Below are 81,001 nucleotides of genomic sequence, written 5' to 3' on the forward strand. Positions count from 1 at the left end.
AGTTCATTGAAATCAATTTTGATTCCGAAGAATCTGTTTTATCTAACGATAAAACGTTTTGATATTCATCAACGAGTGCCCACACAGATTGATAGGTTTAAATTGTTAAAGAGCTTTTCCTTTTTGAGCTTCGCTCAAATCGGACGGCCATTTTAGCGATTTAAGTTTTAGTGTCAACCACTATTTTCAAAACTTTTTTCAAGCGCTTAGCTTGGCTAATTTGACCTGCTGATTCGTTTTGGTTTCTTTCGAAGCCTTCCCGTTTCAACGAGGTGGCATTATAGAGATTTCGATCACACTGGCAAGCCCTTTTTGAAGTTTTTCTCGTTTTTTTATTCGTTCGATTAAAAAGAACTCAAAACGCCTCAAAAGTAGGCTTTTATCTTACATATTCTTTAGTTTTTCAGTGAACAAAGAGACTTTTTCCCAGTTCGTGTACTCAACTTCCTTGGTTGTATCCGTTTCTCCACCTGTCATATTCATAATGAAGCGAATCATGGTTTTATCGAACCAATTATAACGAGGGTAATAGAGGGCACCCGCGAATACACCGATCAAAGTCGGCTGCCACGGTGACTTGAGAAGAAACTTCTTAATATAAGCGCTACCTTCTGGGGTATCTTTACCTTGGTCTTCTTTACGAGCCGTTAAGTTAACGCAGAAGAAAGCGACCTTGTTTGATTGCAGCTGAGCAAGATTGGCATCAATAAACTGGTATAGCTTCTTATTAAGGTGACCGTAACGAATAGATGCACCAATCAACACTCTGTCGTACTGAGCAAAGTCGACATTATTAACAGTGTGCAGATCTTGAAGCTCACATTCGAACTCATTCATTTCTTCTTTTATATAGTTCAAGATTTTCTTGGTCTGCCCTTCACGGCTTGAATACAAAAATAGAGCTTTTGCCACGGTATGTCCTTAGCTACGCCAAAACGTAGGGGTCAATAAAATTAATAAGGTGAATATTTCTAAACGGCCAAACAACATAGACACGATCAATACCCACTTTGCTTTGTCATTAACATCGCCAAAGTGCATTGCAACCTCGCCAAGACCAGGACCAAGGTTATTCAATGTTGCCGCTACAGCAGAGAAAGCACTAAGCTCATCCATCCCCGTAGCAATAAGAGCCAACATACAAACCACAAAAACCAATGCGTATGCAGAGAAGAAGCCCCAAACCGCATCAACGACACGTTGTGGTAGTGCCGAACCACCAACCTTGATGGTATAAACAGCTCGCGGGTGAACAAGACGCTTCATTTCACGAGCACCTTGCAAGGTAAGCAGCAATATTCGAATGACTTTCATACCGCCACCCGTTGAACCTGCACACCCACCTATAAAAGAAGAGAACAGAAGCAGCACAGGTAAGAACAACGGCCACTCAGAAAAACCGGTGGTAGTGAAGCCTGCGGTTGTTGAAATAGATACTGTCTGGAACAGCGCCTGATCGAAAGCATCATAATACGAATCGTAAGAGTGATGATTCAGCAGTAATAAGAAACAAACTAAGAACAGGACTACTTGAATAAAGATAAAGGCGCGGAACTCAGGATCTTTCCAATAATACTTAGGATGCACGCCACCTGAAGCAAATGCTGCAAAGTGAAGAGAATAGTTACACGCAGAGATAAGAAGGAACACGACCGTAATCATATTGATAGCAGGGCTATTGAAGTACCCCATACTCGCATCGTGAGTCGAGAAGCCACCAATAGCAATGGTTGAGAAACTGTGGCTGATTGCATCAAAGAAACTCATGCCAGCAAGCCAAAACGCTACCGCACAAGCAATAGTTAAGCTGAGATAGATGTACCAGAGCGCTTTTGCCGTTTCAGCAATGCGCGGGGTCATCTTACTGTCTTTTACAGGGCCCGGGATTTCAGCACGATACAGCTGCATACCACCGATGCCCAGAACCGGGAGGATGGCTACCGCCAATACGATGATACCCATACCACCAAACCATTGCAGGAATTGGCGATAAAATAGAATTGCCTTGGGTAAGTCATCGAGTCCAACAATAACCGTTGCACCTGTCGTTGTTAATGCAGAAAACGATTCAAAAAAGGCATCAGTAACGGAAACGCTCGGATTATCCGCAATCAAAAACGGCAATGCGCCTGCACTGCCGATTACCGTCCAGAACAACACCACAATGAGAAAGCCATCTCGCGCCTTCAATTCATGTTTATAGCGTCGGTTTGGAAACCAGCAAGTTGCTCCACAAAATAATAGAACGAAGAAAGTCGTCACAAATGGCACACCCGCACCATCTCTATAGATCAGTGCGACGAGCGCAGGTGCGAGCATTGATACACTAAAAAGTGCTAATAATAATCCGACGATTCGAATAATTGAGCGAAATTGCATGAGCTATTGAACGAAGCGAAATGCTTCACACTTCCTAGTTGTCTTTGACTTTCGTTACCAGTGCCTTGGCACCGCTTTTATTGATCATGGTTTGGGTAAACGAATCTACCTGAAGGAGCTCTATTTCAATAATAAGCTCAACTTGAACACCATAATCCGCTTGGACTTCAACAGCCTGATGCTGAGCCATAATGGATTGCGCGATTGGCACAAAGCCATAGTCTAACTCTAGCCGTAATTTTGTGGTTATTTTTTTCTCGATAGTTTGAAGCAGCTTGAGAGCTTGTTGTACTCCACCACCGTAAGCCTTTACTAGGCCACCCGTTCCAAGCTTGATTCCGCCAGAATAACGAGTGACAACAGCCGTCAGTTCACCGACACCAGAACCAGACAGTTGCGCCAAAATAGGCTTACCCGCAGTACCAGATGGCTCTCCATCATCACTAAAGCCCCATTTCATTGAGTCTTCAGGTCGCCCTGCAGCAAAACCCCAACAATTATGTCGCGCTGATGAATGCTCTTTTTTTACCTGTTCTACGAACTGTTTAGCAGCTTCTACACTTGGAGTATGAGCAAGATGAGTAATGAAGACGCTCTTCTTTATCTCTTCTTCAAACAGAGCCGACGTAGACGGTATTAAATAGGGCTGTTCATTCATATCGTTAACTTAATTAATAAGAGCGGCGAAGTGTATCACGCGTGAATAATAAGGGTTAGAGGATCTGTGCCATCGCACAATGTTAAACAATTGTTTAAAAAATGTATTGAAATTCACCAAGCAGAGGTACAGACTAAGATAACTGGTCTTACCAGGTATTCTACAATAATAGAAAGATAACAAGATTCTCTCAAACAATCGTGGATTGTATGTCATGGAGATAGACAATGATTTACCAAGCTAACACCTTACAGGTAAAGGAATTACAAGACGGTATTGCAGAGCTTAGCTTCTGTGCGCCAGCCTCTGTAAACAAACTCGACCTTGCTACTTTAGAATCACTAGATAAAGCGTTAGATGCTCTTAATGCTCACGCTGGATTACGTGGTTTAATCTTAACTTCAAACAAAGACGCGTTCATCGTAGGCGCAGACATCACTGAATTTCTTGGCCTATTTGCTAAGCCAGAAGCAGAACTTGATGAATGGTTAAGATTCGCGAATTCAATCTTCAGCAAGCTCGAAGACCTTCCTGTCCCAACTCTTTCAATGATGCGTGGCCATGCCCTAGGTGGCGGCTGTGAATGTGTCTTAGCGACCGATTTCCGTATCGGTGACAAGACCACCAGCATAGGTCTACCAGAAACCAAACTTGGCATCATGCCTGGCTTTGGTGGTTGTGTGCGCCTGCCACGTGTTATCGGTGCTGACAGCGCAATGGAAATTATCACGCAAGGTAAAGCATGCCGTGCCGATGAGGCACTTAAAGTTGGCTTGTTAGATGCGATTGTTGAAACCGATCAACTACTAGAATCAGCGATTAACACTGTTTCTCTAGCAGCCAATGAGAAACTTGATTGGCAGCTACGCCGTAAACAAAAAACATCAGCGCTTTCATTAAGCAAACTAGAAGCGATGATGAGCTTTACTATGGCTAAGGGCTTAGTGGCTCAAAAAGCAGGGCCTCATTACCCAGCACCAATCACTTCGGTTATCGCTATCGAAGAAGCAGCACGTAGCGATCGCGATGCAGCACTAGATATCGAACGTAAACACTTCGTTAAGCTAGCGAAATCTGAAGAAGCAAAAGCATTGGTCGGTCTATTCTTGAATGACCAATACATCAAAGGCCTAGCGAAACAAGCGGGTAAGTCTGCCAACAAAGCGACTGAACGTGCAGCAGTACTTGGCGCTGGCATCATGGGCGGCGGTATTGCTTACCAGTCAGCCTTGAAAGGCGTGCCAGTGATGATGAAAGACATCGCACAAGCATCGCTTGATCTTGGTATGAACGAAGCTTCTAAGCTGTTGAATAAACGCTTATCGCGCGGCCGCCTAGATGGGTTCAAGATGGCAGGCATTCTGTCTTCTATTACTCCAAGCCTACATTACGCAGGTGTTGAGCAGTCAGATGTGATTGTGGAAGCAGTTGTAGAGAACCCTAAAGTAAAGGCAGCCGTACTGAGCGAAGTGGAAGGTTTGGTTGGTGAAGACACGGTTCTAACATCAAATACCTCAACGATTCCGATTAACCTGTTAGCGAAATCTTTGAAGCGTCCAGAGAATTTCTGTGGCATGCACTTCTTTAACCCAGTGCACCGCATGCCTTTGGTTGAGATCATCCGTGGCGAGCATACTTCTGAAGAAACGATCAATCGCGTGGTTGCTTACGCAGCGAAGATGGGTAAATCCCCTATCGTTGTTAACGACTGTCCAGGCTTCTTCGTTAACCGTGTACTTTTCCCTTACTTTGGCGGTTTCAGCATGTTGCTACGCGACGGTGCTGATTTCACTAAGATCGATAAAGTCATGGAGCGCAAGTTCGGTTGGCCAATGGGCCCTGCTTACTTGCTAGACGTTGTAGGTTTAGACACAGCACACCATGCACAAGCAGTAATGGCGCAAGGTTTCCCTGAGCGCATGGGTAAAGAAGGTCGTGATGCGATTGACGCACTTTACGTCGCTGAAAAATACGGCCAGAAGAACGGCAGCGGTTTCTACACGTACAGCGTAGACAAACGCGGTCGTCCGAAGAAAACTTTCTCTGAAGACATTCTTCCTATCTTGGCTGACGTATGCCAACAGCCACAAGACTTTGATGACCAGACAATTATCCAACGTGTGATGATTCCTATGATCAACGAAGTGGTGCTTTGTTTAGAAGAAGGCATCATCGCGACACCACAAGAAGCGGATATGGCACTGGTTTACGGTTTAGGCTTCCCTCCATTCAGAGGCGGCGTATTCCGCTACTTAGACAGTGTGGGTATTGGTAACTTCGTTGAAATGGCGAAGAGCTATCAAGACTTAGGTGCAATGTACCAAGTTCCTCAACTATTACTTGATATGGCAGCGAAAGGCGAAAGCTTTTACGACGGCCAACAAGCCAGTTCTCTGTAACCCACATTTGGAAAAGGAATAGCAAAATGAATAATGTAGTTGTTGTTGATTGCCTTCGTACCCCAATGGGACGTTCCAAAGGTGGAGCTTTCCGTCACACTCGTGCTGAAGATCTATCGGCACATTTGATGAAAGGCATTTTAGAGCGCAACCCAGAAGTAAACCCTGTCGAAATTGAAGACATTTACTGGGGTTGTGTACAACAAACGCTAGAGCAAGGCTTTAACGTGGCTCGTAACGCTGCTTTGCTTGCTGGCCTACCGATTGAAATTGGTGCCGTAACGGTGAACCGTTTATGTGGTTCATCTATGCAAGCTTTGCATGATGCTGCTCGTTCAATCATGGTTGGAGATGCGGAAATCTGCTTGATCGGTGGTGTAGAACACATGGGGCATGTACCTATGAACCACGGTGTCGATTTCCACCCAGGCATGTCTAAGCACGTAGCAAAAGCAGCAGGAATGATGGGCCTAACGGCTGAGATGCTTGGCAAGATGCATGGCATCAGCCGTGAAGACCAAGATGCCTTCGCTGCTCGTTCACACGCTAGAGCACAAGCTGCAACAGTAGAAGGTCGTTTCAAGAACGAAATCCTACCAACAGAAGCTCACGCAGCAGACGGTTCACTGTTCACTCTGGATTACGATGAAGTTATTCGCCCAGAAACAACGGTTGAAGGTCTATCTCAACTTCGTCCTGTATTCGACCCAGCTAACGGCACGGTAACAGCAGGTACTTCATCAGCATTGTCTGATGGTGCATCGGCAATGCTGATCATGAGTGAAGATAAAGCCAACGCGCTTGGCCTTAAGATCCGCGCTCGCGTGAAGTCGATGGCTATCGCAGGTTGTGATCCTTCAATCATGGGTTACGGCCCAGTACCGGCGACTCAAAAAGCGTTAAAACGTGCAGGTCTGAACATTGAAGATATGGGCGTTATTGAACTCAACGAAGCGTTCGCTGCTCAATCTCTGCCATGTGCTAAAGACCTAGGTCTGTTGGATGTGGTTGATGAGAAAGTTAACCTTAACGGCGGTGCGATTGCACTCGGTCACCCACTGGGTTGTTCTGGCTCTCGTATATCGACCACCCTAATCAACCTAATGGAAGCGCAAGACGTGAAATACGGCTTAGCGACCATGTGTATTGGTTTAGGCCAAGGTATTGCAACGGTATTTGAACGCCCATAGCGATCACTGACAGTAATACTTGAAGGGTAATCTTTTGTGCAGCTATATTTATATAGCTGCACTTTTTATTACTCGGTATCCGATAATCTATCGATTCGTTAAGCGAACTTGGCAAAAGAAAAAGCACCACCTACATCTATGCACAAAATGCATAGATTCAATGTTGATGTTTCATTATTTTTTCTCCAACGATTCAACTAAAGTTACTTCAGTTTCCTAATATTCCTCCTACGGAGCAGATCATGTTTAAAGCACTTGTACTAAACCAAGAAGACAAAAAAACTATCGCATCAGTTTCTCAAATTGATGAGTCTCAACTACCAGAAGGTAACGTGAAGGTTGATGTGAGCTACTCTTCTTTAAACTACAAAGATGGTTTAGCGATAACAGGTAAAGGGCGCATTGTTCGCAACTTCCCTATGGTTCCTGGTATCGACCTTTCTGGTGTGGTTTCACAATCTGATGACCCGCGCTACAAAGCAGGCGACGAAGTTGTTCTAACGGGTTGGGGTGTTGGTGAAGGCCACTGGGGCGGTATGGCTGAGAAAGCGAGCCTAAATGGTGACTGGTTAGTGCCAATGCCTGCAGGTCTAGACGCTAAGAAAGTCATGGCGATTGGTACAGCTGGCTTCACCGCTATGCTTTGTGTGCAAGCTATCGTAGATGCTGGTATCAAACCTGAAGACGGTGAAATCCTAGTAACCGGTGCAAGTGGTGGTGTAGGCAGCGTGTCTATCACTCTACTTAACCAACTGGGCTACAAAGTGGCAGCAGTGACTGGCCGTGCTTCAGAAAATGGCGAGCTTCTAAAATCACTAGGCGCGACACGCATTGTTGAGCGTGCTGAACTAGAAGAACCAGCAAAACCACTTGAGAAACAACTGTGGGCTGGTGCTATCGATACAGTAGGCAGCAAAGTACTTGCGAAAGTATTGGCGCAAATTGATTACAACGGTGCGGTTGCAATGTGTGGCCTAGCAGGCGGCTTTGACTTACCAACTACGGTAATGCCATTCATTCTGCGTAACGTTCGCCTACAAGGTGTTGATTCAGTAATGTGCCCTCGTGAGGAACGTATTAAAGCGTGGGAACAACTTGCTGAGCTGCTACCTGAATCTTTCTACGGCCAAGCTACTAAAGAAGTATCTTTAGATGGCGCTATTGAAGCTGCAGAAGACATCACTAACGGTCAAATCACTGGTCGCGTAGTTATAAAGCTTTAATAATCAGCTAAAGCTCAAATATCCTAGAACAACAAAGGGCTGATAGTAATCAGCCCTTTTGCGTTTTCGTCATTGAGATCGAGTAAACCAAAGCTAGATCTAAGTTAAGTTACCCCAAGCCAACATCCGCAATACGCTTCTGAATCAACTCACCACACTCCTCTTTTACCACCCTTCTTAACCATTGTTGCGAGGCAGAAGAATCGCAGCGTGAGTGCCAGATCAGCGAGTAGTCAAACGGCACAAACTCAAATGGCAGCGGCTTAACGACTAAGTCATAACGCTCTGCCACTAAATAAGCTAAATCAGCAGGTACAGTAATCACCAATGGCATTCTATCGACAATCGCTAATGCAGCTTCGAGGTGATAAGCGCGCAGCACCATTTTGCGAGGCTGTTGATTAGCTAAAGCGTTATCGAGTAAAGCCTTAACACCATCACTGATCGCAATCATCGCGTGAGGTAAAGAAACATAATCTTCAAGACTTAACGATCGATCGGCTAACGGATGATTTTTAGATAACAAACATGATACACCCACCGGCCCCAATACTTCTTGATGAAGTGGTGCGATGCTGCCGCTCGGGCGACAAATCGCCATATCAACACGTTCGGTACTGAGCTGCTTAAACAAATGCTCATGCTGCAGTGGTGCAAACTCCAAAGAAATGTTCGGCGCTTGCTCATAAATCTTCGGCAGAGCATAAGGCAAGATGGTTTGCATCGCGTAGTCAGTGGTCGCGATCAGAAAACGCTCACTGCAATAATAAGGGTCGAAATCACTCGGACTCAATAGTTGGCGAAAAGACTCCAAAGGCTGATCAATACGCTGGCTTATCTCGAGTGCTTTCTTGGTGGGAATAAGGTGCTGACCTTGGCGTGTAAACAAGGGATCGTTGAGTAGTTCTCTTAAGCGACCTAATACTCGGCTGGTTGCCGATTGGCTTAGGTTAAGACGAAGCGCAGCCTGACTAACACTGCCCTCTTCAATCAATACCTTTAAGGCGACCAGTAAATTCAGGTCTCTACGATAGATGTCTTCTAATTCCACGCCACTTACCTAGCTGTATACAATTATCATTGGTCACTAAGTTGTTTATAGCATGCTTTAGATAAAAAAAATCCCGCAATTACGCGGGGAAGCCCAAGAAAATCTGGGGATAGTGTCGGAATGTTGTCGTATCGGAATTTGCTTGTTGTATCCGGGTTAGTGCTCTTGCTCCTCGGCTATGCCTTGCCAACGGCGCATCTCTACCCAGATACCAATAATCGTTGCTACTATGCCAAAGATTGGCATTAGAGAGGTCTCTGTCGATGAGCGTAGTACTAACGCACAAAAAGAAATAAAACAGAGAACTGAATAAATTGTTAATCTATCTAATCCTGTCAACATCGCCACTCCTTAGCTAGTTGCCCTTGTTACAAGTTGTTATCAACTTGTTAACTAAGTTATAGGAAATGATTCTGTTTGCCAAGCACTTATTGCATATTTTTTCTGCAGACGTATTATTCACTCGTTAGATAGATATAGAGATACAAACCATGACATTCAAACCTGAACTGGCAACCCACACTTTAGAAGCTGAAGGCCTACGTTGCCCAGAACCAGTAATGATGGTCAGGAAGACAATTAGAAACATGCAGGATGGCGATGTGTTACTGGTAAAAGCAGACGATCCTTCGACAACTCGTGATATTCCGAGTTTTTGTCGTTTTATGGATCATCAGTTAGTCGGCCAAGCGACTGAAGCTTTGCCTTACCAATATTTGATAAGAAAAGGTCTGGAGGCATAAAGCCTCACCTAAATATCAAGCATCAAAAAAGCCGCTCGTACCTTATGTTCTTCAACAGAACTCAGAGTACGAGCGGCTTTTTGTTTATTCGTTTCTAGATTTGCTTTGCAGATGCTCAAGCTGATGCTGAATTTCTCGGATATCTTTTCGCATAGGAATAATATGCGCGACCCGAATCCAAGCTTCTACCGCAAGCCCGGTCATGATCATCGAACCCGCCACCATTGGTAGCCACATGTCCGTCAACACCATGCCTAATAGTGTAAGTGCAAGACCAAAGGTAAAGAGATAACTTTGGCTTTGTGGAGTAATACCCATATAACGCGTCAACATAATCATGCCCTCGTGTTCTTAACTCACAAGATTAAAATATCATGACAAGTATGACAGTTATATGTCCATTCTCTCGATAAACCCCACAATACTGTAAGAGTATGACCTGCAACACATTACTCTACTGGTTGAGTATAATAAGACTCAATACTACCGCTTAATAGAACGCCGCTGCGATAGCCAAACCCACGAATAACAAGGCCGTGATCTTGCGAATCAGGTCAAGTGGCATCTTATCTGCCGATAGTTTACCAATGATCACCACGGGCACGTTCGCCAGCAACATACCAATGGTAGTACCGAGTATTACCCACGTTAAAGCATCCGAATATTGAGCTCCTAGAATAGAGGTCGCTATCTGGGTCTTATCACCAATCTCAGCGATGAAGAAAGCGATAAAACTGGCGACAAATGGCCCTCGGTTCGAGATCTGCTCATCATCGTCTAATTTATCAGGGATCAGAATCCAGCCCGCCATCGCAATGAAGCTGACCACCAGCACCCACTTTAAAACTTCTGGCGACAGGTAATCTGCAATCACCACACCGAGCCATGCAGCGAGGGCATGATTGGCGATAGTGGCAAAGAAAATAGCAGCAATGATCGGTATCGGTTTTCGATATCGACTGGCTAATAAAAGGGACAGCAACTGGGTTTTATCACCGATCTCGGCAAGGGCCACAGTTGTAATTGAAATAGCTAAAACGCTCACGACATGCTCATTTGGGATGGAGATTATTATATTTAACCAAAGACAAACCTCGCGCCCCATCCCGGTTCACGATGCTTGTCTAAGGTCTTGCTAAGCGCCACCAAGGTGGTGGTTGCCTCGAACGCCATGATGATTTTGCATCAATTATGTTGACGGACGAACTCATTCAATAGGATATGAATAAGTAAGCTACTCCCCAAAGACCGCGAGATTTTAATCACCCACGCTTTCAAACACAAGTGTCAAAGTTATCAAAATATCCACTTGTGCCGAAAAACAAACATTAAAGGCAAAAAAATCCACTAAACGACATTTTAGACCACTAATTAAACAAGATTACCCCTACTCGCTTTACCAATATCTCGGTATACTCAGAGGTTATTTTTATCATTCATTTAAAAGAATCGCGCGAACCTGACTATGCAAAAATACGATATCAAAACCTTCCAGGGAATGATCCTCGCGCTGCAGGATTACTGGGCACAAAACGGTTGTACCATTGTTCAACCACTAGATATGGAAGTAGGTGCTGGCACCTCTCACCCAATGACATGTCTACGTGCACTTGGCCCAGAGCCAATGTCTACGGCATACGTTCAACCTTCTCGTCGTCCGACCGATGGTCGTTACGGTGAAAACCCGAACCGCCTGCAGCACTACTATCAATTCCAAGTAGCTCTAAAACCTTCTCCAGATAACATCCAGGAGTTGTACTTAGGCTCTCTTGAAGTTCTTGGTGTCGATCCACTTGTTCACGATATTCGCTTCGTAGAAGACAACTGGGAAAACCCAACGCTAGGCGCATGGGGTCTTGGTTGGGAAGTATGGCTAAACGGTATGGAAGTGACTCAATTCACTTACTTCCAACAAGTTGGCGGTCTTGAGTGTAAGCCAGTAACGGGTGAGATCACTTACGGTATCGAGCGTCTAGCAATGTACATCCAAGAAGTAGACTCTGTTTACGACCTAGTATGGAACGTAGCACCAGACGGCTCTAACGTAACTTACGGTGACATCTTCCACCAAAACGAAGTTGAGCAATCAACGTACAACTTCGAGCACGCAGACGTAGATTTCCTATTCACTTTCTTCGACCAGTGCGAAAAAGAGTGTAAAGAGCTACTTGAGCTTGAGAAGCCACTGCCGCTTCCAGCTTACGAGCGCATTCTAAAAGCAGGTCACGCATTCAACATCCTTGATGCGCGTAAAGCTATCTCTGTAACAGAGCGTCAACGTTACATCCTTCGTATCCGCAACCTGACTAAAGCTGTTGCAGAAGCGTACTACGCGTCACGTGAAGCACTTGGCTTCCCAATGTGTAAGAAGGAAGGTAAATAATCATGGCGAAGAATTTTCTAATTGAACTAGGTACGGAAGAGCTTCCACCAACGGCACTTCGTTCTCTAGCAGAAGCCTTTGCTTCTAACTTTGAAGCGGGCCTTAAAACTGCTGAGCTTTCTCACGAAGGCATCAAGTGGTACGCAGCACCTCGTCGTCTAGCACTTAAAGTGACTGCACTGGCTGAAGGCCAAGCAGACAAAGTCGTTGAGAAGCGCGGTCCTGCAATTTCTGTGGCATTCGATGCTGAAGGCAATGCGACGAAAGCTGCACAAGGTTGGGCGCGTGGTAACGGTATTACTGTTGAGCAAGCTGACCGTCTGAAAACAGACAAAGGCGAGTGGCTTCTTTTCAAACAAGAAGTGGCTGGCAAACCAGTTCAAGAATTGGTAATGGACATCGCTGCGAAAGCACTGGCTGGCCTACCAATTCCTAAAGCAATGCGCTGGGGTAACTCAGACATTCAATTTATCCGTCCAGTGAAAACACTGACAGTACTACTAGGTGATGAGCTTGTTGAAGGCAAAATCCTAGGCGTAGCTTCTGCTCGTACTATCCGTGGCCACCGTTTCATGGGCGAACAAGAGTTCACAATCGATTCTGCTGACCAATACCCTGCGATCTTAGAAGAGCGCGGTAAAGTAATGGCAGATTACGATGCGCGTAAAGCGATCATCCTTGCTGATGCTAAAAAAGCAGCAGACGCAGTTGGCGGTATTGCTGATCTAGAAGATGACCTTGTTGAAGAAGTTACCTCTTTGGTTGAATGGCCAGTAGTGCTTACTGCTAAGTTTGAGCAAGAGTTCCTAAAAGTGCCTTCTGAAGCCTTGGTTTACACCATGAAAGGCGACCAGAAATACTTCCCAGTGTATGACGCTGATAAAAACCTTCTGCCAAACTTCATCTTCGTTTCGAACATCGAGTCTAAAGAGCCTCGTCACGTCATCGAAGGTAACGAGAAGGTTGTACGTCCACGTCTTGCTGATGCTGAGTTCTTCTTCAACACAGACCGTAAGCGTCCACTGATCGACCGTCTTGCTGAACTAGACCAAGCTATCTTCCAGAAGCAACTGGGGACGATCAAAGACAAAACCGACCGCATCACAGAGCTTGCTGGCTACATTGCTGAGCAAATCGATGCTGACGTTGAGAAATCTAAGCGTGCAGGCCTACTGGCTAAGTGTGACCTAATGACATCTATGGTATTCGAATTTACGGATACTCAAGGTGTGATGGGTATGCACTACGCGACTCACGATGGTGAAGACGAGCAAGTAGCACTGGCACTTTACGAGCAGTACATGCCTCGTTTCGCGGGTGACACATTGCCAAGCACTGGTATTTCATCAGCAGTAGCAATGGCAGACAAGCTAGACACTATCGTAGGTATCTTCGGTATTGGCCAAGCTCCAAAAGGTTCTGACCCATTCGCTCTACGTCGTGCATCACTAGGTGTGCTACGTATCATCGTTGAAAACGGCTACAACCTAGACCTAACCGATCTAATCGGTAAAGCGAAAGAGCTACTAGGCGACAAGCTAACTAACGACAACGTTGAAGCTGACGTTATCGACTTCATGCTAGGTCGTTTCCGCGCATGGTACCAAGATGCTGGTTTCAGCGTTGATATCATCCAAGCGGTACTAGCACGTCGTCCAACTAAGCCAGCAGACTTTGACCAACGTGTTAAAGCGGTTTCTCACTTCCGTGAACTGGAAGCAGCAGAAGCACTAGCAGCAGCGAACAAGCGTGTAGGTAACATCCTTGCGAAATTTGATGGCGAGCTACCAGCTGAAATCGACCTAACGCTCCTTCAAGAAGACGCAGAGAAAGCACTAGCTGAGAACGTTGAAGTAATGACGGAAGCACTAGAGCCAGCATTCGCAACAGGTAACTACCAAGAAGCCCTAAGCAAGCTTGCTGACCTACGTGAACCCGTTGATGCATTCTTCGATAACGTAATGGTTATGGCTGATGACGAAGCGCTTAAGAAAAACCGTCTAACGCTACTGAACAACCTACGTAACCTGTTCCTACAGATTGCTGATATCTCTCTACTGCAAAAATAAGCACGAGTGAGACAGTTGCTCTAAGCCATACTCTGAGTAACTAACGGGAAACACCCAAAGGGAAGCGAAAGCTTCCCTTTTTGTTTTTGTGAACCAAGCATTTGTTTGTAGAGGTGTTATTGATTAACTGAATGAATCAGCACTCAGACTGTAGAGGGCATTATTTGCTATAAATAACCTGTTTATTCAGGGGAAGGGAACAATGAAAAAAACAGTACTCGCGCTTTCAATACTCGCACTCAGCGCATGCAGCCAAACCAGTGACAACAATCTACTGCTGACGATTGATAACGACACGATCGTATTTGAATCGACAGGTAAAGGCACCGTGATCGCAGAACAAGAGCTCGCTAAAGGTAGCTATACCTTCTCTATCAGCGACGCTCAAAATACCTGTGGCACCAACTTTGCGCTGGCTGAAGAGAGTCGCATCAAATTCAATAAACCCCTTCGCCTAGACGATTGTGCCGATAAGTCTGAAATAGATATTAAGGTCTTTCGCGCTAACACCTACCAGTTTACGCTCAACCCTCAGACTAATGAGCTGACGGTTCAGATAAAGCCAAAGCAGCAACAAGTACAAAGTTTTGCCTGCCCAGTACCTAGTGACCAGCCAACCACCATCGATGTTACTCAAACCTTTGATGAAGGTACCTTAGTTAGAGATGCTCTTTCAGGCAAACAAGTCACAGTTACCAATGGCAGCGTCATCATGCAGCCAGCAGAAAATAGCCAAGGCGTTTTGCTACTTGAGAAAGTAGAACCTGAAACCAAAGCTGAATTTAGTTGGGATAACGCCACGGTTTACTTCGTGATGACCGACCGCTTCCATAACGGCAATCCTGATAACGACAACAGTTACGGGCGCAGCCAAGACGGACAAGATGAAATAGGCACCTTCCACGGTGGTGACCTGGCAGGCTTAACCGAAAAACTCGACTACATTGAATCACTCGGCGCCAATGCTATTTGGATTACCTCTCCACTAGAGCAAATCCACGGCTGGGTTGGCGGTGGTGATCGCGGTGACTTCAAACATTACGGCTACCATGGCTACTACCATCAAGACTGGACCAAACTTGACGACAACATGGGTACCGAAGACGAGCTAAAAACCTTCATCGATACCGCCCACAGCAAAGGCATTCGCGTCGTCTGGGACGTGGTAATGAACCACACAGGCTATGCGACACTTGCTGATATGCAAGAGTTCGACTTTGGAAAACTCAACCTTACTGATGAACAAGCTAAACAAACCCTTGGTGAAAACTGGACAGACTGGCAACCAGAAGCCGGCCAGAATTGGCACTACTTCAATAACTACATCTCTTACAGCGATAAAGAAGCGTGGGAAAAATGGTGGGGGAAAGCTTGGCTACGCAGCGATATCGGCGCTTATGACTCTCCAGGTTACAACAACCTGACCATGTCTTTGGCACACCTGCCCGACTTCAAAACAGAATCGACAGAGACAACCGGGCTACCTAATTTCTATCGCAACAAGTCCACCAGCGCGACCGATGAACTTAAAACGCCTCGTGAACATCTAATCACTTGGTTATCTGATTGGGTGCGCGAATACGGCGTTGATGGCTTTAGGGTTGATACCGCCAAGCACGTTGAACTGGACGCTTGGGCTGAATTGAAGGAAAGCACCAATCAAGCACTAGCTGAATGGAAACAGAATAACCCAGACAAAGCCTTAGATGACTTACCCTTCTGGATGACAGGCGAAGTGTGGGCACATAGCGTGGTGAAATCAGATTACTTCGCTAACGGTTTTGATTCGATCATCAACTTTGAATTCCAAAGCGATATCGCACCAAAGGCGCTTAAGTGTCTATCCGATCTCGATGCTGATTACCTCCGCTACGCAGAGAAGATCAACAGTGACAGCGAGTTCAACGTGTTGAGTTACCTATCGTCTCACGATACCTCGCTATTCTGGACACAGCACGGCAGTGACTTTGCTAAACAAACCAAAGCCGCGAATGCATTAATGCTTGCTCCGGGTGCAGTGCAGATCTATTACGGTGATGAAATCGCCCGTGACTTTGGTCCAACAGGTTCCGATCCAATGCAAGGCACGCGTTCAGACATGCCTTGGGATCAAATCACAGGCGAACGAGCGCAGCTGTTAGAACACTGGCAAACCCTTGGCCAATTCCGCCAACGCCACCCAGCTGTCGCTCAAGGTAAGCACATCATCCGCAACAGCAAGGGCTATTACGCCTTCGAACGCCAATATAAAGATGACAAGGTGTTGGTTGTCTATACCGGCGCTAAATAAACGCTGATAGAAATAAACCGTAGAAACTAAAAGGAGAAGCTCAGCTTCTCCTTTTTTGATCACAAAACACTCGTTCAATAAGAAAGCGAACACTCATTAGCTAAACTTTATAGAAGTTTTTTTCGTGTTAGAGCATTTGGCGCTATGCGTCGCAAAAACATTGCGGTATGTTCAAGGAATACACTGATGGCAGGCATAAGGCCTGCCTTAATGACACATAACAAGCAATCACAATGAATTAGGTAAAATAAGTAATGCAGTTCTCTAAGTTTGGTGAAAAGTTTAATCGTTACTCTGGAATCACTCGTTTAATGGATGATTTGAATGATGGCCTGCGCACTCCTGGCGCAATCATGCTCGGTGGTGGTAATCCAGCCGCTATCCCAGCCATGCTCGATTACTTTAACCAAGCCAGTGCCGACATGCTCGCCAGTGGAGAACTCATCGCCGCCCTCGCCAACTACGATGGTCCGCAGGGCAAAGACAGCTTCATTAAGTCATTAGCGGCGATGCTAAAAGAGACTTATGGCTGGGACATCAGCGAGAAGAACATCAGCCTGACTAATGGTAGTCAGAGCGGCTTCTTTTACCTATTCAACCTGTTAGCGGGTCAACAGCCAGACGGTTCACACAAGAAAATCCTACTGCCGATCGCACCGGAATACATCGGCTACGGCGATGCTGGCATTGATGACGATATCTTTATCTCTTACCACCCAGAGATCGAGCTGCTTGAAAACAGACAGTTCAAATACCACGTCGATTTTGAACAGCTAAAGGTTGATGACTCGGTTGCCGCTATCTGCGCCTCTCGTCCAACCAACCCAACGGGTAACGTACTGACCGACGAAGAAGTGCGTAAGCTCGATAAGCTGGCGCGTGAAAACAACATCCCGCTACTGATCGACAATGCCTACGGCCTGCCGTTTCCAAACATCATCTTTGAAGATGTAGAACCGTTCTGGAATGAAAATACCATTCTGTGCATGAGCTTATCTAAACTCGGCTTGCCGGGTGTGCGTTGCGGTATCGTGATTGCGAGCGAAGAGGTCACACAAGCGCTGACTAACATGAATGGCATTATCAGCCTAGCGCCAAGCAGCGTTGGTCCTGCAATTGCTAACCACATGATTGAGAACGGCGACCTACTGCGTTTAAGCAGCGAAGTGATTAAGCCTTTCTACAAAGAGAAATCTTTGCGCGCGGTTGAGTTGTTACAACAAGCTATCGATGACCCACGCTTCCGTATTCACAAACCGGAAGGCGCTATCTTCTTGTGGTTATGGTTTGATGAACTGCCGATCACCACTATGGAACTGTACGACCGCCTCAAAGCTCGCGGCGTATTGATTGTTCCGGGTGAATACTTCTTTATCGGTCAAGAAGACGAGTGGGATCATGCTCACCAGTGCTTGCGCATGAACTACGTACAAGACGATGAAGCGATGCAGAAAGGCATTAAGATTATCGCAGAAGAAGTGAAAAAAGCTTACTCAGAACAGCAATAAGACCTTTTAGCTTCCTGCAACCCAAATACAAAAAGAGCACCGACCTTCTTCAAGGTACTGGTGCTCTTTCACTTCTACTTCCCGATACGCTTTAACTCAATTGAGCTAAGCCAATAGCTTTAGCCTTCTAGTAGGCTATTACCATTAATAGCAATCTTACGTGGTTGCATCGCTTCTGGGATTTCACGTTCTAGGTCGATGTGAAGAAGACCATTTTCCATGCTTGCGCCCACCACTTTTACGTAGTCAGCCAGTTGGAATTTGCGTTCGAAATCGCGCTCTGCAATACCTTGGTATACGAAGGTTTTTTCGGCTTCTGCTTTACGCTCACCTTTAACAATTAGCATGTTCTCTTTTTGAGTAAGGTCTAATTGATCATCTGCAAAACCAGCGACTGCCATAGTAATACGGTAGTTGTTCTCGTCTTTTTGCTCGATGTTATACGGAGGGTAACCGCCAGAAGTATTTTTCGACGTGTTCGATTCCATCATGTTGAATAGACGATCGAAGCCGATTGCGTTGCGGTAAAGTGGAGTGAAATCTACAGTTCTCATAATGCTATCCTTTTAGTAAGCAATAGTCTTAGCTGTGATTTTTACTGAGATCGAACCTGTGAGTGATTCAGTAAACAGCTAAGGGATTCAGTTCGCATTCCACGGGTTTCACCTCTATTGGCGACAACGCTGGGACATGGCAATGAATCAATTTTTAAGTTGTGTGCTGCCAAAGTTATCCTCTATTGAGCGATACTTCGTTAGCGGTAATGAAGGTTCTGTTTCTTCTCTTGTAGAGCAAGACAGTCATCCTCTTCACAACTAGATATGTGGATTGAGCAAAATAGTTTCAAGGGATTATTTTCAATTATTTTTCCAATCCAATATTTTTCAATCACTTAATAACAAAAAAGACCGTCATTTCTGACAGTCTTTTCAATAAGATATTGAGTTTTTTGAGACGAAGCTATTTCGTTTTAGTTCAAGGAAGAGGCGCGGAGCATACGAATGTATGTGAGCACCTCTGACACAGAAATTAAGCGAAAGAGCGAAGTATCAAAGATACTAAACGTCTAGGTTAGCTACTTTAAGTGCGTTTTCTTCGATGAAGTTACGACGCGGTTCTACTTGGTCGCCCATCAACGTTGTAAACAACAGATCCGCACCAACAGCATCTTCAATCGTTACTTGCATCATACGACGAGTTTCAGGATCCATTGTCGTTTCCCAAAGCTGATCAGGGTTCATCTCACCTAGACCTTTGTATCGTTGTAGACTTAGGCCACGACGAGACTCTTTCACTAACCAGTTCAGAGCTTCAACAAAGCTAGAAACTGCTTGAGTACGCTCACCACGCTTGATGTAAGCACCTTCTTCGATCAAGCCATTAAGAGCTTCAGAAAGGTCTGCTAGCTTACCAAACTCTTTCGAGTTGATAAGGTCAATGCTGAGTACATGTTCGTGAGTAACACCGTGTGTACGCACTACAATCTTAGGAACGCTCAAACCTAGCTCTTCGTGTTTTTCAACTTCAAGAGAGTATTGGCTCGCACCCGCTTCTTTGCCGTTTAGCTGCTCTACAAGCTGCTTGCCCCAAGCTTCAACGGCTGCTTCATCATGACACTGCTCTGCCGTTAGGCGAGGTACATAAATCAGTTCGTGAACCAATGCGCGTGGGTAACGACGACTCATACGATCAACTAGCTTGATACCTGCATTGTATTGATGAACAAGCTTCTCTAAGCCTTCACCAGCAAACGCAGGCGCTTCAGGGTTTACGTGCAATTCTGCATTGTCTAAAGCTAAAGATACTTGATACTGGTTCATCGCATCTTCATCTTTGATGTACTGCTCTTGCTTACCCTTCTTCACTTTGTAAAGTGGTGGCTGAGCAATGTAGATGTAACCACGTTCAATCAACTCTGGCATTTGACGGTAGAAGAACGTCAGTAGCAGAGTACGGATGTGAGAACCATCGACATCGGCATCGGTCATGATGATGATGTTGTGGTAACGCAGTTTATCTGGGTTGTATTCGTCACGACCAATACCACAACCAAGTGCTGTAATTAGCGTTGCAACTTCTTGAGAAGATAGCATTTTATCGAAACGTGCTTTCTCTACGTTAAGGATTTTACCTTTAAGCGGTAGGATTGCTTGGTTCTTACGGTTACGCCCCTGCTTAGCTGATCCGCCAGCAGAGTCTCCTTCCACAATATATAGTTCAGACAGTGCAGGATCTTTTTCCTGACAGTCAGCTAGTTTACCTGGAAGACCCGCTAAATCTAATGCGCCTTTACGACGAGTCATCTCACGAGCTTTACGCGCTGCATCACGAGCACGCGCTGCATCGATAATTTTAGAACAAACGATTTTCGCTTCACCTGGGTTCTCAATTAGGAACTCAGATAGCTTCTCACCCATCGTAGACTCAACGGCAGACTTCACTTCTGAAGAAACCAACTTGTCTTTAGTTTGGCTTGAGAATTTAGGATCTGGCACTTTCACCGAAACAATCGCCGTCAAACCTTCACGAGCATCATCACCTGATGTTGAAGTCTTCGCTTTCTTCGAGAAGCCTTCTTTGTCCATGAAGCTGTTCAATGTACGTGTTAGTGCAGCACGGAAGCCCGCTAAGTGGGCACCGCCATCGCGTTGAGGGATGTTGTTGGTGAAACAGTAGATGTTTTCTTGGTAACCATCGTTCCACTGCATCGCAACTTCAACGGTAATGCCATCATCACGCTCTGAATCAAAGTGGAAAATCTTCTGGATGATTGGTGTTTTGTTGGTGTTAAGGTGCTCAACAAACGCTTGGATACCGCCTTCGTATTCGAAGTGATCCATTTTGTCTTCTTCGCGTTCATCAATTAACTTAATTGATACACCTGAGTTCAAGAATGATAGCTCGCGTAGACGCTTAGCTAAAATATCGTAATGGAACTCGATGTTAGTGAAGGTTTCTTCACTCGGCCAGAAACGAATCTCTGTACCTGTTTTGTCCGTGTCACCCACAACCGCTAGTGGCGCTTGAGGCTCACCGTGGCTGTATGTTTGAGTGTGGATTTTGCCACCGCGGTGGATAGTAAGAGTAACTTGCTTAGAAAGTGCGTTAACTACTGAAACACCAACACCGTGCAAACCACCAGAAACTTTGTACGAGTTATCATCGAACTTACCACCAGCGTGAAGAACCGTCATGATTACTTCTGCTGCTGATACTTTTTCTTCTGGGTGCAATTCAGTTGGAATACCACGGCCGTCATCGCTTACTGACACAGAACTATCTTCATGGATAGTTACGATGATGTCATTACAGTGACCAGCGAGTGCTTCATCAATAGAGTTATCTACCACCTCAAAAACCATGTGGTGCAGACCGGTACCATCATCCGTGTCGCCAATGTACATTCCAGGACGCTTACGTACCGCATCCAGACCCTTCAGTACTTTAATACTCGATGAATCGTAATTATCTGACATAGTTACTCTCTGACTAATTATCCTTGCTCTATTTTGCCATGTTCCACATGAAACATCCTGCTATTTTCGTCATGCATATCTGCAATCTGATCAGCGGTAATAGAGCTTACAAAAACTTGAGCCTCGGTCGCCTTTAAACACTCAGCAAGACGTGCTCGGCGTTGGCTATCTAATTCGGAAGCGAAGTCATCTATCAAATAGATGCACTGCTTACCTGTCATTTGAGTGAGGTGTTGCCCTTGTGCTACTCGTAGCGCGCACACCATCAACTTCAACTGACCTCGTGACAAGACATCTTCCACTGGAGTGCCGTTCACTTTTATCTTTAGATCCGCTTTGTTTGGCCCACTAAAGGTGTAACCAAGCTGCTGATCCCTTTCAAAATTCTTTTCTAAAATCTCGGCGTACGGTGTGTCTTTATCCCAGCCACGATAATAGTTAATCTTTATCTCAAACTCAGGTAAGAAGGTCGCGCAGATTTCTTCAGCGACTTCTTTAAGCTGCTCAACGTAAGTGGCACGCCACTGGCTGATACTTTCCGCTAAACGGGCCAATTCTTGATCCCAATAGCTCAGCTCTCGGTAGTTCGTCGCCGTTTTCAATAAGGCATTACGCTGTTTATTGAGGCGCTTTACCCTGCCCCAAGCATCATAAAAGCCCGACTCACTGTGGAAGACTCCCCAATCAATGAATGCACGACGATGCTTAGGTCCATCGGTTAGTAAATCAAACCCTTCAGGGTGAATCAACTGCAAAGGTAAGACTTGAGCTAACTGAGCCAATTTTTGCCCAGTTTGGCCGCTTATTTTAACCTCTGTGGTGCCATCACGCTGCTTATTAATGCCAATTGGCAGCTCAAATTGATCCGAGGTCATAAAACGGCCATGCACAAACAGTTCACTGCACTCATTTTGAATGATACGACCGGTTAAGGAGCTTTTGAACGAGCGACCATGTCCGAGCAGATACACCGCTTCAAGGACACTGGTTTTGCCGCTTCCGTTAGCCCCTATAAGAAAGTTAAAGCCTGATGACGGTTGAATGTCACAGGCTTCAATATTTCTAAACTGCTTTACGATTAAGCGCGATAAAGGCATAACGTCTTCATATTAATCTTCAATCACGGCTCGATAGACAAACGTTGTTGATAAGCAAACATAATGTATAAACAAACACGGCTTACAAACGAATCGGCATAACAACGTACATCGCGCTGTCATCTTGTGCATTTTCAATCAACGCACTCGCATTCGCGTCTGACATTGAGATTCGAACCTGTTCACAACGTAGCGTATTCAATACATCCAATACGTAGCTTACGTTGAAGCCAATCTCTAGTGCGTCACCATCAAAGGTTACGTCTAGCACTTCTTCGGCTTCTTCTTGCTCTGGGTTGTTCGCGGTAATGCGCATCTCGCTATCTACAAGATTAACGCGAACACCACGGAATTTTTCATTCGACAGAATCGCAGCACGAGAAAACGCTGAACGTAACTCATCACAGCCGGCTTCTAATGTCTTGGTGGTATTTTGCGGCATTACGCGGCGATAATCCGGGAAACGACCATCAACGAGCTTAGAAGTGAAGACATAGTTGTTCACTTCAGCACGCACGTTAGAGTTACCAATCTGCAGTGTTACTGGCTGTTCTGGAGCATCCAGTAGCTTCACTAGCTCTTGAACACCTTTACGAGGAACAATGATCTGCTTTTGAGCAAAATCCGCACCCAGTTGAGCTTGTGATACCGCCATACGGTGACCATCGGTCGCCACGCTACGTAGGATTGAGCCTTCAATCTCAAACAACATACCGTTGAGGTAGTAACGAACGTCTTGGTTCGCCATTGAGAATTGTGTTTTCTCGATCAGACCGCGCAATTCAGCTTGTGTCACTGACACTTCAACTTCGCTGCTCCAGTCTTCAATATTTGGAAAATCTGCCGCAGGTAGTGTTGCCAATGAGAAGCGGCTACGACCCGAACGAACCTGAACACGGTCACCATCCAATACCACAGTGATCACTGAACTGTCTGGCAAGCCACGACAGATATCTAGGAACTTACGTGAAGGTACGGTGATGCTGCCCGCTTCGAAATCACCTTCAAGCGTTACACGGCTGATCAGTTCAACTTCTAGATCCGTCGCTGTCATCGACAACACGTTATCTTCTACTTTAATCAGTAGGTTTCCTAGAATTGGAAGCGTTGGCCTGCCACCGAGCGCGCCAGATACTTGTTGCAATGGCTTTATCAGGTGACTACGTTCAATGGTAAATTTCATATCTTGCTCTTACGGTCTAAATGGCACTGCGTAATAGTACGTGGCCAAGATTCTGCTTATTAAGGTTAAGAATACTGTGTATTAAGAAGAAAGGGTACGAATCAAGTTCGAATAATCTTCTTTAATGTCGTGGCTCTCTTCACGCAGCTGAGCAATCTTACGACAAGCGTGCAGCACGGTCGTGTGGTCACGGCCACCGAATGCATCACCAATCTCAGGCAAGCTGTGGTTAGTCAGCTCTTTAGCCAGTGCCATCGCCAATTGGCGTGGACGAGCAACAGAACGAGAACGACGTTTAGATAATAGATCAGCAACTTTGATTTTGTAGTATTCAGCGACTGTCTTTTGAATGTTATCAATGGTGACCAGTTTTTCTTGCAGGGCAAGTAAGTCACGCAGTGCTTCACGCACGAAATCGATCGTGATCGGACGGCCAGTGAAGTTTGCATTCGCAATAACACGGTTCAATGCGCCTTCTAGCTCGCGAACGTTAGAGCGTAAACGCTTAGCAATAAAGAATGCCACTTCATCCGCTAGGTGAATTTGGTGGTCTTCTGCTTTCTTCATTAAGATCGCAACACGAGTCTCAAGCTCTGGTGGCTCAATCGCAACCGTCAAACCCCAACCGAAGCGGGATTTTAGACGATCCTCTACGCCGTTGATCTCTTTTGGATAACGGTCAGACGTTAGGATGATCTGTTGGTTGCCTTCAAGCAGCGCGTTAAAGGTATGGAAGAACTCTTCTTGAGAACGCTCTTTATTCGCGAAGAATTGAATATCATCGATAAGCAGCGCGTCAACACTACGGTAGTAGCGCTTAAATTCTTCAATCGCGTTATTTTGTAGCGCTTTCACCATGTCTTGAACAAAACGCTCAGAATGCATGTAAACCACTTTAGCATTCGGTTTGTTGTCAACAATGGCATTACCCACCGCATGCAACAAGTGCGTTTTACCTAAACCGGTACCACCGTATAAAAACAACGGATTATAGGCTGTTCCTGGATTATCAGAAACCTGACGTGCCGCCGCCAAACCCAATTGGTTTGATTTACCCTCTACAAAGTTATTGAACTTATGTTTTGGGTTTACGTTTGAACGGTGGTTAAGGTCAACCGCTACAGGCTCTTCATCACGCCATATATTGTGAACAGGCTTACGAGCTTGTAACTGAGCAGGTGCTGACGATTCAGCGGCCACATCGGCTGCTGTACGTGTACGAGCTGGGGCGACAGTCTCAGATTTTGGAGCAGTCACTCGTTTGCTTCCGATCTCAAAATGAAGATGCGGAATATCATTACCACAATATTCTTGTAGCAAACGGTTGATGCTATTTAAGTACTTATCGCGCACCCAATCGAGTACAAATCGGTTTGGTGCAAATAGAGTTAGAGTATTACCATTGAGCTCCGCTTGTAACGGACGTACCCACATACTGAATTCTGTAGCTGGTAACTCTTCTTGAAGCTGTTGCAAGCATTGCAACCAAAGCGAAGATGACACGGTGCCCCACTCTATTTAAGTTATATGAAATGACCGCTAATTTTACCTGTTGATAAGTCAGATCACCAGCAATTGATCACAGATCAAGTGAATAAGATCCAAGTTATTCACAATAAATAGGGCAAATTTGGCTGGATCCACACATCTTGCCCCTACTTTACTCACACAACGATCCACTTATGCCCGGATCCTTGCTAGTTATCCCCAAATCGAGAATGCGATCTGGTTATGGTTAATAACATCTGGTTATTTATTCTATTGAGCATTTTCCCAGTAACATCCAACCCTATAAATATAAGGAGTTACCAAATGAATAACTGGATTAAGGCTGCAATTGCGGCTATCGCACTCTCTGCTGCTACTGTTCAAGCTGCGACTGAAGTTAAAGTCGGCATGTCTGGTCGCTACTTCCCATTTACGTTCGTTAAACAAGACCAACTACAAGGTTTTGAAGTGGATTTATGGGATGAGATCGGTAAACGTAATGACTATAGCGTTGAATACGTGACAGCAAACTTCTCTGGTCTGTTCGGTCTTCTTGAAACAGGTCGAATCGATACGATTTCAAACCAAATTACAATCACGGATGCACGTAAAGCGAAATACCTATTCGCAGACCCATACGTAGTAGACGGCGCACAGATTACCGTTCGTAAAGGTAATGACAGCATTCAAGGCATCGAAGACCTTGATGGTAAGACGGTTGCAGTAAACCTTGGATCAAACTTTGAGCAACTATTACGCAGCTACGATAAAGATGGCAAAATCAATGTGAAAACCTACGATACAGGTATTGAGCATGATGTTGCACTGGGTCGTGCCGATGCATTCGTTATGGATCGCCTATCAGCACTAGAGCTTATTAAGAAGACTGGTCTACCATTACAGCTAGCAGGACAGCCATTCGAGACTATCGAGAATGCATGGCCTTTCGTAAACAACGATAACGGCAAAAAATTGCAAGCTGAAGTAAACCAAGCACTCGCAGCAATGCGTGAAGATGGTACGCTAGAGAGCATCTCTCAAAAATGGTTCGGTGCAGACATTACTAAGAAGTAATTACCCACTCAACGCATTCAGAGCCCACTGCTTATACAGCGGTGGGCTTTTTGCTTTTGTGTACTGATTAAAAAGCCTGATATAACAGTATTTCCAAACAATACTTCCAATAAAAATATGAGATAGATTATGGGATTTGACTTTAACTACATGCTAGGTCTGTTGCCAATACTGCTGAAGTATTTAGGCACCACTATGGAGATGGCAATCTGGGGCTTATTTTTCGCTCTGATTCTATCTTTGATACTGGCGAACATTCGTGTATTCAAAATCCCAGTACTCGACCAACTGAGCCAGCTGTATATTAGCTTCTTCCGAGGCACGCCACTGTTGGTGCAACTGTTCCTTCTCTACTACGGCCTACCTCAGGTATTTCCGTGGATGGTTGGACTCGATGCGTTTGGCGCCGCCGTTATCGGCTTAACCTTACACTTTGCTGCCTACATGGCTGAAAGTATTCGTGCTGCCATTATCGGTATCGAACGTAGCCAAATGGAAGCCAGCCTCTCAGTCGGTATGACAACCAGCCAAGCTATGCGTCGAGTGATCTTGCCGCAGGCTACCCGTGTGGCACTGCCGTCTTTGATGAACTATTTCATCGACATGATTAAGTCGACTTCCCTTGCCTTCACCTTAGGTGTGGCTGAAATCATGGCCAAAGCTCAAATGGAAGCATCATCAAGTTTCCGCTTCTTTGAGGCTTTCCTAGCGGTTGCGCTGATTTATTGGGGCGTGGTGGTTATCCTTACTCGCATTCAAATCTGGGCCGAAGTGAAACTGAATAAGGCGTATGTACGATGATCAAATTAGAAAATATCCACAAGCAGTTTGGTGACACCGAAGTTCTTAAAGGGATCGACCTAGAAATCAATCAAGGTGAGATAATTGTCATCATAGGTTCAAGTGGTACGGGTAAGTCTACACTGCTGCGCTGCGTTAACTTTCTCGAGCAAGCCGATCAAGGCAAGATTTCCATCGATGATATTAACGTTGATGTAAAAAAACACACCAAAGCCGAGGTACTGGCACTGCGTCGTAAGACTGGTTTTGTGTTCCAAAACTACGCCTTGTTTGCTCACCAAACGGCAAAGCAGAATATTGCCGAAGGTTTGATTACCGTTCGTGGTTGGAAAAAGCAGCAAGCTCATGAAAAAGCACAACAAATATTAGATGATATCGGGTTAGGTGACAGAGCAGATAGCTACCCAGCAGCGCTCTCTGGTGGACAACAGCAACGCGTTGGTATTGGCCGAGCTATGGCCCTTCAACCGGAGCTTTTATTGTTCGATGAGCCGACTTCAGCACTCGATCCTGAGTGGGTTGGTGAAGTGCTTAACCTAATGAAAAAATTGGCAAATCAGCATCAAACCATGCTGGTGGTCACCCATGAAATGCAATTTGCTAAAGAGGTTGCAGACCGAGTGATCTTCATGGCTGATGGCCATATTGTCGAACAGGGATCTCCACAGGATATTTTTGGTAATCCACAGGATCCTAAATTACAAAAATTCTTAAATAAGGTTGGGATCGACTAAGGATCCTTGTGATTTTAGTTATTCTACGTATAATCCCCCGACCGGAATTTTAGTTAACCCAATCATTGACACTTTTTGTGACAGTGATTACAATTCCGCCTCTTTGTTGAGAGGCGTCGGTTTTCCTTTCTTATATAAAGAAGAGAAAAAATGCCCACGCCGGGTTTAACAAAAACCTAAAACTACTGATCAGTAAGGTAATTACAATGAAACGCACTTTTCAACCTACAGTTCTAAAGCGTAAGCGTACACACGGTTTCCGTGCTCGCATGGCTACTAAGAACGGTCGCGCAACAATCAATGCACGTCGTGCAAAAGGCCGTAAGCGTCTTTCTAAGTAATCTTTGATTATTTTGAATAAGCTAGCCTTCGGTCGGGAGTTACGCTTGTTAACTCCCGAACATTATCAGAATGTCTTCAAGCAAGCTCATCGAGCAGGCTCCCCTCATTTCACCATCATTGCCCGAAATAACTCTCTTTCAAATCCTCGCCTTGGATTAGCTGTTCCGAAAAAGCAGATTAAAACCGCCGTGGGTCGTAACCGATTCAAGCGTCTTACTCGTGAAAGCTTTCGTAACACTCAACACAAACTTCCTAACAAAGATTTTGTTGTAATCGCTAAGAAGAGCGCGCAAGATTTAAGCAATGAAGAAATGTTCAAGCTACTCGACAAATTATGGCTTCGCCTGTCTCGCCCTTCGCGTGGATAGCGCTAATACCCATCTATTTTTATAGATGGTTTATTAGTCCACTCATCGGCCCACGCTGCCGATTTACTCCAACCTGCTCTTTATATGCGATAGAAGCGTTGAAAGCTCACGGTTTTGTAAAAGGGTGTTGGTTATCAGGCAAACGTCTATTAAAATGCCATCCTTTGAACGAAGGGGGCTTTGACCCCGTTCCACCGGTCCAAAAACAAGACAGAGATAAATAACGATGGATTCTCAACGTAATATCCTGTTAATCGCACTGGCATTGGTTTCTTTTCTACTGTTCCAACAATGGAACGTAGCTCAGAACCCAGCACCACAAGCGGTTGAGCAGGCACAATCTGGCAGCACCCTACCAGCGCCATCTTATGCAGATGATCTAGACCCAACTCCGGGTCAAGTTGCTTCTGCAAAAACTATCACAGTAACAACTGATGTACTGACTCTGTCAATTGATACGGTTGGTGGTGATGTCGTTAAAGCAAATCTAAATGATTACTCTGCTGAGTTTGATTCTGAAGATACGTTTGTTCTTCTTAAGAACGAACCAGGTCACCAATTTATCGCACAAAGCGGTCTAGTGGGTCCTCAAGGTATCGACCTAAGCAGCACAAACCGCCCAAGCTACACAGTTTCAGCAGACAGCTTCACGCTTGCTGATGGTCAGGATGAACTACGCATCCCGATGACTTACCAAGCGAACGGCCTTGATTACACGAAAACATTCGTCCTTAAGCGTGGTAGCTACGCAATGGATGTTGAATACGATGTAGTCAACAACTCTGGTAACAACGCGACATTCGGCATGTACGCTCACCTACGTCAGAACGTAATGGATGACGGCGGTAGCCTAACAATGCCAACTTACCGTGGTGGTGCTTACTCTACGGAAGATACGCGTTACAAAAAATACAGCTTCGACGACATGCAAGATCGCAATCTGTCTCTTAACCTAGCAAATGGTCAAGGTTGGGCAGCGATGATTCAGCACTACTTTGCAAGTGCATGGATCCCACGCGACGAAGCAGGCAGCAACCTTTACACTCGTGTAATAGGTAACCTTGGCGACATCGGTGTTCGTATGCCGAACAAAACCATCGCTACTGGCGACGAAGCAAGCTTTAAAGCAACGCTTTGGGTTGGTCCTAAACTTCAAGACCAAATGGCTGCTGTTGCACCAAACCTAGACCTAGTAGTTGACTACGGTTGGTTATGGTTCATTGCGAAACCACTTCATACTCTGCTTTCATTCATTCAAGGCATCGTTGTGAACTGGGGTCTGGCAATTATCTGTCTAACGTTTATCGTTCGTGGTGCTATGTACCCACTAACGAAAGCTCAGTACACGTCTATGGCGAAAATGCGTATGCTTCAGCCTAAGCTGACAGCAATGCGTGAGCGTATTGGCGACGACCGTCAACGCATGAGCCAAGAAATGATGGAGCTGTACAAGAAAGAGAAAGTAAACCCACTTGGTGGCTGTTTACCTATCATCTTGCAAATGCCGATCTTCATTTCGCTATACTGGGCACTAATGGAGTCTGTTGAACTGCGTCACTCACCGTTCTTCGGTTGGATTACTGACCTTTCAGCACAAGACCCTTACTACATCTTGCCACTTCTGATGGGTGCTTCAATGTTCCTAATCCAGAAGATGAGCCCGACAACTGTAACGGATCCAATGCAGCAGAAAATCATGACCTTTATGCCGGTTATGTTTACTTTCTTCTTCTTGTTCTTCCCTTCAGGTCTGGTTCTTTACTGGCTAGTATCGAACATCGTAACTCTGATTCAGCAAACGCTTATCTACCGCGCGCTGGAAAAGAAAGGCTTACACTCTAAGTAAGTTCGATAACAGAAAGAGATAAAAGAAAGGCGACCAAAAGGTCGCCTTTTTGTTTTGAGCTGATTACAATTCAGCTAATTGATTAATCGTGAACGCCCCCTTTGGCCTTCACATGCTAGCAGGCACAACTATGACTACAGATACGATTGTTGCTCAAGCGACTGCGCCAGGGCGTGGTGGCGTCGGTATTATCCGCGTTTCAGGCCCACAAGCCGCTCAAGTCGCTCTAGAAGTAACAGGCAAAGTACTAAAACCGCGCTATGCCGAGTACCTGCCTTTTAAATCTCACAATGGCACCGAACTCGACCAAGGTATTGCACTTTACTTCCCTAACCCACACTCGTTCACTGGCGAAGATGTGTTAGAGCTGCAAGGCCACGGTGGTCCTGTGGTTATGGACATGCTGATCAAACGTATCCTATCCATCTCAGGTGTACGTGCCGCACGTCCTGGTGAGTTCTCTGAACGTGCGTTCTTGAACGACAAGATGGACTTAACACAAGCAGAAGCGATTGCCGACCTGATTGACGCAAGCTCAGAAGAAGCAGCGAAATCAGCACTACAATCCCTGCAAGGTGAATTCTCTAAACGCATTAATACGCTAGTAGATTCTCTGATTTACTTAAGAATCTACGTTGAAGCGGCGATTGATTTCCCAGAAGAAGAAATTGATTTTCTGGCTGACGGTAAAGTAAGTACTGACTTACAAGCTATCATTGATAACCTAGAAGCTGTACGCCAAGAAGCCAATCAAGGCTCAATCATGCGTGAAGGCATGAAAGTCGTGATTGCAGGTCGCCCAAATGCGGGTAAATCAAGCCTATTGAATGCACTGTCGGGTAAAGAGTCTGCCATTGTGACCGATATTGCGGGAACGACACGTGATGTACTGCGTGAACATATCCATATTGACGGTATGCCATTGCACATTATTGATACCGCAGGCCTACGTGACGCCTCCGATGAAGTAGAAAAAATCGGTATTGAACGCGCTTGGGAAGAAATTGCACAAGCAGACCGCGTATTATTTATGGTGGATGGCACAACAACAACGGCAACGGACCCTAAAGAAATTTGGCCAGATTTCGTTGATCGTCTGCCCAATAACATCGGTATGACTGTGATCCGCAACAAAGCAGATCAAACCAGTGAAGAGCTCGGGATCTGCCATGTAAATGATCCGACTCTCATCCGCCTATCTGCAAAAACAGGTGAAGGTGTCGATGCCCTACGTAGCCATCTTAAAGAGTGCATGGGCTTTGCTGGTGGCAACGAAGGTGGCTTTATGGCACGTCGCCGCCACTTAGATGCCCTAGAACGCGCATCGGAACACCTTGATATTGGGCAACAACAGCTTGAAGGCTACATGGCCGGAGAGATATTAGCGGAAGAGCTCAGAATCACCCAACAGCACCTCAATGAGATCACTGGCGAATTCAGTTCAGATGATTTATTAGGTCGTATATTTTCTTCATTCTGTATCGGTAAATAACCATAAAGGCTGGCTTGCGCTGGCCTTTTCTTTTGTAAGGACGGCTTAATGATCCACATTATTACTGGCAGCACCTTAGGTGGCGCTGAATACGTTGGCGATCACCTTAACGATCTTCTAGAGGCTCAAGGGCACGAGATCGAGCTTCATAATCAGCCTGAATACGACAATATTCCGCAACAAGGTACTTGGTTATTGGTGACATCGACGCATGGTGCGGGTGAGTTTCCTGATAACATCCAACCTTTGATCAAGTCATTGAATCAAGAATCTCCAGATTTAAGCGCGATTCGCTTTGCTGTGGTTGCTCTTGGTGACTCAAGCTACGACACCTTCTGTTCTGCAGGCCAGTCAGCTTATTCGCTTCTAGAAAAGCTTGGTGCTCAGCCCATTTCAGCGTGTTTTACTATCGATGTTCTTGAAACACCGGTTCCTGAGGATGCTGCAGAGGATTGGTTTAACGATCATAGTGACCAGTTTTAACTCCTCAATCTTCTAAAAAGCGGCTTATGCCGCTTTTTTTGTCTCTGAATATCGTGATTGTGAATAACTTTTTTGAAAATAAATCGAAATACATGTCATTTTTTTCAATTTTCTCTGTGGATAAGATCATACATATACGGTGATTAACCTATAGTTATCCAAATAACAACTTTCTAGGTAATTTCCCCTTGTGTATAAGTAGCCATTTTGATCCCAGCTAATCCTCATCATGATCAAAGTTAGATCACACCCTTTGATCCAAAAAAGATCCATGATCTTGTTGATCATTTTTGACTTATCCACAGACACCCTCGATCCTAATAATAGATCTAATAAAAGATCTCTTTAAAGATCTTATCTATATTAATTAAAAACAGCTTTCTCGAAAAATTCCAAAAACGTTTTCTCAAGCTATGAAAACAGGTAGAATATCGCTCCTTTTTATCAATCTAGAAACGTTTGAGTACCTGAGGTCGGTTCATGCTTTATCACGAAAAATTTGACGTCATCGTTGTTGGTGGTGGCCATGCAGGAACGGAAGCCGCACTCGCATCTGCACGTACTGGTCAAAGTACGTTATTACTAACTCATAATATCGATACGTTGGGACAGATGTCTTGCAACCCAGCCATTGGCGGGATCGGTAAGGGCCACTTGGTAAAAGAGGTCGATGCTATGGGTGGATTAATGGCGCAAGCTATTGATCATGCAGGTATTCAGTTCAGAACATTAAACGCATCAAAAGGCCCAGCGGTACGTGCTACTCGTGCACAAGCTGACCGCGCACTTTACAAAGCCTTTGTCCGTAATGTTCTTGAAAACACACCAAACCTAACTCTGTTCCAACAGTCGGTTGATGACTTGATCGTTGAACAAGATCAAGTGGTGGGTGTGGCTACGCAAATGGGCCTCAAATTCCGCGCTAACGCTGTGGTCTTAACGGTAGGCACATTCCTAGGCGGTAAGATCCATATTGGTATGGAAAGTTCATCGGGTGGACGTGCGGGTGATCCACCATCGATCGCGCTTGCTGACCGTCTTCGTGATCTTCCATTTCGTGTTAATCGCCTGAAAACGGGTACACCTCCTCGCATCGATGCACGCAGCGTTGATTTTTCTGAGCTTGAGGTTCAACACGGCGATAATCCGACTCCGGTTTTCTCATTCATGGGTAACCGAGCTCAGCAACCGCGTCAGATTCCATGTTACATCACGCACACTAACGAAAATACGCATGACGTTATTCGTGCCAATCTCGATCGCAGCCCAATGTACGCTGGTGTGATTGAAGGTATTGGCCCTCGTTACTGTCCGTCGATTGAAGACAAAGTGATGCGCTTTGCTGATAAAAACAGTCACCAAATTTTCATTGAGCCTGAGGGCCTAACGACGCACGAGTTATACCCGAATGGTATTTCAACCAGTTTGCCGTTTGATGTTCAGGTAAAAATTGTTCACTCAATGAAAGGTTTTGAGAACGCACACATCGTTCGTCCTGGCTACGCGATTGAGTACGATTTCTTTGACCCTCGCGATCTTAAACTGACTTACGAAACCAAGTTTATTAAGGGTCTGTTCTTTGCGGGACAAATCAATGGCACCACTGGCTACGAAGAAGCCGCAGCACAAGGCTTAATGGCCGGTTTGAATGCGAGTTTGTTTACGCAAGGCAAAGAGGGCTGGAGCCCACGCCGCGATCAAGCTTACATGGGTGTACTTATTGATGACTTGTCGACAATGGGTACTAAAGAACCGTACCGCATGTTTACATCTCGTGCCGAATACCGCTTGTTGCTACGTGAAGACAACGCCGATATCCGTTTGACTGAAAAGTCACGTGAACTTGGCTTGGTCGACGATGCTCGTTGGACACGATTCAACGAGAAGATGGAAAACATGGAGAAGGAGCGTCAACGTCTTAAAGAAACATGGATTAATCCAAAATCTGAAGATATTGATCAATTGAACCAGATCCTTAAAACACCAATGTCTCGTGAAGCGAGTGGTGAAGATCTTCTTCGTCGTCCTGAAATGACTTATTCACAGCTAACGTCGTTAGATCGTTTCGGTCCAGCTCTGGAAGATCAACAAGCCTCTGAGCAAGTTGAGATCCAAGTTAAGTACGATGGCTATATCCAGCGTCAACAAGATGAAATTGAAAAATCACTGCGTCATGAAAACACCAAACTGCCGCCTGACATCGATTACAGCAAGGTAAAAGGGCTCTCTAACGAAGTGGTTCTAAAACTAACTACTGCTAAACCTGACTCGATCGGTATTGCTTCGCGTATCTCTGGTATCACGCCTGCTGCAATCTCGATTTTGTTGGTTTATCTGAAAAAGCACGGCCTATTGAAAAAAGGTGAGGAAGCTTAATGAGCGCATTACGCGAAAAACTGGATCACCTGATTGGCCAGACTGAACTTGAAGTATCGGAAAAACAACGTAGCCAATTAGTGGGCTACGTTGAGTTACTCAACAAATGGAACAAGGCTTATAATTTAACGTCTGTTCGTGACCCGCAAGAAATGATGGTGAAACATATCTTAGATAGCATCATTGTTAGCACTCACTTACAAGGCAAGCGCTTTATTGATGTAGGTACGGGCCCTGGTCTTCCTGGGATTCCGCTCTCAATCATGAACCCTGACTGCGAGTTTTACTTGCTCGATAGCCTAGGCAAGCGTATTCGTTTTATTAAACAAGTGATCCATGAATTGGGCATCGACAACGTTGTTCCAGTACAAAGTCGTGTTGAAGAATTTCAACCAGAAGAAAAGTTTGATGCAGTGCTCAGTCGTGCGTTTGCTTCAATGACAGACATGGTAGAGTGGTGTCACCATTTACCTAAAGAGCAATCCGGTGTATTTTTGGCTCTTAAGGGACAACATCCTAGAGACGAAATCGACCTGTTACCTGAATGGTGTTCAGTGACAGACATCAAAGCTTTGCAAGTGCCAGAGCTTGATGGAGAGCGTCATTTAGTTACTTTATCGCGTCAGGGATAATCAGCGAGGCCATAGTGGGTAGAATTGTAGCAATTGCCAACCAGAAAGGTGGCGTAGGAAAAACAACAACTTGTGTTAACTTAGCAGCATCAATGGCGGCAACTAAACGCAAGATCTTGGTTGTTGACCTCGACCCTCAAGGTAATGCCACTATGGCGAGTGGTGTCGACAAATATCAGGTTGAAGCAACTGCTTACGATTTGCTAGTTGAAGACAGCCCATTCGATGAGGTAGTTTGCCGAAGTACATCTGGTAATTACGACCTCATCGCCGCAAACGGTGATGTTACTGCGGCAGAAATCAAGCTGATGGAAGTGTTTGCTCGCGAAGTTCGCCTAAAGAACGCACTGGCATCCATTCGTGGCAACTATGATTTCATCTTTATTGATTGCCCACCGTCATTAAATCTTCTTACAATCAACGCGATGGCTGCGGCCGATTCCGTTTTGGTTCCTATGCAATGTGAATACTTTGCTTTAGAAGGTTTAACTGCATTGATGGATACCATCAGTAAACTTGCTGCTGTAGTAAACGAGGATCTGAAGATCGAAGGTCTTCTGCGTACAATGTATGATCCTCGTAACCGCTTATCGAATGAAGTCTCTGATCAACTCAAAAAACACTTCGGTAATAAAGTCTACCGAACTGTGATCCCTCGTAATGTGCGTCTGGCAGAAGCGCCAAGTCATGGCAAGCCAGCAATGTACTACGACAAATATTCCGCAGGAGCTAAAGCATATCTTGCTCTGGCTGGCGAAATGTTGCGTCGTGAAGAAGTCCCAGTATAAGTCTAACCAAAGGAATTCGCTCAATGTCTAAGCGTGGTTTAGGAAAAGGGCTAGATGCATTGCTTGCAACTAGCTCGTTGGCTCGTGAAAAACAACAAGTTGCTTCTCATAGCCAGGCTTTGTCTGCTGATGGAGAGCTGATCGAGATTGCTGTTGGTTGCTTAAAGCCAGGTGTATATCAACCGCGTAAAGATATTGCGCCAGAAGCGCTAGAAGAGTTGGCAGCTTCAATCCAATCTCAAGGCATTATTCAGCCGATTGTTGTGCGTCATTTAACGCAGGACCAGTTTGAGATTATCGCTGGTGAACGTCGTTGGAGAGCAGCTCGTCAAGCTGGTCTTAAGCAGGTTCCGTGTCTGGTTAAGAAAGTCGCTGACAAGGCCGCTATTGCTATGGCATTGATCGAGAATATTCAGCGTGAAGACCTGAATGTGATTGAGGAAGCACAGGCTCTAGAACGTTTACAGAACGAATTTGAACTGACGCACCAAAAGGTGGCTGATGTGATAGGTAAATCTCGCGCAACTGTGAGTAACCTGCTGCGTCTTAACCAATTGGCTGAGCCGGTAAAGGCGTTAGTCGTGTCAAAGCAGCTTGAGATGGGCCATGCTCGTGCATTACTCGCACTTGAAGGCGATGTTCAAGTCGAAGCGGCTAACACCGCAGCAAGCAAACAAATGACCGTGCGTCAAACTGAGCAACTCGTTAAAAAGTGCTTAAAACCAGAGGTTGAGTCTGAATCGAAGCCCGAGGACAAAGAAGCCATCGAACTTTCACGAAGACTTACGGAAAAATTGCAAGCAAACGTTTCAGTTACTCGTTCTGTTAGCGGTAAGTCAAAAGTGACAATTACTCTTGATGAGCCTCACAAATTAGAGCAACTTATTGCTAAACTAGAGTACTAAATGAGATAATTGATTTAGGTCAATTATGTAATAAACAAGTAATTTCGTACAAAAGTTGTCGGTTTGTATGCAAAAATGTAAATGATTGCTGCATTGTGATTGCAATCAATTTGGCTGAACGTATAATTTTCGCCAATTTCTCAGCACGCTTTTAAGCGAGTGGTAAAGTGGGCTTAAAGAGGAACGAATACATGGTAGCGGCGTTAGCAAGACCAGGACGAGTGCTTGCAAAGCAAATGTTATTGATCGAGCTTAGCGCGGTTATATTAGTGGCGATAGGGTTAGGTTTAGCTGTTAATCCTGATTGGGGTTTTGCTGCATTAATCGGTGGCGGTATTTTTGTCATCGCGAATGTAGTTTTTTGTGTGTGTGCTTTCCTATTTTGTGGAGCTCGCGCAACTAAGTTAGTTGCGGCGTCGTTCTATGCTGGCGAAGTGCTCAAAATCTTAATCACAGTTTTACTATTCTCTATTGTCTACATGTATATGCAGGTGGAATTAATTCCCCTCAAACTGACCTATTTACTGGTTCTAGGTATTAATATCTTTGCGCCAGTGCTTTTCATTAACAATAAAAAATAGGATGAGTTATGGCTGCGCCAACAGCATCCGGATACATTGAACACCATTTACAAAACCTTTCTTTAGCTAAGTTTGGTCTTGTAGAGGAAACAAGTTTCTGGAACGTACATATAGACAGTCTGTTTTTTTCTGTGCTGACAGGGGTGTTATTCCTTTGGGTTTTTCGCTCAGTCGCTAAGAAAGCAACAGTAGGTGTACCTGGTAAGCTTCAGTGTTTTGTTGAAATGGTAGTGGAATTCGTTGGCGACAACGTTAAAGAAACTTTCCATGGCCGCAATCCTCTGGTAGCTCCATTAGCACTGACTATATTCTGCTGGATTATCATAATGAACTTGATGGACTTAGTGCCTATCGATTTCTTACCGTATCCTGCAGAGCATTGGCTAGGTATCCCTTACTTGAAAGTGGTTCCTACAGCTGATGTAAATATAACAATGGCAATGGCTTTAGGTGTTTTTGCTCTGATGATCTACTACAGCATCAAAGTGAAAGGCTTGGGCGGATTTGCTAAAGAATTGGCACTGCATCCATTTAATCACCCAATCATGATTCCATTTAACTTGGTACTTGAGGTAATTTCGTTATTAGCGAAGCCACTATCTCTAGGTATGCGTTTATTTGGTAATATGTTTGCGGGTGAGGTGGTGTTTATTCTTATCGCGGCAATGCTACCGTGGTACTTACAATGGGTAGGTGCACTACCTTGGGCTATCTTCCATATCTTGGTTATTTTGATTCAAGCGTTTGTTTTCATGATGTTGACAATCGTTTATCTATCAATGGCCCATGAAGATAGTGATCACTAAAAAAATTTTTAAGCTTTATTCTAACTATTAATGTTAATCGGAGAACGTAAATGGAAACTGTACTAAGTTTTTCAGCAATCGCTGTTGCTATCATTGTTGGTCTTTGTGCCGTAGGTACTGCAATTGGTTTTGCTATTCTTGGTGGTAAATTCCTAGAAGGCGCTGCGCGTCAACCTGAAATGGCTCCAATGCTACAAGTTAAGATGTTCATCATCGCTGGTCTACTGGATGCTGTTCCAATGATCGGTATCGTAATCGCACTACTATTCACGTTTGCTAACCCATTTGTAAGTCAGCTAGCAGGCTAATTAACTCTCAATAGTTAATTAAATTTTTGTAGTTGATTCTTAACGAGGAGTAGCTGTTGTGAATATGAACGCAACTCTGTTAGGTCAAGCAATTGCTTTTTCGCTGTTTGTTTGGTTCTGCATGAAATATGTATGGCCACCAATTATGCAAGCAATTGAAGAACGTCAGAAAAAAATTGCTGACGGTCTTGTAGCCGCTGAACGCGCTGCTAAAGACTTGAACCTGGCACAAGCCAACGCTTCTGAGCAAATGAAGGAAGCGAAGCGCACTGCAACTGAGGTTATTGATCAGGCAAACAAACGTAAAGCTCAAATTATTGATGAAGCACGCGAAGAGGCTCAGGCAGAACGCCAGAAGATCTTAACGCAAGCTGAAGCAGAAATTGAAGCTGAACGCACACGTGCCCGTGATGACCTGCGCAAACAAGTCGCAACTCTGGCTATAGCTGGTGCTGAGAAAATCCTTGAGCGTACTATCGATAAAGATGTACACAATGATCTTCTTAACAACATTACTGCAAAACTTTAAAGCAAGGGGCTGTATATGTCTGATTTGACTACAATCGCACGCCCCTATGCTAAAGCAGCGTTTGACTTTGCGGTAGATAAAGGTGAGCTAGACCAATGGGGTCAAATGCTTACTTTTGCTGCCGAAGTGGCACAAAATGATGATGTTCATAATTTATTAAGCAGTTCTATGACTGCTGAAAAGTTAGCTGAAGTATTCATTGTAATTTGTGGCGAACAATTTGATGAATTCGGCCAGAACTTAATTAAAGTGATGGCAGAGAATGGTCGTTTAATGGCCTTTCCTGATGTTTGCAAACAGTTCTTATTGCTTAAACAAGAGCATGAGAAAGAAATCGACGTTGAAGTAACTTCAGCGGTTGAGCTTTCTGAAGAACAACGTTCAAGCATCATCAGCAAATTGGAACTGCGCCTAGCGCGCAAAGTTCAGCTGAATTGCAGTATAGATGAGACTCTACTTAGTGGAGTTATTATTCGAGCCGGAGACCTAGTCATCGATAACTCAGCGCGCAGTCGTTTAGACCGCCTGAGCGATGCATTGCAGTCTTAATGGGGATTGGAGCATGCAACTTAATTCCACTGAAATTAGCGATCTAATTAAACAACGTATTGAATCTTTCGACGTTGTTAGTGAAGCTCGCAATGAAGGTACTATCGTTTCTGTAAGCGATGGCATCCTTAGCATCCACGGCCTAGCGGACGTGATGCAAGGTGAAATGATCGAACTACCGGGTGGCCGTTACGCGCTAGCACTAAACTTGAACCGTGATTCGGTTGGTGCTGTTGTAATGGGCCCGTATGCTGACCTACAGGAAGGCATGAAAGTTACAGGTACTGGTCGTATTCTTGAAGTACCAGTAGGTCCTGAAATGCTTGGTCGTGTTGTAAACACGCTAGGTGAGCCAATTGATGGTAAAGGTCCTATCGAAGCGAAACTAACTTCGCCTGTAGAAATTATCGCACCAGGTGTAATCGACCGTAAATCGGTAGATCAACCTGTTCAAACTGGTTACAAGTCAGTTGACTCAATGATCCCTATCGGTCGTGGTCAACGTGAACTAGTAATCGGTGACCGTCAGACTGGTAAAACAGCAATGGCGATCGATGCGATTATCAACCAGAAAGACTCTGGTATTTTCTCTATCTACGTAGCTATCGGCCAAAAAGCGTCGACTATTGCTAACGTAGTTCGCAAACTAGAAGAGCACGGCGCACTGGCTAACACTGTTGTTGTTGTTGCATCTGCTTCTGAATCTGCAGCGCTGCAATACCTTGCACCGTATGCTGGTTGTGCGATGGGTGAATACTTCCGTGATCGCGGCGAAGATGCACTGATTGTTTATGATGATCTATCTAAGCAAGCGGTAGCTTACCGTCAAATTTCACTACTACTTAAGCGTCCACCTGGCCGTGAAGCGTTCCCTGGTGATGTTTTCTACCTTCACTCTCGTCTACTAGAGCGTGCTGCTCGTGTAAGCGAAGCATACGTAGAAAAGTTCACTAACGGTGAAGTGACAGGCAAGACTGGTTCTTTAACTGCTCTTCCTATCATCGAAACGCAAGCTGGTGACGTATCTGCATTCGTACCAACGAACGTAATCTCGATTACTGATGGTCAGATCTTCCTACAAACTGAACTATTCAACGCGGGCGTACGTCCAGCTGTTGACCCTGGTATCTCAGTTTCTCGTGTAGGTGGTTCGGCGCAGACTAAAATCATCAAGAAGCTATCTGGCGGTATCCGTACTGCTCTAGCTCAATACCGTGAACTAGCAGCATTTGCACAGTTCTCATCGGATCTTGATGAAGCGACCAAAAAGCAACTAGACCACGGTCAAAAAGTTACAGAACTGATGAAGCAGAAACAATATGCTCCTATGTCTGTATTTGACCAAGCTCTAGTAATCTTCGCTGCAGAGCGTGGATACCTTCAAGACGTAGAGCTTTCTAAAGTTCTAGATTTTGAAGCTGCTTTACTGTCGTTTGCTCGTGGTCAATACGCTGATCTAGCAACACAGATCGACGCAACGGGTGCTTTCAACAAAGAAATCGAAGCTGAGCTGAAGAAGCTTGTTGACGATTTCAAGGCAACCCAGACCTGGTAATTGGTAGGTGGTCTTAGGGCCACCTCATACCATTAACGGAGAGTAACGATGGCCGGCGCAAAAGAGATACGTAATAAAATCGGTAGTGTTAAAAGCACACAGAAGATTACGAAAGCAATGGAAATGGTAGCAGCTTCAAAAATGCGTCGTTCTCAAGACGCAATGGAAGCTACTCGTCCATATGCAGAAACAATGCGTAAAGTGATCGGTCATTTGGCTAATGGTAGCCTCGAGTATAAGCATCCTTATCTTGAGGAACGTGAAGCCAAACGTGTTGGTTACATCATCGTTTCTACAGACCGTGGTCTTTGTGGTGGTTTGAACATTAACTTGTTCAAGAAAGCTATGAATGACATGAAAGATTGGTCTGAGAAAGGTGCTGATGTAGAGCTTGCAATTGTAGGTTCTAAAGCAACAGCATTTTTCAATAACAGCGGCGCGAAAGTAGCAGCTCAAGTTTCTGGTCTGGGCGATCGTCCAAGCCTTGAAGACTTGATTGGCTCTGTAAGCGTTATGCTGAAGAAATATGATGAAGGTGAATTGGATCGCCTGTTCGTAGTGTTTAACAGATTTGAAAACACTATGGTTCAAGAACCAACGATCGATCAATTACTTCCTTTGCCTAAATCAGACAGCGAAGACATGAAACGCGATCATGCTTGGGACTACATTTATGAGCCTGAGCCAAAACCATTACTAGATGCACTATTAGTTCGATACGTCGAATCTCAAGTGTATCAAGGTGTGGTAGAGAATCTTGCTTGTGAGCAAGCGGCTCGAATGATTGCAATGAAATCAGCAACAGATAACGCTGGTGACATTATTGATGACTTAGAACTTGTGTATAACAAAGCCCGTCAATCGGCGATTACACAAGAACTTTCTGAGATCGTTTCAGGCGCAGCTGCGGTTTAAGCTTAGGTAAAACTAAATAGTTAGAGGATTAACGATGGCTACAGGTAAGATCGTACAGATCATTGGTGCGGTAGTCGACGTAGAGTTCCCACAGGGCGAAGTACCTCGTGTATACGATGCTCTGAATGTTAATGAAGTGAAAGAGCGTCTAGTTCTTGAAGTTCAGCAACAACTTGGCGGTGGCGTAGTACGCGCAATCGTAATGGGTAGCTCTGATGGTTTACGTCGTGGTTTGACAGTTGAAAATACTGGCGCTCCAATCTCGGTACCAGTAGGTACTAAGACACTTGGTCGTATCATGAACGTCCTAGGTGACGCAATTGATGAGTGTGGTGAAATCGGTGCTGAAGAGCATTACGCAATTCACCGCGAAGCTCCAAGCTACGAAGAGCAGTCTAACGAGACTTCTCTTCTAGAAACTGGTGTTAAAGTAATCGACTTGATTTGTCCATTCGCTAAGGGTGGTAAAATCGGTCTATTCGGTGGTGCTGGTGTAGGTAAGACCGTTAACATGATGGAACTTATCAACAACATCGCACTTCAACACTCAGGCCTATCTGTATTTGCAGGTGTAGGTGAGCGTACTCGTGAAGGTAACGATTTCTACTTTGAAATGCAGGAAGCTGGTGTTGTAAACATCGAAAAACCTGAAGAATCAAAAGTAGCGATGGTTTACGGTCAGATGAACGAGCCACCAGGTAACCGTCTACGTGTTGCACTGACTGGTCTAACAATGGCAGAACGCTTCCGTGACGAAGGTCGTGACGTTCTACTGTTCGTTGATAACATCTACCGTTACACACTAGCAGGTACTGAAGTATCAGCACTTCTAGGTCGTATGCCTTCTGCGGTAGGTTACCAACCTACACTAGCTGAAGAAATGGGTGTTCTACAAGAGCGTATCACGTCAACTAAAGCTGGTTCTATCACGTCTGTACAGGCGGTATACGTACCTGCGGATGACTTGACTGACCCGTCTCCAGCAACAACGTTCGCTCACTTAGATGCAACGGTAGTACTTAACCGTAATATCGCATCTATGGGTCTATACCCAGCGATCGACCCGCTAGATTCTACTTCACGTCAACTGGATCCATTGGTAGTTGGACAAGAGCACTACGACATCGCTCGTGGCGTTCAGTCTACACTTCAGCGCTATAAAGAGCTGAAAGATATCATTGCTATCCTAGGTATGGATGAGCTATCTGAAGAAGATAAGCAAGTCGTATCTCGTGCTCGTAAGATTGAGAAGTTCCTAACTCAGCCTTACCACGTAGCGGAAGTATTTACAGGTGACCCAGGCGTTTACGTACCTCTTAAAGAGACTCTACGTGGCTTCCAAGGTCTTCTATCTGGTGAATACGATGACATTCCAGAGCAAGCGTTCATGTACTGTGGTGCAATTGACGAAGCTATTGAGAATGCTAAGAAGCTATAAGGCTAACTAGGAGGCGATATGGCAGCAATAACCTTTCACCTAGACGTTGTAAGCGCAGAGAAACAACTTTTCTCTGGTCTTGTTGAAACGTTTCAGGTGACCGGTAGTGAGGGTGAGCTTGGTATTTTCCATGGTCATACTCCACTGCTGACCGCTATCAAGCCTGGTATGGTGCGTATTGTTAAGCAGCACGGCCACGAAGAAATTATTTATGTTTCTGGTGGTATGGTAGAAGTTCAACCTGGTACAGCGACTGTACTAGCTGATACGGCTATCCGTGGTGAAGAACTAGACGCAGCAAAGGCGGAAGAAGCTAAACGCAAGGCTGTGGAGAATATCCAAAATCAGCATGGCGACATAGACTTCGCACAAGCGGCCGGTGAACTGGCTAAAGCCATTGCTCAGTTACGAGTTATCGAACTGACAAAACAGCGTCGTTAATCTTTTATAAGATTACTGATTCTGAGATAAAGGCGACCTAAGGGTCGCCTTTTTGCATTTTTGGATTCTCAAAAATGTTCCTTTTACATATCAATACCGGTTAAATGGTTATTGCGATTTAATTTTTTGGCCAAAAACGGTTACAATATCGGCTTAATAAAAAATAATGTTGGATAGGTTTACAATGAAGTTTAGCGCGGTAATTCTCGCAGCGGGCAAAGGCACTCGCATGTATTCAAACACACCAAAGGTTCTGCACACTCTTGCGGGTAAGCCGATGGTTAAACACGTTATCGATACTTGTAACGGCTTAGGCGCTCAAAACATCCACTTGGTCTACGGCCACGGTGGTGAGCAGATGAAATCTACGCTAGCGAGCGAGACGGTTAACTGGGCACTGCAAGCTGAACAGCTGGGCACTGGCCATGCGGTCGATCAGGCTTCTGCGCATTTCGCTGATGATGAAAAAGTACTTGTACTATACGGTGATGTTCCGCTTATCTCGCCAGAAACCATTGAAAACCTATTAGACGCTCAACCAAACGGTGGTATTGCACTGCTTACTGTCGTTCTAGATAACCCTATGGGTTACGGTCGTATCATTCGTCGCAATGGCCCTGTCGTGGCAATCGTTGAGCAGAAAGATGCAACCGATGAGCAGAAGCTTATCAAAGAGATCAACACCGGCGTTATGGTCGCAACAGGTGGCGATCTTAAGCGTTGGTTATCAGGCCTAAGCAATGACAACGCACAAGGTGAATACTACCTGACTGACGTTATTGCAGCCGCTCACGATGAAGGCCGTGCGGTTGAAGCGGTTCATCCTGTGAACCCAATTGAAGTTGAAGGCGTTAATGATCGCTCTCAACTGGCTCGTCTAGAGCGTGCTTACCAATCTGAGCAAGCAGACAAGCTATTAAAGCAAGGCGTAATGCTGCGCGACCCAAGCCGCTTTGACCTACGTGGTGAGCTTCAATGTGGTATGGATGTTGAGATTGATACCAACGTAATCATTGAAGGCAGCGTAAGCATTGGTGATAACGTGGTTATCGGCACTGGTTGTGTACTGAAAGACTGTGAGATTGATGACAACACTATCGTTCGCCCATACAGCGTAATCGAAGGTGCGACAATTGGTGAAGACTGTACGGTTGGTCCTTTCACTCGTCTGCGTCCTGGTGCTGACATGCGTAACAACTCGCACGTGGGTAACTTTGTAGAAGTGAAGAACACCCGTCTTGGTGAGGGCTCTAAAGCCAACCACCTAACGTATCTAGGCGATGCTGAAATTGGTCAGCGCGTAAATGTAGGTGCCGGTGCTATCACTTGTAACTACGACGGCGCGAACAAGTTTAAGACCATCATTGGCGATGACGTATTTGTTGGTTCAGATAGCCAACTCATTGCTCCAGTTACTATTGGTAACGGTGCTACCGTTGGTGCTGGCTCTACAGTAACGCGTGATGTTGCTGAAAATGAGTTAGTTATCAGCCGTGCAAAAGAACGCAAGATTGCTGATTGGAAACGTCCAACTAAGAAGTAATTTCTGACGTTTGAAATCTTATTCTGATAAAAGCCAGTAACGATTGTTGCTGGCTTTTTTGTCATCCTTTACTGACAAAAAAATAATCTATTTCCCAATTGTATTTTGTTGTAGTCTTGTTACTATTCGGGCGGTAGTTCTGTAAAATGGAAGTGAACACACTGTGAGACTTGTCGATAAGAAATGGCAGACCCTGCCAATCGTGATTTTATCTTTTTCAATGCTGGTGGGCCTATATGGCTTTTACATCACCTTGGAAAAGTTAGTGGTAGAAAACGAACGCAACCACTTAGTGTCGTTGATGTCTGATGTCGTTTATGAAATCCGTGAAGACAGTAGTTTGTTTACGGATGGTGTCGATGCTGATGACTATATTGGTAACCTTACGCAAGCCAACACACGGTTAAGAATTCAGATTATTAACCCTGATGGCGTGGTGATTGGTGATACTGACCTGTCTGATCATGCACTGGCAAGCGTTGAAAATCATAGTGATCGCCCTGAATTTCAACAAGCTCTGAAAACCGGACTTGGCAGTGATGTGCGTTTTAGTACCGTCACCTCTGTCGACCGAATCTATTACTCCTACAAAGAATCTATCAACGATAACAGTTTCGTTATCGTGATCTCTTCGCCTATGCACCAGCTTAAGCAGATGAACTTCCAGTTAATGGGAATTCTGATCGGTATGGTATTACTGAGCTTGAGTTTCCTGATTGGTACGTCTTATGTAAGTAACCGTCAGATCGTTCATAAAGTCGAAGAAGAACAGAAGAAGCAAGATGAGCGTATTCGCCAAAGAACTCATGAAATAGAACTGATGCACCGCCTCGCGAACATGCTGGCAGCGTGTAATAACATGGTTGAAGCACAGCAGATTGTTTCTGATATCTTGCCGCGAATTCTTGGTAACGTCAACGGCAGTGTTTCTCTGATGCGTGCATCGCGTAACCAGCTGATCACTCAGCTCGACTGGGGAGAAGCGTGGCCGGGTAGCGCAAGCTTTGCACCGGAAGAGTGTTGGTCATTGCGTAAAGGTCGTGCGCATCAATCGAATGATGATTTCCATTCGTTGACTTGTGGGCACATGCACGAGATGGATAACAACCAAACGCTTTGTATTCCGTTGACTGCACACGGCAATACCATCGGTATTATGCACCTTTACTTCGGGGTGGGTGATATCAAGATTGATCCTATTACCGAGCAACTGGCTTTCAGTGTTTCAGAGCATTTAGGATTAGCATTGGCTAACTTGAGCTTACAAGAGAAGCTTCGCTCACAAGCATTGAGCGATCCATTAACCGGTCTGTTTAACCGTCGTTTCTTCGAGCAAAAACTTGAAGAACATTCGATGAACTCCGCCACCAGCGAGCAGCCGTTATCATTGCTGATGCTCGATTTGGATCACTTTAAACGTTTCAATGACAACTTTGGCCATGATGCAGGTGATTTCGTATTGAAAGAGATCAGCGCACTGCTCAAACAGAGTGTGAGTGAAGATGAGATCGCATGCCGATTGGGTGGTGAGGAGTTAGCGATACTGCTTCCGCATTACTCGATGGAACAAGCTACGGAGTTTGGTCAGACATTGTGTGATGCGGTGCGCTCTATGCACCTTGAGCACAAAGGGCTTTCATTAGGGCAGTTGGGCGTCTCTATTGGTGTTGCCACCTATCCTAAACCAGCGTCTGATACTGAATCTTTGGTTAAGATGGCAGACAACGCGCTCTATATGGCCAAAGATATGGGGCGTAGCCGAGTGGTTAACTATGACGAATACAGTCGCCACAAAGCACCAGTATTGGAAGCCGTTGAAGTGTAATCAAAGCGGTATTTAAGTAACCGTAGATATAAAAAAGAGCGAGTAATTTCGCTCTTTTTTGTTTTCTTAAGCTAGAAGCTAGAAGCTAGAAGCTAGAAGCTAGAAGCTAGTCTTGCTTCTCTTCTGCCACTACGCGAGAGTTATCTGGCGCAACAAAGTGATCAGACAGTTCTTTGTTCGAAACGATGTAACCAATCCACAAAGTACCTAAACAAATCACCACAGCAATACCCGTAGCGCTCAGTGCTTGGCTCGCCATTGCAGCAACGAGTGCGCTTGATAGGCTACTAATACTGATCTGAAGGCTGTTCTGTAGGCCTGCAGCCGTTGCTGGGCTCTGTTTTGCGCTTGATAGGGCACGGTTTACTACGATTGGGTAAAGTGCGCCGTTTGCTACTGCAATCAGACAGAACGGTGCCAGTAGAGGCCAAATTGAAGTCAGTTCCCATTGTGATGCGATGAAAATCAGTAACGCAGCAACACTAAACAAACCAATCAGGTTTCGTAACACGATGCCATCACCGTACTTTTTCACTGCTTGCTTACCGAAGTAACCACCCGCCATAAAGGCAATAGTCTGTGGAATGAAGCTCAGGCCAATGTCTTTTGCTTCATAACCTAGTTGAGCCATGATCTCTGGCATACCCGTTAGGTAAGCGAAGAACGCTGCTGACGCCGATGCAAACATCAACACATTGCCCATGTATGGCTTAGACTTAAGTAGCGTCTTAATATCCGTTTTGATCGATGTTTGTTTTACTTCCGGCGCTTCTTTTGGTTGAGCCATTGTCGTTGCGATCAACAATGCGCCCATTAGCGTCAATGTGATAAAGATACTGTGCCAACCAAAGCTGTCTGCTAACAACACACCCAGTTGAGGTGCTAATGCTGGAGATAGTGCTACTAGAGGCATGATAGTCGCAAAAATTTGCTGGCTACTGCTCTGAGAGTAACGCTTGATAACCATTGCTTGCCAAATTACCGCAGGCGCACATACACCGATCGCTTGAATGAAGCGCAGTGTCAGTAGGTGCCATACTTCGGTACTGAATGCTAAGCCGAATGAAGCAGCAGTAAATATCACTAGACCGACAGCTAGCGTATTGCGGTGACCATATTTGTCACTGGCTAGACCCCAAAGAAGCTGACCTAGAGCCATACCGCCAAGGAATACGGTTAGAGACAAGGCGATCTGCTCTGGTCCGGTTGCAAAGTCGACTTCCATTGCTTTAAACGCTGGAAGATACATATCAGTCGCGATGAAACCAAGCATTGAAAGTACTGCAAGGTAGACCAATTGAAATTTAGAAATATTCATAAGATGCCATTAAGCTAAAAGTAGTGATGTTTTTATCATCAAAAAAATTGTTAGATAATCAGGAGTGAAAGTCCCTGTTTATTTATGCTGACATTCTATTTTTCAGAGCTGATAAAATAAAACGCTAAAATATGTAGTTATCAATCAAAAAATTTGAAGGCTTATGTTCTCTAAATCCTCGTTAGAAATGCTTGATACCGTTGCTCGCTTGGGCAGCTTCACTGCGGCTGCTGAGCAATTGCACAAAGTACCATCGGCGATCAGCTATGGGGTTAGGCAGGTAGAGCAAGAGCTTGATGTTTTACTTTTCAGACGCTTACCAAGAAAAGTAGAGCTGACGCCCGCTGGGGAGTTGTTTATTGAAGAGGCTCGCCAGCTGCTGAGGCAAATGGAAGAACTCAGTGCACAAACTCGCCGAGCTGCGCGTGGTTGGAAGAAAACCTTACGTCTAACCCTTGATAATGTGGTTAAGCTCGACAAGATGAAGCCAATGATTGAAGAGTTTTATCAAACCTTTGAGTTCGCTGAACTGCAGATCAACATGGAAGTGTTTAATGGTTCTTGGGAAGCCATTGCACAGGGCAGGGCGGATATTGTGATTGGTGCTACTTCGGCGATTCCGGTTGGCGGTGACTTTGAAGTAAAGGACATGGGGCGGTTAGATTGGGCATTTGTTATGTCACCCAGTCATCCTTGTGTGCGAGAGCAAAACCTCAATGAAGCCTTTGTCAGTCAATATCCGGCGATCTGTTTGGATGATACCTCTAGCGTGCTGCCTAAGCGTCACACTGGTCACTATGCGAGTCAGAGACGTCTTCTATTACCTAACTGGTACAGCGCAATAGAGTGCCTTAAAAATGGTGTTGGGGTGGGTTACATGCCAAGGCATATCGCCGCACCTATTATTGAGCAAGGTTTGCTGGTGGAAAAAATATTGCCCGAGCCAAGCCCGCAGAGTCATTGCTGCTTAGTGTGGCGTAAAGACGACAACCATAAGTTGATCGAGTGGATGGTTAAGTATTTAGGATCGAGTGAACAGCTTCACCAAGATTGGTTGGATCATCGTAAAGCGATCTAAATGATGCGATCTGTTAAGGATCTTCCGAGTGAGGTTTGAATCCGACCAATAAAAAGAGCGAGTTATGATAACTCGCTCTTTTTGATGCTTAGGCCGAACCCTTAAGACAAGAAGAACTTGTAGGAAGGGTTATCGGTTTCATCTTTGCATTGGTAGCCGAGTTCTTCTAAGTGCGTAGAGAACTGAGCCAAATCGTCATCACCAAGCTCAAAACCACACAGCACACGACCGTAATCAGCACCATGGTTACGATAGTTGAACAAGCTGATATTCCAGTGAGTGCCTAAGGTATCAAGGAATTTAATCAATGCACCTGGGTATTCAGGAAACTCAAAACTGTATAGACGTTCTTTCAATGGCTTCGATGGTTTACCGCCAATCATGTAACGAATGTGCAGCTTTGCCATCTCGTCATCAGACAAGTCGACAACCGCGTAGTCACCTTCACGCAGGTCATTGATGATGTGTTGCAGTTCTTCTTGACCACCTTGTAGGCGTACACCAACGAAGATATTCGCTAGGCTTTCGTCGTTGTGGCGGTAGTTAAACTCCGTCACTGCGCGACCACCAATCAGATTGCAGAACTCTAAGAATGCACCTTGTCGTTCTGGAATCGTAACCGCAAGCAGACCCTCTCGCTTCTCACCTAACTCACAACGCTCAGATACATAACGTAGACCGTGGAAGTTGGTGTTAGCACCAGACAATACCGTCGCCAATTGCTTATCTTGCAGTTTGTTTTGTTCAGCAAACTTTTTAAGACCTGCCAGAGCAAGCGCTCCTGAAGGCTCGGCAATCGCACGAGTGTCTTCAAAGATATCTTTTACCGCCGAGCAGATCTCATCGCTAGAAACTGCAATATGGCCATCGATGTACTGCTGGCAAAGGCGGAAGGTTTCTTCGCCAATACGTTTAACCGCAACGCCATCAGCAAACATGCTGACTTGATCCAGTACTACAGGCTCACCCGCATCGAGTGCTGCTTTCAAGCAAGAAGAGTCTTCAGGCTCTACCGCAATCACCTTAATCTCTGGCATTAGCTGTTTAACGAGTACAGCAACACCAGCGGCTAGACCACCACCACCAACCGGTACAAAGATATAATCCATGTGACCGTTTTGCTGCAGCATCTCCATGCCCATAGTACCTTGCCCTGCAATCACGAGTGGGTGATCGAAAGGAGGAACAAAGGTGAAGCCATGTTCAGCTGATAGGCGTTCCGCTTCCGCTTTCGCTTCATCGAAATTACTGCCGTGCAAAACCACTTTGCCGCCAAATCCACGTACCGCATCGACCTTGATATCCGGCGTCGTTTTTGGCATCACGATCGTGGTTTGAATACCCAGCTTAGAGCCAGATAGCGCCATTCCTTGTGCGTGGTTCCCTGCTGATGCTGCGATCACACCTGCGGCTTTCTGTTGTTCAGAAAGGCTTGAAACCATGTTGTAGGCACCGCGCAGCTTAAACGAGTGTACCGGCTGGCGGTCTTCTCGTTTTAGCTGAACCTGATTACCGATACGAGCGCTTAGACGTGGCATATCTTGCAGAGGCGTCACGATTGCTGCTTCGTAAACCGGTGCTCTCAGGATCTGGCGCAGATAATCTGCGCCACTTTGTTTTTTGGGACTGGAGGTGTCGTCACTCATAGATTAGTCCTCAAGTTTTGACTTATCACGCACTGCGCCTTTGTCGGCACTGGTTGCCATGCTCGCGTAAGCTTTCAGTGCGAATGACACTTCACGCTGACGGTTTTCTGGTTTCCAGCCTAATGCATCTTGTTTTTCACGACGTGCTGTTAGTTCCGCTTCTGGTACATCAAGCGTGATTGAACGGCTAGGGATGTCGATAGTGATGATATCGCCCGTGTTAACTAGACCAATTACACCGCCACTTGCTGCTTCTGGAGAAGCGTGGCCGATAGACAGACCCGATGTACCACCAGAGAAGCGACCATCAGTCAGTAGAGCACATGACTTGCCTAGGCCCATTGATTTCAAGTAAGTGGTTGGGTACAGCATTTCTTGCATACCTGGACCACCTTTAGGGCCTTCGTAGCGAATAACCACGACTTCGCCTGCTTTTACTTTACCCGCTAAGATACCTTCTACTGCTGTATCTTGGCTTTCAAATACGATTGCTGGGCCTTGGAATTTAAGGTTTTCTTCATCAACACCCGCAGTCTTAACGATACAACCATCAACGGCGATGTTACCTGAAAGAACCGCTAGGCCGCCTTCTTGGCTGAATGCGTTTTCTTTAGTACGAATACAACCTTCTTTGCGATCGTCATCAAGGCGATCCCAACGGCAATCTTGTGAGAAAGCTTTAGTTGTACGGATGCCCGCAGGGCCAGCACGGAAGAACTTAAGCACGGCTTCGTCTTCTGTCTGCATGATATCGTACTGTGCAAGTTGCTCTTGCATGCTTAGACCAAGCACAGTGCGAGTTTGGTTGTTCAGTAGACCTGCACGGTCAAGTTCACCAAGGATAGCCATCACACCACCAGCGCGGTGAACGTCTTCCATGTGGTACTTAGGTGTTGAAGGTGCCACTTTACATAGGTGTGGAACACGGCGAGACATCGCATCGATATCATCCATATCGAAATCAATGTCGCCTTCTTGAGCGGCCGCTAAAAGGTGAAGAACGGTGTTACTAGAACCACCCATTGCGATATCAAGCGCCATCGCATTATCAAAAGCAGCGCGGTTTGCGATATTGCGTGGCAGTGCTGATTCGTCGTCTTGCTCGTAGTAACGCTTGGTTAGATCAACGATGCGCTTACCGGCATTGATGAACAGTTCTTCGCGGTCTGCGTGGGTTGCCAGCATAGAACCGTTACCAGGCTGAGATAGGCCAAGTGCTTCTGTTAGGCAGTTCATTGAGTTGGCTGTGAACATACCTGAACATGAACCACAGGTTGGACATGCAGAGCGTTCTACTTGCTCACTTTGCTCATCTGAAATCGTTGGATCGGCACCTTGGATCATTGCATCAACAAGGTCGAGCTTGATGATCTGATCTGAAAGCTTGGTTTTACCTGCTTCCATTGGGCCGCCTGATACAAAGATCACTGGGATGTTTAGGCGCATTGCAGCCATCATCATTCCCGGAGTGATTTTGTCACAGTTAGAGATACACACCATTGCATCCGCACAGTGTGCATTGACCATGTATTCTACTGAGTCTGCAATAAGCTCACGTGATGGCAGTGAGTACAGCATGCCGCCGTGGCCCATTGCGATACCATCATCGACTGCGATGGTGTTGAATTCCTTTGCGATACCACCCGCTTTCTCGATTTCACCCGCAACCAGCTGACCCATATCTTTAAGGTGAACGTGGCCTGGAACAAATTGAGTGAAAGAGTTTACAACCGCGATGATCGGCTTACCGAAGTCATCATCTTTAACGCCAGTTGCACGCCATAAAGCGCGCGCACCAGCCATGTTGCGTCCGTGGGTAGTAGTTGCTGAACGATAGATTGGCATTGCTTAAATCCTTATAAAATATTTGGCTGTTGCTTACTTAGTGGTTTGTGTTTGGCTTTCTGACGCGTGGTCTGCTGGGTAAACGTAATCTAACCAGCCCCACTTATCTTCAGTCGTCCCATTGAATAAACCAAAGTAAGCAGCTTGAACTTTTTCAGTGATAGGACCGCGTTTGCCTTCACCTACTGTAATTTTGTCTACGCTGCGAACCGGAACGATCTCTGCAGCTGTGCCTGTCATGAAGACTTCGTCAGCAAGGTACAGTGCTTCACGAGCAATGTTCTCTTCACGGATTTCATAACCCATGTCTTTTGCTAACGTCATGATCGAGTCACGAGTGATGCCCGGCAGAATCGCGCTGGTTGCTGGTGGTGTAGAAAGAATGCCGTTACGAATAACAAAAATGTTCTCGCCCGCGCCCTCTGAAAGATAACCATCAACACTCAGAGCAATACCTTCATCGTAACCATGACGACGAGCTTCACCACCAACGAGTAGTGATGATAGGTAGTTACCACCAGCCTTTGCTGAGGTTGGGATAGTATTTGGCGCTGCACGGTTCCAGCTTGAGATCATCGCATCTACGCCATTTTCTAGCGCTTCTTCACCTAGGTAAGAACATGGGAAAGCGGCGATGATCAGATCCATTTCTGTGTTTTCAGGAGGACAAACACCTAAACCAACGTTACCCACAAAGCCGAGAGGGCGGATGTACGCTGACTCTAGCTTATTTTGGCGTAGCGTTTCGCGAGTCGCTTCCATAATTTCTTCTTCAGTGAAAGGAATTGGGAAGCGGTAGATTTTCGCTGAATCTTTTAGGCGTCTAGCATGCTCTGGGTGACGGAAGATAACCGGACCCTTTGGCGTGTTGTAGCAACGAACGCCTTCAAATACAGAAGTACCGTAGTGCATTGCGTGAGTCAGGACGTGAACGTTCGCCTCTGCCCAAGGAACCATTTCACCGTTAAACCAAATATAGTCTGCCGTTTTAGCTGTCATGTTTGCGGTTCCTTATGCACTTATTTTTTGTTGTAAGTTATTGTTTGGCAATTCATTACGACTGATAGAGATAACGTCAACGGTACGTACATCCCACAGCTTCTCGATCTGATTAACTAAGAAAGAAATCGGGCGGTCACTGTCGACAATGATCTCAACGCTCGCGACTTTGCTTTCGTGGTTTTGGGTGCCTGCCACTTGCTTAACGATGAAGCCACGGTGACGAATAACACGAAGAACACGTTCTAACAGTACTGGTTTATCATCGGCTTTGATGTCTAATAAGTATCTTTTCATGTTATGTGTTCTCCAACATTTCGCTGTTTGAAGCACCTGGCGGTACTAGTGGCCATACGTTTTCTTCTTCATCGATAAGGACATGAAGTAGGTAAGCGGTTTTGCTCTCAAGCATCTCTTTCAATGCTGGCTCTACTTCTTCTTTACGCGTGATGGTTTTGCCCGGGATATCGAACGCTTTCGCTAGCATGACGAAATCTGGGTTGTCATCCAAGATAGTTTCACTGTGTCGGCCATCAAAGAACAGAGATTGCCATTGACGAACCATGCCTAAACGAGAGTTGTTAAGCAGCACCATCTTTACTGGGATTTGGCGACGCTTCAGCGTACCAAGCTCTTGTACGTTCATCATGAATGAGCCGTCACCAGAAATAAGAATGGATTGGTCATCAGGACGACCAACTGATGCACCCATCGCTGCAGGTAGGCCAAAGCCCATAGTGCCTAAGCCCGCTGAAGTGATGAAGTTTTGTGGATCGCGTGGCTGAATATGTTGAGCTGCCCACATCTGGTGTTGGCCAACATCAGTCGAAACCATAGAACTCGCAGGCATCATGTCTGACAGTTGTTTCAACAGTAGAGGTGCGAAGATAAGGTCGCCTGGGTGGTCGTAGCGCCACTTAAATGAGCTACGCAGCCCTTCAGAATGGTGAACCCAAGATGAGATGTCTTGGCTGAGTTCCAGTTGAGGCATGATCTTGTTGATGTCACCACGAATAGGCGCATTGGCTAGACGCAGTTTACTGAACTCTGCCGCATCGATATCGATATGGATAACCTTAGCGTGCGGTGCAAAGGTATCGAGCTTACCGGTAACTCGGTCATCAAATCGAGCGCCAACAACAATCAACAGGTCACTTTCTTGAACCACTAGGTTAGCCGCTTTGGTGCCGTGCATACCCAGCATGCCCAAGTAGTGTGGGTCGTCACGTTCAATGGTGCCTAAGCCTTTTAGTGTGCTTACTGCAGGCATTGGGTTTAGACGTAAAAACTCACGAACTGCATCGGTTGCTTTCGCCAGTTGAACGCCACCACCTACGTATAAAACAGGACGAGTCGCTTGAGACAAGAAGTACTGAGCTTGTTCAATCGCATCCGTTGTCACAACAGGAATTGCTGGTGGTGTAAATTCAGGAAGAATTTTTACAGGGGATTCTGCTAGCTGAACATCTTTAGCGATATCGACAATAACCGGACCGGGACGCCCTGCTTTTGCAACGATAAATGCTTCAGCCAGTGTTGGAGCAAGATCTTCAATATCGGTAACGAGGTAGCTGTGTTTAGTACACGACAGAGACATACCAATCACATCCATTTCTTGGAATGCATCGGTACCAATGTGGGAGCTAGCAACCTGGCCTGTGATGGCGACGAGTGGGATGGAGTCCATAAACGCATCAGCAAGACCTGTCACTAGGTTAGTTGCGCCAGGGCCTGAGGTTGCCATACAAACAGCCACGTCTTGTGTTGCACGTGCCATACCGATAGCGGCCATTGCAGCACCTTGCTCATGGCGACACAGGATATGTTCAACCCCGCCGTCATAAAGTGCATCGTAGATTGGCATGATGGCACCACCTGGGTAACCAAATACGGTTTCAATACCCTGCTGTTTTAATGCGGATACAACTAGTTCTGCGCCTTTCATCGGAATTTCCCCGTATTACCTATATTTTGGTAACTGTTTCCATTGTCTATGCACATCTTGTGCTCCCATTCTTCCTGTAAATCGGCAAAGCCGAAAATGTTTCAAATATAAAAATCGAATCGTCAAATTAGAAAAAACCCCCGGACTTTTCAGTGCGGGGGTTTTTTCTAATTCGTGGTTACTTTTTTCCCACTCGCCCCCGCGTAGTCTTAATAATGACTACGATAATCAGGTTAATCAGTGCGTAAATGCGAGCGTTAAATATCATAAAATTCGAGTTTTCTCGTTTATTGTCTTAAGTAATTGTCTACATCTCTAGTGTTATCACACAAATCTGCCGCATGACAAGGAAAATGTCATTCTTTTTTCACATTAAAACACCATTCCACCACGCTATATAACAACCTTATCGCTTTGGTGAGCAATGAATATCCAGAGTGAATACTTTTAAATCAAAGACAAAGGAAAGTTATGGGACTCGCGATAATTCATAGCCGAGCTAGTGTGGGTGTAGAGGCGCCAGAAGTGACCGTTGAGGTGCATATAAGCAACGGAATGCCCGGTTTTACGCTGGTGGGTTTACCTGAGACGACGGTTAAAGAATCGAAAGACCGAGTGAGGAGTGCCATCATCAATTCTCGCTTTGAATTCCCATCGAAAAGAATCACTGTCAATCTTGCTCCTGCGGATTTACCCAAAGAAGGAGGGCGTTTTGACTTACCAATTGCTCTGGGTATTTTGGTGGCGTCCGATCAACTACCCACATCAAAAATAGCCCAACATGAGTTTATTGGTGAGTTAGCACTGTCGGGAGAGCTGCGTTCAGTCAAGGGAGTGCTACCAGCTACATTAGCGGCGGATAGTGTTGAGCGATGCTTGGTGGTACCACATCACAATGGCGATCAGGCAGCCTTAGTTGGTAAGGGCGCGCATAAATCCGCGCAAACGTTGTTGGAGGTTTGTGCCGATATGTGTGGTCAGGCTCAGCTTGGGTTGTATCGTACAGAGCAACATCAGGTCGATGCAGTCGAACATCGAGATTTGCAAGATATCATTGGTCAACAGCAAGGTAAGCGTGCATTAGAAATCGCAGCGGCAGGCAATCACAACTTACTGTTCCTTGGTCCACCGGGAACAGGCAAGACTATGCTCGCTTCTCGATTGCGTGACTTACTGCCTGAAATGAGTGATGACGAGGCAATGGAAACCGCTTCGGTGGCCTCGTTAACGCAGCAAGAGATCAATCAATACAACTGGAAGCAAAGGCCTTTTCGGTCGCCTCATCATTCCAGTTCGATGGCGGCATTGGTGGGTGGTGGCTCCGTACCTCGCCCCGGAGAGATCTCTTTGGCGCATAACGGATTATTGTTTCTTGATGAGATGCCGGAGTTTGAACGCAAGGTGCTCGATTCATTACGAGAGCCACTGGAATCAGGTGAGATCATTATTTCACGCGTGGCAGGCAAGACTCGTTTCCCTGCGCGTTTTCAACTGGTGGGTGCGTTGAACCCTAGCCCAACAGGTTATTATGAAGGTAATCGAGCGCGAGCGAATCCACAGATCATATTGCGCTATCTCAATCGATTATCGGGGCCGTTACTGGATAGGTTCGATATGTCATTAGAGATCCCATTACTGCCCAAAGGGATGTTGGCTGAAGGTGGCGACCGTGGAGAAACAACTCAAGTGGTCAAACAAAGGGTCAAGCAAGCGCGCCAGTTGATGCTGTCTAGGAACCATAAATCGAATGCGTTGTTAGGCAGCCGAGAAATCGAAAAGTATTGTCCGTTGCGACGCGAGGATGCGGAGTTTTTAGAAACGGCGCTGCATCGATTGGGTTTATCTATTCGTGCGTACCATCGAATCATCAAGGTAGCGCGTACTATTGCAGACCTAGAAGGAAACGAGCAGATTGAAAAGAAGCATCTATCGGAGGCGCTTGGCTATCGAGCTATGGATCGACTATTGAAACAACTCTCTGCTCAAGCTGTATAGCTGTATAGCTGCATAGCTGGAAGCAAGAAAGCCTGCTTTTTACACAGGCTTTCGTTGTTATGAACTCATGGTGATTAGTGAGCAGTGATGCCTAACTAAAACTTGTAGTTCAAGCCAACGGAAACGATGTATTGTGATTCATCGTAGAAGGTAATGTTTGACTCGCTGGTACCGTAACCCGCAAGGGAAACGAACGACCAGTTTTCCCAATCCATGAATTGATCATATTCATACGCGGCAAACAAGTTGATGTTGTCGTCGCTGCGCTTCTTTTGAAAAGTCATGCTGCTTGCATCGTAAGAGCGTTGGTTATAACCCGCTGTTAGTGCGTACTGGTGACGACCCATACCACCGAATAAGCTGACTTCACCACCGAACTGTTCGAATGATGCTGCATCACCTTCTGCATCCGTTGATTGATAAATCAAAGACGGAACCAGCATCATGGTGCGGCTAATAGGCTGACGGTACTGACCTTTCAGGTAGAAGGTATCCGCATCGCGCTTTAGTGCGTCTTCAACCAGATCATCTTCTACATCTCTGGTCGCGAAAGCCATATCGACAGAGAACGCCGAGCCAGCAATGCTATCTAGCTTTAGACGGAACGCATTACCTGTTTCGTCAGTTTTGCTTCGAGCAATACCTTCTGCGTAAGGGTTTGCCCAAGTTTCACCAGACATAATCGTTGGTAGAAGTGAAGCATCGATCACCATGCCTGACTCAAGTTGGTATTTGTAACCTACTTCAAGTACCACGGTACCCGTTGCCACATCATCACGGGCAGTACCTGTGTAAACTTGATGGTTTAGCTTTTCACCAAAGGTGTAAGCAACGCTACCTAAAGGAGCAACCAGAAACGAGCTTTCCGAAGAAGCCTTCTGTTGGTTAGATGAAATAGTGCTGTCAGCATCGGTATTAAAATTTGAGGTTGAGGAAGTAAAACCGGTGTTGATAGAGATTTCACCACTGAAGCCTGCTTCATCAGCAAGCTTGGCAAAAGCAGGTGCTGCGGCAACGCTCAGTGCTAATAACGTATATTTAATTTTCATTCAGAGGCTCCTTGCCCCAGTGAGTGGTAGCAACAAATGCTTGTTAATAAAAGGTTATAGAAAACAACATAATCTAAAGGTTCACTTTATCGCGCACCTTATAAAGGTTTATTAGATAAATGGGAAGTAGAACCGTATCGCGGGCTAAAAATTATGTGTTTGCTAAAGATTATTAAAAAGCGTCAGGCACAAAAAAGGAAGCCGAAGCTCCCTTAATATGGTTTTTTGATTGTTTTTTACTTCTTCAGTAGGAAGTTAACCAATGCAAAATATTCGTCTAGGCTGTTGATGCCTTGTGCTTCTACCAAGTAACGGTTATTCACCACGACTGCTGGTACGCCAGAAAGGCCGCTGTCTTTGAATGCTTTGTCAAAACGACGAACCATCGAATCTACTGCAAAGCCATTGTAAGCCGCATCAAACTTCTTCGCGTCGATGCCTTCGTCCAAGAAGATTTGGCGTAGTTCTGCTTCATCACGTGGTGGCTTGTTCATGTTGTGAATGCGGTTAAACATCACTGGCACCATTTTGTCTTCCACTTTCAGCGCAATCATTGTCGCGTAAGCTTTGCTCATTGGCAGACCCATGTTACCACCCATGAATGAAACATGGTTCTTCTGTAGCTTAGCGTCAGCTGGTAGCTGTTGTTTTAGCTGCTGGATGATAGGCTCAAAGCTATTACAGTGTGGGCAGTAGAAAGAGAAAAACTCTGTCACCATTGGTTTCTTTGATGCTTCTAGATCGAGAACTTTGTAGTGTTCACCTTCGTTAAATTTCGCAGCGTGAGCTGAAAGGCTCAACATGATCAATGAGAAAAATGCGAATAGCTTTTTCATTTATCCAATCTCCATTATGTTTGAATTTTTATCTAGTTGTATGTTGCGATTGCGTTTACCACTGAGGCATTAACGAAAGTGGTGGCTCTTGCAGGGTAGCAATTTGCTCTTTACAAGCAAGTACTTGTTGCTCCCAATATTTTGGGTCATTAAACCATGGGAAGGCCAAAGGAAACGCCGGATCATGCCATCGCTTCGCCAACCATGCCATGTAATGCACCATACGTAGACCGCGTAGTGGTTCGATTAGTTTCAGTTGCGAGGGATTAAAATCACAAAACTCTTGATAACTCTCTAGCAGAATATCGAGTTGCATCAGCTTATCTTGGCGCTCACCGTTAAGCAGCATCCACAGATCTTGAACCGCAGGGCCATTACGCGCGTCATCGAGATCGACAAACATTGGCCCGTCGCGCCATAGAATATTACCCGGGTGGCAATCGCCATGCAGGCGGATATTTTCAGTATTGCTCGGCCATTGGCTCTCTAACTCTTTAATCAGTAGGTCGACGTCATTGAAGAACGCGTTTTCTAGATGCGTGGGGATAAATTGCGAGTTTTCTAATATCTTACGTGGCTGATACAAATACTCATCTAGGCTGATGGTTGGGCGATGTTGGAATGTTTTGCCTGCACTCGCCTTATGAATTCGACCAAGGAAACGACCTACACCTTCCAATTGGTTTAAATTATCCACTTCATACTGTCGACCACCGACACTTTCAAACAGTGCAAACAGATAGCCTTGGTATTCGTGTAAGGTCGCACCATTGATACGCATTGGCGGTGCGATTGGCATCTCTTGTTCGATCAGCTCTAATGCGAAGTCGTGTTCTTCTTGGATTTGTGCTTTGTTCCAACGCTGTGGGCGATAAAACTTAACAACGTAGCGTTTGCGGTCTTCATCGGTGAATTGGTAGACCCGATTTTCGTAACTGTTGAGAGCGAGAAGCCCGGATTCAGCGTGAACCCCAATACTCTCCAGTGCGTACCACATGAAGTCAGGAGTCAGGTTATCAAAGTTAAAGGCTTGCATCGTCATATAATAAAAAAGGCTCATTACTGAGCCTTTTTCCATTTATTGGGGTGTTATACCAACCGTTAAGGTGATTGGTATCAGAGCTTCTTGATAAAGCGGCTTTCGACTTCCATCGTAAACTCTTCATTATCCGAGAGTATAAACTGAATTGTCGAAACTGGTGAGCTCAGTTTTTCTGGATCGACTCCCAAACTGATAGGTAGGTTCAGAACCTCGCCTGGTTCTACAGTAATGGTTTGCTTACCGTACCAGATCGACTCTGGAAGCCCACTCACATCGAGCTTATATTCTTGCTCCTGCTGAGTTTTGTTAATGACTTTCAAGTTGTAAGTATTTTCGACAAGCCCTTGGCTATTGATTTTAAATAGCTGGTTTCTATCACGCAGAACACTTAAACCTGCAGGATCAACACTCGCGATTTGTGCGAAAAACAGACCCAACATAACGATCAATATTACGCCATAGCCCAAGAGCTTAGGACGCATCACTTTGGTTGAGTGCCCTTCAAGCCTGTGTTCGGTGGTGTAGTTGATCAGGCCTTTCTCATAACCCATACGCTCCATTGTGTTGTCACAGGCATCGATACACGCGCCACAGTTAATACACTCGTATTGTAGGCCGTCACGGATATCAATCCCGGTAGGACATACTTGCACACACAAATTGCAGTCAATACAGTCGCCTAAGCCGAGTTGCTTGTGGTCGACTTTACGTGACCGAGGGCCTCGGCTTTCACCACGTTCGGTGTCATAGCCAACAATGAAGGTATCTTTGTCGAACATAGCCGATTGGAAACGCGCATACGGACACATGTGAAGACAAACTATCGAGCGCATCCAACCCGCGTTGGCATACGTACAACCTGCGAAGAATAGTACCCAAAACACAGGCCAAAAAGTGGAGTTAAAGGTAAAGAAGCCAACCACCAACTCTTTGATTGGAATGAAGTAGCCAACGAAGGTGAGACCGGTTGCGATAGCAATAGCCCACCATGCGATGTGTTTGAGTGTTTTCCTGATCGCCAAATTGGCGGTGAGTTTGTTTGAATCTTGCTTCTTACGCTTGTTAGCCGCGCCTTCCAGTTTCTCTTCGAACCAGATGTACATGAAGGTCCAGACGGTTTGCGGGCACAAATAGCCACACCAGACTCGTCCTAAGAAGGTGGTTATGAAGAACAAGCCAAACGCCGCAATCATGAATAGGATGGCGAGTAGCGTCAGATCTTGTGGGTACAAAGTTGTACCAAAGAAGTTGAACTGTTGGCTGCCGATATCGAGCAAGATCGCTTGTCGCTCACCAAATGGGATCCATGGGATAAGCGCAAAAAGTAAAAGTAAGAACCAACCGCCATAGCGGCGTAACTGTTGGAATTTACCTTTGCTTTCTCGCACATAGATGCGGTTACTTGGGTTAAATCGATCTCCATTACCTTTATGTGTCTTGGGATTAAAGGTTTTAGGAGTCACATCTTTGATATCGATTTTATCCTGACTCATGGAATATCCTTTTGGTGGCTATACCCTTCTGCGAGAGTATTGACGACATTGCTTTAAAATATGGTGTTAGAGAACCTAAGCTTCGAGTTTGGTGCATGGCTGACTTAGCACTGACTCTTATTATTTTAGAAGGTTCTTATGGGTGGCGATTATAACGGCAATCTTGTTGTCATTTCTTTAACGCAATCAACCTTTAACAACAAAAGTGGTAACAGTTGTGACGAAAAAATAGCGAACAGAAACAAAATAAGCGACCGAGTGGTCGCTTATTGAAAGTCTGGGTGATCGTTTGAAGCCAGTTAGATGATGCCGCGCGCTTTAAGAATCGCTGTTTTGAAGTCATCTTCTTGGTCTTTTTTTAGACCTGGGATCATTTCATCTTTTTCGCTGTTACGCATTTTTAGATGATAGATAAGAACATCATCAGTCAGATCTTCAAGCTTACCTTGGTAGCCTGCTTCTTTTGATAGCTTAATGATGAACTCTAATAAGTTAAGCTCTTGATCTTTTTGCCACTCAGGCTCCATAAGCTCAAGAAGTTCCTCAATGCGGTGACACTTCATACTTTAATTCTCCACAAATTTTATAATGATTTGTGGTTAAGGTATCAAATCGGATAGGGAATACCAATGTGTAAACACATTTCAGGACGGGACAGTGCAAGAAAAGAAAAAAGCGCAGTAAAAACTGCGCTTTTTGTTAAGCGGCTTTAATTACTTTGGTTGGAGTCGGTGCTAATAAAGCAGTCTTCTCTACTAAAGTCATTGTTGGAGCCAATTTCTTTGCCATTGGAGCAGCAACAAAGCCACTACGACGACGCATCGCACTACGGTTGGTGTGCGAGAACCTGACAGCTGTTGGGCGCATTCAGTAACCTAACGGTCAGGCATATCCATTGCCAATCTAATGGCCTGACTTATCATGAGCTGGGCTTCAATTGCTTGAGGCTTCACTCGTCTGGCTCTCGCCAATCCGAATAATAAATCAGGATAATGATATGCATGCATATCAAGGCTAGATTATCACTATCTCAGTTATCGATCGACGCCTGAGTGATAAATAGACGATATTAGAGCTAAAATAGTGTGAGCAGTATATTTGAGTTTGAACCTCTTTCAGGCTTAAGATGATGCTTTAAAGGAGGTGCATATGTCGTTCTTGAAGAAAACGTTAGCAAGTTTTGGAATTGGGTCTGCCAAGGTGGACTCTGTATTGCAACAGGAAGTGCTTTACCCAGGTAAGAAGGCGAGCATTATTGTGCATGTCTACGGTGGCGCTCAACCGCAGGAGATTGACAATATCGATCTCAATCTGTGTTGCCGCTATGTCAAAGAAGTCACCATGAATTCCCAAAGGCAAGAGGGTGGTCATAAACGCCGAATGCACCAAACATACTCGTTGGCCAAATGGAGCCTACCGTATGCTTTTGTTATTCAGCCGGGTGAAACTCGCGATTTTGAATGTGAGTTCGATGTGCCATTGAATACCCCAGTGACGATTGGTGATTCCAAGGTTTGGTTAGAGACAGGACTCGATATTGCGATGGCAATCGATCCGTCTGATAAAGATATTTTAACGGTTCGTCCCGATCCACTACTCGATGGCATTTTTAACGAACTTGAAGCTCAAGGGCTACGCATTCGCCAAGTCGAGTGTGAAGCGGTGGAAGGTTTTGAATTACCGTTTGTGCAAGAGTTCGAATTTGTTCCAACCACGGGGCCTTACCATGGCCGTTGGCGTGAATTGGAAGTGGTTGCACACCATGATGAAACAGAGCTCAAGCTGTGGTTTGAGATCGATAGAAATCGCGATGGTGCCAAAGGTATGTTAGCGAGCTTGCTTGGTATTGGTCAGCTACAACGCCAATTGAGCGTCCCGCTTGATATCCCACCAGAGGATGCCGGTAAGATGGTGGTTGAGTATTTAGAAAGCGCCTCTTAGCTGAATCGTATGTATTTACTTAATCACATCGGTTAGCTTTATTGCGCATCTCACAAGTCATTTTGTCATAAAAATTTAAGCTTACACGTGTAAGCTTAATGTGCAATACTAGTCTAATCGAACATTTACTCTAGTAGGATAATCATGTCTGCATCATCGGCGAGCGAATACAGTGACATCGAAGAACGCGCTAATGCGATAACTCATGGCTTAGGCGTGGTGCTTGGTGTGGTTGGGTTAATCCTGCTACTGATTTGTGCGTTTGACTATCAAGCTGACATGCTGACTATTACCAGTATGACGGTCTATGGCAGCAGCATTATCCTTCTGTTTCTTGCTTCTACGCTTTACCACTCGATCACCACAGAAAAAACCAAGCGCTTGCTGAAAACCCTCGATCATTGTGCGATTTACTTACTGATCGCAGGCAGCTACACGCCTTTTTTATTGGTCGGATTAAGAACCCCACTCGCAATGGGCTTGATGGCGGTTATCTGGGGAATTGCGTTGGTCGGTATTATTATGAAGATTGCCTTTGTATACCGATTTAAGCGCCTATCGCTGTTCATTTACTTAGCGATGGGTTGGCTATCTTTGATTGTGGTTTATCAATTGGCGATGAACATCGATATCGGTGGTTTGGTGTTACTGGCAGTGGGTGGGGTTATTTACTCGCTGGGTGTGATTTTCTATGTGGCAAAACGCATCCCTTATAACCATGCCATATGGCACTTGTTTGTATTGGCGGGCTGCGCTTGCCATTTCTTCGCTATTTATCTGTACGTGACGCCAGTTTAGCCGTCACAACGCTAGGTCAAATTAGCGTGTTGAAACGTCAGTAATCTCTACATCGATTTTATATTCTGGGTATTTAGCCACATCAATTGCGAGGTACTTACCTTCGGCAGAGGTTTGTGGGCGAAGGTAAGTATCCGCCATACGTTTGATAGATTGCCATGTATTAATGCTTTCTTGATGAAGTAGCTCACCTGTTGGTGAGTAGACCGTAACTTCTAAGGTAACTAACACTACCGCTTGTGTACTTTGGTTAGTAATTGAAATCGGCAGAATCAGTTGTTCATTTTCGTAGAGTCCAGCCCCAATCAAAACATCCACACCGGATTTAGAAATCTGTAAACTTGGTTTTGTATCACCAATTATGATTGTGGTACCGCGCGTATTTTTGGCTACTGGGATACTTTTTAGTACAGGCTCTCCGTCCGACGAAGCCTTGTTATGATATTGCCATGTAAAGTCATCTTTTAGCAGTATCTGTTTACCATCTTGCAGAGTCACCATTTGGTCGGCGAATGCAGAGCTGCTAAGCAGTGCGCTTGCGATAAGTAGGTATGATTTCATCTGTGTTTCCTTAAATATTCGCGTAATTAGCGTCGCCAAAAGGCTGGGAAAAATAGAACAATTAGCGTCAGTATCTCAAGCCTGCCCATCAACATACCTAAACTTAATAACCATTTAGCGGCGTCTGGTAGTGGGGCAAAGTTCCCGGTTGGACCTATCACGCTGCCCATACCTGGGCCTACGTTGGCTACGGCTGTGATAGCGCCCGAGATGCTCGTTATTGGGTCTAATCCCATCGCACTCAAACCACCAGCGATTAAGATAATAGTAATAAAGAACATCAAACCAAATGCGACTAATGAGCGAACAATGTCGTCACTGACTGGTCGTTGGTTGTAGCGTTGAACAAACACACCAGATGGATGAATTAGCTTCATCATTTGTTTGTGGAGCATTGTCATCGCGATCTGAAAGCGGAAGATTTTAATACCACCAGAGGTAGAACCCGAGCAGGCCCCTGCCATCATTAGAAACGCAAACAGTGTAGTTGGTAGTGCGCCCCATGCGGTGAAGTCTTCTAAGCCAAAACCAGTTGTGGTGACAACAGACACGATGTTGAACATAGAGACACGCAGAGCATCCATCACGCTATACCCATCTCTCATCACCAACCATGTGGAGATCACAGCACTGGTGACTAAGAATAGGTAAGTGAAGCCTCTGACTTGCGCGTCTTTGTAGAGCAGTGAGAGCTTTCGGCCGCGAAGTGCACTGACAAACAGTAAGAACGGTAGGCCGCCAAGGAACATGAACGCAGTTCCGACCCAGTGGGCGCTGTTCGAGAAGTGATTCATTGAGCTATCTGAGGTCGAGTAACCGCCAGTCGAGAGCGTTGTGAATGCATGATTGATGGCATCAAATACGCTCATTCCGGCAAACAGGTAACTCACCAAGCACAAGCCTGTCAGTACCAGATAAACCGCCACAATGTTTTTTGCGACGGTTTTCGCTCGTGGGCTGCTTTTATCTGACCAATCGGAAGACTCAGTTTGGAACAGGCGCATACCACCGACGTTAAGCATTGGCAGAACAGCTACCGCCATCACGATAAAGCCGATGCCGCCTAACCATTGCAGTATAGAACGCCACAATAGAATACTTGGCGCCATGCTGTCTAAGCCACTTAGTACGGTTGAACCAGTCGTGGTGATACCCGACATGGTTTCAAAGTAGGCGTCAGTAAAGCTGATGTGATTGATAAAAACAAACGGCAGTGCAGCGAAGGCGCTGGCAATAGTCCAGACCAGAGAGGTGATCAGGAACATGTCCCGCACCCCTAGTCGAAACTTAGCGGAGCGGCCTAAACTCAAGCAGATGAACGCCACAATGTGCGTGATCACTACCGATTGACCAAACTCGAGGAAACCACCGGTGCCAGTAAAAAAGGCAACCAATGTAGGGATGTACATGAAAAGGGCGAGTTTTGATAACACTAACCCTATCACTAATAATATCGGACGAAAGTTGACCATAGCTTAATAGACCATCGCTTTGTGCCGGAGCGTCGTTCTCACAAGAAAAAAGTTGTGAGAAGAAGCTTACGAAACAAGGCTATAAGAAGAACGGGCTCGGTTGGAATAGAGACTCAACATCAGGTACGTATTTCTTGTCCACTAGGAACATTACTACATGGTCATCTTGTTCGATTACGGTTCTATCGTGCGCGATAAGCACCTCTTCTCCGCGAACAATCGCACCAATGGTAGTGCCCGGTGGCAGTTTGATGTCGCCAATCGCTCGACCTACAACCTTAGATGTGGTTTCGTCACCGTGCGCAATGGCTTCGATAGCCTCTGCAGCGCCACGGCGTAGAGAGGATACGTTAACAATATCAGCACGACGAACGTGAGTAAGCAGCGCAGAAATGGTCGCTTGCTGTGGAGAGATAGCAATATCAATCACACCGCCCTGAACCAGATCGACGTAGGCACCACGCTGAATCAGTACCATTACTTTCTTGGCACCCATTCGTTTAGCCAACATCGCAGACATGATGTTGGTTTCATCTTCATTGGTTAGGGCAATGAACACATCCACTTGATCGATGTTCTCTTCGGTTAGCAGTTCTTGGTCGGCTGCATCACCACAGAATACGATGGTGTTTTCTAATTCTTCAGATAGCTTCTCGGCACGAGTGTAGCTGCGCTCGATAAGCTTGATGCTGTAGCTCTGCTCAAGGCGTTTTGCCAAGCTTGCACCAATGTTACCACCGCCAACAATCATGATGCGGCGGTATGGTTTCTCTAGGCGTTGCAGTTCACTCATTACTGAGCGGATATGGTTACTCGCTGCCACAAAGAAAACCTCATCATCAGCTTCAATGATGGTCGTGCCTTGTGGGCGAATAGGGCGACCTTGACGGAAGATAGCCGCAACACGAGTATCAATGTGAGGCATGTGCTCACGCAAAGCAGACAGTGCGTTACCAACCAATGGTCCACCATAGTAGGCTTTTACTGCTACTAGGCTCACTTTTTGCTCAGCGAAACTCACAACTTGCAGTGCACCAGGGTATTGAATTAGACGCTCGATGTAGCTAGTGACCAGTTCTTCCGGGGCAATTAAATGATCGACCGGAATCGCCCCTGATTTGAAGAGGGCTTCTTTCTCTTCTAAATACTGTGGAGAGCGGATTCGGGCAATACGGTTCGGTGTGTTAAACAGAGAGAAGGCAACCTGACATGCGGCCATGTTGGTTTCATCCATGTTGGTTACGGCAACCAACATATCGGCATCTTGCGCGCCCGCTTCACGTAGTGTGTTGGGGTGGCTGGCATAGCCGTTTACAACCCTAAGGTCGTACTTGTCTTGAAGTTCACGCAGTCGGTCGGCATTACGGTCGACGATCGTGATGTCATTGTTTTCACCCACTAGGTTTTCAGCAAGGGTACCGCCAACTTGTCCAGCACCTAGAATAATGATCTTCATAGCCTTTCTCTTATTTTTTGCCGTTGTAATTCTAGTGAATTCATTTCGCTTTGATAATGCACTAGAAAGAAACAGCGGCTAAGAAATAAATTCTTAGCCGCTGTTAGTTGTTATGCCTGTTTTACTAGAACTGCGTAGTAGAAGCCATCCATATCTTCTTCACCAGGCAGTATTTGACGACCCGGTTTTTCGATATCAGACCCAACCAGCGTTGCGTTCTCGGTGCGTTCTAAGAATGCTTTCACTTGCAGCACGTTTTCTTGCGGCGTGATAGAGCATGTCGCATAAACCATGGTGCCGCCTTCTTTTAGCTGGCGCCACATTGCATCCAAGATTTCGCTTTGTAGTTCTGCTAGTGCATCGATATCAGAGGCACGGCGTAGCCACTTAATGTCAGGGTGACGGCGAATTACACCGGTCGCTGAACACGGAGCATCAAGTAGGATGCGGTCGAACTGACTGCCTGTCCACCACTCTTCAGGGTAGCGAGCATCACCACAGATTACGTCGGCACGTAGTTGTAGGCGCTCAAGGTTATCGTAAACGCGGTCTAGGCGTTTAATATCACTGTCAATCGCAACCACTTCAGTGTCTTGAGTATGTTCAAGAATGTGTGCAGTTTTACCGCCAGGAGCAGCACAGCAATCAAGGATTAGCTCACCATCTTTTGGTGTTAGGTAATCAACAGAAAGTTGAGCAGCAGCGTCTTGTACTGATACCCAGCCTCGGTCGAAACCAGGAAGCAAGGTAACATCACAAGGTGACGCTAATTTTATGGCATCAGCCGCTTCTGGGTGCAGTGTGTATTCAATGTTTTCGTTTTTAAGCAGTTCTACATACTCGTCACGAGTGTGGTGTTGACGGTTTACGCGCAACCACATTGGTGCTTTGCTGTTGTTTGCTTCAACCAATTGCTCCCACTGATCTGGGTAGCTTTCTTGAAGCATTTTTAGAATCCAGCTTGGATGGCTGTATTTGCCTGCATTGTGGCTAACGGCTTTCTCATCTAGCTCATCTTGATCGCGCAGATAGCTGCGAAGCACTGCATTGATCAAACCACTGAGGCTTGGGCCGCGCAGTGTTTTGGTTGCTTCAACGGTTTCAGCAACGGCAGCATGCGAAGGAATGCGCATAAAGCTCAACTGATAAATGCCTACTAAGATCAGATGGTGGAATACGCGCTTTTTACCTTTAAGCGAGTTTTCCATCAGTTCGTTAGCGATTGACTCTAAGCGAGGCAGGTAACGAAGTGCGCCGTAGCAAATCTCTTGCAGTAGAGCATGGTCTCGCGGGCGGATCGTTTTTTGAGCCGCAGGGAGAGCGTGTGAAAGAGAGTGGCCTTTATCGACAACTTGGAATAGGACATTTGCAGCAGCAGCGCGAACATTCATGAGGGGTACCGAATATTTATTTGAATACATGAGGGCATCTCTGCCCTCGTAAAGGTTTTCTAAACTGTGTTTTTATAAGCTACACGTTTTAAAGTACATATTGAGTAGCTTTAAAGCGGTTAAGAAAGTTGAGTACCAACTTCAAACCAGCTTGCACGTGAGTTCAAGATGTCTTGAACTGACATGGCTTTTTTACCTGGAACTTGTAGCTGTTCCAAAACCAGTACTTTGTCGCCAGTCGCAACATAAATACCAGTCTTATCTGCTTTGATGATTGAGCCAGCTGGCGCAGATGTCGATTCTTCATCAACACGTGTCTGCCAAACTTTAATGCTTTTTTCATCATTCGAGCTGCTATCAACAATCGCAAAGTGACTCATTGGCCATGGGTTGAAAGCGCGCACACAACGTTCGATGTGTTCTGCACTGTCATTCCAATCAATTTTCGCTTCTTCTTTGCTTAGCTTCTTCGCATAGTTAGCAAGCTCGTCGTTTTGCTTCTCAGCTACAGCTTTGCTAGAAGCGATGTCTGCTAAACATTCAACAAGAGCATCAGGACCAAGGCCAGCCAACTTCTCGTACATTGACGCACTGGTGTCTGTTGCTTCGATTGGTAGCGCTGCGATGCTGAGCATATCACCAGTATCTAGGCCGATATCCATCTGCATGATCGTTACGCCAGTCTCTTTATCGCCCGCCCAGATAGAGCGTTGGATCGGAGCAGCACCACGCCAGCGCGGTAGGATAGAACCATGCACGTTGATACAACCCAAGCGAGGCGTATCTAATACAGCTTGTGGAAGAAGCAAGCCGTAAGCGACAACAACCATGATGTCAGCATTCAATTCAGCTAGCTCTTGCTTAGCCTCATCTGACTTGAAATTTTCTGGTTGGTAAACCGGAATATTGTTTTCAAGTGCGATGTTTTTTACTGGGCTCGCAGTCAGTTTTTTACCGCGGCCTGCTGGACGATCTGGCTGTGTGTAAACAGCAATAACTTCATGCTCCGAAGACAACAACGCCGCCAAATGACGGGCGGCGAAATCCGGAGTACCTGCGAAGACAATTCTTAAAGATTGACCCAAGGTAGACTTCCTTCTTAATTTAGTAATAGCAGCGGTTATTAACCTTGTTTCTCGTTGAAACGTTTAATCTTCGCTAGCTTATCTTGAATACGTTTGCGCTTTAGTGGCGATAGGTAATCAACAAACAACTTGCCTTCTAGGTGGTCAAGTTCGTGCTGAACACAGATAGCCAGAAGGTCGTCAGCGTCGAATGTGAATTCGTTGCCTTCACGGTCTAAAGCTTTAACCGTTACTTCTGCAGCGCGAGGTACTAGAGCTCGAGCGCCTGGTACAGATAGACAGCCTTCTTCGATACCATCTTCGCCACGTTTGTCGGTAATTTCAGGGTTGATCAGAACCATAGGCTCGTCACGTGTTTCTGAAATATCGATAACAACGATGCGCTGGTGGAAATCTACTTGCGTTGCAGCAAGGCCGATACCTTCTTCGTCGTACATGGTTTCAATCATGTCATCAACGAACTTTTGAATCTCTGGGGTAACTTCTTTTACCGGTTTCGCCACGGTACGTAGACGATCATCTGGTAATGTTAATACTTGTAATACAGACATATACACTCGAAATATTGAACTGTGCCGAAACAGCTTAAACCTTGTTGGCTCAATTCTAGACATTTTAGAGGCCAAATGACAGCATCCTGAAGGTAATTCTCTAATCAGATGTCATATATTCAGACCAAGGAACCTAGGTCATGCGTCATTTTTTCCCCGCTTTATCTCTTATTTGTGCCTCGCTTTCGTTCGCCATTATGGCTGAAAATAGTGAGCAACCTTTAACCATTAAACAAGGCGCACCCGAGACGTATGTGGTGGTTAAGGGCGATACTTTGTGGGATATCTCCGCGATGTATCTTGATAGCCCATGGCTGTGGCCAAGGTTATGGCAGGTAAACCCTGAAATAGAAAACCCTCACCTTATTTACCCTGGAGATAAATTGTCTCTAGTTTGGATTAATGGCGAGCCTGTATTGAGCCTCAAACCCGTCATCAAGCTAAGCCCTAAGATTCGTGTATCAGAGAAGAAGGCAGTACCTACCGTGAATGAGGGGCTTGTTCTGCCGTATCTACAATCTGATCGCTTGGTTGAGCAGCAAGATATCCAATTGGCTCAACGAGTGTTGGGGACAAGTGATGGTAAACGTTTCTTATCGGGTGAAGACCGACTATTTATCTCGGGTAACCAACAACATCAAAAATGGGGTATCTACCGCGCTGTTGAAACCTATCAAAGGCAGCAACCTCAAGCGAGTATGACTTCTTTGCGTTTGGTCGCCACTGCGCGCTTGAAAGAGGTGGATACTGAGTTCAGTAGTTTGCAAATAGATACTCAGCTGCAAGAGGTGTTACTTAATGACCTCGTGTTACCAGAGCTTGGCGTTGATCAGGTGAAGCTCTCAACCACGTTTTATCCTGCGCCTAGTGCTGCGGGTCAGTTTGCTAATATCTTGGGTTCGTTAGATGGCAGCCAATACAGCGCAAAGAATCAGGTCGTGGTTATTAACAAAGGCTCGCAAGACAATCTTCGCCAAGGCTCTATGTTTACCCTCAGCGAAAGCGGCGCGGTGGTGTTTGGTAAGCAAGGCGAATACAGCTATAAAGAGTCAGCGGCGAGCGATAAGGTGCAATTGCCAAGTACTTCACTCGGTAGTTTGATGGTTATTCGTCCTTACGAGTATTTTAGCCTCGCGTTGATCACTCAGAGCTCTAAGCCGGTTAGCAATGACATTCTGGCAGTATCGCCTTTGGACCTTACTTTGACGGAAGAGGTTAAGGGCACCGAGTGAACGAGCAACAATTGAGTGCTTGGTTAACTCTAAGTTTTGTTCCGCAACTGGGTGGCAAGCGCCTTGCTCGTTTGCTGAGTATTGATTCTCCTTTTAATATTGTTGGCTACTCAAGTCAGCAGCTTCAAGCGATTGGCTTGTCAGCTAAGCAAATTGCCTATCTAAGAGAGCAAGCCCCAAGAGAAGTTGAGGCTTGTCTCGCGTGGCAAGCAAGACAACCCAACCATCACATCATTACTCCTAATTGCTCACATTATCCCAAACTGCTGAGCGAGATCGCCTCTGCGCCAAGTGTTCTTTTCGTTAAAGGTCATGTTGAAAAACTGATCGAGCCTCAAATCGCGATGGTCGGCAGTCGTAATGCCAGTATTGAAGGGCTGCAGACAGCTAAGTCCTTCGCCAAAGAGTTCGTCCAAAACGGTTTGATTGTCACGAGTGGATTAGCGTTGGGCATTGACGGCTATGCTCATGATGGTGCTTTGGATAAAGGAGGAGAGACTTTCGCGGTGCTGGGCTCTGGATTGGATTCCATTTATCCTGCGCGGCACAGAAATCTAGCGGAGAGGATCTGTGAAAATGGGGCACTGATTTCAGAGTTTCGTCCAAGCGCAAAACCACGGCCTGAACATTTCCCTCGCCGTAACCGTATTATAAGTGGGTTGTCGCTCGGAACTTTGGTGGTTGAGGCAGCTGAAAAGAGTGGTTCTTTGATTACGGCTCGCTATGCCATGGAGCAAGGTCGAGAGGTGTTTGCGCTGCCCGGTTCAATTCATAGCCCAACCAGTCGCGGAGGTAACAGCTTAATTAAAGCTGGAGCATGTTTAGTACAAAATGCTCAAGATGTTCTGATTGAAATAAAGAGTCTGTTAGACTGGTCTATAGATCAGCAGCCCAGTTTGTTCGAGCCTACGCCGAATGAGGGTGAAAATGAGCAATTGCCATTTCCACAGCTGTTAGCTAACGTAGGATTAGAGGCGACACCCGTTGATATTTTGGCACAGAGAACCCATATACCTGTGCATGAGGTCATGATGCAGCTTTTAGAGCTTGAGCTCTCAGGGCATGTTGTTGCAGTTTCCGGTGGCTATATTCGAAAGGGGAGAGGCTAAGCTATGATGATGGACATACTGATGTACTTGTTTGAAACCTACATCCATAGCGATTCTGAATTGCAGGTGGATCAAGATGAGTTGGAAGATGAGCTTCTTCGAGCAGGGTTTCACCAAGATGATATTTATAAGGCCCTCCATTGGTTAGAAGATCTTGCGGCATTGCAAGATACTGAGAACCAAGCGGCGATTAGTGTGTGTTCTAATACTTCGATGCGTATTTATACCAGTCGAGAGGTTTCACGTATTAATATGGAGTGTCGAGGTTTCTTGCTGTTCCTCGAACAGATCAACGTACTCACGACAGAGATTCGTGAAATGGTGATTGATCGTGTGATGGGGCTTGAGACAAACGAATTTGAATTGGATGATCTGAAATGGATTATCTTAATGGTGCTATTTAATGTGCCGGGTAATGAAAGTGCTTACACGCAAATGGAAGAGCTGTTGTACACCAAAGAGCAAGGTATCTTGCATTAATACAGGCTTGTCATGAGTAGTAAGATTGATAATCAGCTTTTTTCAGCACATGAACATGCATTAGAGCATGAACCATGTCCACAGTGTGGTGGAGAGCTTCAGCTTCGCCATGGTAAGCACGGTCCATTTTTAGGCTGTAAGCAGTATCCGAGCTGTGATTACATTAAGCCGTTGCATCAAAACGATGGTCACGTGGTGAAAGAGTTGGGTGTACCGTGTCCTAAATGCCAAAATGAATTGGTACTAAGACAAGGTCGCTTTGGGATGTTTATTGGCTGTAGCAGCTATCCAGAGTGTAATCACATCGAATCTTTGGACCAACCAAAAGAACAACCTGAAGAGCAGCCACTTGTTGCTTGCCCTGAGTGTGGCAGAGGCCATTTGGTTGAGCGTAAATCTCGCTATGGCAAAACCTTCTATGCGTGTGATAACTACCCTAAATGTAAGTTCGCAGTTAACCAACCACCTGTTATCGGTCGTTGTGAAGAGTGCCAGTTCCCGTTGTTACTTGAGAAGAAAACAGCCAGTGGTACCAAGAAGCAATGCGCAGATCGCAAGTGTCACCGCATTCAATCTCAATAACTCGATATTATAGACACAAAAAAAACGGCGCTCACAGAGCGCCGTTTTTGTATCCAATAAACTTTTTACATCAATAAGCCAATGTAGGCTTACTTCATCTGCTCAGCAAATTCATGGACAGCAGGGTAGGCTTGCTTATCAAGAATCTCAGCCAATGAGCACAACGCTCTTTGCAGTTCTGCGTTGTAGTCAGCGCTCACGTTGATGTGGCCCATCTTACGACCTGCACGCTTTTCTTTGCCATACCAATGAACATGACAGCCACCTTGAGCAAGAATTGCTTCAGGTAGAGTATCTTCGCCAAGAATGTTGATCATTGCGGTTGGACGAATCAGTTTAGTGCTACCTAGTGGCATGCCACACACTGCACGTAGGTGGTTTTCAAACTGACAAGTCTCTGCGCCTTGTTGCGTCCAGTGGCCCGAGTTATGAACACGTGGTGCAATCTCATTAACAAGCAGTGAACCTTGAACGTCAAAGAACTCAAGTGCTAGCACGCCAACGTAATCTAAACGCTCAGCAATGGCAGTGAACATGGCTTTCGCTTGCTCTTGCAGTTCAATGTCATCAATCGCTGTCGATAAGCTCAACACGCCGTCGGTGTGAACATTTTCAGCCAGTGGGTACACCTGAACCTCACCATTGGCGCCACGAGCACCAACCAGTGATACTTCACGGTCGAACGGAACGAACTCTTCAGCCACAATCGCTTGGTTGTCGGTTGCGGTAATGCACTCAGCCATTTCTGCCCAAGTCGCGTCAACATTGTCTAATGTCTTTAAGCGCCACTGGCCTTTGCCATCGTAGCCGCCAAGTGTGCTCTTCAACACCATTGGCAAGCCTACGTGAGCAATTGCAGCGACAAAGTCTTCGCGAGAGTTAATCACGTAGTACTTAGCATTTTTCACGTTTGCTTCATCTAACAGAGCTTTTTCAAGACGACGGTCACCGCCAGCTTTGATTGCTTCTGTTGTCGGCAAGAACTTACCGCTGCGCTCACACACTTCAAGTACATCGTGAGGGATGTGTTCGAATTCAGCAGTAATGACGTCCGCACGCTCAATCGCATTGTCTAAGCCGTTGCCTAGAATTGCTTGCGTTAATGGGTGAACAATATTTTTGCTGCCAACATCAAAAGCAGAAATTTCAATATTCAGCGGTGCCCCAGCTAGGGACATCATGCGAGCAAGTTGGCCCGCGCCTAACACAAGAACATGCATGGGAATTAGTCCTCTGCAGGGTTTGGATTAGCAAGAACCGTTTCTGTTTGCTCAGAGCGGAACGCTTCTACTTTCGCCATCACTTCTTCATTGTGTGTACCAATGATTTGAGCGGCTAGGATGCCAGCGTTAGCAGCACCAGCTTCACCGATAGCCAGAGTACCTACCGCGATACCTTTTGGCATCTGTACGATAGAAAGTAGCGAGTCCATGCCTTTAAGTGCTTTAGACTGAACAGGAACACCAAGAACTGGGACGCTTGTGAAAGCAGCCGCCATGCCCGGAAGGTGAGCTGCGCCGCCAGCACCAGCAATAATCACTTTAATACCGCGCTCTTTCGCACTGGTTGCGTAGTCTGCTAGCAACTGAGGTGTGCGGTGAGCTGAAACCACTTTTGTTTCGTACGCCACGCCAAACTGATCCAACATTTCTGCAGCTAGCTTCATTGTTGGCCAATCAGATTTAGAACCCATGATAATACCGACAGTCATCTCAAACTCCTTCAGGTACGATTTAATTAGTGATTAGATATTTTGCGCGCATTATACGGGTAAAATCGCCTAAGGAAAACGTTTGCGTCAGTCTAAGTTGTTAATTGATACATTTTATAAACAAATAGCTTTAGTCACAGTGAGTGATAATTTGTACACTTAGTGAGTTAGATAACTGAATTAATGAGGCACCCGTGGATAACTTTCAACATACATTGCAGGCATTACAACAAGGTGAAGTCATTGCTTACCCGACCGAAGGCGTTTTTGGGGTCGGTTGTGATCCAGATAATCCACAAGCTATCCAGAAATTACTCGAGTTAAAACAGCGCCCGGTTGAAAAGGGCTTGATCTTAATTGCGGCAAGTTACGAGCAGTTGCTTCCTTATATAGATGAGAGCCACCTAACCGATGAGCAATTGGCGACGGTTAAAGCTACATGGCCGGGGCCAGTCACTTGGATTATGCCAACCAGCAGTAAAGTTACTTACTGGGTAAGCGGTCAATTTGATTCGATCGCGGTACGCGTGACTGATCACCCTTTGGTTCAAAGAATGTGTAATGAATTCGGTAAGCCGTTAACCTCTACCAGTGCTAACCTAACGGGTGAGCCGCCTTGTATGACGACTGAAGAAGTCCAACAGCAACTGGGTCAACACTTGGTCGCGATTCTTGAAGGTCAAACGGGTGGTCGCGAGAAGCCTAGCGAAATTAGAGATGCAAAAACGTCGAAAATATTAAGACAGGGTTAAACTCTGCAAAGGAAAGTAAAATGTCAGCGATTGATAAAGAAGCAGTAAAGCAGTTTTTACTGAGCCTACAAGATTCGATTTGCCAACAGCTTGAGCAAGCTGATGGTAGCGCGTTGTTTGAAGAAGACGCATGGGAGCGTGAGCCTGGCGATCGCCTCGGTGGTGGTGGTCGCACACGTGTGATGACCAACGGTGCGGTCTTTGAGCAGGGTGGTGTTAACTTTTCTCACGTTGCAGGTAAGGCAATGCCGGCTTCAGCAACCGCTCACCGCCCTGAATTAGCCGGACGTAAGTTTGAAGCGATGGGTGTATCGTTAGTTATTCACCCAAAAAACCCTTATATCCCAACCTCACACGCCAACGTACGATTCTTTATTGCCGAAAAGGAAGGGGAAGACCCTATTTGGTGGTTTGGTGGTGGTTTTGATTTAACACCATTCTATCCAGTAGATGAAGATTGCCAGTCTTGGCATCAAACCGCTAAAGATCTGTGCGCATCATTTGGTGATAACGTGTATCAAGAGCACAAAGAGTGGTGTGATAAATACTTCTACTTGCCTCACCGTGATGAAACGCGCGGTGTTGGTGGTCTGTTCTTTGATGACTTAAATGAGTGGGGTTTCGATAAGAGCTTTGCTTACATGCAGGCGGTCGGTGAAGGTTTTGCTGCGGCGTACTTGCCTATTGTTGAGCGTCGCAAAGAGACACCTTATGGCGAACGTGAGCGTGACTTCCAACTATACCGTCGTGGCCGCTATGTTGAATTTAACCTAGTGTATGACCGTGGCACCCTATTTGGTCTACAAAGCGGTGGGCGCACAGAGTCTATATTGATGTCGATGCCGCCGTTGGCTCGCTGGGAATATCGCTATGAACCGCAAGCGGGCTCACCAGAAGCTCTGCTTTATAGTGACTACCTCAAACCTCGAGTTTGGTAGTTCTTCCTTCCTTATAGGGATAGTGATAGGGTCATCTACATAGATGACCCTTTTTATTATTTCTGTTAGGTAAGGATATGACACAGCAAGTAGATCGTTATGCCGTTTTCGGTAATCCTATTGGGCAAAGCAAATCGCCATTCATTCATACATTATTTGCTCGCCAAACCAGCCAACAACTTACCTATACAGCACTTCAGCCAGAACAAGGTGAATTCATCACTGCTGCCCAAGCGTTTTTTAGTGAAGGTGGTCGAGGGTGTAATGTCACAGCGCCATTTAAAGAAGATGCTTATCAGTTCGCTAATCGCCTGACTGAAAGAGCTGAACTAGCAGGTGCCGTAAACACACTTAAGAAGCTAGATGATGGGGAGATCATTGGTGATAACACCGATGGTGAAGGTTTAGTTCAAGATCTTCTTCAACATCAAGTAGTCCTAGAAGGGGCTCGCGTTCTTCTACTTGGTGCTGGTGGTGCTGCTCGAGGAGTGATTCAACCTCTACTCGACCAAAAGCCACAACAGTTGGTAGTCGCTAATCGAACCAGTTCAAAGGCTCAACTTCTGGCTGAGATGTTTTCTTCACATGGAAACATCAAAGGAATGGGGTTAAGCGATGTTAATGAAGGGTTTGATGTCATTATTAACTCGACCTCGTCTGGTCTAAGTGGTCAGCTTCCTGAAATTTCTGAGATTATCTTCAATTCGAATAGTGCCGTTTATGACATGGTTTACGGTTCTGGAACGACGGTATTCAATCAATGGGCATTAGATAATGGTGTTCACGCTGCTTATGATGGTTTGGGTATGCTGGTAGGGCAGGCTGCTGAGAGCTTTATGCTGTGGCGTGGTCTTCGCCCTGGAACAAAACAGATTTTAAGAGAATTACGCAAAAACCTAGAGATGTAACAAGGTATTTATAAAAAAATGAATCAATCAATTCTATTTCCTGATATCCAAGATTGGGATGAAGAGAATCAATCAATCACCTTCCCAGCACAGCAGTCGGGCGCACTGATTGAGTGTGTTATGTCTGTTGAAGAGTTGTCTCGATTGGCAGGCAAAGATATAGAAGAAGGCGATCAAGCTTTAGTTATCTTTTCAGAGTTACGTTTTGATATTGAAGAGCTAGCTGAAGAGTTAATAGAAGAAGAGGAGTATGACTCCTCTAATCGGATCCAAATCAAAGCGCTTTAGACTGGAAGCACAAAGTCTAGATAGTCGTTTTTATTCTGAACATAGTTGTCCGCTGACTTCTGTAAAAAGGCACGCTCTTTATCATTTAATGGGCGTGCTTGTTTTACTGGGCTTCCTACATAGAGATAACCGCTTTCAAGTACTTTGTTCGGTGGCACTAAGCTACCAGCACCAATCATCACTTCTTCTTTAATAATCACGCCATCAAGCACGATAGCTCCCATACCAACAAGTACACGATCTTCAATCGTGCAGCCATGCAGCATTACTTTATGACCGATAGTGACATCATTACCTATTAGTAGAGGATAACCTTCAGGGTTTTCAGCATTCTTATGGGTGACGTGCAAAACGCTGCCGTCTTGGATATTCGTTCTATCTCCAATATGAATGTGGTTCACATCTCCTCGAGCTGCAACCAAAGGCCACACACTAGAGTCGTCACCGATTTTGATATCACCAACCAGTACTGAACTTGTATCTATATAGACACCTTGCCCAATCTGAGGGGATATTCCTTTATAACTGCGTATTGAACTCATAAATCCTCCTTTATATAGGCACCTTAAGCCCTTAATTAAGGGGAATACTAGTGAAAATGGGGTGTTTTGAACAAAAAACGCTCGAACAATCAAAAAAGTAAGAAAAACTTCAAAAAGGGCTTGCCAGTGTGATCGAAATCTCTATAATGCGACCTCGTTGAAACGGGAAGGCTTCGTAAGAAACCAAAACGAATCAGCAGGTCAAATTAGCCAAGCTAAACGCTTGAAAAAAGTTTTGAAAATAGTGGTTGACACTAAAACTTAAATCGCTAAAATGGCCGTCCGATTTGAGCAAAGCTCAAAAAGGAAAAGCTCTTTAACAATTTAAACCTATCAATCTGTGTGGGCACTCGTTGATGAATATCAAAACGTTTTATCGTTAGATAAAACAGATTCTTCGGAATCAAAATTGATTTCAATGAACTGAGTGACCAATACGTTTAACTACTTGTAGTTATTCGGCACAGTCAATTCATTACCATTCTGTTGG

At 45.5% G+C, this 81,001-nt stretch carries 78 protein-coding genes and 1 riboswitch; of the genes, 45 read left to right on the forward strand and 33 right to left on the reverse strand.

Annotated elements, in window-relative coordinates; genetic code table 11:
• Positions 1–384 precede the first annotated feature (384 nt).
• The 3 genes from hemG to BCT49_RS19440 are packed head-to-tail and all read right to left on the reverse strand — an operon-like array spanning position 385 to position 3,037.
• On the reverse strand, positions 385–912 hold the full coding sequence (gene hemG, locus BCT49_RS19430; RefSeq protein WP_102437568.1) for a menaquinone-dependent protoporphyrinogen IX dehydrogenase: 528 nt from the start codon (positions 910–912) through the stop codon (positions 385–387).
• Between the two features lie 9 nt (positions 913–921).
• Positions 922–2,379, reverse strand: coding sequence for a TrkH family potassium uptake protein (locus BCT49_RS19435; RefSeq protein WP_012602960.1), 1,458 nt, complete (start codon positions 2,377–2,379; stop codon positions 922–924).
• 34 nt (positions 2,380–2,413) lie between these two features.
• Complete coding sequence (locus tag BCT49_RS19440; RefSeq protein WP_102437570.1) at positions 2,414–3,037, reverse strand: YigZ family protein; 624 nt, start codon at positions 3,035–3,037, stop codon at positions 2,414–2,416.
• 227 nt (positions 3,038–3,264) lie between these two features.
• On the opposite strand from BCT49_RS19440, the gene fadB reads away from it, so the two are divergent.
• The 3 genes from fadB to BCT49_RS19455 all read left to right on the forward strand — a co-directional run bounded on the left by fadB (position 3,265) and on the right by BCT49_RS19455 (position 7,849).
• The gene (gene fadB, locus BCT49_RS19445; protein WP_009848167.1) at positions 3,265–5,436 is read left to right on the forward strand and encodes a fatty acid oxidation complex subunit alpha FadB; all 2,172 of its coding nucleotides are present in this window, start codon (positions 3,265–3,267) and stop codon (positions 5,434–5,436) included.
• 26 nt (positions 5,437–5,462) lie between these two features.
• Positions 5,463–6,626 (forward strand): acetyl-CoA C-acyltransferase FadA, encoded by a 1,164-nt coding sequence (gene fadA / locus BCT49_RS19450; RefSeq protein WP_065111981.1) that lies wholly within the window; start codon positions 5,463–5,465, stop codon positions 6,624–6,626.
• A 242-nt stretch (positions 6,627–6,868) separates the two neighbouring features.
• Positions 6,869–7,849 carry an MDR family oxidoreductase gene (locus BCT49_RS19455; RefSeq protein WP_102437572.1) on the forward strand — a complete coding sequence of 327 codons (981 nt, stop codon included), beginning with the start codon at positions 6,869–6,871 and terminating at the stop codon, positions 7,847–7,849.
• Between the two features lie 109 nt (positions 7,850–7,958).
• Here BCT49_RS19455 and BCT49_RS19460 read toward each other — a convergent pair whose 3' ends face one another.
• Together BCT49_RS19460 and BCT49_RS19465 are read right to left on the reverse strand one after the other, a co-directional pair.
• Positions 7,959–8,900, reverse strand: a complete 942-nt coding sequence (locus BCT49_RS19460) for a LysR family transcriptional regulator (RefSeq protein WP_102437574.1) — start codon at positions 8,898–8,900, stop codon at positions 7,959–7,961.
• 156 nt (positions 8,901–9,056) lie between these two features.
• Positions 9,057–9,242, reverse strand: a complete 186-nt coding sequence (locus BCT49_RS19465; RefSeq protein WP_004736674.1) for a hypothetical protein — start codon at positions 9,240–9,242, stop codon at positions 9,057–9,059.
• Positions 9,243–9,391: 149 nt separating this feature from the next.
• Between BCT49_RS19465 and tusA the strand changes: the two genes are divergently transcribed.
• On the forward strand, positions 9,392–9,643 hold the full coding sequence (gene tusA / locus BCT49_RS19470) for a sulfurtransferase TusA (RefSeq protein ID WP_017055492.1): 252 nt from the start codon (positions 9,392–9,394) through the stop codon (positions 9,641–9,643).
• Positions 9,644–9,727: 84 nt separating this feature from the next.
• On the opposite strand, the gene BCT49_RS19475 is transcribed toward tusA, so the two are convergent.
• The gene (locus BCT49_RS19475) at positions 9,728–9,982 is read right to left on the reverse strand and encodes a hypothetical protein (protein ID WP_198595882.1); all 255 of its coding nucleotides are present in this window, start codon (positions 9,980–9,982) and stop codon (positions 9,728–9,730) included.
• Between the two features lie 151 nt (positions 9,983–10,133).
• Positions 10,134–10,688 carry a TMEM165/GDT1 family protein gene (locus tag BCT49_RS19480; RefSeq protein WP_102437576.1) on the reverse strand — a complete coding sequence of 185 codons (555 nt, stop codon included), beginning with the start codon at positions 10,686–10,688 and terminating at the stop codon, positions 10,134–10,136.
• Positions 10,689–10,722: 34 nt separating this feature from the next.
• Positions 10,723–10,898: riboswitch (yybP-ykoY riboswitch) on the reverse strand.
• A gap of 210 nt (positions 10,899–11,108) precedes the next feature.
• On the opposite strand from BCT49_RS19480, the gene glyQ reads away from it, so the two are divergent.
• From glyQ to BCT49_RS19500, 4 genes are all read left to right on the forward strand, one after another.
• The gene (glyQ, locus tag BCT49_RS19485; protein WP_065111980.1) at positions 11,109–12,026 is read left to right on the forward strand and encodes a glycine--tRNA ligase subunit alpha; all 918 of its coding nucleotides are present in this window, start codon (positions 11,109–11,111) and stop codon (positions 12,024–12,026) included.
• A 2-nt stretch (positions 12,027–12,028) separates the two neighbouring features.
• The gene (gene glyS / locus BCT49_RS19490; protein ID WP_017111755.1) at positions 12,029–14,095 is read left to right on the forward strand and encodes a glycine--tRNA ligase subunit beta; all 2,067 of its coding nucleotides are present in this window, start codon (positions 12,029–12,031) and stop codon (positions 14,093–14,095) included.
• Between the two features lie 202 nt (positions 14,096–14,297).
• Complete coding sequence (locus BCT49_RS19495; RefSeq protein ID WP_102437578.1) at positions 14,298–16,385, forward strand: alpha-amylase; 2,088 nt, start codon at positions 14,298–14,300, stop codon at positions 16,383–16,385.
• 254 nt (positions 16,386–16,639) lie between these two features.
• Complete coding sequence (locus BCT49_RS19500; protein ID WP_102437592.1) at positions 16,640–17,893, forward strand: valine--pyruvate transaminase; 1,254 nt, start codon at positions 16,640–16,642, stop codon at positions 17,891–17,893.
• 119 nt (positions 17,894–18,012) lie between these two features.
• Here BCT49_RS19500 and BCT49_RS19505 read toward each other — a convergent pair whose 3' ends face one another.
• A complete protein-coding gene (locus BCT49_RS19505) occupies positions 18,013–18,447 on the reverse strand; it encodes an Hsp20 family protein (RefSeq protein WP_017107513.1) in 435 nt (144 codons plus the stop codon).
• Between the two features lie 142 nt (positions 18,448–18,589).
• Between BCT49_RS19505 and BCT49_RS26310 the strand changes: the two genes are divergently transcribed.
• Positions 18,590–18,712 carry a hypothetical protein gene (locus tag BCT49_RS26310; RefSeq protein WP_255312749.1) on the forward strand — a complete coding sequence of 41 codons (123 nt, stop codon included), beginning with the start codon at positions 18,590–18,592 and terminating at the stop codon, positions 18,710–18,712.
• A gap of 239 nt (positions 18,713–18,951) precedes the next feature.
• Here the strand turns inward: BCT49_RS26310 and gyrB are convergent, their stop codons facing one another.
• The 4 genes from gyrB to dnaA all read right to left on the reverse strand — a co-directional run bounded on the left by gyrB (position 18,952) and on the right by dnaA (position 25,152).
• Positions 18,952–21,369 carry a DNA topoisomerase (ATP-hydrolyzing) subunit B gene (gene gyrB, locus BCT49_RS19510; protein ID WP_102437594.1) on the reverse strand — a complete coding sequence of 806 codons (2,418 nt, stop codon included), beginning with the start codon at positions 21,367–21,369 and terminating at the stop codon, positions 18,952–18,954.
• A 17-nt stretch (positions 21,370–21,386) separates the two neighbouring features.
• Complete coding sequence (gene recF / locus BCT49_RS19515; RefSeq protein ID WP_017111752.1) at positions 21,387–22,466, reverse strand: DNA replication/repair protein RecF; 1,080 nt, start codon at positions 22,464–22,466, stop codon at positions 21,387–21,389.
• An 82-nt stretch (positions 22,467–22,548) separates the two neighbouring features.
• Positions 22,549–23,649 (reverse strand): DNA polymerase III subunit beta, encoded by a 1,101-nt coding sequence (gene dnaN, locus BCT49_RS19520; RefSeq protein ID WP_017107516.1) that lies wholly within the window; start codon positions 23,647–23,649, stop codon positions 22,549–22,551.
• An 81-nt stretch (positions 23,650–23,730) separates the two neighbouring features.
• Positions 23,731–25,152: a chromosomal replication initiator protein DnaA gene (gene dnaA, locus BCT49_RS19525; protein WP_017107517.1), complete on the reverse strand. Its 1,422-nt coding sequence runs from the start codon at positions 25,150–25,152 to the stop codon at positions 23,731–23,733.
• Positions 25,153–25,461: 309 nt separating this feature from the next.
• Between dnaA and BCT49_RS19530 the strand changes: the two genes are divergently transcribed.
• From BCT49_RS19530 to BCT49_RS19655, 24 genes are all read left to right on the forward strand, one after another.
• Positions 25,462–26,211 carry an amino acid ABC transporter substrate-binding protein gene (locus BCT49_RS19530; protein ID WP_065104230.1) on the forward strand — a complete coding sequence of 250 codons (750 nt, stop codon included), beginning with the start codon at positions 25,462–25,464 and terminating at the stop codon, positions 26,209–26,211.
• 129 nt (positions 26,212–26,340) lie between these two features.
• The gene (locus BCT49_RS19535) at positions 26,341–27,012 is read left to right on the forward strand and encodes an amino acid ABC transporter permease (RefSeq protein ID WP_102437596.1); all 672 of its coding nucleotides are present in this window, start codon (positions 26,341–26,343) and stop codon (positions 27,010–27,012) included.
• The gene (locus tag BCT49_RS19540; RefSeq protein ID WP_017111750.1) at positions 27,009–27,746 is read left to right on the forward strand and encodes an amino acid ABC transporter ATP-binding protein; all 738 of its coding nucleotides are present in this window, start codon (positions 27,009–27,011) and stop codon (positions 27,744–27,746) included. Before BCT49_RS19535 ends, BCT49_RS19540 begins: the two co-directional genes overlap by 4 nt.
• A 206-nt stretch (positions 27,747–27,952) precedes the next feature.
• Complete coding sequence (gene rpmH / locus BCT49_RS19545; protein WP_004735800.1) at positions 27,953–28,087, forward strand: 50S ribosomal protein L34; 135 nt, start codon at positions 27,953–27,955, stop codon at positions 28,085–28,087.
• Between the two features lie 45 nt (positions 28,088–28,132).
• Positions 28,133–28,456, forward strand: coding sequence for a ribonuclease P protein component (rnpA, locus tag BCT49_RS19550; RefSeq protein ID WP_017055478.1), 324 nt, complete (start codon positions 28,133–28,135; stop codon positions 28,454–28,456).
• Positions 28,423–28,680: a membrane protein insertion efficiency factor YidD gene (gene yidD, locus BCT49_RS19555; protein WP_004735802.1), complete on the forward strand. Its 258-nt coding sequence runs from the start codon at positions 28,423–28,425 to the stop codon at positions 28,678–28,680. The genes rnpA and yidD overlap by 34 nt, the downstream gene beginning before the upstream one ends.
• A 2-nt stretch (positions 28,681–28,682) precedes the next feature.
• A complete protein-coding gene (gene yidC / locus BCT49_RS19560; protein ID WP_102437598.1) occupies positions 28,683–30,302 on the forward strand; it encodes a membrane protein insertase YidC in 1,620 nt (539 codons plus the stop codon).
• Between the two features lie 130 nt (positions 30,303–30,432).
• Positions 30,433–31,794, forward strand: coding sequence for a tRNA uridine-5-carboxymethylaminomethyl(34) synthesis GTPase MnmE (gene mnmE / locus BCT49_RS19565; protein WP_029223656.1), 1,362 nt, complete (start codon positions 30,433–30,435; stop codon positions 31,792–31,794).
• A gap of 48 nt (positions 31,795–31,842) precedes the next feature.
• Positions 31,843–32,277 (forward strand): FMN-binding protein MioC, encoded by a 435-nt coding sequence (mioC, locus tag BCT49_RS19570; RefSeq protein WP_017111747.1) that lies wholly within the window; start codon positions 31,843–31,845, stop codon positions 32,275–32,277.
• Positions 32,278–32,757: 480 nt separating this feature from the next.
• Positions 32,758–34,653, forward strand: coding sequence for a tRNA uridine-5-carboxymethylaminomethyl(34) synthesis enzyme MnmG (mnmG, locus tag BCT49_RS19585; protein WP_102437600.1), 1,896 nt, complete (start codon positions 32,758–32,760; stop codon positions 34,651–34,653).
• Positions 34,653–35,285: a 16S rRNA (guanine(527)-N(7))-methyltransferase RsmG gene (rsmG, locus tag BCT49_RS19590; protein ID WP_102296559.1), complete on the forward strand. Its 633-nt coding sequence runs from the start codon at positions 34,653–34,655 to the stop codon at positions 35,283–35,285. Before mnmG ends, rsmG begins: the two co-directional genes overlap by 1 nt.
• A gap of 14 nt (positions 35,286–35,299) precedes the next feature.
• Entirely contained in the window at positions 35,300–36,073 is a 774-nt protein-coding gene (locus BCT49_RS19595) for a ParA family protein (protein WP_102437602.1), read from the forward strand.
• 23 nt (positions 36,074–36,096) lie between these two features.
• Complete coding sequence (locus BCT49_RS19600; protein ID WP_017111745.1) at positions 36,097–36,978, forward strand: ParB/RepB/Spo0J family partition protein; 882 nt, start codon at positions 36,097–36,099, stop codon at positions 36,976–36,978.
• A gap of 191 nt (positions 36,979–37,169) precedes the next feature.
• Positions 37,170–37,559: a F0F1 ATP synthase subunit I gene (locus BCT49_RS19605; protein ID WP_004735732.1), complete on the forward strand. Its 390-nt coding sequence runs from the start codon at positions 37,170–37,172 to the stop codon at positions 37,557–37,559.
• Between the two features lie 8 nt (positions 37,560–37,567).
• Positions 37,568–38,365 carry a F0F1 ATP synthase subunit A gene (gene atpB / locus BCT49_RS19610; RefSeq protein WP_004735733.1) on the forward strand — a complete coding sequence of 266 codons (798 nt, stop codon included), beginning with the start codon at positions 37,568–37,570 and terminating at the stop codon, positions 38,363–38,365.
• A 50-nt stretch (positions 38,366–38,415) separates the two neighbouring features.
• Positions 38,416–38,673 carry a F0F1 ATP synthase subunit C gene (atpE, locus tag BCT49_RS19615; protein ID WP_004735734.1) on the forward strand — a complete coding sequence of 86 codons (258 nt, stop codon included), beginning with the start codon at positions 38,416–38,418 and terminating at the stop codon, positions 38,671–38,673.
• A gap of 58 nt (positions 38,674–38,731) precedes the next feature.
• Positions 38,732–39,202 (forward strand): F0F1 ATP synthase subunit B, encoded by a 471-nt coding sequence (gene atpF, locus BCT49_RS19620; protein ID WP_017077303.1) that lies wholly within the window; start codon positions 38,732–38,734, stop codon positions 39,200–39,202.
• A gap of 15 nt (positions 39,203–39,217) precedes the next feature.
• Positions 39,218–39,751, forward strand: coding sequence for a F0F1 ATP synthase subunit delta (atpH, locus tag BCT49_RS19625; RefSeq protein ID WP_017107529.1), 534 nt, complete (start codon positions 39,218–39,220; stop codon positions 39,749–39,751).
• A gap of 13 nt (positions 39,752–39,764) precedes the next feature.
• Positions 39,765–41,306: a F0F1 ATP synthase subunit alpha gene (gene atpA, locus BCT49_RS19630; protein ID WP_004735737.1), complete on the forward strand. Its 1,542-nt coding sequence runs from the start codon at positions 39,765–39,767 to the stop codon at positions 41,304–41,306.
• Positions 41,307–41,354: 48 nt separating this feature from the next.
• Complete coding sequence (gene atpG / locus BCT49_RS19635; protein ID WP_017107530.1) at positions 41,355–42,221, forward strand: F0F1 ATP synthase subunit gamma; 867 nt, start codon at positions 41,355–41,357, stop codon at positions 42,219–42,221.
• A 34-nt stretch (positions 42,222–42,255) separates the two neighbouring features.
• Positions 42,256–43,659, forward strand: coding sequence for a F0F1 ATP synthase subunit beta (atpD, locus tag BCT49_RS19640; protein WP_017107531.1), 1,404 nt, complete (start codon positions 42,256–42,258; stop codon positions 43,657–43,659).
• A gap of 18 nt (positions 43,660–43,677) precedes the next feature.
• Positions 43,678–44,100 (forward strand): F0F1 ATP synthase subunit epsilon, encoded by a 423-nt coding sequence (locus tag BCT49_RS19645; protein ID WP_017107532.1) that lies wholly within the window; start codon positions 43,678–43,680, stop codon positions 44,098–44,100.
• Positions 44,101–44,284: 184 nt separating this feature from the next.
• Entirely contained in the window at positions 44,285–45,643 is a 1,359-nt protein-coding gene (glmU, locus tag BCT49_RS19650; protein ID WP_102437604.1) for a bifunctional UDP-N-acetylglucosamine diphosphorylase/glucosamine-1-phosphate N-acetyltransferase GlmU, read from the forward strand.
• Between the two features lie 220 nt (positions 45,644–45,863).
• Complete coding sequence (locus BCT49_RS19655) at positions 45,864–47,468, forward strand: diguanylate cyclase (RefSeq protein WP_102437658.1); 1,605 nt, start codon at positions 45,864–45,866, stop codon at positions 47,466–47,468.
• 106 nt (positions 47,469–47,574) lie between these two features.
• On the opposite strand, the gene punC is transcribed toward BCT49_RS19655, so the two are convergent.
• Positions 47,575–48,786: a purine nucleoside transporter PunC gene (gene punC, locus BCT49_RS19660; protein ID WP_102437606.1), complete on the reverse strand. Its 1,212-nt coding sequence runs from the start codon at positions 48,784–48,786 to the stop codon at positions 47,575–47,577.
• A 163-nt stretch (positions 48,787–48,949) separates the two neighbouring features.
• Here punC and punR point away from each other — a divergent pair, with 163 nt between their 5' ends.
• On the forward strand, positions 48,950–49,864 hold the full coding sequence (gene punR, locus BCT49_RS19665) for a DNA-binding transcriptional activator PunR (RefSeq protein WP_065104226.1): 915 nt from the start codon (positions 48,950–48,952) through the stop codon (positions 49,862–49,864).
• 101 nt (positions 49,865–49,965) lie between these two features.
• Here punR and ilvA read toward each other — a convergent pair whose 3' ends face one another.
• From ilvA to ilvG, 5 genes are read right to left on the reverse strand one after another with little or no spacing between them, the layout of a single operon-like run.
• Entirely contained in the window at positions 49,966–51,510 is a 1,545-nt protein-coding gene (gene ilvA, locus BCT49_RS19670) for a threonine ammonia-lyase, biosynthetic (protein WP_102437607.1), read from the reverse strand.
• A gap of 3 nt (positions 51,511–51,513) precedes the next feature.
• Positions 51,514–53,355 (reverse strand): dihydroxy-acid dehydratase, encoded by a 1,842-nt coding sequence (gene ilvD, locus BCT49_RS19675; RefSeq protein ID WP_102437610.1) that lies wholly within the window; start codon positions 53,353–53,355, stop codon positions 51,514–51,516.
• Positions 53,356–53,388: 33 nt separating this feature from the next.
• Positions 53,389–54,354 carry a branched-chain amino acid transaminase gene (locus BCT49_RS19680; protein WP_102437612.1) on the reverse strand — a complete coding sequence of 322 codons (966 nt, stop codon included), beginning with the start codon at positions 54,352–54,354 and terminating at the stop codon, positions 53,389–53,391.
• A gap of 12 nt (positions 54,355–54,366) precedes the next feature.
• Positions 54,367–54,651 (reverse strand): acetolactate synthase 2 small subunit, encoded by a 285-nt coding sequence (ilvM, locus tag BCT49_RS19685; protein ID WP_017111739.1) that lies wholly within the window; start codon positions 54,649–54,651, stop codon positions 54,367–54,369.
• Between the two features lies 1 nt (position 54,652).
• Complete coding sequence (ilvG, locus tag BCT49_RS19690) at positions 54,653–56,299, reverse strand: acetolactate synthase 2 catalytic subunit (RefSeq protein ID WP_102281292.1); 1,647 nt, start codon at positions 56,297–56,299, stop codon at positions 54,653–54,655.
• A gap of 471 nt (positions 56,300–56,770) precedes the next feature.
• Here ilvG and BCT49_RS19695 point away from each other — a divergent pair, with 471 nt between their 5' ends.
• Positions 56,771–58,294 carry a YifB family Mg chelatase-like AAA ATPase gene (locus tag BCT49_RS19695; RefSeq protein ID WP_102437614.1) on the forward strand — a complete coding sequence of 508 codons (1,524 nt, stop codon included), beginning with the start codon at positions 56,771–56,773 and terminating at the stop codon, positions 58,292–58,294.
• 95 nt (positions 58,295–58,389) lie between these two features.
• Here the strand turns inward: BCT49_RS19695 and BCT49_RS19700 are convergent, their stop codons facing one another.
• The 6 genes from BCT49_RS19700 to BCT49_RS25940 all read right to left on the reverse strand — a co-directional run bounded on the left by BCT49_RS19700 (position 58,390) and on the right by BCT49_RS25940 (position 63,581).
• Positions 58,390–59,343: a DUF2860 domain-containing protein gene (locus BCT49_RS19700; protein ID WP_102437616.1), complete on the reverse strand. Its 954-nt coding sequence runs from the start codon at positions 59,341–59,343 to the stop codon at positions 58,390–58,392.
• A gap of 236 nt (positions 59,344–59,579) precedes the next feature.
• Positions 59,580–60,179, reverse strand: coding sequence for a thiol:disulfide interchange protein DsbA/DsbL (locus BCT49_RS19705; RefSeq protein WP_102437618.1), 600 nt, complete (start codon positions 60,177–60,179; stop codon positions 59,580–59,582).
• 55 nt (positions 60,180–60,234) lie between these two features.
• Entirely contained in the window at positions 60,235–61,221 is a 987-nt protein-coding gene (locus BCT49_RS19710; RefSeq protein ID WP_102437620.1) for a serine/threonine protein kinase, read from the reverse strand.
• A gap of 74 nt (positions 61,222–61,295) precedes the next feature.
• Positions 61,296–62,714 carry a cytochrome c oxidase accessory protein CcoG gene (ccoG, locus tag BCT49_RS19715; protein WP_102437622.1) on the reverse strand — a complete coding sequence of 473 codons (1,419 nt, stop codon included), beginning with the start codon at positions 62,712–62,714 and terminating at the stop codon, positions 61,296–61,298.
• 299 nt (positions 62,715–63,013) lie between these two features.
• On the reverse strand, positions 63,014–63,277 hold the full coding sequence (locus tag BCT49_RS19720) for a YihD family protein (RefSeq protein WP_017109664.1): 264 nt from the start codon (positions 63,275–63,277) through the stop codon (positions 63,014–63,016).
• Positions 63,278–63,413: 136 nt separating this feature from the next.
• A complete protein-coding gene (locus BCT49_RS25940; RefSeq protein WP_198595883.1) occupies positions 63,414–63,581 on the reverse strand; it encodes a hypothetical protein in 168 nt (55 codons plus the stop codon).
• Between the two features lie 282 nt (positions 63,582–63,863).
• Here BCT49_RS25940 and BCT49_RS19725 point away from each other — a divergent pair, with 282 nt between their 5' ends.
• Positions 63,864–64,655 (forward strand): sporulation protein, encoded by a 792-nt coding sequence (locus BCT49_RS19725; RefSeq protein WP_102437625.1) that lies wholly within the window; start codon positions 63,864–63,866, stop codon positions 64,653–64,655.
• Between the two features lie 144 nt (positions 64,656–64,799).
• The gene (gene trhA / locus BCT49_RS19730) at positions 64,800–65,453 is read left to right on the forward strand and encodes a PAQR family membrane homeostasis protein TrhA (protein WP_102437628.1); all 654 of its coding nucleotides are present in this window, start codon (positions 64,800–64,802) and stop codon (positions 65,451–65,453) included.
• 21 nt (positions 65,454–65,474) lie between these two features.
• Here the strand turns inward: trhA and BCT49_RS19735 are convergent, their stop codons facing one another.
• The 6 genes from BCT49_RS19735 to def all read right to left on the reverse strand — a co-directional run bounded on the left by BCT49_RS19735 (position 65,475) and on the right by def (position 71,969).
• Positions 65,475–66,014, reverse strand: a complete 540-nt coding sequence (locus BCT49_RS19735; protein ID WP_102437630.1) for a DUF3157 family protein — start codon at positions 66,012–66,014, stop codon at positions 65,475–65,477.
• Positions 66,015–66,040: 26 nt separating this feature from the next.
• The gene (locus BCT49_RS19740) at positions 66,041–67,486 is read right to left on the reverse strand and encodes a TrkH family potassium uptake protein (protein WP_102437632.1); all 1,446 of its coding nucleotides are present in this window, start codon (positions 67,484–67,486) and stop codon (positions 66,041–66,043) included.
• 79 nt (positions 67,487–67,565) lie between these two features.
• Entirely contained in the window at positions 67,566–68,942 is a 1,377-nt protein-coding gene (trkA, locus tag BCT49_RS19745; protein WP_004735766.1) for a Trk system potassium transporter TrkA, read from the reverse strand.
• Positions 68,943–69,052: 110 nt separating this feature from the next.
• Positions 69,053–70,333 carry a 16S rRNA (cytosine(967)-C(5))-methyltransferase RsmB gene (rsmB, locus tag BCT49_RS19750; RefSeq protein WP_102437634.1) on the reverse strand — a complete coding sequence of 427 codons (1,281 nt, stop codon included), beginning with the start codon at positions 70,331–70,333 and terminating at the stop codon, positions 69,053–69,055.
• A 119-nt stretch (positions 70,334–70,452) separates the two neighbouring features.
• On the reverse strand, positions 70,453–71,418 hold the full coding sequence (fmt, locus tag BCT49_RS19755) for a methionyl-tRNA formyltransferase (protein WP_102437636.1): 966 nt from the start codon (positions 71,416–71,418) through the stop codon (positions 70,453–70,455).
• A 38-nt stretch (positions 71,419–71,456) separates the two neighbouring features.
• The gene (def, locus tag BCT49_RS19760) at positions 71,457–71,969 is read right to left on the reverse strand and encodes a peptide deformylase (protein WP_004735769.1); all 513 of its coding nucleotides are present in this window, start codon (positions 71,967–71,969) and stop codon (positions 71,457–71,459) included.
• A 140-nt stretch (positions 71,970–72,109) separates the two neighbouring features.
• Here def and BCT49_RS19765 point away from each other — a divergent pair, with 140 nt between their 5' ends.
• From BCT49_RS19765 to BCT49_RS19780, 4 genes are read left to right on the forward strand one after another with little or no spacing between them, the layout of a single operon-like run.
• Positions 72,110–73,201 (forward strand): LysM peptidoglycan-binding domain-containing protein, encoded by a 1,092-nt coding sequence (locus BCT49_RS19765; RefSeq protein ID WP_102437638.1) that lies wholly within the window; start codon positions 72,110–72,112, stop codon positions 73,199–73,201.
• Positions 73,198–74,310 (forward strand): DNA-processing protein DprA, encoded by a 1,113-nt coding sequence (gene dprA / locus BCT49_RS19770; RefSeq protein WP_102437640.1) that lies wholly within the window; start codon positions 73,198–73,200, stop codon positions 74,308–74,310. The genes BCT49_RS19765 and dprA overlap by 4 nt, the downstream gene beginning before the upstream one ends.
• Before the next feature lie 3 nt (positions 74,311–74,313).
• The gene (locus BCT49_RS19775; RefSeq protein WP_032547626.1) at positions 74,314–74,790 is read left to right on the forward strand and encodes a DUF494 family protein; all 477 of its coding nucleotides are present in this window, start codon (positions 74,314–74,316) and stop codon (positions 74,788–74,790) included.
• Between the two features lie 12 nt (positions 74,791–74,802).
• Positions 74,803–75,372 (forward strand): DNA topoisomerase family protein, encoded by a 570-nt coding sequence (locus BCT49_RS19780; protein ID WP_102437642.1) that lies wholly within the window; start codon positions 74,803–74,805, stop codon positions 75,370–75,372.
• 89 nt (positions 75,373–75,461) lie between these two features.
• Here the strand turns inward: BCT49_RS19780 and BCT49_RS19785 are convergent, their stop codons facing one another.
• Together BCT49_RS19785 and purE are read right to left on the reverse strand one after the other, a co-directional pair.
• Positions 75,462–76,592: a 5-(carboxyamino)imidazole ribonucleotide synthase gene (locus BCT49_RS19785; protein WP_102437644.1), complete on the reverse strand. Its 1,131-nt coding sequence runs from the start codon at positions 76,590–76,592 to the stop codon at positions 75,462–75,464.
• Between the two features lie 5 nt (positions 76,593–76,597).
• Positions 76,598–77,083 carry a 5-(carboxyamino)imidazole ribonucleotide mutase gene (purE, locus tag BCT49_RS19790; RefSeq protein ID WP_004735777.1) on the reverse strand — a complete coding sequence of 162 codons (486 nt, stop codon included), beginning with the start codon at positions 77,081–77,083 and terminating at the stop codon, positions 76,598–76,600.
• A 194-nt stretch (positions 77,084–77,277) separates the two neighbouring features.
• Between purE and BCT49_RS19795 the strand changes: the two genes are divergently transcribed.
• The 4 genes from BCT49_RS19795 to BCT49_RS19810 all read left to right on the forward strand — a co-directional run bounded on the left by BCT49_RS19795 (position 77,278) and on the right by BCT49_RS19810 (position 79,969).
• Positions 77,278–77,835 (forward strand): L-threonylcarbamoyladenylate synthase, encoded by a 558-nt coding sequence (locus BCT49_RS19795; protein WP_102437646.1) that lies wholly within the window; start codon positions 77,278–77,280, stop codon positions 77,833–77,835.
• A gap of 20 nt (positions 77,836–77,855) precedes the next feature.
• Positions 77,856–78,773: an oxygen-dependent coproporphyrinogen oxidase gene (gene hemF / locus BCT49_RS19800; RefSeq protein ID WP_102437648.1), complete on the forward strand. Its 918-nt coding sequence runs from the start codon at positions 77,856–77,858 to the stop codon at positions 78,771–78,773.
• A gap of 77 nt (positions 78,774–78,850) precedes the next feature.
• Positions 78,851–79,681 (forward strand): shikimate dehydrogenase, encoded by an 831-nt coding sequence (gene aroE, locus BCT49_RS19805; protein WP_102437650.1) that lies wholly within the window; start codon positions 78,851–78,853, stop codon positions 79,679–79,681.
• 18 nt (positions 79,682–79,699) lie between these two features.
• Positions 79,700–79,969 carry a DUF1488 domain-containing protein gene (locus BCT49_RS19810; protein ID WP_102437652.1) on the forward strand — a complete coding sequence of 90 codons (270 nt, stop codon included), beginning with the start codon at positions 79,700–79,702 and terminating at the stop codon, positions 79,967–79,969.
• On the opposite strand, the gene BCT49_RS19815 is transcribed toward BCT49_RS19810, so the two are convergent.
• The gene (locus BCT49_RS19815; protein ID WP_102437654.1) at positions 79,966–80,511 is read right to left on the reverse strand and encodes a gamma carbonic anhydrase family protein; all 546 of its coding nucleotides are present in this window, start codon (positions 80,509–80,511) and stop codon (positions 79,966–79,968) included. The two genes, BCT49_RS19810 and BCT49_RS19815, sit on opposite strands and share 4 nt — an antisense overlap.
• Positions 80,512–81,001: the final 490 nt, after the last annotated feature.

Origin of the sequence: Vibrio lentus, from assembly GCF_002875945.1 — a bacterium.
Taxonomy (GTDB): domain Bacteria; phylum Pseudomonadota; class Gammaproteobacteria; order Enterobacterales; family Vibrionaceae; genus Vibrio; species Vibrio apostichopi.

Coding starts and splice junctions, on each gene's coding strand:
- BCT49_RS19435 (WP_012602960.1), bottom strand. CDS start 2,379: ATGCAATTTCGCTCAATTATTCGAATCGTCGGATTATTATTAGCACTT.
- BCT49_RS19440 (WP_102437570.1), bottom strand. CDS start 3,037: ATGAATGAACAGCCCTATTTAATACCGTCTACGTCGGCTCTGTTTGAA.
- fadB (WP_009848167.1), top strand. CDS start 3,265: ATGATTTACCAAGCTAACACCTTACAGGTAAAGGAATTACAAGACGGT.
- fadA (WP_065111981.1), top strand. CDS start 5,463: ATGAATAATGTAGTTGTTGTTGATTGCCTTCGTACCCCAATGGGACGT.
- BCT49_RS19455 (WP_102437572.1), top strand. CDS start 6,869: ATGTTTAAAGCACTTGTACTAAACCAAGAAGACAAAAAAACTATCGCA.
- BCT49_RS19465 (WP_004736674.1), bottom strand. CDS start 9,242: ATGTTGACAGGATTAGATAGATTAACAATTTATTCAGTTCTCTGTTTT.
- tusA (WP_017055492.1), top strand. CDS start 9,392: ATGACATTCAAACCTGAACTGGCAACCCACACTTTAGAAGCTGAAGGC.
- BCT49_RS19475 (WP_198595882.1), bottom strand. CDS start 9,982: ATGATTATGTTGACGCGTTATATGGGTATTACTCCACAAAGCCAAAGT.
- glyQ (WP_065111980.1), top strand. CDS start 11,109: ATGCAAAAATACGATATCAAAACCTTCCAGGGAATGATCCTCGCGCTG.
- glyS (WP_017111755.1), top strand. CDS start 12,029: ATGGCGAAGAATTTTCTAATTGAACTAGGTACGGAAGAGCTTCCACCA.
- BCT49_RS19495 (WP_102437578.1), top strand. CDS start 14,298: ATGAAAAAAACAGTACTCGCGCTTTCAATACTCGCACTCAGCGCATGC.
- BCT49_RS19500 (WP_102437592.1), top strand. CDS start 16,640: ATGCAGTTCTCTAAGTTTGGTGAAAAGTTTAATCGTTACTCTGGAATC.
- BCT49_RS19505 (WP_017107513.1), bottom strand. CDS start 18,447: ATGAGAACTGTAGATTTCACTCCACTTTACCGCAACGCAATCGGCTTC.
- BCT49_RS26310 (WP_255312749.1), top strand. CDS start 18,590: ATGAATCAATTTTTAAGTTGTGTGCTGCCAAAGTTATCCTCTATTGAG.
- gyrB (WP_102437594.1), bottom strand. CDS start 21,369: ATGTCAGATAATTACGATTCATCGAGTATTAAAGTACTGAAGGGTCTG.
- recF (WP_017111752.1), bottom strand. CDS start 22,466: ATGCCTTTATCGCGCTTAATCGTAAAGCAGTTTAGAAATATTGAAGCC.
- dnaN (WP_017107516.1), bottom strand. CDS start 23,649: ATGAAATTTACCATTGAACGTAGTCACCTGATAAAGCCATTGCAACAA.
- BCT49_RS19530 (WP_065104230.1), top strand. CDS start 25,462: ATGAATAACTGGATTAAGGCTGCAATTGCGGCTATCGCACTCTCTGCT.
- BCT49_RS19535 (WP_102437596.1), top strand. CDS start 26,341: ATGGGATTTGACTTTAACTACATGCTAGGTCTGTTGCCAATACTGCTG.
- BCT49_RS19540 (WP_017111750.1), top strand. CDS start 27,009: ATGATCAAATTAGAAAATATCCACAAGCAGTTTGGTGACACCGAAGTT.
- rpmH (WP_004735800.1), top strand. CDS start 27,953: ATGAAACGCACTTTTCAACCTACAGTTCTAAAGCGTAAGCGTACACAC.
- yidD (WP_004735802.1), top strand. CDS start 28,423: ATGGCTTCGCCTGTCTCGCCCTTCGCGTGGATAGCGCTAATACCCATC.
- yidC (WP_102437598.1), top strand. CDS start 28,683: ATGGATTCTCAACGTAATATCCTGTTAATCGCACTGGCATTGGTTTCT.
- mnmE (WP_029223656.1), top strand. CDS start 30,433: ATGACTACAGATACGATTGTTGCTCAAGCGACTGCGCCAGGGCGTGGT.
- mioC (WP_017111747.1), top strand. CDS start 31,843: ATGATCCACATTATTACTGGCAGCACCTTAGGTGGCGCTGAATACGTT.
- mnmG (WP_102437600.1), top strand. CDS start 32,758: ATGCTTTATCACGAAAAATTTGACGTCATCGTTGTTGGTGGTGGCCAT.
- rsmG (WP_102296559.1), top strand. CDS start 34,653: ATGAGCGCATTACGCGAAAAACTGGATCACCTGATTGGCCAGACTGAA.
- BCT49_RS19600 (WP_017111745.1), top strand. CDS start 36,097: ATGTCTAAGCGTGGTTTAGGAAAAGGGCTAGATGCATTGCTTGCAACT.
- BCT49_RS19605 (WP_004735732.1), top strand. CDS start 37,170: ATGGTAGCGGCGTTAGCAAGACCAGGACGAGTGCTTGCAAAGCAAATG.
- atpB (WP_004735733.1), top strand. CDS start 37,568: ATGGCTGCGCCAACAGCATCCGGATACATTGAACACCATTTACAAAAC.
- atpE (WP_004735734.1), top strand. CDS start 38,416: ATGGAAACTGTACTAAGTTTTTCAGCAATCGCTGTTGCTATCATTGTT.
- atpH (WP_017107529.1), top strand. CDS start 39,218: ATGTCTGATTTGACTACAATCGCACGCCCCTATGCTAAAGCAGCGTTT.
- atpA (WP_004735737.1), top strand. CDS start 39,765: ATGCAACTTAATTCCACTGAAATTAGCGATCTAATTAAACAACGTATT.
- atpG (WP_017107530.1), top strand. CDS start 41,355: ATGGCCGGCGCAAAAGAGATACGTAATAAAATCGGTAGTGTTAAAAGC.
- atpD (WP_017107531.1), top strand. CDS start 42,256: ATGGCTACAGGTAAGATCGTACAGATCATTGGTGCGGTAGTCGACGTA.
- BCT49_RS19645 (WP_017107532.1), top strand. CDS start 43,678: ATGGCAGCAATAACCTTTCACCTAGACGTTGTAAGCGCAGAGAAACAA.
- glmU (WP_102437604.1), top strand. CDS start 44,285: ATGAAGTTTAGCGCGGTAATTCTCGCAGCGGGCAAAGGCACTCGCATG.
- BCT49_RS19655 (WP_102437658.1), top strand. CDS start 45,864: ATGCTGGTGGGCCTATATGGCTTTTACATCACCTTGGAAAAGTTAGTG.
- punC (WP_102437606.1), bottom strand. CDS start 48,786: ATGAATATTTCTAAATTTCAATTGGTCTACCTTGCAGTACTTTCAATG.
- punR (WP_065104226.1), top strand. CDS start 48,950: ATGTTCTCTAAATCCTCGTTAGAAATGCTTGATACCGTTGCTCGCTTG.
- ilvA (WP_102437607.1), bottom strand. CDS start 51,510: ATGAGTGACGACACCTCCAGTCCCAAAAAACAAAGTGGCGCAGATTAT.
- ilvD (WP_102437610.1), bottom strand. CDS start 53,355: ATGCCAATCTATCGTTCAGCAACTACTACCCACGGACGCAACATGGCT.
- BCT49_RS19680 (WP_102437612.1), bottom strand. CDS start 54,354: ATGACAGCTAAAACGGCAGACTATATTTGGTTTAACGGTGAAATGGTT.
- ilvM (WP_017111739.1), bottom strand. CDS start 54,651: ATGAAAAGATACTTATTAGACATCAAAGCCGATGATAAACCAGTACTG.
- ilvG (WP_102281292.1), bottom strand. CDS start 56,299: ATGAAAGGCGCAGAACTAGTTGTATCCGCATTAAAACAGCAGGGTATT.
- BCT49_RS19695 (WP_102437614.1), top strand. CDS start 56,771: ATGGGACTCGCGATAATTCATAGCCGAGCTAGTGTGGGTGTAGAGGCG.
- BCT49_RS19700 (WP_102437616.1), bottom strand. CDS start 59,343: ATGAAAATTAAATATACGTTATTAGCACTGAGCGTTGCCGCAGCACCT.
- BCT49_RS19705 (WP_102437618.1), bottom strand. CDS start 60,179: ATGAAAAAGCTATTCGCATTTTTCTCATTGATCATGTTGAGCCTTTCA.
- BCT49_RS19710 (WP_102437620.1), bottom strand. CDS start 61,221: ATGACGATGCAAGCCTTTAACTTTGATAACCTGACTCCTGACTTCATG.
- ccoG (WP_102437622.1), bottom strand. CDS start 62,714: ATGAGTCAGGATAAAATCGATATCAAAGATGTGACTCCTAAAACCTTT.
- BCT49_RS19720 (WP_017109664.1), bottom strand. CDS start 63,277: ATGAAGTGTCACCGCATTGAGGAACTTCTTGAGCTTATGGAGCCTGAG.
- BCT49_RS25940 (WP_198595883.1), bottom strand. CDS start 63,581: ATGCGCCCAACAGCTGTCAGGTTCTCGCACACCAACCGTAGTGCGATG.
- BCT49_RS19725 (WP_102437625.1), top strand. CDS start 63,864: ATGTCGTTCTTGAAGAAAACGTTAGCAAGTTTTGGAATTGGGTCTGCC.
- trhA (WP_102437628.1), top strand. CDS start 64,800: ATGTCTGCATCATCGGCGAGCGAATACAGTGACATCGAAGAACGCGCT.
- BCT49_RS19735 (WP_102437630.1), bottom strand. CDS start 66,014: ATGAAATCATACCTACTTATCGCAAGCGCACTGCTTAGCAGCTCTGCA.
- BCT49_RS19740 (WP_102437632.1), bottom strand. CDS start 67,486: ATGGTCAACTTTCGTCCGATATTATTAGTGATAGGGTTAGTGTTATCA.
- trkA (WP_004735766.1), bottom strand. CDS start 68,942: ATGAAGATCATTATTCTAGGTGCTGGACAAGTTGGCGGTACCCTTGCT.
- rsmB (WP_102437634.1), bottom strand. CDS start 70,333: ATGAATGTTCGCGCTGCTGCTGCAAATGTCCTATTCCAAGTTGTCGAT.
- def (WP_004735769.1), bottom strand. CDS start 71,969: ATGTCTGTATTACAAGTATTAACATTACCAGATGATCGTCTACGTACC.
- BCT49_RS19765 (WP_102437638.1), top strand. CDS start 72,110: ATGCGTCATTTTTTCCCCGCTTTATCTCTTATTTGTGCCTCGCTTTCG.
- BCT49_RS19775 (WP_032547626.1), top strand. CDS start 74,314: ATGATGATGGACATACTGATGTACTTGTTTGAAACCTACATCCATAGC.
- BCT49_RS19780 (WP_102437642.1), top strand. CDS start 74,803: ATGAGTAGTAAGATTGATAATCAGCTTTTTTCAGCACATGAACATGCA.
- BCT49_RS19785 (WP_102437644.1), bottom strand. CDS start 76,592: ATGCATGTTCTTGTGTTAGGCGCGGGCCAACTTGCTCGCATGATGTCC.
- purE (WP_004735777.1), bottom strand. CDS start 77,083: ATGACTGTCGGTATTATCATGGGTTCTAAATCTGATTGGCCAACAATG.
- hemF (WP_102437648.1), top strand. CDS start 77,856: ATGTCAGCGATTGATAAAGAAGCAGTAAAGCAGTTTTTACTGAGCCTA.
- aroE (WP_102437650.1), top strand. CDS start 78,851: ATGACACAGCAAGTAGATCGTTATGCCGTTTTCGGTAATCCTATTGGG.
- BCT49_RS19810 (WP_102437652.1), top strand. CDS start 79,700: ATGAATCAATCAATTCTATTTCCTGATATCCAAGATTGGGATGAAGAG.
- BCT49_RS19815 (WP_102437654.1), bottom strand. CDS start 80,511: ATGAGTTCAATACGCAGTTATAAAGGAATATCCCCTCAGATTGGGCAA.